Source organism: Pseudomonas sp. MWU12-2319 (assembly GCF_023242525.1).
In the GTDB taxonomy this organism is placed as follows: domain Bacteria; phylum Pseudomonadota; class Gammaproteobacteria; order Pseudomonadales; family Pseudomonadaceae; genus Aquipseudomonas; species Aquipseudomonas gingeri_D.
Genome location: NZ_JALJES010000003.1, coordinates 229,254 through 344,596, shown reverse-complemented (window position 1 = coordinate 344,596; position 115,343 = coordinate 229,254). Strand labels below are relative to the sequence as shown.

Annotated in this window: 93 protein-coding genes, 1 pseudogene and 1 riboswitch (2 of these 95 cut by a window edge); of the genes and pseudogenes, 53 read left to right on the top strand and 41 right to left on the bottom strand. The window is 62.9% G+C overall.

The window, feature by feature from the left end; translation table 11 throughout:
• Nucleotides 1-196, top strand: partial view of a malic enzyme-like NAD(P)-binding protein gene (locus M5C01_RS06995; protein ID WP_152737760.1) — the 3' end only. The gene continues 1,073 nt to the left of window position 1, outside the view; the window shows 196 of its 1,269 coding nt (coding positions 1,074-1,269); its start codon lies off the left edge, out of view; its stop codon occupies nt 194-196.
• Between the two features lie 216 nt (nt 197-412).
• On the opposite strand, the gene M5C01_RS06990 is transcribed toward M5C01_RS06995, so the two are convergent.
• Nucleotides 413-2,848: a penicillin-binding protein 1A gene (locus M5C01_RS06990; protein ID WP_152737759.1), complete on the bottom strand. Its 2,436-nt coding sequence runs from the start codon at nt 2,846-2,848 to the stop codon at nt 413-415.
• Nucleotides 2,849-3,051: 203 nt separating this feature from the next.
• Between M5C01_RS06990 and M5C01_RS06985 the strand changes: the two genes are divergently transcribed.
• The 24 genes from M5C01_RS06985 to gspM all read left to right on the top strand — a co-directional run bounded on the left by M5C01_RS06985 (nt 3,052) and on the right by gspM (nt 30,909).
• Nucleotides 3,052-4,116, top strand: a complete 1,065-nt coding sequence (locus tag M5C01_RS06985; protein ID WP_100940406.1) for a pilus assembly protein PilM — start codon at nt 3,052-3,054, stop codon at nt 4,114-4,116.
• A complete protein-coding gene (locus M5C01_RS06980) occupies nt 4,116-4,682 on the top strand; it encodes a PilN domain-containing protein (RefSeq protein WP_152737758.1) in 567 nt (188 codons plus the stop codon). Before M5C01_RS06985 ends, M5C01_RS06980 begins: the two co-directional genes overlap by 1 nt.
• Nucleotides 4,679-5,308, top strand: a complete 630-nt coding sequence (pilO, locus tag M5C01_RS06975; RefSeq protein WP_152737757.1) for a type 4a pilus biogenesis protein PilO — start codon at nt 4,679-4,681, stop codon at nt 5,306-5,308. The genes M5C01_RS06980 and pilO overlap by 4 nt, the downstream gene beginning before the upstream one ends.
• Nucleotides 5,305-5,832: a type 4a pilus biogenesis lipoprotein PilP gene (gene pilP / locus M5C01_RS06970; protein WP_103495031.1), complete on the top strand. Its 528-nt coding sequence runs from the start codon at nt 5,305-5,307 to the stop codon at nt 5,830-5,832. The genes pilO and pilP overlap by 4 nt, the downstream gene beginning before the upstream one ends.
• Before the next feature lie 11 nt (nt 5,833-5,843).
• Nucleotides 5,844-7,919, top strand: a complete 2,076-nt coding sequence (gene pilQ, locus M5C01_RS06965) for a type IV pilus secretin PilQ (protein WP_103495043.1) — start codon at nt 5,844-5,846, stop codon at nt 7,917-7,919.
• Nucleotides 7,920-7,923: 4 nt separating this feature from the next.
• Nucleotides 7,924-8,442: a shikimate kinase AroK gene (gene aroK / locus M5C01_RS06960; RefSeq protein ID WP_103495030.1), complete on the top strand. Its 519-nt coding sequence runs from the start codon at nt 7,924-7,926 to the stop codon at nt 8,440-8,442.
• 149 nt (nt 8,443-8,591) lie between these two features.
• Nucleotides 8,592-9,692 carry a 3-dehydroquinate synthase gene (gene aroB / locus M5C01_RS06955; protein WP_152737755.1) on the top strand — a complete coding sequence of 367 codons (1,101 nt, stop codon included), beginning with the start codon at nt 8,592-8,594 and terminating at the stop codon, nt 9,690-9,692.
• 10 nt (nt 9,693-9,702) lie between these two features.
• On the top strand, nt 9,703-11,286 hold the full coding sequence (locus tag M5C01_RS06950; protein ID WP_152737754.1) for an AAA family ATPase: 1,584 nt from the start codon (nt 9,703-9,705) through the stop codon (nt 11,284-11,286).
• A 349-nt stretch (nt 11,287-11,635) separates the two neighbouring features.
• Nucleotides 11,636-16,084, top strand: a complete 4,449-nt coding sequence (gene gltB / locus M5C01_RS06945; RefSeq protein ID WP_152737753.1) for a glutamate synthase large subunit — start codon at nt 11,636-11,638, stop codon at nt 16,082-16,084.
• 33 nt (nt 16,085-16,117) lie between these two features.
• The gene (locus tag M5C01_RS06940; protein ID WP_103495026.1) at nt 16,118-17,536 is read left to right on the top strand and encodes an FAD-dependent oxidoreductase; all 1,419 of its coding nucleotides are present in this window, start codon (nt 16,118-16,120) and stop codon (nt 17,534-17,536) included.
• 236 nt (nt 17,537-17,772) lie between these two features.
• Nucleotides 17,773-18,840, top strand: a complete 1,068-nt coding sequence (hemE, locus tag M5C01_RS06935) for a uroporphyrinogen decarboxylase (protein WP_121136088.1) — start codon at nt 17,773-17,775, stop codon at nt 18,838-18,840.
• A gap of 661 nt (nt 18,841-19,501) precedes the next feature.
• Nucleotides 19,502-20,968 carry a lytic polysaccharide monooxygenase gene (locus M5C01_RS06930; protein WP_152737752.1) on the top strand — a complete coding sequence of 489 codons (1,467 nt, stop codon included), beginning with the start codon at nt 19,502-19,504 and terminating at the stop codon, nt 20,966-20,968.
• An 86-nt stretch (nt 20,969-21,054) separates the two neighbouring features.
• Nucleotides 21,055-21,549 (top strand): cytochrome b/b6 domain-containing protein, encoded by a 495-nt coding sequence (locus M5C01_RS06925; RefSeq protein WP_152737751.1) that lies wholly within the window; start codon nt 21,055-21,057, stop codon nt 21,547-21,549.
• Nucleotides 21,546-22,085: a type II secretion system protein N gene (locus tag M5C01_RS06920; RefSeq protein WP_248764293.1), complete on the top strand. Its 540-nt coding sequence runs from the start codon at nt 21,546-21,548 to the stop codon at nt 22,083-22,085. Before M5C01_RS06925 ends, M5C01_RS06920 begins: the two co-directional genes overlap by 4 nt.
• Nucleotides 22,086-23,993: a type II secretion system secretin GspD gene (gene gspD, locus M5C01_RS06915; RefSeq protein WP_152737750.1), complete on the top strand. Its 1,908-nt coding sequence runs from the start codon at nt 22,086-22,088 to the stop codon at nt 23,991-23,993.
• The gene (gene gspE / locus M5C01_RS06910) at nt 23,990-25,453 is read left to right on the top strand and encodes a type II secretion system ATPase GspE (RefSeq protein ID WP_152737749.1); all 1,464 of its coding nucleotides are present in this window, start codon (nt 23,990-23,992) and stop codon (nt 25,451-25,453) included. The genes gspD and gspE overlap by 4 nt, the downstream gene beginning before the upstream one ends.
• A 2-nt stretch (nt 25,454-25,455) precedes the next feature.
• A complete protein-coding gene (gene gspF / locus M5C01_RS06905) occupies nt 25,456-26,667 on the top strand; it encodes a type II secretion system inner membrane protein GspF (protein ID WP_152737748.1) in 1,212 nt (403 codons plus the stop codon).
• Between the two features lie 4 nt (nt 26,668-26,671).
• Entirely contained in the window at nt 26,672-27,112 is a 441-nt protein-coding gene (gene gspG / locus M5C01_RS06900) for a type II secretion system major pseudopilin GspG (RefSeq protein WP_152737747.1), read from the top strand.
• A gap of 3 nt (nt 27,113-27,115) precedes the next feature.
• A complete protein-coding gene (gene gspH / locus M5C01_RS06895; protein ID WP_103497988.1) occupies nt 27,116-27,586 on the top strand; it encodes a type II secretion system minor pseudopilin GspH in 471 nt (156 codons plus the stop codon).
• Complete coding sequence (gene gspI / locus M5C01_RS06890) at nt 27,576-27,941, top strand: type II secretion system minor pseudopilin GspI (RefSeq protein WP_152737746.1); 366 nt, start codon at nt 27,576-27,578, stop codon at nt 27,939-27,941. The genes gspH and gspI overlap by 11 nt, the downstream gene beginning before the upstream one ends.
• The gene (gene gspJ / locus M5C01_RS06885; protein ID WP_152737745.1) at nt 27,934-28,491 is read left to right on the top strand and encodes a type II secretion system minor pseudopilin GspJ; all 558 of its coding nucleotides are present in this window, start codon (nt 27,934-27,936) and stop codon (nt 28,489-28,491) included. Before gspI ends, gspJ begins: the two co-directional genes overlap by 8 nt.
• Nucleotides 28,488-29,348: a type II secretion system protein GspK gene (locus tag M5C01_RS06880; RefSeq protein WP_152737744.1), complete on the top strand. Its 861-nt coding sequence runs from the start codon at nt 28,488-28,490 to the stop codon at nt 29,346-29,348. The genes gspJ and M5C01_RS06880 overlap by 4 nt, the downstream gene beginning before the upstream one ends.
• Entirely contained in the window at nt 29,345-30,448 is a 1,104-nt protein-coding gene (gene gspL, locus M5C01_RS06875) for a type II secretion system protein GspL (RefSeq protein ID WP_152737743.1), read from the top strand. Before M5C01_RS06880 ends, gspL begins: the two co-directional genes overlap by 4 nt.
• Nucleotides 30,445-30,909 (top strand): type II secretion system protein GspM, encoded by a 465-nt coding sequence (gspM, locus tag M5C01_RS06870; protein ID WP_152737742.1) that lies wholly within the window; start codon nt 30,445-30,447, stop codon nt 30,907-30,909. The genes gspL and gspM overlap by 4 nt, the downstream gene beginning before the upstream one ends.
• On the opposite strand, the gene M5C01_RS06865 is transcribed toward gspM, so the two are convergent.
• Complete coding sequence (locus M5C01_RS06865) at nt 30,906-32,183, bottom strand: MFS transporter (RefSeq protein WP_178129793.1); 1,278 nt, start codon at nt 32,181-32,183, stop codon at nt 30,906-30,908. The two genes, gspM and M5C01_RS06865, sit on opposite strands and share 4 nt — an antisense overlap.
• Nucleotides 32,184-32,301: 118 nt before the next feature.
• On the opposite strand from M5C01_RS06865, the gene M5C01_RS06860 reads away from it, so the two are divergent.
• Complete coding sequence (locus tag M5C01_RS06860) at nt 32,302-33,201, top strand: LysR family transcriptional regulator (RefSeq protein WP_152737740.1); 900 nt, start codon at nt 32,302-32,304, stop codon at nt 33,199-33,201.
• Nucleotides 33,202-33,269: 68 nt separating this feature from the next.
• Here M5C01_RS06860 and M5C01_RS06855 read toward each other — a convergent pair whose 3' ends face one another.
• The 21 genes and pseudogenes from M5C01_RS06855 to M5C01_RS06755 all read right to left on the bottom strand — a co-directional run bounded on the left by M5C01_RS06855 (nt 33,270) and on the right by M5C01_RS06755 (nt 51,352).
• Nucleotides 33,270-33,617: a DUF3077 domain-containing protein gene (locus M5C01_RS06855; protein ID WP_247263110.1), complete on the bottom strand. Its 348-nt coding sequence runs from the start codon at nt 33,615-33,617 to the stop codon at nt 33,270-33,272.
• 282 nt (nt 33,618-33,899) lie between these two features.
• The gene (locus M5C01_RS06850; protein WP_152737739.1) at nt 33,900-34,343 is read right to left on the bottom strand and encodes a hypothetical protein; all 444 of its coding nucleotides are present in this window, start codon (nt 34,341-34,343) and stop codon (nt 33,900-33,902) included.
• A 29-nt stretch (nt 34,344-34,372) separates the two neighbouring features.
• Nucleotides 34,373-35,599 (bottom strand): beta-ketoacyl-ACP synthase, encoded by a 1,227-nt coding sequence (locus M5C01_RS06845; RefSeq protein WP_152737738.1) that lies wholly within the window; start codon nt 35,597-35,599, stop codon nt 34,373-34,375.
• Nucleotides 35,599-36,327 carry a 3-ketoacyl-ACP reductase FabG2 gene (locus M5C01_RS06840; RefSeq protein WP_152737737.1) on the bottom strand — a complete coding sequence of 243 codons (729 nt, stop codon included), beginning with the start codon at nt 36,325-36,327 and terminating at the stop codon, nt 35,599-35,601. The genes M5C01_RS06845 and M5C01_RS06840 overlap by 1 nt, the downstream gene beginning before the upstream one ends.
• The gene (locus M5C01_RS06835) at nt 36,320-36,784 is read right to left on the bottom strand and encodes a hotdog family protein (protein ID WP_152737736.1); all 465 of its coding nucleotides are present in this window, start codon (nt 36,782-36,784) and stop codon (nt 36,320-36,322) included. Before M5C01_RS06835 ends, M5C01_RS06840 begins: the two co-directional genes overlap by 8 nt.
• Complete coding sequence (locus M5C01_RS06830) at nt 36,781-37,977, bottom strand: beta-ketoacyl-[acyl-carrier-protein] synthase family protein (RefSeq protein ID WP_152737735.1); 1,197 nt, start codon at nt 37,975-37,977, stop codon at nt 36,781-36,783. Before M5C01_RS06830 ends, M5C01_RS06835 begins: the two co-directional genes overlap by 4 nt.
• Nucleotides 37,974-38,456: a DUF3261 domain-containing protein gene (locus M5C01_RS06825; RefSeq protein WP_152737734.1), complete on the bottom strand. Its 483-nt coding sequence runs from the start codon at nt 38,454-38,456 to the stop codon at nt 37,974-37,976. The genes M5C01_RS06830 and M5C01_RS06825 overlap by 4 nt, the downstream gene beginning before the upstream one ends.
• Nucleotides 38,453-39,187, bottom strand: coding sequence for a class I SAM-dependent methyltransferase (locus M5C01_RS06820; RefSeq protein ID WP_103498001.1), 735 nt, complete (start codon nt 39,185-39,187; stop codon nt 38,453-38,455). Before M5C01_RS06820 ends, M5C01_RS06825 begins: the two co-directional genes overlap by 4 nt.
• Nucleotides 39,184-40,431 carry an NAD(P)/FAD-dependent oxidoreductase gene (locus M5C01_RS06815; RefSeq protein ID WP_178129792.1) on the bottom strand — a complete coding sequence of 416 codons (1,248 nt, stop codon included), beginning with the start codon at nt 40,429-40,431 and terminating at the stop codon, nt 39,184-39,186. The genes M5C01_RS06820 and M5C01_RS06815 overlap by 4 nt, the downstream gene beginning before the upstream one ends.
• Before the next feature lie 106 nt (nt 40,432-40,537).
• A pseudogene (locus tag M5C01_RS06810) lies at nt 40,538-42,844 on the bottom strand (MMPL family transporter); the annotation flags it as partial.
• The gene (locus M5C01_RS06805; RefSeq protein WP_152737732.1) at nt 42,816-43,523 is read right to left on the bottom strand and encodes an outer membrane lipoprotein carrier protein LolA; all 708 of its coding nucleotides are present in this window, start codon (nt 43,521-43,523) and stop codon (nt 42,816-42,818) included. The gene M5C01_RS06805 and the pseudogene M5C01_RS06810, both read right to left, overlap by 29 nt.
• A complete protein-coding gene (locus M5C01_RS06800) occupies nt 43,520-43,945 on the bottom strand; it encodes an acyl-CoA thioesterase (RefSeq protein ID WP_152737731.1) in 426 nt (141 codons plus the stop codon). Before M5C01_RS06800 ends, M5C01_RS06805 begins: the two co-directional genes overlap by 4 nt.
• Nucleotides 43,938-45,482 (bottom strand): aromatic amino acid ammonia-lyase, encoded by a 1,545-nt coding sequence (locus tag M5C01_RS06795; RefSeq protein WP_103498005.1) that lies wholly within the window; start codon nt 45,480-45,482, stop codon nt 43,938-43,940. Before M5C01_RS06795 ends, M5C01_RS06800 begins: the two co-directional genes overlap by 8 nt.
• Nucleotides 45,463-46,401: a glycosyl transferase gene (locus tag M5C01_RS06790; RefSeq protein ID WP_103498006.1), complete on the bottom strand. Its 939-nt coding sequence runs from the start codon at nt 46,399-46,401 to the stop codon at nt 45,463-45,465. Before M5C01_RS06790 ends, M5C01_RS06795 begins: the two co-directional genes overlap by 20 nt.
• Nucleotides 46,398-47,132: a glycosyltransferase family 2 protein gene (locus tag M5C01_RS06785; RefSeq protein WP_103498007.1), complete on the bottom strand. Its 735-nt coding sequence runs from the start codon at nt 47,130-47,132 to the stop codon at nt 46,398-46,400. Before M5C01_RS06785 ends, M5C01_RS06790 begins: the two co-directional genes overlap by 4 nt.
• Nucleotides 47,125-48,795: an AMP-binding protein gene (locus M5C01_RS06780; RefSeq protein WP_152737730.1), complete on the bottom strand. Its 1,671-nt coding sequence runs from the start codon at nt 48,793-48,795 to the stop codon at nt 47,125-47,127. Before M5C01_RS06780 ends, M5C01_RS06785 begins: the two co-directional genes overlap by 8 nt.
• Complete coding sequence (locus M5C01_RS06775; protein ID WP_152737729.1) at nt 48,792-49,337, bottom strand: hypothetical protein; 546 nt, start codon at nt 49,335-49,337, stop codon at nt 48,792-48,794. Before M5C01_RS06775 ends, M5C01_RS06780 begins: the two co-directional genes overlap by 4 nt.
• Nucleotides 49,334-49,588, bottom strand: a complete 255-nt coding sequence (locus tag M5C01_RS06770; protein ID WP_100940447.1) for an acyl carrier protein — start codon at nt 49,586-49,588, stop codon at nt 49,334-49,336. The genes M5C01_RS06775 and M5C01_RS06770 overlap by 4 nt, the downstream gene beginning before the upstream one ends.
• A 9-nt stretch (nt 49,589-49,597) precedes the next feature.
• Nucleotides 49,598-49,870: a phosphopantetheine-binding protein gene (locus M5C01_RS06765; RefSeq protein ID WP_100940448.1), complete on the bottom strand. Its 273-nt coding sequence runs from the start codon at nt 49,868-49,870 to the stop codon at nt 49,598-49,600.
• Entirely contained in the window at nt 49,839-50,657 is an 819-nt protein-coding gene (locus M5C01_RS06760) for a lysophospholipid acyltransferase family protein (protein WP_103498010.1), read from the bottom strand. The genes M5C01_RS06765 and M5C01_RS06760 overlap by 32 nt, the downstream gene beginning before the upstream one ends.
• A complete protein-coding gene (locus M5C01_RS06755) occupies nt 50,633-51,352 on the bottom strand; it encodes a beta-ketoacyl synthase chain length factor (RefSeq protein ID WP_178129791.1) in 720 nt (239 codons plus the stop codon). Before M5C01_RS06755 ends, M5C01_RS06760 begins: the two co-directional genes overlap by 25 nt.
• A gap of 362 nt (nt 51,353-51,714) precedes the next feature.
• Here M5C01_RS06755 and M5C01_RS06750 point away from each other — a divergent pair, with 362 nt between their 5' ends.
• Nucleotides 51,715-52,488, top strand: a complete 774-nt coding sequence (locus M5C01_RS06750; protein ID WP_152737728.1) for a ParA family protein — start codon at nt 51,715-51,717, stop codon at nt 52,486-52,488.
• Between the two features lie 123 nt (nt 52,489-52,611).
• On the opposite strand, the gene trxC is transcribed toward M5C01_RS06750, so the two are convergent.
• A complete protein-coding gene (gene trxC / locus M5C01_RS06745) occupies nt 52,612-53,046 on the bottom strand; it encodes a thioredoxin TrxC (RefSeq protein WP_152737727.1) in 435 nt (144 codons plus the stop codon).
• Nucleotides 53,047-53,271: 225 nt separating this feature from the next.
• On the opposite strand from trxC, the gene M5C01_RS06740 reads away from it, so the two are divergent.
• From M5C01_RS06740 to M5C01_RS06725, 4 genes are all read left to right on the top strand, one after another.
• Nucleotides 53,272-53,565, top strand: coding sequence for a type II toxin-antitoxin system HigB family toxin (locus M5C01_RS06740; protein WP_152737726.1), 294 nt, complete (start codon nt 53,272-53,274; stop codon nt 53,563-53,565).
• Complete coding sequence (locus M5C01_RS06735) at nt 53,565-53,966, top strand: transcriptional regulator (RefSeq protein WP_152737725.1); 402 nt, start codon at nt 53,565-53,567, stop codon at nt 53,964-53,966. Before M5C01_RS06740 ends, M5C01_RS06735 begins: the two co-directional genes overlap by 1 nt.
• Nucleotides 53,967-54,083: 117 nt before the next feature.
• Nucleotides 54,084-54,353 (top strand): PbsX family transcriptional regulator, encoded by a 270-nt coding sequence (locus tag M5C01_RS06730; protein ID WP_152737724.1) that lies wholly within the window; start codon nt 54,084-54,086, stop codon nt 54,351-54,353.
• On the top strand, nt 54,353-54,715 hold the full coding sequence (locus M5C01_RS06725) for a type II toxin-antitoxin system PemK/MazF family toxin (RefSeq protein WP_152737723.1): 363 nt from the start codon (nt 54,353-54,355) through the stop codon (nt 54,713-54,715). The genes M5C01_RS06730 and M5C01_RS06725 overlap by 1 nt, the downstream gene beginning before the upstream one ends.
• Before the next feature lie 4 nt (nt 54,716-54,719).
• Here the strand turns inward: M5C01_RS06725 and selO are convergent, their stop codons facing one another.
• The 5 genes from selO to putA all read right to left on the bottom strand — a co-directional run bounded on the left by selO (nt 54,720) and on the right by putA (nt 67,547).
• Complete coding sequence (gene selO / locus M5C01_RS06720) at nt 54,720-56,183, bottom strand: protein adenylyltransferase SelO (RefSeq protein ID WP_103498016.1); 1,464 nt, start codon at nt 56,181-56,183, stop codon at nt 54,720-54,722.
• 99 nt (nt 56,184-56,282) lie between these two features.
• Nucleotides 56,283-59,633, bottom strand: a complete 3,351-nt coding sequence (gene mscK / locus M5C01_RS06715; RefSeq protein ID WP_152737722.1) for a mechanosensitive channel MscK — start codon at nt 59,631-59,633, stop codon at nt 56,283-56,285.
• Between the two features lie 36 nt (nt 59,634-59,669).
• The gene (locus M5C01_RS06710; RefSeq protein WP_103498018.1) at nt 59,670-61,412 is read right to left on the bottom strand and encodes a potassium/proton antiporter; all 1,743 of its coding nucleotides are present in this window, start codon (nt 61,410-61,412) and stop codon (nt 59,670-59,672) included.
• A gap of 102 nt (nt 61,413-61,514) precedes the next feature.
• Entirely contained in the window at nt 61,515-63,317 is a 1,803-nt protein-coding gene (locus M5C01_RS06705; protein WP_152737721.1) for an acyl-CoA dehydrogenase, read from the bottom strand.
• A 276-nt stretch (nt 63,318-63,593) separates the two neighbouring features.
• Entirely contained in the window at nt 63,594-67,547 is a 3,954-nt protein-coding gene (gene putA, locus M5C01_RS06700) for a trifunctional transcriptional regulator/proline dehydrogenase/L-glutamate gamma-semialdehyde dehydrogenase (protein WP_152737720.1), read from the bottom strand.
• Nucleotides 67,548-68,002: 455 nt separating this feature from the next.
• On the opposite strand from putA, the gene putP reads away from it, so the two are divergent.
• Nucleotides 68,003-69,487: a sodium/proline symporter PutP gene (putP, locus tag M5C01_RS06695; protein ID WP_152737719.1), complete on the top strand. Its 1,485-nt coding sequence runs from the start codon at nt 68,003-68,005 to the stop codon at nt 69,485-69,487.
• A 64-nt stretch (nt 69,488-69,551) separates the two neighbouring features.
• Here putP and M5C01_RS06690 read toward each other — a convergent pair whose 3' ends face one another.
• Nucleotides 69,552-70,820 carry an O-acetylhomoserine aminocarboxypropyltransferase/cysteine synthase family protein gene (locus M5C01_RS06690; protein WP_103498022.1) on the bottom strand — a complete coding sequence of 423 codons (1,269 nt, stop codon included), beginning with the start codon at nt 70,818-70,820 and terminating at the stop codon, nt 69,552-69,554.
• Between the two features lie 169 nt (nt 70,821-70,989).
• Nucleotides 70,990-71,484, bottom strand: a complete 495-nt coding sequence (locus M5C01_RS06685) for a DUF2165 domain-containing protein (RefSeq protein WP_103498023.1) — start codon at nt 71,482-71,484, stop codon at nt 70,990-70,992.
• A 151-nt stretch (nt 71,485-71,635) separates the two neighbouring features.
• Between M5C01_RS06685 and rlmJ the strand changes: the two genes are divergently transcribed.
• Nucleotides 71,636-72,472: a 23S rRNA (adenine(2030)-N(6))-methyltransferase RlmJ gene (gene rlmJ / locus M5C01_RS06680; protein ID WP_152737718.1), complete on the top strand. Its 837-nt coding sequence runs from the start codon at nt 71,636-71,638 to the stop codon at nt 72,470-72,472.
• 167 nt (nt 72,473-72,639) lie between these two features.
• On the opposite strand, the gene msrA is transcribed toward rlmJ, so the two are convergent.
• The 4 genes from msrA to aceE form a co-directional block, all read right to left on the bottom strand.
• The gene (gene msrA, locus M5C01_RS06675; protein ID WP_152737717.1) at nt 72,640-73,287 is read right to left on the bottom strand and encodes a peptide-methionine (S)-S-oxide reductase MsrA; all 648 of its coding nucleotides are present in this window, start codon (nt 73,285-73,287) and stop codon (nt 72,640-72,642) included.
• Nucleotides 73,288-73,365: 78 nt separating this feature from the next.
• Complete coding sequence (locus M5C01_RS06670) at nt 73,366-76,059, bottom strand: GGDEF and EAL domain-containing protein (protein WP_103498026.1); 2,694 nt, start codon at nt 76,057-76,059, stop codon at nt 73,366-73,368.
• Between the two features lie 329 nt (nt 76,060-76,388).
• The gene (gene aceF, locus M5C01_RS06665) at nt 76,389-78,344 is read right to left on the bottom strand and encodes a dihydrolipoyllysine-residue acetyltransferase (RefSeq protein WP_178129790.1); all 1,956 of its coding nucleotides are present in this window, start codon (nt 78,342-78,344) and stop codon (nt 76,389-76,391) included.
• Between the two features lie 11 nt (nt 78,345-78,355).
• The gene (gene aceE, locus M5C01_RS06660; RefSeq protein WP_103498028.1) at nt 78,356-81,001 is read right to left on the bottom strand and encodes a pyruvate dehydrogenase (acetyl-transferring), homodimeric type; all 2,646 of its coding nucleotides are present in this window, start codon (nt 80,999-81,001) and stop codon (nt 78,356-78,358) included.
• Nucleotides 81,002-81,383: 382 nt separating this feature from the next.
• Here aceE and glnE point away from each other — a divergent pair, with 382 nt between their 5' ends.
• From glnE to hldE, 10 genes are all read left to right on the top strand, one after another.
• The gene (gene glnE, locus M5C01_RS06655; RefSeq protein ID WP_152737715.1) at nt 81,384-84,323 is read left to right on the top strand and encodes a bifunctional [glutamate--ammonia ligase]-adenylyl-L-tyrosine phosphorylase/[glutamate--ammonia-ligase] adenylyltransferase; all 2,940 of its coding nucleotides are present in this window, start codon (nt 81,384-81,386) and stop codon (nt 84,321-84,323) included.
• A gap of 55 nt (nt 84,324-84,378) precedes the next feature.
• Nucleotides 84,379-85,413, top strand: a complete 1,035-nt coding sequence (waaF, locus tag M5C01_RS06650) for a lipopolysaccharide heptosyltransferase II (protein WP_152737714.1) — start codon at nt 84,379-84,381, stop codon at nt 85,411-85,413.
• Complete coding sequence (gene waaC, locus M5C01_RS06645; RefSeq protein WP_152737713.1) at nt 85,414-86,472, top strand: lipopolysaccharide heptosyltransferase I; 1,059 nt, start codon at nt 85,414-85,416, stop codon at nt 86,470-86,472.
• Nucleotides 86,472-87,596 carry a glycosyltransferase family 4 protein gene (locus M5C01_RS06640; protein WP_152737712.1) on the top strand — a complete coding sequence of 375 codons (1,125 nt, stop codon included), beginning with the start codon at nt 86,472-86,474 and terminating at the stop codon, nt 87,594-87,596. Before waaC ends, M5C01_RS06640 begins: the two co-directional genes overlap by 1 nt.
• A complete protein-coding gene (gene rfaP, locus M5C01_RS06635) occupies nt 87,593-88,399 on the top strand; it encodes a lipopolysaccharide core heptose(I) kinase RfaP (protein ID WP_152737711.1) in 807 nt (268 codons plus the stop codon). The genes M5C01_RS06640 and rfaP overlap by 4 nt, the downstream gene beginning before the upstream one ends.
• A 39-nt stretch (nt 88,400-88,438) precedes the next feature.
• On the top strand, nt 88,439-89,881 hold the full coding sequence (locus tag M5C01_RS06630) for a lipopolysaccharide kinase InaA family protein (RefSeq protein WP_152737710.1): 1,443 nt from the start codon (nt 88,439-88,441) through the stop codon (nt 89,879-89,881).
• A 180-nt stretch (nt 89,882-90,061) separates the two neighbouring features.
• The gene (locus M5C01_RS06625) at nt 90,062-91,816 is read left to right on the top strand and encodes a carbamoyltransferase (RefSeq protein ID WP_178129789.1); all 1,755 of its coding nucleotides are present in this window, start codon (nt 90,062-90,064) and stop codon (nt 91,814-91,816) included.
• Between the two features lie 68 nt (nt 91,817-91,884).
• Nucleotides 91,885-93,429 (top strand): hypothetical protein, encoded by a 1,545-nt coding sequence (locus M5C01_RS06620; RefSeq protein WP_248764292.1) that lies wholly within the window; start codon nt 91,885-91,887, stop codon nt 93,427-93,429.
• A 96-nt stretch (nt 93,430-93,525) separates the two neighbouring features.
• Nucleotides 93,526-95,346, top strand: coding sequence for a lipid A export permease/ATP-binding protein MsbA (msbA, locus tag M5C01_RS06615; protein WP_152737709.1), 1,821 nt, complete (start codon nt 93,526-93,528; stop codon nt 95,344-95,346).
• A gap of 104 nt (nt 95,347-95,450) precedes the next feature.
• Nucleotides 95,451-96,872, top strand: coding sequence for a bifunctional D-glycero-beta-D-manno-heptose-7-phosphate kinase/D-glycero-beta-D-manno-heptose 1-phosphate adenylyltransferase HldE (gene hldE / locus M5C01_RS06610; protein WP_152737708.1), 1,422 nt, complete (start codon nt 95,451-95,453; stop codon nt 96,870-96,872).
• A gap of 160 nt (nt 96,873-97,032) precedes the next feature.
• Here the strand turns inward: hldE and M5C01_RS06605 are convergent, their stop codons facing one another.
• Genes M5C01_RS06605 through M5C01_RS06590 form a run of 4 tightly spaced genes read right to left on the bottom strand, consistent with a single transcriptional unit; the run spans nt 97,033 to nt 100,410 of the window.
• Nucleotides 97,033-97,998, bottom strand: a complete 966-nt coding sequence (locus M5C01_RS06605) for a metal ABC transporter ATPase (RefSeq protein ID WP_103498042.1) — start codon at nt 97,996-97,998, stop codon at nt 97,033-97,035.
• Between the two features lie 41 nt (nt 97,999-98,039).
• Nucleotides 98,040-98,852: an aldo/keto reductase gene (locus M5C01_RS06600; protein ID WP_152737707.1), complete on the bottom strand. Its 813-nt coding sequence runs from the start codon at nt 98,850-98,852 to the stop codon at nt 98,040-98,042.
• Entirely contained in the window at nt 98,849-100,024 is a 1,176-nt protein-coding gene (locus M5C01_RS06595; protein ID WP_152737706.1) for an FAD-dependent oxidoreductase, read from the bottom strand. The genes M5C01_RS06600 and M5C01_RS06595 overlap by 4 nt, the downstream gene beginning before the upstream one ends.
• Nucleotides 100,025-100,077: 53 nt before the next feature.
• The gene (locus tag M5C01_RS06590) at nt 100,078-100,410 is read right to left on the bottom strand and encodes a multidrug efflux SMR transporter (protein ID WP_103498045.1); all 333 of its coding nucleotides are present in this window, start codon (nt 100,408-100,410) and stop codon (nt 100,078-100,080) included.
• A gap of 108 nt (nt 100,411-100,518) precedes the next feature.
• On the opposite strand from M5C01_RS06590, the gene M5C01_RS06585 reads away from it, so the two are divergent.
• On the top strand, nt 100,519-101,403 hold the full coding sequence (locus tag M5C01_RS06585) for a LysR family transcriptional regulator (RefSeq protein WP_178129798.1): 885 nt from the start codon (nt 100,519-100,521) through the stop codon (nt 101,401-101,403).
• A gap of 23 nt (nt 101,404-101,426) precedes the next feature.
• Nucleotides 101,427-102,704, top strand: a complete 1,278-nt coding sequence (gene waaA / locus M5C01_RS06580; RefSeq protein ID WP_103498047.1) for a lipid IV(A) 3-deoxy-D-manno-octulosonic acid transferase — start codon at nt 101,427-101,429, stop codon at nt 102,702-102,704.
• A 146-nt stretch (nt 102,705-102,850) separates the two neighbouring features.
• On the opposite strand, the gene M5C01_RS06575 is transcribed toward waaA, so the two are convergent.
• Nucleotides 102,851-104,290, bottom strand: coding sequence for a TolC family outer membrane protein (locus M5C01_RS06575; RefSeq protein WP_152737703.1), 1,440 nt, complete (start codon nt 104,288-104,290; stop codon nt 102,851-102,853).
• 187 nt (nt 104,291-104,477) lie between these two features.
• A riboswitch (TPP riboswitch) is annotated at nt 104,478-104,583 on the top strand.
• A 146-nt stretch (nt 104,584-104,729) separates the two neighbouring features.
• On the opposite strand from M5C01_RS06575, the gene thiC reads away from it, so the two are divergent.
• Both thiC and cytX read left to right on the top strand, forming a co-directional pair.
• Entirely contained in the window at nt 104,730-106,619 is a 1,890-nt protein-coding gene (gene thiC / locus M5C01_RS06570) for a phosphomethylpyrimidine synthase ThiC (protein WP_103498049.1), read from the top strand.
• A 193-nt stretch (nt 106,620-106,812) separates the two neighbouring features.
• Nucleotides 106,813-108,102 (top strand): putative hydroxymethylpyrimidine transporter CytX, encoded by a 1,290-nt coding sequence (gene cytX, locus M5C01_RS06565; RefSeq protein ID WP_152737702.1) that lies wholly within the window; start codon nt 106,813-106,815, stop codon nt 108,100-108,102.
• Here cytX and M5C01_RS06560 read toward each other — a convergent pair.
• Nucleotides 108,071-108,811, bottom strand: a complete 741-nt coding sequence (locus M5C01_RS06560; protein ID WP_103496877.1) for an RsiV family protein — start codon at nt 108,809-108,811, stop codon at nt 108,071-108,073. The genes cytX and M5C01_RS06560 overlap by 32 nt on opposite strands.
• Before the next feature lie 207 nt (nt 108,812-109,018).
• Between M5C01_RS06560 and M5C01_RS06555 the strand changes: the two genes are divergently transcribed.
• The 6 genes from M5C01_RS06555 to parC all read left to right on the top strand — a co-directional run.
• A complete protein-coding gene (locus M5C01_RS06555; protein WP_103496879.1) occupies nt 109,019-109,636 on the top strand; it encodes an NUDIX domain-containing protein in 618 nt (205 codons plus the stop codon).
• Nucleotides 109,627-110,079, top strand: coding sequence for a DUF1249 domain-containing protein (locus tag M5C01_RS06550; protein WP_103496876.1), 453 nt, complete (start codon nt 109,627-109,629; stop codon nt 110,077-110,079). The genes M5C01_RS06555 and M5C01_RS06550 overlap by 10 nt, the downstream gene beginning before the upstream one ends.
• Nucleotides 110,080-110,215: 136 nt before the next feature.
• Entirely contained in the window at nt 110,216-111,034 is an 819-nt protein-coding gene (cpdA, locus tag M5C01_RS06545; RefSeq protein ID WP_103496875.1) for a 3',5'-cyclic-AMP phosphodiesterase, read from the top strand.
• A 130-nt stretch (nt 111,035-111,164) separates the two neighbouring features.
• Nucleotides 111,165-111,773: a YqiA/YcfP family alpha/beta fold hydrolase gene (locus M5C01_RS06540; protein ID WP_152737701.1), complete on the top strand. Its 609-nt coding sequence runs from the start codon at nt 111,165-111,167 to the stop codon at nt 111,771-111,773.
• Nucleotides 111,774-111,834: 61 nt separating this feature from the next.
• On the top strand, nt 111,835-113,739 hold the full coding sequence (gene parE, locus M5C01_RS06535; protein WP_103496873.1) for a DNA topoisomerase IV subunit B: 1,905 nt from the start codon (nt 111,835-111,837) through the stop codon (nt 113,737-113,739).
• A gap of 117 nt (nt 113,740-113,856) precedes the next feature.
• Nucleotides 113,857-115,343, top strand: the 5' portion of a protein-coding gene (parC, locus tag M5C01_RS06530) for a DNA topoisomerase IV subunit A (RefSeq protein ID WP_152737700.1). It continues 772 nt past the right edge of the window; the window shows 1,487 of its 2,259 coding nt (coding positions 1-1,487); its start codon is at nt 113,857-113,859; the stop codon falls past the right edge of the window.

Below are 115,343 nucleotides of genomic sequence, written 5' to 3'. Positions count from 1 at the left end.
GGAAGTGTGCGACGCCTACGGCGGTATCAAGCTGGAATTCGGTCGTGAGTACATCATTCCGAAACCAATGGATGCCCGCCTGATCACCCTGATCTCCGATGCCGTGGCCAAGGCCGCGATCGAGACCGGTGTGGCAACCCTGCCGTATCCGAAGAACTACCCGCTGAAAAGCGTGGATGACGTGTTCAACGGCTAAGCTGTTGTAGCGTCAAACAAAAAGCCCCGGCTCGAATGAGTCGGGGCTTTTTTGTGGCTGCCGTTTGAGCGGTGTGGGTCAGCCAGGCTGAACGCGGTCCTTTGTAGGAGCCTGGCTTGCCAGCGAAGAGACCCTTGAGCCTTGCACCGTTCATGCGGACGCCATCGCTGGCAAGTCAGGCTCCTGCAAGGGCGGCACTGTGGCCGCTCTCTCGGATCAGAACAGATCGATCGGCGCCGCCTCGTCCGCCGGCAGCGGGCTGCCCGGGGCGCTACCGCCATTGCCGATCTCGTTGACCGACGGCGGTGTGTCTTCGCTCTTGAACAGCTCGAAGTAGGCATTCGGCGTGCCCGGGGTTGCCGCGCGACCGCTGATCGGATCCACCCGCAGGCTGAGGATGCCTTCCGGCTCCGCCTGGGTGTGCAACGGCTTGCCCTTCAGTGCGGCGCCCATGTAGTCCATCCAGATCGGCAGCGCCACGGTGCCGCCGAACTCGCGACGGCCCAGGCTTTCGGGCTGGTCGAAACCGGTCCAGACGGTGGTGATGTAGTCGGCGTTGTAACCGGTGAACCAGGCGTCCTTGGAGTCGTTGGTGGTACCGGTCTTGCCCGCCAGGTCGCCACGGCCCAGGGCCAGGGCACGACGCCCGGTACCGAGCTTGATCACGTCCTCGAGCATGCTGTTGAGGATAAAGGTAGTCCGTCCGTCGACGATCCGCTCGGCCACCGCTGGGGCTTGGGCTGCCGGTGCTGGGGCTTCACTGGTGCTGTTGACGGTGAACGACGGTTGGCTTGGTGCCGCGATGCCGCTGCTGGCCGCCGCGCCGGTCGGCACGCTTGGTGGATTGGCGACGAACAGGGTGTCGCCGTTGCGGCTTTCGATCTTGTCGATCAGGTAGGGGGTGATCTTGTAGCCGCCGTTGGCAAAGGTGCTCCAGCCGGTGGCAATTTCCATTGGCGTCAGGGTTGCGGTACCCAGGGCCAGGGACAGGTTGCGCGGCAGGTCCTGCTTGTTGAAGCCGAATCTGGCGATGTAGTCGATGGTCTTGTCGACGCCCAGGCTTTGCAGCAGGCGGATCGAGACCAGGTTACGCGACTTGTACAGTGCCTCGCGCAAGCGGATCGGGCCGAGGAAGGTGTTGGTGTCGTTTTTCGGCCGCCAGACCTTGTCCAGGTATTCGTCGACGAACACGATCGGCGCATCGTTCACCAGGCTGGCCGGGGTGTAGCCGTTATCCAGCGCGGAGCTGTAGATGAACGGTTTGAAGCTCGAACCCGGTTGGCGCTTGGCCTGGGTGGCGCGGTTGTAGTTGCTCTGTTCGAAGGCGAAGCCGCCGACCAGTGCACGGATCGCGCCGTTTTGCGGGTCAAGCGAGACCAGGGCACCCTGGGCCACCGGTACCTGGCTGAACTTCAGGCTGTTGTCGGCCTGGCGCTGGACGCGGATCAGGTCGCCGACCTGGGCTACGTCGGACGGTTGCTTGGGCGCGGCGCCGAGGCTGTTGGTGTTGAGGTACGGACGGGCCCACTTCATGCTGTCCCAGTTGACGATTTCCGGGCCGTTGCGGGTCAGTACGTGCAGGCTGGTCTTGTCCACCTGGGTGACGATGGCCGGGTCCAGGCCGCTGATGGTGCGTTGTTTGCCCAGCTCGGCGATCCAGGCGTCACGGGTCTTGCCCGGCAGCCGCGATTCCGGTCCACGGTAGCCGTGGCGCTGGTCGTAGGCGATCAGGCCTTCTTCAATCGAGTGGTTGGCCAGCTCCTGCAGGTTGCTCGGCACGGTAGTGGTGACGCGGAAACCTTCGGTGTAGGCTTCGCTGCCATAGCGACCGACCATTTCCGCACGGGCCATTTCGGCGATGTACGGCGCGTTCACTTCCGGCGTCGGTACGTGATAGCTGGCGTTGATCGGCTCGACGATGGCGGCCTGGTAGGCGGCCTCGTCGATCTTGCCCAACTTGTACATGCGGCCGAGGATCCAGTCGCGGCGCTCTTTGGCGCGCACCGGGTTGGCCAGCGGGTTGAACCGCGACGGCGCCTTCGGCAGGCCGGCGATCATGGCCATCTGGGCCAGGGTGATGTCACGGATCGACTTGCCGTAATAAACCTGAGACGCCGCTTCGATACCGTAGGCGCGGTTGCCCAGGTAGATCTTGTTCACGTACAGCTCGAGGATCTCGTCCTTGGTCAGCTGGCGCTCGATTTGCAAGGCGAGAAGAATTTCGTTGGTCTTGCGCGAGAAGCTACGCTCGCTGGACAGGAAGAAGTTCTTCGCCACCTGCATGGTGATGGTGCTGCCGCCGGACTGGATGTGCCCGCTCTTGACCAATTGGGTTGCGGCGCGCATCAGGCTGCTGGGGTCTACGCCATAGTGGTTGGCGAAGTTGTCGTCTTCGGCGCTCAGCAGGGCGTTGATGAAATTGGGCGGAATATCTGCGAATTTAAGGGGCGAACGGCGCATCTCGCCGAATTCGGCGATCAGCTTGCCATCGCTGGTGTAGACCCTGAGCGGAATCTGCAATTGTATGCTGCGCAAAGTCTCGACGGACGGCAGGCCCGGACTAAGATAAAGAAAAGCGCCGCTCAGGACGAGCAGCAGCCCGCAGAACACGGCGACGAAAGACCACCCGAAAAACTTCAGCAGACGAATCAAGGCTTGTGGATTTCCAGATAAAAGAATGGGTTAGGCGTCAGGCTAAATTCGCAGCAAGCGCTGGTTCGGCGATTCGGAAAAAAACGCTGGGCATTATAAGCATTTTTGGGCGTGAGCGTCATTTGCGCTTATGTCAAGACTGCTATTAAATGCCCATCATCATAAAGGGTCCGTAAGTCGCGGATAGTAATAGGGAATCGGTAGTGCTTGGACTCTTTGGCAAAAAAGCGCATTCGCTCCTGGGGATCGACATCAGTTCCACCTCGGTAAAGCTCCTCGAATTGAGCCGCTCAGGCAATCGATATCGGGTCGAGTCCTACGCCGTGGAACCGTTGCCAGCCAATGCCGTGGTCGAAAAGAACATCGCCGAGCTCGAAGGCGTCGGGCAGGCCCTTGCACGGGTGCTGCTCAAGGCCAAGACCAATGTGCGCGGCGTGGCGGTGGCCGTGGCCGGTTCCGCGGTGATCACCAAGACCATCGAGATGGATGCCGGGCTTTCCGATGACGAAATGGAAAACCAGCTGAAGATCGAGGCCGACCAGTACATTCCCTATCCCCTGGAAGAAGTGGCCATCGACTTCGAGATCCAGGGTTATTCGGCGCGCAATCCCGAGCGTGTCGAAGTCCTGCTTGCCGCCTGTCGGAAAGAAAACGTCGAGGTCCGCGAGGCAGCCCTGGCCCTGGCCGGGCTCGAAGCCCAGGTGGTCGATGTCGAGGCCTACGCCCTGGAGCGTTCCTTCGGCCTGCTCGCCGCGCAACTGGCCAGCGACCACGAGAAGCTGACGGTGGCGGTGGTGGATATCGGCGCGACCATGACCACCCTCAGCGTCCTGCATAACGGCCGCATCATCTATACCCGCGAACAATTGTTCGGCGGTCGCCAGCTCACCGAGGAAATCCAGCGCCGCTACGGCCTGTCCAACGAGGAGGCGGGGCTGGCGAAGAAACAGGGCGGCCTGCCCGATGACTACGTCGCCGAGGTGTTGCAGCCCTTCAAGGATGCGGTGGTCCAGCAGGTGTCGCGTTCCCTGCAGTTCTTCTTTGCCTCCGGACAGTACAACGATGTCGACTACATCCTGCTCGCCGGCGGCACCGCGTCGATTGCCGGGCTCGATCACCTGATCCAGCAGCGGCTCGGTACGCCGACCCTGGTGGCCAACCCCTTCGCCGACATGGCCTTGAGCAGCAAGGTCAATGCCGGGGCCCTGGCCAGTGATGCGCCGGCCCTGATGATCGCTTGCGGTCTGGCCTTGAGGAGTTTCGACTGATGGCGCGGATCAACCTTCTGCCCTGGCGCGAGCAACTGCGTGAAGAGCGCCGCAAACGTTTCCTCACCGCCCTGGTCGGCGTATTGGTGGCGGCGGTCGGCGTGGTGTTGCTGACCGACCAGTACTTCAGCGGTGCCGTCGACCGCCAGGTCGCGCGCAATGCCTACATGAACAAGGAAATCGCCCAGCTCGATGGCCGGATCAAGCAGATCAGCGAGCTCAAGGCGCGTCGCCAGCAACTGATCGAGCGCATGAAGATCATCCAGGACCTGCAGGGCAACCGCTCCATCAGCGGGCGGATCTTCGATCAACTGGTGCGGACCCTGCCGGACGGCGTGTATTTCACAGAAGTGAAGATGACTGACAAGACCATCGCGATCACCGGCGCGGCCGAGTCCAACAACCGGGTGTCGGACCTGATGCGTAACCTCGAGGCCTCCGATTGGCTGACCGCGCCGACGCTGACCGAGGTCAAGGCGACCACCGCCGGCGCGGTGGACCAGGCCAACACTTTCCAGCTGAGCGTGCGCCAGACCCAGCCGAAACCAGAGGGGGCGGTTAAATGAATGTCTCCCTCTGGTTGGAAAACCTGCGCAAGGTCGATCTCGGCGACCTCGATATGCAGAACATCGGCTCCTGGCCGGCGGTGGTCAAGGTCGCTAGCGGGATACTGACCGCGATCCTGGTGCTGGCCCTGGGCTACAACTTCTACATCAAGGACCTCACCGATCAACTGGACCAGCAGCGCTTGACGGAAGTGACCCTCAAGGAGCAGTTCGCCACCAAGGCCCACCTGGCCGCGAACCTTGAAGCCTATACCCGGCAGATGGAGGATATGGAAACCTCCTTCGGCACCCTGCTCAAGCAGTTGCCGAGCGACACCGAGGTGCCGGGGTTGCTGGAGGACATCACGCGCACGGGGCTGGGCAGCGGGCTGGAGTTCGAGGAGATCAAGCTCCTGCCGGAAGTCACCCAGCAGTTCTATATCGAGCTGCCGATCCAGATTACCGTGACCGGCGCCTATCACGACCTGGCCACCTTCGTCAGCGGCGTGGCGGCCCTGCCACGGATCGTGACCCTGCATGATTTCGAGATCAAGCCGGTCGTAGCCTCACCGGCCGGCGGCAGCAAATTGCGCATGAGCATCCTGGCCAAGACCTATCGCTACAACGACAAGGGGCTGCAGAAATGAGCCGCTTGCATGGGATCTGCCTGGCCCTGTTGACGCTGATGCTGGCCGGTTGCGGCAACAGCAACGACTTCAGCGACCTCGATGCGTACATGAAGGAAGTGCGCGCGCGGCCGGCGGGCAATATCGAGCCTACGCCGAAATTTCGCGCCTTCGAGATGTTCACCTACAGTGCCGCTGCGCTACGCAGCCCGTTCCAGCCGCCGATGAAGATCGATCTGGTCAATCGCCAGAAAGGTTCCCACGAGGTCAAGCCTGATCCGAATCGGACCAAGCAATTCCTCGAAGGCTTCAACATCGAGCAGTTCGAAATGGTCGGTACCCTCTCCAACGCCAGTGGCACCTTTGCCCTGGTGCGTGGGGCCGGCGGTGTCCATCGATTGAAAGTGGGCGACTACCTGGGCCGCAATGATGGCCGTATCGTGGCTATCACTGATTCCCAGGTCGAGGTGATCGAGATCGTTCCGGACGGCGAAGGCGCCTGGCTGGAACGACCGCGCTCCATCCCTTTGAAAGAGCACTCATAGTGGAATTCGATATGAACAGGATTATTTCATCCCTCGGCATTTCGCTATGGATAGCGCTGGTGTCGCCGATGGTGTTGGCGGCCAACCTGCAAAGCCTGGATGTGGCGGCGCTGCCCGGAGATCGGGTCGAGCTGAAGCTGGGCTTCGACAGCCCGCCCGCCGCGCCCCACGGCTACACCACCGACCAGCCGGCGCGTATCGCCCTGGACCTGACCGGTGTCACCAGCCAATTGGTCAAGAAGACCCGTGACCTGGGCGTGGGCAACGCGCGCAGCGTGACCGTGGTCGAGGCCAAGGATCGCACGCGGCTGATCATCAACCTGACCAAGCTGGCGCCTTACAGCACGCGTATCGAAGGCAGCAACCTGTTTGTGGTGGTAGGCCAGGGCGGCGGTTCGAGCGCTCCGGTCCAGGCCGGCGCGCCAAGGCCCGCCGCGGCGGTATCGGTTCCACCGCGAGCGGCGCCCAAGCCCTATGTAGCGGCAGGCCGGGCAATCCGCAATGTCGACTTCCAGCGCGGCGAGCAGGGGGAAGGCAATGTGGTCATCGAACTGTCCGATCCGACCATCAGCCCGGATATCCAGGAGCGTGGCGGCAAGATCAGCGTGGATTTCGCCAAGACCCAGTTGCCTGATCCCCTGCGGGTGCGCCTGGATGTGAAGGATTTCGCCACCCCGGTGCAGTTCGTCAACGCCAGCGTGGTCGCCGACAAGGCGAGCATTTCCATCGAGCCCAGCGGCGCCTTCGATTACTCGACCTATCAGACCGACAACAAGCTGACCATCAGCGTGCGTCCGCTCACCGTCGACGACCTGCAACGGCGTAATGCCGAGCGTTTTGTCTACAGCGGCGAAAAGCTCTCGCTGAACTTCCAGGACATCGACGTGCGTTCGGTGCTGCAACTGATCGCCGACTTCACCAACCTCAACCTGGTGGCCAGTGACACGGTGCAGGGCGGCATCACCCTGCGCCTGCAGAATGTGCCCTGGGACCAGGCGCTGGACCTGGTGCTGAAAACCAAGGGCCTGGACAAACGCAAGATCGGCAACGTGTTGCTGGTGGCCCCGGCGGACGAGATCGCGGCCCGCGAGCGCCAGGAGCTGGAGTCGCAGAAGCAGATCGCCGAACTGGCGCCCTTGCGCCGCGAGCTGTTGCAGGTCAACTACGCGAAAGCGGCGGATATCGCCAAATTGTTCCAGTCGGTGACCAGTGCCGAGTCCAAGGCCGACGAGCGCGGCTCGATCACCGTGGATGATCGCACCAACAACATCATCGCCTACCAGACCCAGGACCGCCTCGACGAACTGCGGCGCATCGTCGCCCAACTGGACATCCCGGTGCGCCAGGTGATGATCGAGGCGCGGATCGTCGAAGCCAACGTCGGTTACGACAAACAGCTCGGCGCCCGTTGGGGTGGCAAGATCAGCGGCGGCAACTGGAACACCTCGGGCGGCTCGCCGACTCTTTCCAAGCTGACCGGCCAGAGCGCCAGCACCCCGTTCGTCGACCTTGGCGCCACCACCGCCACTTCCGGGATCGGCATCGGTTTCGTGACCAACAACACGACCCTGGACCTGGAACTCAGTGCCATGGAAAAAACCGGTAACGGCGAAGTGGTGTCCCAGCCCAAGGTGGTCACTTCCGACAAGGAAACCGCGAAGATCCTCAAGGGTACGGAGATTCCGTACCAGGAATCCAGCTCCAGCGGCGCGACCTCGGTGGCCTTCAAGGAGGCCTCGCTGTCCCTGGAAGTGACCCCGCAGATCACCCCGGACAACCGGATCATCATGGAAGTAAAGGTGACCAAGGATGAACCGGACTACCAGAACGTGCTGAACAACGTGCCGCCGATCAAGAAAAACCAGGTCAACGCCAAGGTCCTGGTCAATGACGGCGAGACCGTGGTGATCGGTGGCGTGTTCTCCAATACCCAGAGCAAAACCGAAGAGAAGGTGCCATTTCTCGGCGATGTGCCGTATGTTGGCCGCCTCTTCCGTCGAGACATCGTTTCGGAAGCAAAATCCGAGCTGCTGGTATTCCTGACTCCGCGTATCATGAATAACCAGGCGATTGCTGTGAGTCGTTGATTCTGTGCGAAATTTGATTCTTGTAGGGCCTATGGGGGCTGGAAAGAGCACCATAGGCCGATTGCTGGCCAAAGAGCTGCGCCTGCCTTTCAAAGATTCCGACAAGGAAATTGAACTGCGTACCGGTGCGAATATTCCGTGGATCTTCGACAAGGAAGGCGAACCCGGCTTTCGCGACCGCGAGCAGGCGATGATTGCCGAGCTGTGCGCGGCCGACGGCGTGGTCCTGGCCACCGGCGGCGGCGCGGTCATGCGCGGCGAAAACCGCCAGGCCTTGCACGCCGGCGGTCGGGTGGTCTACCTGCACGCTTCGGTGGAGCAGCAGGTCGGGCGCACGGCCCGTGACCGCAACCGGCCGTTGCTGCGCACCGCCGACCCGGCCAAGACCCTGCGCGACCTGTTGGCGATCCGTGATCCGCTGTACCGGGAAATCGCCGACCTGGTGGTGGAAACCGATGAGCGGCCGCCGCGCATGGTGGTATTGGACATCCTTGAACGCTTGCAGCAGCTGCCTCCCCGTTAAAGCGCGGGAGGAAATGCGCTATCCTCGACCACCGACATGCTCGGTGTCGGTCATGGCTTGAAGCCATCGGGCCGCGTCGATACCAGACGCCGCCGACAATCGTTAATCCTGAGACTGGACGCACGCGTCCATCTTCACTGTGGGGACACATGCAGACACTTAAGGTCGATCTTGGCGAGCGTAGCTACCCGATTCACATTGGCGAAGGGCTGCTGGACCAGCCTGGGCTGCTGACGCCGCACATTGCCGGTCGGCAGGTTGCGATCATCTCCAATGAAACCGTCGCTCCGCTCTACCTCGAGCGTCTGACCCGCAGTCTGTCAGCCTATTCCGTGGTTTCGGTGGTGTTGCCCGATGGCGAGGCCTTCAAGATCTGGGAAACCCTGCAACTGATCTTCGACGGCCTGCTGACCGCCCGTCATGACCGCCGCACCACCGTGATCGCCCTCGGCGGCGGGGTGATCGGCGACATGGCCGGCTTTGCCGCGGCCTGCTACCAGCGCGGCGTGGATTTCATCCAGGTGCCGACCACCCTGTTGTCCCAGGTCGACTCGTCGGTGGGCGGCAAGACCGGGATCAACCATCCGCTGGGCAAGAACATGGTCGGTGCCTTCTATCAGCCCAATGTGGTGCTGATCGACACCACCACCCTCAACACCCTGCCGCCGCGCGAGCTGTCGGCGGGCCTGGCGGAAGTGATCAAGTACGGCCTGATCTGCGACGAGCCGTTCCTGACCTGGCTGGAAGAGCACGTCGACCAGTTGCGCGCCCTTGACCAGAGTGCCCTGACCGTCGCCATCGAGCGCTCCTGCGCGGCCAAGGCCGCGGTGGTCGGTGCCGATGAGCGCGAGTCCGGCGTACGCGCCACCCTCAACCTCGGGCACACCTTCGGCCATGCCATCGAAACCCACATGGGCTATGGTGTCTGGCTGCACGGTGAAGCCGTGGCGGCGGGTACCGTGATGGCGCTGGAAATGTCCATGCGGCTGGGCTGGATCAGTGCCCAGGAGCGTGATCGCGGTATTCGCCTGTTCCAGCGTGCCGGCTTGCCGGTGATTCCGCCGGAAGAAATGACCGAAGCCGATTTTCTCGAACACATGGCAATTGACAAGAAAGTGATCGACGGTCGCCTGCGCCTGGTGTTGTTGCGCCGAATGGGCGAAGCCGTGGTAACCGACGATTATCCGAAAGAAGTTCTACAGGCCACGCTGGGGGCGGACTACCGCACTCTGGCTCAGCTTAAAGGTTGATAGGATTCCGATGACCAGTTTGCATGCCGACGAGGCTTTCCTCGGCCATTACCAGTTAAGTCACGACCCTTTCGCTCCCCGGGTGCCTGGCTTCAAATTCTTCCCCGCCCAGCGCAAGCCGGTGCTCGGGCAATTGCACCACCTGGCCCGCTACAGCCAGTTGCTGCTGGTGGTCACCGGCCCCCAGGGCAGCGGCAAGACCCTGCTGCGCCAGGCGCTGGTGGCGAGTACCAACAAACAGTCGGTACAAAGCGTGGTGGTCTCTGCGCGCGGTGCCGGCGACGCAGGCGGTGTGCTGCGCCAGATCGCCCAGGCGCTGAATGTCGCCCAGGCCGAGATCCAGGAGATCCTCAAGCAGGTGGTGCAACTGGCGCTGACCGGCCAGGAAGTCTACCTGCTGGTGGACGATGCCGAGTCGCTCGACGACTCCGCTGTCGAGGCCCTGCTGGCCCTGGCGGCCGGCGCGCCGGAAGGTCGCCCGCATGTCTTCCTGTTCGGTGAATCGTCGCTGATCGCGGCGCTGGAGCAGCACGGCGCGGAGGAAGAACGCTTCCACGTGATCGAATTGCAGCCCTACACCGAAGAAGAAACACGTGAATACCTGGCCCAGCGTCTTGATGGCGCGGGTCAGGGAATCGAACTTTTTTCCGCTGAGCAGATCACTGAGATTCACGAAAGCGCCGAAGGTTGGCCTGGCAACATCAACCAGGTCGCCCGTGACGCCATGATCGAAGCGATGATCGCCAGCCGCTCCGCGGTGAAGCGTCCAAGTATGGGGTTCAAGATGCCTAAGAAGCAGGTATTGGCGTTGTCCGCCGTGGTGGTGGTTGCCGTCGCGGCGGCCTGGATGATTCCGGGTCGCAACAAGGCGCCGGCCACCGCCGGCACAACCGCCAGCGAGCAGGCGCAGCTGCCATTGGGGCAGGCGCCGAAACCGAACGCCTCGGGTAATCCGACGGTGGAATTCGCCGGCAATTCGCAGCCGATGCCGCTACCGTTGGTCGGCCAGTCGCAGCCGGTGATGCGCGGTCCGCTGGCTGAAGCGGCGGGTGGCAGTATTGAAGGCGATGATGGCATCGCGCCTCCGGTTGACGGTGGTCCGGCCAAGCCGCCGACCGTCACCACCACCTCGCCGCCTGTCGGCGTGCCAGCAGGCCCGACACCGACTCCGGTAGCCAAACCAGTGCCGGCCCAGGCAGCGGCCGTCAAACCGGCCCAGACCCCGGTTCCGGTGCCCAAGCCGGTCGCCAAGGCGCCGGAGAAGGCCGTTGAGAAGCCAGCCGTGGTAGCCAAGGCCGCCGCGACCGGCCACAGCTGGTACACCGGCCAGGCGCCGGGCAACTATGTGGTGCAGATCCTCGGCACCAGTTCCGAGACCACCGCGCAGAATTTCGTCAAGGAACAGGGCGGCGAGTACCGTTATTTCAAGAAAGTGCTTAACGGCAAGCCGCTTTACGTGATCACCTACGGCAGCTTCGGCAGCCGCGATGCGGCCGTCAGCGCCATCAAGGCCTTGCCAGCGAAGGTTCAGGCTGGTAAACCTTGGCCTCGTACTGTCGCCAGCGTCCAACAGGACCTGGCCACAACTCGCTGAAGAATCGGCGGCCTTATCCAGGCCGCCTTCCCGGCACCTCAAAATTTCCGCAAGGGCATGCTGCTTCCAAAGCCGCGTGCCTTGTGGTGTCTGCGTCACAGTGGGTTTGAGTCGTCACGGTCAAAATTCAAAAATGTTTTGACTAGCACGAGATATCGCTTTAAACCTTTCATAAATGCGACATGAATTTTCGACATTTCGTCGCTAAATTTGTGAGCGTGAATGTCGGTGTGTACAATGACCTCCCTTTTGCCCCTGCAAAGCCGGCGTACGTTCGGCGTGGATGGTAAGCGGTTGAATTGAAAAGAAATTTGCCTCGATAAAGAGGCAGCCTGGTGAGAAAGTGTCTATGAAAGCAGGTCTGTACCAACCAGATGAATTCAAGGATAACTGTGGTTTCGGCCTGATTGCCCATATGCAGGGCGAACCCAGTCATCACCTGTTGCAGACGGCCATTGAGGCCCTGACCTGCATGACCCACCGCGGTGGGATCAACGCCGACGGCAAGACCGGTGACGGTTGCGGCCTTCTGATCCAGAAGCCGGACCAGTTCCTGCGCACTGTCGCCAAAGCGACATTCGGTAGCGATTTGCCCAAGCAATATGCGGTGGGCATGGTGTTCTTCAACCAGGACCCGGTCAAAGCCGAAGCCGCCCGCGAACACATGAATCGCGAAATCCTCGCGGCCGGCCTGCAACTGGTGGGCTGGCGCAAGGTGCCGATCGATACCAGCGTCCTCGGCCGCCTGGCCCTGGAGCGTCTGCCGCAGATCGAGCAGGTGTTCATCGGCGGCGAGGGCCTGAGTGACCAGGCCTTCGCCATCAAGCTGTTCAGTGCCCGTCGTCGCTCGTCGGTGGCCAATGCCGCCGACACCGATCACTACATCTGCAGCTTTTCCCACAAGACCATCATCTACAAAGGCCTGATGATGCCGGCGGACCTCACCGCCTTCTATCCGGACCTCAGCGACCCGAGCCTGAAAACCGCGATCTGCGTGTTCCACCAGCGCTTTTCCACCAACACCCTGCCGAAATGGCCGTTGGCGCAACCGTTCCGCTTCCTGGCGCACAACGGCGAGATCAACACCATCACCGGCAACCGCAACTGGGCCCAGGCCCGGCGCACCAAGTTCGCCAACGACCTGATCCCCGATCTCGACGAGTTGGGCCCGCTGGTCAACCGTGTCGGTTCCGACTCCTCGAGCATGGACAACATGCTCGAGCTGATGGTGACCGGCGGTATCGACCTGTTCCGTGGCGTGCGGATGCTGATTCCGCCTGCGTGGCAGAACGTCGACACCATGGATGCCGACCTGCGCGCGTTCTATGAGTTCAACTCCATGCACATGGAGCCGTGGGACGGCCCGGCGGGCGTGGTGATGACCGAAGGTCGTCACGCGGTCTGCCTGCTCGACCGCAACGGCCTGCGTCCGGCCCGTTGGGTGACCACCAAGAACGGCTATATCACCCTGGCGTCGGAAATCGGCGTGTGGAACTACCAGCCGGAAGACGTGATCGCCAAGGGTCGCGTGGGACCTGGCCAGATCTTTGCCGTGGACACCGAAACCGGCCAGATCCTCGACACCGATGCCATCGACAACCGCCTGAAGTCGCGCCACCCGTACAAGCAGTGGCTGCGTAAACACGCCCTGCGTATCCAGGCGACCATGGAAGACAACGACCATGGTTCGGCGTTCTACAACGTCGAGCAGCTCAAGCAGTACATGAAGATGTACCAGGTCACGTTCGAAGAGCGCGACCAGGTGCTGCGTCCGTTGGGCGAACAGGGCTACGAAGCGGTCGGCTCCATGGGCGACGACACGCCGATGGCGGTGCTGTCCCAGCGCGTGCGCACGCCGTACGACTATTTCCGCCAGCAGTTCGCCCAGGTGACCAACCCGCCGATCGACCCGCTGCGTGAAGCCATCGTCATGTCGCTGGAGATCTGCCTCGGTGCCGAGCGCAACATCTTCGAAGAGTCGCCGGAACACGCCTCGCGGGTGATCCTCAGCTCGCCGGTGATCTCCCCGGCCAAGTGGCGCTCGCTGATGAACCTCGAGCGTCCGGGCTTCGCTCGCCAGGTCATCGACCTGAACTACGACGAGAGCGTCGGGCTGGAAGCGGCGGTGCGCAACATCGCCGACCAGGCTGAAGAAGCCGTGCGCGCCGGGCGGACCCAGATCGTCCTCAGCGACCGCCATATCGCCCCGGGCAAGTTGCCGGTGCACGCGTCCCTGGCGACCGGTGCCGTGCACCACCGCCTGACCGAGAAAGGCCTGCGCTGCGACAGCAACATCCTTGTGGAAACCGCCACCGCGCGCGACCCGCACCACTTTGCCGTGCTGATCGGCTTCGGTGCGTCGGCGGTCTATCCGTTCCTGGCCTATGAAGTGCTGGGCGACTTGATCCGTACCGGCGAAGTGCTGGGCGATCTCTACGAAGTGTTCAAGAACTACCGCAAGGGCATCACCAAGGGCCTGTTGAAGATCCTCTCGAAAATGGGGATTTCCACCATCGCGTCCTACCGTGGTGCGCAACTGTTCGAAGCCATCGGCCTGGCCGAGGAAGTGGTCAACCTGAGCTTCCGTGGTGTGCCGAGCCGGATCAAGGGCGCGCGTTTCGTCGACCTCGAAGCCGAACAGAAACTGCTGGCCGGCGAAGCCTGGAGCGCGCGCAAGCCGATCCAGCAAGGCGGCCTGCTGAAGTTCGTCTACGGTGGCGAATACCATGCCTACAACCCGGACGTGGTCAGCACCCTGCAAGCCGCCGTGCAGCAGGGCGACTATGCCAAGTTCAAGGAATACACCGCGTTGGTGGACAACCGTCCGGTGTCGATGATCCGCGACCTGTTCCAGGTGAAAACCCTGGAGACGCCGTTGGCGATCAGCGAAATCGAACCGCTGGAGTCGATCCTCAAGCGCTTCGACTCGGCGGGGATTTCCCTCGGCGCCCTGTCGCCGGAAGCCCACGAAGCCCTGGCCGAAGCCATGAACCGCCTCGGTGCGCGTTCCAACTCCGGCGAAGGGGGTGAAGACCCGGCACGTTACGGCACCATCAAGAGCTCGAAGATCAAGCAGGTGGCCACCGGCCGTTTCGGTGTGACCCCGGAATACCTGGTCAACGCCGAAGTGCTGCAGATCAAGGTGGCCCAGGGCGCCAAGCCCGGCGAAGGCGGGCAACTGCCCGGCGGCAAGGTCAACGGCCTGATCGCCAAGCTGCGTTATGCGGTACCCGGCGTGACCCTGATCTCGCCTCCGCCGCACCACGACATCTACTCCATCGAGGACTTGTCGCAGCTGATCTTCGACCTGAAACAGGTCAACCCGAAGGCGCTGGTCTCGGTGAAGCTGGTGGCGGAAGCCGGCGTCGGCACCATCGCCGCCGGTGTGGCGAAAGCCTATGCCGACCTGATCACCATTTCCGGTTATGACGGCGGCACCGGTGCCTCACCGCTGACCTCGATCAAATACGCCGGTGCTCCGTGGGAACTCGGCCTGGCCGAAACCCACCAGACCCTGCGTGGCAACGACCTGCGCGGCAAGATCCGGGTGCAGACCGACGGCGGCCTGAAAACCGGCCTCGACGTGATCAAGGCGGCCATCCTTGGCGCCGAAAGCTTCGGCTTCGGCACCGCGCCGATGATCGCCCTGGGCTGCAAGTACCTGCGTATCTGCCACCTGAACAACTGCGCCACCGGCGTTGCGACCCAGAACGAGAAGCTGCGCAAGGACCACTACATCGGTACCGTCGACATGGTGGTGAACTTCTTCACCTACGTCGCCGAAGAAACCCGTGAGTGGCTGGCCAAGCTCGGCGTACGTACCCTTGAGGAACTGATCGGGCGTACCGATCTGCTGGAAATCCTCAAAGGCGAAACCGCCAAGCAGAACCACCTGGACCTGACGCCGCTGCTGGGCAGCGATCACATCCCGGCGGACAAGCCGCAGTTCTGCCAGGTCGAGCGCAACCCGCCCTTCGACAAGGGCCTGCTGGCCGAGAAGATGGTCGAGATGGCCCTGCCGGCGATCAACGACTTGAGCGGCGCGGACTTCTCCCTGGATATCTGCAACTGCGACCGTTCCATCGGCGCGCGGATCTCCGGTGAAGTCGCCCGTCGTCACGGCAATCAGGGCATGGCCAAGGCGCCGATCACCTTCCGCTTCAAAGGGACGGCGGGTCAGAGCTTCGGTGTGTGGAACGCCGGTGGCCTGCACATGTACCTCGAAGGTGACGCCAACGACTACGTGGGCAAGGGCATGACCGGCGGCAAGCTGGTGATCGTTCCGCCTAAAGGCAGCATCTACAAGACTCAAGACAGTGCCATCATCGGCAACACCTGCCTGTACGGCGCAACCGGCGGCAAGCTGTTTGCGGCGGGTACGGCGGGTGAGCGTTTCGCGGTGCGTAACTCCGGTGCCCACACCGTGGTCGAAGGCACGGGCGACCACTGCTGCGAATACATGACCGGTGGTTTTGTCGCGGTTCTGGGCAAGACGGGCTACAACTTCGGTTCGGGCATGACCGGCGGTTTCGCCTACGTGCTCGACCAGGACAACACCTTCGTCGACAAGGTCAACCACGAGTTGGTCGAGATCCAGCGGATCAGCGGCGAAGCGATGGAATCCTATCGCAACCACTTGCAGCATGTGCTGGACGAATACGTCGAGGAAACCAACAGCGAATGGGGTCGCAACCTCGCTGAAAACCTTGATGATTACCTGCGTCGTTTCTGGCTGGTCAAGCCCAAGGCTGCCAACCTGAAATCGTTGCTTTCCAGCATCCGTGCGAACCCGCAGTGATATGCGCCTGAAGAGTTTGATGAGGTTTTTGTAATGGCTGAACGTCTGAGTAACGACTTCCAGTTCATCGATGTCGGGCGCAAGGATCCGAAGAAGAAACTGTTGCGTCAGCGCAAGAAAGAGTTCGTGGAGATCTACGAACCCTTCAAACCCCAGCAGTCGGCCGACCAGGCCCACCGCTGCCTGGGTTGCGGTAACCCGTATTGCGAATGGAAGTGCCCGGTGCACAACTTCATTCCCAACTGGCTGAAGCTGGTGGCCGAGGGCAATATCCTCGCCGCCGCCGAGCTGTCCCACCAGACCAACACCCTGCCGGAAGTCTGCGGCCGGGTGTGCCCGCAGGATCGTCTGTGCGAGGGTGCCTGCACCCTCAACGACGGTTTTGGCGCGGTGACCATCGGTTCGGTGGAGAAGTACATCACCGACACCGCGTTCGCCATGGGCTGGCGTCCGGACATGTCCAAGGTCAAGCCGACCGGCAAGCGCGTCGCAATCATCGGTGCCGGGCCTGCGGGCCTGGGCTGTGCCGATGTGCTGGTGCGCGGCGGGGTGACCCCAGTGGTGTTCGACAAGAACCCGGAAATCGGCGGTCTGCTGACCTTTGGCATCCCCGAGTTCAAGCTGGAAAAGACCGTGCTCAGCAATCGTCGCGAAGTCTTCAGCGGCATGGGCATCGAGTTCCGCCTCAATACCGAGGTGGGCAAGGATGTGACCATGGAGCAACTGCTCGCCGAATACGATGCCGTGTTCATGGGCATGGGCACCTACACCTACATGAAGGGCGGCTTTGCCGGTGAGGATCTGCCGGGCGTCTACGACGCCCTCGATTTCCTCATCGCCAACGTCAACCGCAACCTGGGCTTTGAAAAGTCGCCGGAAGATTTCGTCGACATGAAGGGCAAGAAGGTCGTGGTACTGGGTGGTGGCGATACGGCGATGGACTGCAACCGCACCTCGATCCGCCAGGGCGCCAAGTCGGTGACCTGTGCCTATCGTCGTGACGAGGCGAACATGCCCGGTTCGCGCAAAGAGGTGAAGAACGCCAAGGAAGAAGGCGTGAAATTCCTCTACAACCGCCAGCCGATCGCGATTGTCGGTGAAGACAAGGTCGAAGGCGTGAAGGTGGTCGAGACCCGTCTCGGCGAACCGGACGCCCGTGGCCGTCGCAGCCCCGAGCCTATCCCGGGCTCCGAGGAGATCATCCCGGCCGACGCCGTGGTCATCGCCTTCGGTTTCCGTCCGAGCCCGGCGCCGTGGTTCGAGCAGTTCAGCATCGAGACCGACAGCCAGGGCCGCGTGGTGGCTCCGGAGCAGGCCCAGTTCAAGCACCAGACCAGCAATCCGAAGATTTTTGCCGGTGGCGATATGGTGCGCGGTTCCGACCTGGTGGTGACGGCGATCTTCGAAGGGCGCAATGCCGCCGAAGGGATCCTCGACTACCTCGGTCTCTGATCGGTACCTGACCCTCTGTAGGAGCGAGCTTGCTCGCGATGGACGTCAACGATGACGCGGAGCACCTGATGCCCCGCGGCGCCTGAGCCACCATCGCGAGCAAGCTCGCTCCTACAGGGGCGCGCATCGCCTGATGCCCGCGACAAATTGACCCGATAGACAAAAGGCACGGCTCTTGCCGTGCCTTTTGCGTCGCGCTCTGAGAAAATGCCCGCACTTTTTCTCCGGATGCCGACATGACTGCCCTGAAGAACGACCGTTTCCTGCGTGCCCTGCTCAAGCAACCCGTGGACGTCACCCCTGTGTGGATGATGCGCCAGGCCGGTCGCTACCTGCCGGAATACCGCGCCAGCCGCGCCAAGGCCGGCGACTTCATGAGCCTGTGCATGAACCCGTCGTTCGCCTGCGAAGTCACGATGCAGCCCCTGGACCGTTATCCGGGCCTGGACGCCGCGATCCTCTTCTCCGACATCCTGACCATTCCCGACGCCATGGGCCAGGGCCTGTACTTCGAAACCGGTGAAGGCCCGCGCTTCAGAAAAGTCGTCAGCACCCTGGCCGATATCGAGGCCCTGCCGATCCCCGATCCGCAGAAGGACCTGGGTTATGTCATGGACGCGGTCAGCACCATTCGCCGCGAACTCAATGGCCGCGTGCCGCTGATCGGTTTCTCCGGCAGCCCCTGGACCCTGGCCACCTACATGGTCGAAGGCGGTTCGTCGAAAGACTTCCGCAAGACCAAGGCCATGCTCTACGACAACCCACAGGCCATGCACCTGCTGCTGGACAAGCTGGCGCAGTCGGTCACTTCCTACCTCAACGGCCAGATCCTCGCCGGGGCCCAGGCCGTGCAGATTTTCGACACCTGGGGCGGCAACCTCTCGGCAGCGGCCTACCAGGAGTTCTCCCTGGCCTATATGCGCAAGATCGTCAGCGGCCTGATCCGCGAGCACGAAGGGCGCAAGGTGCCGGTGATCCTGTTCACCAAGAACGGCGGCCTGTGGCTGGAAAGCATCGCCGAGGCAGGGGCCGATGCCCTGGGCCTGGACTGGACCTGCGATTTGGGCGAAGCCCGTCGTCGCGTCGGTCACCAGGTCGCCCTGCAGGGCAATATGGACCCGACCGTGCTCTACGCCAAGCCCGAGGCCATCCGTACCGAAGTGGCGCGTATTCTCGCCAGCTACGGTGAAGGTTCCGGCCATGTGTTCAACCTCGGCCACGGCATCACGCCGGAAGTCGACCCGGAACATGCCGGTGCGTTTATCAACGCGGTGCACGAGTTCTCCGCGCAGTACCATCGCTGATCTTCCCCGCGTTTTCTCAATGACCCCGCCTCGGCGGGGTTTTTGCGTTTAGTCCTTCGCGTTTTTGCTTTTCCTGATGCTACCGGTTCATTCGGCGTCATATATTCGGATCGCCAACCGGACATCTGGTCGGATTGTCAAAATGCCATACCGTCTTCTTCCATGAGATGTCGGAGTATTCTTTTTCTGAACGTTAATACGGAGACATTTGTTCTATGTCTTCAAGGTTTGTCGCGTCTAGTTACAGAATCTTAGGCAGAATCGAGGCGCTCGTGTGAATAAGTGAAGTGCAGAGCTGTCGCGCGTCTTCATGGGATCTTTCCTACATATAAAAAAATGTAAGTTCGTACAATGCGTACTCCGACATTCAATGTGTGGAGCGGCACTCAAGACTCCAGATTTCTGATAGTCAATATTTTTGAATGTAATCGTTTATACGGCGCTGGCGTTTGTCCGGCGGACGAGGATGTCTTTGTAAGAATGGTTTTTGTAAGAGGCCCAAGAAGTGACGCCGGTGGGGCGTGGAACTTTCGCGGTTGATCTTTGCAGTCAGGACGGCGGCTCGGATTGATTGAACACCGATGGAAGTAGGAAGGGAGTCGTTCGTCTTGGAGGGATGTCCGGCAACCCGATAAACAGGATAAGTCTGGAGTTGAATCGCATGAAAAGAAAGATGTCGGCACTTGGCAAGGCGTCGGGGTGTGTCTCTTCCCTGGCGGTGATCGCGACCCTGGTCGCCTCACAGCATGTCGCCGCGCACGGTTATCTGAATGATCCGCCGTCCCGGGCGTTTGCCTGCCAGAAGGGCTTGAACAATGACTGCGGTCAAGCGCAGTACGAGCCGCAAAGCGTCGGTGAAACCACCAAGGGTTTCCCCAATGGCGGGGTGGCTGACGGCAAGATCGCCAGTGGTGGGATCGCGTTGTTCTCGCCCTTGGATATCCAGTCGGCGAGCCGCTGGTACAAGACCGAAATCACGGACCGTACGATCAACTTTGACTGGTACTACAGGGCCACTCACCCGGCGACCAAGTATGAGTACTTCATCACCAGGAACGGTTGGAACGCCAACCAGGCCCTGACACGCGCTTCGTTCGACCTGACTCCGTTCTGCTCCGTGGATGCGGGCGGGCGGTTGCCCACCGATCAGCCTCAGGGCAGTGACGGGCCAGCTCGCGAGAAGCACCCGTGCGAGATTCCTGCCGACAAGAGCGGGTATCACGTGATCCTCGGCATGTGGACCGTGGCCGACACCGGCGGCGCGTTCCACAACGTGGTCGACGTGAATATCGTGGCCGAGGAACAGGCGCCGGATGGTTGGAAAACCGTCGGTAACATCACGCCGACCCAGGCCCTGTTGGCCGGCGACAAGGTCAAGGCCCGCGCCATGACCGGTGAGGGCGAAAGTGCCGAGTACAGCACTGAAATCACCATCGCCGACAGCGAGGACGGCAAGCCGGAGAATTGGTCGTTCAAGCTGGCCGAGCAAATCAACCGGAGCCAGACGCTGGTCCGTGCCGGTGTCCGTGGCGAAGACGGTGCCATCGAACCGATCAAGGGTGTTAACCAGCTGTTCGCCAAGGCTGAAAGCGGTGTGAATCGTTATGAGCTCGATGTGCTGATGCAGGAAGACGCTGATGCGAGCATGCGGATTTCCGCTATCGGCACCAATTTTGAGCTCAAGGAAGGACGCTTGGCGATGCCTTTCCCGGTGCTAACCAACCGTAAAATGGATATCAAGGCCGAGCTCTTCGATGCCGCCAACAATCCAGTTCCAGTGGGCACCCTGACACAACTCGTGGAGGCCGGCAGCACCTGGCTGAACATGGACGTGCATAGCGAGCCGGGTATCCACCAGCTCAAGTTGATCGGCGTGACCGTCGATGGCCGTACCACTCGTCAGGATCTGGCATCCGTGGAGCTCGGCGGTGAGGGTGGCAGCCAGGATTACGACTTCAAATATCCGCAAGGTATTGCAAGTTATCAGCCCGGGACCAAGGTCTTGTCCAGGGACGGTAACGTCTACGAATGCAAGCCGCTCCCCGTAGGTGACTGGTGCAAGATCGACAGCCATCACTATGTACCCGGTGTCGGATCAAGCTGGACGGATGCCTGGATCGCTAAATAACCTCTGGTGTTCAGCGCCGGGCTGCTGGGCAGCCCGGCGTATTCGGTTTATGGGCGATATTGTTACCGGGTTTTGGGTGAGCGAAATTGTTTTACTCTAGAACGCAAATTTTTCTTCACTGGTTGTCAGCCGTCGTTATTTTATGGGCGCTGATCAGTGGCTTTTATATGGCCTTTTTGAGTACTTCGCCGGCGCTTAAAGCGGTCGTAGGTTCTTTTAATGTGTCTCTCACGGCGCTGTTTATTCCGTTTTTTATTATCAGGGTTTTTCTTTCTTTTTTTTCGAGAGAGCAGACTGACCGAACACTTGCGCAGTGGACGGCTTTTTGGGTTCATAAAGTTATTTATCTGGTGACCGCCATCGTATTGGCAACCGGAGTCATGATGATGGACCGGGCCATCAATCTATTTGATCTTTTCTTGATACCCGCACCGGTTGAAAGTGTCGGGCTCATCGCTGTTTTCAAAAAAATCCACGATATTTCCTGCGTTGTTCTGGCGGTCCTGGTGGTTTTGCATATTGGCGCGGTTATCCGCCATGAAGTTTCCGGTCATCGAATACTCAGGCGGATGCTGTGGTGAGTGCGCGAACCCTCAAGGACCGAATGGGTGTCCTGAGCCTGGCGTTATGTGCGTTGCCGCTGGGTTATGCCGCGCTGTCGTTGTGGGGCGAGCGGGTCTTCCGTCAGACATTGCCGACGTTACCCACCGAGCAGGCCAACAACCGAGCCGCGCCTGCCGAACGTGCGCCGCTCAATCATGCCGCCGTTGCCACGGTGATGGGGCTGGCCGCCCAGGGGGCCTTGGCCCGCAGTGCCGAGCCCTTGAAGTTGCGGGCCAGCTTTGTCTCCAGCACGGGCGACTCCCGTGCGCTGCTGGCGGGGGCCGAGGGCCAGCGGATCTACCGGGTGGGGGAAAGCCTGCCGGGCGGCAGCGTCCTGCGCCGGATCGAGAGCGGCCGGGTGGTGCTCTGGCGCAATGGTCGCGAGGAGCTGTTGGCCCTGGATCCGCCGGGCCGTATCACCTTGCCGGTGCTCAAGGGGCCCGTTCCTGAAGCCGTCGCCCCGACTTCTTCCCTTTATCTGCGACCGACGGCCACGCCGCGTCAGAGTGAGTAAATGAACAGATTTTTCGAGTCCGGCCGGTGCTGCCTGAAGCTCTTGAGCCTGATCGTCAGCCTGCTGCTGGCGTCGGGCGCACTGGCCGATGAGCCGCAATGGCAACTGGCGATGAACGATGCCGAGTTGCGCGACGTGGTGCGGGAAATGTCCTCGATTCTCGGCACCACGGTGGTCCTTGACCCCCGGGTGCAGGGGCGGATCACCGTCCTCTCCGAGCAGGCCCTGGACCGTGAAGGGGTACGCCGGTTGTTCTATTCGGTGCTCGACGCGCATAACTTCACGGTGATCGACGAAGGCGACCGCATTCTTATTGCCCCTGTGGCCGATGCCCGCACCCGCGCCAGCAGTGCCGACAGTGCCAGCGCCCAAGGCGGCCAGTTCGTCACCGAGGTGGTGGCGCTGGGCAGCAGCGTCGCGGCGGATATCGCCGGGCTGGTGCGGCCACTGGTCTCGGTCAACGGTTATGTCGGCCCGTCGGCGTCGGCCAATGCCCTGGTCATCACCGATAGCGCGGCCAACGTCCGGCGTATCGCGAAGATCGTCCGGCAGTTGGACCTCGGGCAGAAGAATGCCCATGAGGTCATCCAGTTGCGTCACGGGCTGGCGAATGAGCTGGCGCGGATGATGGAGCAATCCCTGGGGCGGCAAGGCGCTGAGTCGGGGAGCCAGGTCATCGCCGATTCGCGCAACAACCGTTTGGTGATCATCGGCACCCAGGACGTACGCAAGCGTCTGGCTGACCTGGCCCGCTCCCTCGATACCCCGTCGGCGGCCGTTACCGACAATGCACGGGTGATCCGCCTGCGTCACAGCGATGCCAAGCAGCTGGCCGAGGTGCTCGAGGCCATGGGCCAGGGACTTGCTCAGGAAGCCGGCGCTGCCGCCAGCCGGGACGCGGCTGCCGCCAAGGCCCTGGTCAAGGCCGATGAAAGCCAGAACGCCCTGGTGCTGATCGCCGAGCCGAGCCAGATCCGCACCCTGGAAAACATTGTCCGGCAACTCGACCAGCCGCGCTCGCAGGTGTTGATCCATGCGGCGATTGTCGAGATATCCGGGGATATCCACGATGCCCTGGGTGTGCAGTGGGGCGGCAAGGCCGGTAGTGCCCAGGGTGGAGTCACCTTTGCCGGAGCCGGCATTACCTTGCCGAAACTCAGTGGCAACGATGCCACGTTGCCCGACGGTGCGGTGTTGCGCGTCGGTAATGACCGTTTCGGCATGCTGGTGTCCGCCCTGGCGAGCAACACCCACAACAACGTGCTGTCCACCCCCAGCCTGCTGACCCTGGACAACCAGGAGGCGGAGATCCTGGTGGGTCAGAACGTGCCGTTCCAGAGCGGTTCCTACCAGACCGGTACGGATACCGAGCGGCCCTTCAACACGGTCACGCGCCATGATATCGGGATCAAGCTGAAGGTCCGCCCGCATATCAACGAAGGGTCGACCCTGCGTCTGCAGGTCGAACAGGAAAACTCGGAACTCGCCCCGAATACGGTGGTTCCCGGTGACCTGATCACCAACAAGCGCACCCTGAAAAGCACCATCCTCGCCGATGATGGCGAGATCATCGTGATCGGCGGGCTGATCAAGGACAGCGTCCGTGTCCAGGAAAGCGGTGTGCCGCTGCTGCGGGATATCCCCTACCTGGGGGCGTTGTTTCGCTGGAACAGCGAAAAGCATGAAAAAACCAACCTGATGGTATTCCTGCGGCCGACCATCGTCCGCTCCAAAGAGGATATCTCCGACGTCAGCGAGCTGCGCTACAACAGCTTGCGCCAGCTCAGTCAACCCGCCGATGGGAAGAGCAACTCACTGCTGTTGCCGCGCGAGGCCCGGGAACTGTTCGATGGTTCTGGCAGCGAGCCGGCGATAGACCTGCGACGGCAGAAGGTCGGGGCACCATGAAGCCGCGCCTGCCGTTCGGCTTTGCCCGCCGCTACGGGGTCTTGCTGGAACCGCAAGGCGCGGGCGCGTGCCTGTCGATTCGTGCCGACACACCGTTGACCGCCGTGTCCGAAGCCCGCCGCCTGATCGCCGGCGTACTGCCGTTGCAAGTGCTCGACGAGCCGGTATTCGCGGCCCGCCTTGCGGCGGCCTACAGCGATGGCCATAGCGCCGCGCAGCAGGTGGCCCAGGGCCTGGACGATGAACTCGACCTGATGAGCCTGGCCGAGCAACTGCCGCAGACCGCCGACCTGCTGGAGCAGGAAGGCGACGCGCCGATCATCCGGCTGATCAACGCGCTGCTCGGCGAAGCGGTGCGCGAGAAAGCCTCGGATGTACACCTGGAGACCTTCGAGCACAGCCTGTCGGTGCGCATGCGCATCGACGGGCAACTGCGTGAAGTGCTCAAGCCAAGGCGCGAGCTGGCCAACCTGCTGGTGTCGCGGATCAAGGTCATGGCCCGGCTGGACATCGCCGAGAAGCGCGTGCCCCAGGACGGTCGGATTGCCCTGCGGCTGGCCGGGCACGAAGTCGATGTGCGGGTTTCCACCTTGCCTTCGGCCCATGGCGAACGGGTGGTCCTGCGCCTGCTGGACAAACAGGCCGGACGCCTCGACCTGCAACGCCTGGGCATGCCGCCGCAGACCCTGGAGCGCTTCCGGCATATTCTCGGCAAACCCCACGGCATCTTCCTGGTCACCGGCCCCACCGGCTCGGGCAAGACCACCAGCCTCTATGCGGCGCTGAGCAGCCTCAACGACCAGACCCGCAATATCCTCACCGTCGAAGACCCCATCGAGTATCACCTGCCGGGCATCGGCCAGACGCCGGTCAATCCCAAGGTCGAGATGACCTTTGCCCGGGGTTTGCGGGCGATCCTGCGCCAGGACCCGGACGTGGTCATGGTCGGTGAGATACGCGACCGCGAAACCGCCGAGATCGCCGTGCAGGCTTCGCTGACCGGGCACTTGGTGCTGTCGACCCTGCACACCAACAGCGCGGTGGGCGCGGTCACGCGGTTGCTGGACATGGGCGTGGATGCCTATCTGCTGGCCTCGTCCCTGGTCGGGGTGCTGGCCCAGCGCCTGGTCCGTACCCTGTGCCGCGAGTGCCGGAGCGCCTATGTGGCGGATGCGGCCGCCTGCCAGCGCCTGGGTGTCGACTCGAACCATCCGCCGAGGCTGTTCCGGGCCACGGGCTGCGAGCACTGCCAGCAAGGCTATCGCGGTCGTATCGGGCTTTACGAACTGATCGGCATCACCCCGGCTCTGGCGGTACTTATCCATAACGGCGCCAGTGAGCCCGAGCTGGTCCGTGAAGCCCGGACGGCCTCGCGCAGCCTGTTCCAGGATGGCCAGCGGCTGGTTCTCGAAGGCAGCACCAGTCTCGATGAACTGCTGCGCGTGACCCAGGAGGACTGAGGATGCCGACGTTCGATTACCAGGCCCAGGATGCCAACGGTCGGCGCTGTCGCGGTCAGCAGGAAGCCGACAGCCCGCGCCATGCCCGCCAGTTGCTGCGTGAGCGCGGACTGTTGCCCACGCAGCTGAAAAGCGCGCGCGGCCAGACGGGTGCGGGCAACGGCGCCCAGCGTTCGGCCGGCTTGAAAGCCAGTGAACTGGCCTTGCTGACGTTGCAACTCTCGACCCTGATCCAGGCCGGCCTGCCGCTGGAAGAGGCGTTGCGGGCGGTGGCGGCGCAGAGCGAAAAACGTCGGGTCAGCAACCTGCTGGCGGCGCTGCGTAGCCGGGTCATGGAGGGTTATGACCTGGCCTCGGCGCTTGCCGGATTTCCCAAGGCGTTCCCGGACATGTTCCGCGCGAGCATCGCCGCCGGCGAACGCTCCGGACACCTGGGCCCGGTGCTCGAACAACTGGCCGAGTACACCGAGGCCCGCCAGCAGGCTCGGCAGAAGATCCAGATGGCGCTGGTCTATCCGATGATCCTGCTGTTTGCCTCGCTGGCCATCGTCGCTGGATTGCTCGGCTATGTGGTGCCGGATGTGGTGAAGGTTTTTATCAACAATGGCCAGGCCCTGCCCCTGCTGACCCAGGGCCTGATTGCCCTGAGCAGCGGCCTGCAGCGTTACGGCTGGCTGCTGCTGGTCGGGCTGGTGGCGTTGGCCTTGCTGGTGCGCTGGGCGCTGGCGCGTCCCGCCGTGCGCTGGCGCTGGCATGCCTGGTTGTTGCGGGCGCCGCTGATCGGCGGAGTCCTCAAGGCGATGGAGGCGTCCCGTTTCGCCAGCACCCTGGCGCTGCTCGGCAAGAGCGCCGTGCCCCTGGTGGATGCCCTGGAAATCGCCGCGGCGGTGATCGGCAACCTGCCGATTCGCGCGCGCATGGGCGAGGTCGCGCGCTCGGTGCGCGAGGGCGGCACCCTGACCCGTGGCCTGGAGCGCAGCGGCGATATCCCGCCGCTGATGCTGCACATGATCGCCAGCGGCGAGCGCGCGGGCGAGCTCGACCGCATGCTCGCCCGCGCCGCCGAACAGCAGGAGAAAACCCTCGCGGCGCGGATCGCCCTGGTGGTGAGCCTGTTCGAGCCGGCGATGCTGGTGCTGATGGGCGTCATCGTGCTGCTGATCGTCATGGCGATTCTGTTGCCGATTCTTAGCCTCAACCAACTGGTGAACTGATCTTATGAAAACCTCTGGAACACAGCGACAAGGTGGTTTCACCCTGATCGAAATCATGGTCGTGGTGGTGATTATCGGTGTACTCGGCGCGATGGTGCTGCCGCAGTTCATGAGCCGTCCGGACCAGGCCAAGGTCACTGCGGCCCGGGCCGATATCAAGGCCATCGGCACCGCGCTGGAAATGTACCGCCTCGACAATTTCCAGTACCCCTCGACCCAGCAGGGCCTCGAGGCGCTGGTCAAGCGGCCGCTGGGCGTGCCCGAACCGCGGAACTGGAACCCCCAGGGCTACTTGAAAAGCCTGCCGGTGGATCCCTGGGGCACGCCCTACCAATACCTGAGTCCGGGCACCCGGACCAAGGGTTATGACCTGTATTCCTTTGGCTCCGACGGCGTGTCCGGCGGCGAAGAGTTTGCCGCCGATATCGGCAACTGGAGTGATTGATCCATGCCCACACGTTCCCGTGGTTTCACCCTGCTGGAGTTGCTGGTGTCCATGGTGGTGATCGGCGTGCTGGCCGGCATGATCGCCGTGAGCATGAACCCCAGCCCGGTGCGTCAGGCCCGCCAGGAGGCCGGTGCCCTGGTGCACCTGCTGCAACAGTTGCGTGAGTACGCGGTGGTCAACAGCCAGGAATATGGCTTGCGGATCGGTGCCGAGGGTTATCAGGTGATGGTCTTCGAACGGCCCGACTGGCGCCCGGCGGGGGCGGCCTATCGCTTGCCCGACGGTCTGTATTTTCGCCTGGAGTTGGAAGGTCGCCCGCTGAAACTGGGCGACCGGGTGAACCAGCCGCAATTGCTGGTGCTGAGCAGCGACGAAATGAGTGCCTTCACCCTGCATTACGAATCCGCGCAGCGGCGCTGGTTGAGTGTGTCCGGTGACGGCCTCGGTGATCCGGCCATCGATGAAAGCTGAATCGGGATTTACCTTGCTGGAGGTGATGATCGCCCTGGCGATCTTTGCCGTGCTGGCGGCCAGCGTGCTGTCCGCCAGCCAGTTCGTGGTGCAGCAGAGCGGCACCTTGCAGGAGCGTTTGTTCGCCACCTGGCTGGCGGACAATCAGTTGAATGAACTGCGCCTGCAGGCGCCCCCGGCCAAGGGACGACAACAGCAAAGCCTGCGCTTCGACCAGCGCGAATGGCGCCTGGAGCAGATTGTCACGCCGACCTCGGACCCGCGTTTGCTCAAGGTCGAGATTATCGTGCGGCTGGGCAATGGCGGGCCGCCGTTGCACCACGCCAATGCCTGGCTGCCGGCCCGGAATGAATAGACAGGTCGGCTTTACCCTGGTCGAACTGGTGATTGCCCTGGCGATTTTCAGCCTGATCGGCCTGGCCAGTTATCGCCTGTACGAAGGCGTGCTGCTGACCCAGGCCCGGGTCAATGAGCACGAGCAGGGCTTGCGCAGTCTGCAACGGGCGATGGCGGTGCTGGAGCGCGATGTCATGCAGGCGACTATCCCCAAAGAAGGCGTGGCCGTGACACTGGGCGGGGGGCAGTTGAACCTGCAGCGCGGCAATGCGCGCAACCCGCTGGATGAGCCCCGCAGCGAGCGGCAGGAGATTGCCTATCGCCTGGAGGAAGGCACCTTGTGGCGTTATCGCCGCAGCCTTGATCTGCCCGAGACTCACAAGCTGCCGGTGCTCAAGGAGGTGCGTGCCTTGCAGTGGCGGCTGTATGTGGACAAGGCCGGTTGGCGCGCTGAGGGGGCGTCGACGCCGGGCCGTTCCCCGGTGCATCCGCGAGCGTTGGAAATCACCCTGTCCGTGGGTCGCTTCGAACAGATCCGTCGCGTCATCCTGTTGCCGGAGGGCTCATGAACCGAACCGGCCAGCGTGGCGTGGCGCTGATCAGTGTGCTGCTGGTCATGACCCTGGCCCTGTTCGTGGTCGGTGGCCTGTTGCGCAGTCATACGCGGGCCCTGCAGAGCAGCGCGCAGCATATCCATCAGGTTCAGCTACGTCAGTGGGCGATTGCCGCGGAGAGTTGGGCGCGGGAGTTGTTGCAGGAGCGTGATCGGCTGGAGGAGAAGACCATCCATCTGGCCCAGCCCTGGGCGAGCCCATCGCTGCCGTCCGAGCTGCCGGGTGTCGAGGTGCGGATCGAGATCGAAGACCTGGCCGGGCGGTTCAACCTGACCCGCCTGCTCCTGCCCGGCAAGGCTGATGAAATCAGCCTGGAGCGCTGGGCCCGGTTGCTGGCGGCGCTGGAGATCCCGGCATTCGACCTGGCGTCGCTACGGGGTACCGAGGTCAGCGACACCAGCCAGCTGCGCCTGTTGCCCGGTGTCGACCAGGATCTTTTGCAGCGCCTGCAACCCTTCGTCGCGTTGCTGCCGCCCGAGGCCAGGCTGAACATCAATACCGCCTCGGCCACGCTGCTGGCGACGCTGGAAGGCATGACGGCGGCCAGTGCCCGGGACGCTGTCGCCCAGCGCCCGGCGCAAGGTTATGCCGATGCCCATGAATTTACCCGTGCGCCGGGGCTGGATGGGTTGGGTATTGCCAGCCATGGCCTGGGTGTCGACAGCCGCTGGTTCCGGGTCACGGTCGAGGTCGGCGCGGGCGCGGCGCGACTGCGGCTGGTCAGCGATCTGGAGCGGCCTCGCGACAGCCTTCGCCTGCGTGTCCTGCAACGCCGCTTCCTGGCCCCGACTCAAGGTGAAACCCCGTTATGAGCAATTGGCTTTATCTCACGGCCGAAGGCCTGGCTGGCTGTGACGCCGGCTGGCCGGTTGGCTATTGGCAGGCGGGCGGCGAGTACCGTGTGGTCACCCTGGCGGAGGCGGCGACGTTTCTGTCGGGGCAGTCGGTGCGGGTGATCCTGCCCATGGAAATCTGTAGCGGCTTGCGCAGCGAGCCCTGGCCCGGTCGACGCAAGCCCACGGTTCAGGCGTTGGCCTACGCCGTCGAGGAGCGCTTGGCCGAGGAGCTGGATGGATTGCACCTTGCGGTCGGTGCGGCGGACAAGGATTCACGCTACCCGCTGCTGGCGATCAACAAGGAGCGCTTCAAGGCGATCCTGGCGTTGTTGCGTGATTCGGGGCTGCAAGTGGAAAGCGTCAAGGTGGATGCGGACTTGCTGCCGGATGATCAGGCCTATGGCGTCTGGTGGGCTGGACGCTGGTTGGTGGGTGGGGCTATCGAGGCCCGACTTGCGCTGTCGCCTGAGGATCTGGAAGTACTGCGATCACGATTGCCGGATGGGTTGTGCTGGATGGGCGCTGATCGGCAGGCCGATATCGCGGCGTTGCTGGTGGCCGGTCATTCGCGCGGGCTGGACTTGCTGCAAGGTGAGTTTCGTCAGGTGCGGGCGCGTTGGCCATTGGGCACGCTGGTGCTGTCGGCGTTGGCGCTGTTCGCGGTGTCCTGGGGTTTTACCCTGGCCCGTGCCCATTATCTGGAAAGCGCTGCGGGGCAGTTGTACGAGCAGAGTGTGCAGCGCTTCCAGCGTTTGTATCCCGAGCAAACCCGGATTGTCGATCTGGCGGCCCAGCTCAAGGCCTTGCAGGGGCAGACCGATCAGCCCGGCAGCCAGATGGGCCGTCTGGTGCAACTGATCGAACAGGTGATCGGAGGCAGCAGCGTTGAGGTTCAGCGTATCGAATACCGGGCCGGCTCGGGCTGGACGTTGTTGCTGACGGCCGGCAGCTTCACCGATCTTGAGCGCTTGCGCGAGCGCGGCCAGGGCAGCGGTTTACCGATCAGGCTGGGCAGCGCCAGCAAGGACCGTGAGCGAGTGCAGGCGGTGCTGATGTTGGAGGAGAAGAACGGATGATCAGGTCATTGGCGGTACCGGCGGCGCTGATGCAACGGTGGCAGGGCCTCGGCCTTCGGGATCGACGGATGTTGATTGGTTTGGGGATTTTCCTGGCGGTTGTGAGTTTGTTCAGTGGAGGCTGGCAACCGGCGCAACAGCGTCTGGAAAGGGGCGAGCGCCTGTACCAGCAACGTCTGTTATTGGCCGCTGAAGTACAGCGTGCCCAGCCGACGGCTCAGCGCTCGAACCCATCGCGGTCCCTGTCGAACCGGTTAAGTGAAACGGTGGCGGCGGCAGGGCTGGAGTTGCAGCAACTGGACCAGGATGGCCAGTCACTGCGGGTCACCCTCAGTGGCAATGCACTGGCCTTGCTGCAGTGGCTGGACCAGACCGAGCAATCGGGCGCGGTGTTGCAGTCGTTGAGCCTGGAAAAGCGCGACAAGCTGCTGGTGGCGCAGGTTGCGTGGCGTGCTGATTAGGCTGTTGCATTACCCGGCAACGCCTGCAACCGTGCCAGCTTCAACGCCACCAGCAAGGCCACCACCAGCAGTGCACCGATAAACAGGCCGATGCCGTTCCAGCCGCCGTAGTGCCAGAACACCCCGCCCAGGGTCCCGGCCACGCTGGAGCCGACGTAGTAGCAGAACAGATAGAGCGACGAGGCTTGTCCCTTGGCCTTCAGCGCCCGACGGCCGATCCAGCTACTGGCCACCGAGTGCGCGCCGAAGAAACCGAAGGTGAACAGCAGGATGCCGAATACCACCACCGGCAGTGGGGTGACCAGGGTCAGGACGATGCCCACCAGCATCATCAGGATCATGCCCCAGAGCACCTTGCGCCGGCCGAGCTTGTCGGCCAGGGCGCCGATCTTCGCGGAGCTGTAGATGCCCGACAGGTAGACGATGGACAGCAAGCCGACGAATGCCTGGCTCATGCCGTAGGGTTCGGCCAGCAGACGGTAGCCGATGTAGTTGAACAGGGTGACGAAGCTGCCCATCAGCAGGAAGCCTTCGAGGAACAGCCACGGCAGGCCGGCGTCGCGAAAGTGCACGGTGAAGCCGTCGATCAGGCTGCGGGTATTGAATTGGCTGGCGCGGAAGTTGCGCGACGGCGGCAGGATCTTCCAGAACACCGTCGCCGCGATCAGCGCCAGGACACCGATCACCAGCATCGCCATATGCCAGCTGACAAAGTCGATCAGTACGCCGGTGATCAGGCGCCCGCTCATCCCGCCGATGGCGTTGCCGCCGATATACAAGCCCATTGCCAGGCCGATGTGACTGGGATGGATTTCCTCGCTCAGGTAAGTCATGCCCACCGCCGCCAGGCCGCTGAGGGAAAGCCCCACCAGGGCCCGCATCACCAGCACGCCCTGCCAGTTGGGCATCAACGCGCCGAGGATGGTGAACAGCGCCGCGCCGAACAACGCCACCACCATCACCGGCTTGCGCCCGAGGCTGTCGGAGATCGGTCCGGTGATCAGCAGGCCGATGGCGAGCAGGGCGGTGGCCACCGAGAGGATCAGGCTGCTCTGGGCGGCATTGATCCCGTATTCCTTGGACAGCACCGGCATCATCGGCTGTACGCAGTACAACAGGGCAAAGGTCGCGAAGCCGCCGGAGAACAGCGCCAGCACCGTGCGCATAAACGCCGGGGTGCCTTTTTCGATATAGGTGTCGTTGAGTTGGGCGACCACATCGTCCAGCGCAGTGGGGGGAATCTCGTGGGCGAAGGGAGCAACAGCAGTTTTCACGGGGGACCTCGGGGGGAGCAGCCGGTCAGGCAATGGAAAAAGCATATAGCTGGCTAACTATTCTTTCCAATATATTGTTCGACCTGTTTGATAGGTTTTACGACTTGATGAGGTGTTCATGGAATTGCGGCATTTGCGCTACTTCATCGCTGTGGCCGAAGAACTGCACTTTGGCCGCGCCGCCGAGGTGCTGGGGATTTCCCAGCCGCCGTTGAGCCAGCAGATCCAGGCGCTGGAGCAGGAGCTGGGAGCACGGCTGTTTGACCGGACCAATCGTCGGGTCGAGTTGAGTGAGGCGGGTCGCCTGTTTCTGCAAGAGGCGCGGTTGGTGCTGGCGCAGGTGGACAAGGCGGCGGATGTGGCGCGGCGGGCGCAGTTGGGGGAATTGGGGGAACTGAAGATCGGGTTTACCTCGTCGGCACCGTTCAACTCGACCATTCCCCAGGCGATCTTTGCCTTTCGCCAGGCATTCCCTGCGGTGCATTTGAACCTGCGGGAGATGAGCAGCAAGACGGTTGCCGACGGTTTGATGGATGAGTCCATCGAGGTGGGCTTGATGCGGCCTTTGCCGTTACCGGATGCGCTGAGTGTTGTGGAACTGATGCATGAGCCGCTGGTGGCGGTACTCAGTGCCAAGCATCCCTTGGCCGGCGGCAGCGAGGACGGGATGTATTTGTCCGAGCTGGCGCTGGAGCCCTTTGTGTTTTTTCCGCGCAGTTATGGCAGTGGTTTGTATGCGCAGTTGCTGACCTTGGCGCGGCAGGCGGGCTTCAGCCCGCACTTTGCCCAGGAGGCGGGTGAGGCGATGACCATTATCGGCTTGGTGGCGGCGGGGTTGGGGGTGTCGGTGTTGCCGGCGTCTTATCAGAGGATTCGGATTGATGGCGTGGTCTATCGACCGTTGCTTGACCCGGATGCGGTGTCGGCGGTGTGGCTGGTCCAGCGCAAGGACCAGAAGTCACCGATGGCCAAGGCGTTTATCGAGTTGCTGACGCGTCGAGCGGTGCCGCAGGCTTAAGGGGGTCTGAAGCCGAGCGCGGTCCTGTGGCGAGCGGGCAAGCCCGCTCGCCACAAGGGTGTAACCGTCTAGTGCAGCGGCAGATTATCCAATGACTGATCCAGCTCAGCTTTCGCCATTTCCACCAGATGCATGGCCGAGAATGCCAGCGCCCGCTTGGAGCCGCTGAGACCATCGCCGGATTCGTAGGCGGTGGCCGCTGCGCAGGTCAGCAACTCGGAGACGTGAACCAGGGATTCTTCCAGGCTTCGACCGGATTTGGTGTTAGGCAGCCGGATAGCGCCCGGCGATGCAGATGTTGGGCTGGGCAGATAGTGATCAAGAGCACGCTGGATGGCGGCCTGATCCTTGAACCGGTCGGCAGAAGGGAAGGCGTTGGGATCCTGGACAGGTGGTGCGGGAGTTGTTTTGCTCATGGTTGAGTCCCTATATCAATAATTGGAACTGCAACCCATCGCTTGCACGCAGAAGGGTGGCAGCTGTGCGCAGGTGTGCAAGACCGAGGATATAGGACTCGGCAGACCCGAAGGTCTCCCACGCACAGCCACCATAGCAATCGAGCGTCGAATACCAGTCTACTGAACGACGCGAATATTGTGGGAGCGGAGCTTGCCCGTGAAGCTTTTAGCGGCCTCAAGGGCCTCTTCGCGGGCAAGCTCCGCTCCCACAGACTCTTGCGATGCAGGGACTAAGCGCCGTTACTGGGACAGCGGCTGCGCCTCGCCAACACCGATCGCCCGTGCCGACGGCTGGTCATGATGAGCTCGCAGTTCGGCGAGGATGTCCTGGTCCAGAAAGCTCACCCAACGGATGTAGTTCCTGTGGATCTTGCCGTCCTGGTAACCCATGCCGCTGCTGTCGCGGTAGGCGATGGTGTAGCCGCTGGCGCTATAGTTGATGTCGATCTCGACGTGGAATTTCTCACGCACGGTGATCTCGGCCTGGACCTGGCCCGGGTTGACGCGCTGAACGGTCCACTCACGTTTGGTCAGGGCGGCGACAATCGCTTGTTTCACCTCGTCCTGGCTGGCCTGGACCTGCGGGGTGAGGGTGCGGCTCGGGTTGACAATGGGTTTACTGGTACAGCCGGCCATGGTCAGCAGGGCCAGGGTGACAAGTGCAGCACGAAGCAGGGAAGACATTCCGTTTTCTCCAGAGGGTTTCAAAAAAGTCAGCGCCAGCGGCGGAACACCAGGGAGGTGTTCACGCCGCCAAAGGCAAAGTTGTTGTTCATCACATACTCGTTGCTCATCTGCCGGAATTCGCCGCGCAGGTAATCCAGCTCGCCGCATTGCGGGTCGATCTGGTCGAGGTTCAGGGTAGGGATGTAGCTGTCGCGGTTCATCATCTCGATGCTGAACCAGGATTCCAGCGCCCCGCAGGCGCCCAGGGTATGGCCGAGGAAGCTCTTCTGCGAACTGATGGGCATGCGGCTGCCGAACAGGCTGCTGGTGGCCAGGGTCTCGGCGATATCGCCCTGCTCGGTGGCGGTGCCATGGCCGTTCACATAACCGATGGCGTCCGCCGTCAGGCCGGCATCTTCCAGGGCCAGTTCCATGGCCCGGCGCATGGTGCTCTGCTCCGGGCGGGTGGCGTGCTGGCCGTCGGCGTTGCTGCCGAAGCCGACGATTTCCGCATGAATATGCGCGCCACGGGCCAGGGCATGTTCCAGCTCTTCAAGCACCAGCATGCCGCCGCCTTCACCGATCACCAAACCGTCACGGCCGCTGTCGTAGGGACGCGGACTGCTCTGCGGCGCATCGTTTTTCAGGCTGGTGGCGTAGAGCGCGTCGAACACCATGGCTTCGGTGGGGCACAGCTCCTCGGCACCGCCGGCGAGCATCAGCGGCAGGCGCCCGAACTTGATCGCCTCGTAGGCATAGCCGATGCCCTGGCTGCCGCTGGTGCAGGCGCTGGAGGTGGGGATCAGGCGCCCGGTCAGGCCGAAGAAGATGCTGATATTGGCCGCCGTGGTGTGCGGCATCATGCGCACGTAGGAGTTGGCGTTGAGCCCTTCGGCCACGGAGTTGATCAGCATCATGCCGAAGGCCTTGATCTCGTCGGTGCTGCCGGTGGACGAACCGCAGGCCACGCCCATGCGCCCGTCACGGATGATCTCGTTGCCCAGCAGGCCGGCATCGGCCAGGGCCATTTCCGCCGCGCCGACGGCGAAGCGCGAGACCCGGCCCATGCTGCGCAGCTGCTTGCGGGTCCAGTGCGACGGCACCGCGTAATCATCGATGGGCCCGGCCAGGCGCGTGTTCAGTTCGGTGAAACGCTCCCACTCGGCCATGTAGCGGATGCCGCTGCGGTTGGCGCGGAAGTGGGCTTCGATGCTGGCCCAGTCATTGCCCAGGGAAGTGATGCCGGCCATGCCGGTGACGACGACGCGCTTCATCAGCACAGGCCTCCGTTGACGGCCAGCACTTGCCGGGTGATGTAGGAGGCTTCCGCGGACATCAGGAAGTTCACCGCGCCGGCAACTTCTTCCGGGGTGCCCATGCGTTGCACCGGGATCATTTTCAGCAGTTCTTCCACCGGCACATTGTCATCGAGCATGGCGGTGTCGATCAGGCCCGGAGCAACGCAGTTGACGGTGATCTTGCGTTTGCCCAGCTCGATGGCCAGGGCCTTGGCGGCGCCGATCAGACCGGCCTTCGAGGCGCTGTAGTTGACCTGCCCGCGGTTGCCGATCAGCCCGGATACCGAGGTGATGCAGACGATTCGCCCCGGGGCGCGACGGCGGATCATCGGCATCATTACCGGATGCAGCACGTTGTAGAAACCGTCGAGGTTGGTGCGCAGGACCAGGTCCCAGTCTTCTTCGGACAGGGCCGGGAAAGCGCCGTCACGGGTCAGGCCGGCGTTGAGTACCACGCCGTAGTAGGCGCCATGTTCTTCAACGTCGGCTTCCAGGCGGGTGCGACAGGCTTCCCGGTCGGACACATCGAATTGCAGCACGCGGGCCTGGCGCCCCAGCGCTTCGATTTCGGCCTGCACGGCTTCGGCATCGGCGCGGCCGCTGCGGCAATGCAGCACCAGGTCAAAACCGGCGCGGGCCAGGCGCAGGGCGATTGCACGGCCGATACCGCGGCTGGAGCCGGTGACCAGGATGGATTCAGTCATGACGCGACTCCTGTGATTCGGATAGATAAGCGGCGGCCTGGGGTGGACGGAACACGTTCAGGCGCGCGGTGGCATGGATGTCGGGACCGGTCAGGTGGCATTCGAACACGCCCATGCCGTTGTCGTCTTCCAGCGAGCGCAAGGCGTGGATGCGCAGTTCGCTGCCGGCGGGAAAGTGTTCCACATTGCAGTCGAACTTGCGCGTGCCGAGCAGGAAACCCAGCTCCACCGGCTTGCCTTCGCCACGGGCGCGGCAACCGGCATAGGCAGCGACGCTCTGGGCCATCAGTTCGATCCCGACCCAGGCCGGCAGGCTGCCGTCCTCGCGGTTGAACAGGCCGTCCGGGCGCACGGTGAGGCGGGTGTGGATCTGTTCTTCGTCGCAGGCCAGGACCTGGTCGATCAGGATCATGTCCCCGGCATGGGGCAGCAATTCGGCGAGCGGCCAATCGATCATGGGGCGTCTCCGATAATCAGGCTGACATTGTTGCCGCCGAAGGCAAAGGAGTTGCTCATCAGGCGGCGCAGTGGATGGGGGTTGAGGCGGTCGCCCGGCTTGACCCAGTTCAGGGGCGGCAGCGCCGGGTCGGCCTGGCCGTCCCAGAGGTGCGGCGGCAGGGCGGCGGACGGGTTGTCGGCACTCAGGCTCAACCAGCAGAACGCCGCTTCCAGCGCGCCGGCAGCGCCCAGGGTGTGGCCGGTCATGGGCTTGGTCGAGGAGCACGGCGGGCTTGTCGGGAACAGCGTGGACACGGCCAGGCTTTCCATGGCGTCGTTGTGCTGGGTGGCGGTGCCGTGCAGGTTCAGGTAGTCAATGTCTTGCGGTTGCAGGCCGGCCTGCTTCAGCGCTTTGCCCATGGCCTGCACGGCGCCCTGGCCGGTCGGGTCGGGGGCGGAAATATGGTGGGCGTCGCAACTGGCACCGGCGCCGAGCAGGGCAATGGCCGGGCCGTCGTCGGCGCGTTTGCTCATCAGGAACAGCACCGCCGCTTCGCCGATATTGATGCCGTTGCGGTTCAGCGAAAACGGATTGCAGCGCTGCGTCGACACGGCTTCGAGCGAGCTGAAGCCGCGGAGTGTCAGCTGGCACAGGCTGTCGACGCCGCCGCAGAGCACTGCGTCGCACAGGCCCAGGTCGAGCAGGCGCCGGGCACTCATCAGGGCCCGCGCGCTGGAGGTGCAGGCGGTGGAGATCACGTAGGCCGGGCCGCGCAGTTGCAGCCAGTCGGCGAGGAAGGCCGCCGGGGCGCTCAGTTCCTGTTGCTGGTAGTCGTAGCCGTCGGGGAAGTGCCCCTCTTTCAGATAGCTGGCGATGCCACGACTGGCCTCATCGATGCCCGAGGTGCTGGTGCCCAGGACGATGCCGATGCGTTCGCGGCCATAGGTGTCGATGGCACGCTGGATCGGCTCGGCGATTTGCAGGGTGGCTTCCATCAGCAGTTGATTGTTGCGGCTGGCCTGGGCGCTCAGTTCAGCGGGAATCGCTGCCAGTTCGCCTTGCACGGCGGCCACCGGCAGGATGCGTTCGGGCACCCAGCCGCTTTCCGGACGCAGGCCCGAGCAGTCGCCGGCAAACAGGTTGCGCGCCACGCTCTGCTTGTCGCGGCCCAGCGCGCAGATGACGCCGAGGGCGTTCAGGTAGGCGGTCATGGGGCAGCCTCGCTCAACGGACTGATTCGGTAGTGCAGACTCTCCGGCAGGCTCAGGGTGAAGTCCAGCGGCTGGCGATAGCTGACTCGCCAGCGGGCATCGAGGACGCGTTCCGCGTTTTGGCGTTGCGCGCTCGGGTAGTTGCCCGCGAGTTCGGTATCCGGGGTCAGGGCAAACAGCAAGGCGGCGAACAGTTCGCGAGCCTGGGGATTGGGCGGCAGCAAGCCGTCGGCCTGCCATTCACCGTCCTGCAGGCGCTGGCGGGCCAGGGGAATGCCCAGTGGGTCCATCAGTGACCAGCGCAGGCCGTTCGCCTCACGCTGGATCACCAGCAACCAGTCCTGGCGTTGCCCGGCCTGTTCACGCTCGATATGCAATTGCAGCGGTAACGCCAGCGTCGGTGCGTGCACGGGCAGCGGCGCGCGGCTGGCGCAGGCGCTCAGCAGCAGGAAGCAGCCGAGCAACAGGGCGCGGATCATTCGACGGTCTCGCCAAGGGGTTTGCGGGCGACCACGTTGACCAGGGTTTCCTCACGCCGGCCCACGGGCGGCGGGCTCTTCAGGCGCAGGCGCTCCAGTAGCCCGAAGTCCTTGGACCGGCTCCACCACAGGTACGGGTAGGAGACGTTCCGGGGCGTGAATTCGAAACCCTGGTCGCTGATCATGTCCAGGTACTGCGCCGCGCTTTTCTGCACATGCATGGGGTGGCGGAACAGCCAGCGAATCACCCAGGTGTCGATATAGGCTTCGGTGGACTCGGCGAACAGCAGGTAGCCGCCCGGCTTGAGCACCCGATAGAACTCGGCCAGGGCTCGGTCCTGCTGCACCAGGTGGTGGAAGGTCTGGTGGCAGAAGAGGATATCGACGCTTTGCGAGGGCACATCGAGGATCGCGCAGTCGCTGCCGATCAGCTCGACTTCCAGGCCACGGCGTTGTGCTTCTTCGCCGCTCAGCTTGAGGCTGTGGGGATCGGCGTCAAGGCCGATCAGTCGCGCCGGGGCGAAGGTTTGCTGCAAGTACTGGAAGGACTTGCCCTGGCCGCAACCGGCATCGAGTACCACCGGGTTGGCCGGCAGGGCCTCGCTGAACAGGCCACGCAGGTCGTTGATCGCCACCCGCAGCACGTGGTGTTGCCAGGTGTGGCTGCGCAGGAACCAGAAGCCGAAACGGGTTTCCGCGACGTAGGTGTCGCTCAGGTACGGATGGCTCATGTCGGGGTACTCGCACAGATTTCCGACAGCATCCGCAGGCGGCGTCGGGGTTCACTGACAAAAGGGTTGCGCTCGTCCCAGGCATAGCCGGCGAGGATCGCACTGATCATGGCGCGGATTTCCGGCGAGCTGCCGGGATGGAAGATCACATCCTGGAAGGTCCCGGCGTACCAGCCTTCGACGTAGCAGCGGAAGGTTTCGACACCGCGCTTGAGCGGCTCGGCGAACTGGGTCTGCCAGTCGACGCTTTCACCTTGCAGTTGGCGGTGCAGCAGGCCGGCGGCCATGCTCGCCGAACGCATGGCGATGGTCACGCCGGAGGAGAACACCGGGTCGAGGAATTCCGCCGCGTTGCCCAGCAGGGCGAAGCCCGGACCGTGCAAGGTTTTCACATTGGCCGAGTAGCCGCCGATGGTCCGCGCCGGGGTGTCCCACAAGGCGTTTTCCAGCACGGCTTGCAGGCTCGGGGTTTCTGCAACGAAGCCCTTGAGGCAGGCATCCAGGTCCTCGGTGCGTCCGGCAAAGTGCCCGGCGGCGGCGACCACGCCAAGGGAGCAGCGGCCGTTGCTGAACGGAATGGTCCAGAACCAGATATCGCGCTGTTGCGGGTGGGTGGTGATCAGGATCTTTTCCCGCTCGAAAGCGGGATGTTCGATACGGTCTTCGATATGGGTGAAGACCGCCTGGCGTACCGGGAAACTCGACGGTGCTTCGAGGTCGAGCAGGCGCGGCAGCACCCGGCCGTAGCCACTGGCATCGAGGACGAAACGTGCTTCGATCAAATACTCGCTGCCGTCTTCGCGACGGGCCCGCAACTGCGGTTGTGGCCGGTCGAAATCAACGCTGACGACTTCCTCGCCGTAGCGGATTTCCACGCCTTGCAGGGCCGCCTGGTCCGCCAGCAGTTTGTCGAAGTCGGCGCGTTGGACCTGGAAGGTGGTCGGCTTGCCGTTGCTGAAGGTCTGGCCGAAATCGAAGGCGCTGTAGTGTTCGCCCCAGGCGAAGGCCGCGCCGTTCTTCAACTGGAACCCGGCGGCGTTGACGGCGTCGAGCATGCCGGCTTCTTCGACGAAGTCCAGGCAGTGCGACAGCAGGCTCTCACCGATGGAAAAGCGCGGGAAGTGCTGGCGTTCGACGATCAGCACGTCGTGGCCATTGCGTTTGAGCAAGGCGGCGGCGATGGCGCCGGAAGGGCCCGCGCCAATCACCACGACTTCTCGATGTTCCATTTCAATCGCTGGCACACAGGCTCCTTGCGGGGTTCGAAGGTTTCGAAGGGATAGGGCTTGGGTCGACAGTCGTGACCGAGTGATCAGCTTGCGGTGTCGCGGTCTTGTCAGTTGGGCGTGCGGCCCAGGGCGCGAGCAGGAAGCTGAAGGCCAGCCCCAGGCTCACCGCCAGGCCGAAGTTGCTCACCGCCGGGGTGCTGGAAATCGCCAGCAGGCCGAACGACAGCCAGGTGGTCAGGGCGGCCAGCAAGGTGCCCAGCAGGCTGACGGCGGCACCGCCGATCTGCTCGCGCATCAGGATGGCGTAGTCGACGCTGATGGCGGTTACCAGCAGCAGGCCGAACAGGCTGAACAGCGTCAGCGGCTGGCCGAGCCAACCGAGGCTGGCCAGGCTGCACAGGGCCGCCAGCAGCGGCAGGGCGACGATCCGCAAGGCGCCTCGCAGGCCGAACGGCAGGATCAGCAACAGCACAATCAGCACACAGGACGCCAGTTTCAGTTCGGCGGCGCTGACCTGGGTGGCAGCGAAGACCTTGTTCAACTCGCCCAGCCGGTCCACCAGCTTTACCCCCGGCAGGCCGTCGGTTTGCGCCCGCAGCAGGTCGGCGTTGTTCAGGCCGCGCAGGCTGACCATGCCGGCCACGCCGTCGGTTTGCACGCCGAGCCAGAGCAGGCGCCAAGGCTCGGACAGCGGGCCTTTGAGGGCGCTGTCGATATCCTGGATCGGCAGGGCTTGCAGCTGTGCCAGTTCGCTTTGCAAGGCAGCGGCCGGTACGCCGAGGTCGAGCAAGGGTTGCCAGAACCCCGGCAGTTGCTTGAGCGAGCCCTGCAACTGTTGTTGTTCCCGGGGCAGGCTGACCACCTGGTCCAGTGACTGATAGCCCTGGAGCTTGCCTTGGCTCACCAGTTGATCGAGACGTTCGCCGAGTGCGGCCTGGCGCTCCAGCAACTGCTGTTGATCGGCGCCGCGAACCAGGAAGAACTGGCTGGTGGGCTGGTAGCCGGTGATCCTTGCGACGGCCTGGGCCTCGGCCTGCAATTGCGGCGGCGCACCGACCCATTGGCGGATATCGTTCTTGCTGGTCAGGTGCCACAGGCCACCGGCGCAGAACAGCACCAGCAGCGCCAGCAACAACCGGCTGCCGACCTTGCGCAGCAATGCTTCACGCACCTTCAGCAAGACTTCGCAGACCCGCAGCGGCCATTGCGCCGGACGCAGGTCGGTGCCCTTGAGCAGCGCCGGCAGCAGGCACACGGCGGTCAGGTAGGCGCCCACCAGGCCCGCAGCGGAGAACACGGCAATCTGGGTCAGGGCCGGAAACGGCGTCCAGGCCAGGGCCAGGTAACCGATGCAACTGGTGGCCAGGCTCAGGCTAAGGCCGGGCAGGGTAATGCGCAGGGCCGGCCAGCTGTGCCAGGGTTTCAGGCTCCAGCTCTTGGACAGGTAATGCAGCGGGTAGTCCACGGCCACGCCGATCAGGCTGGCCCCCAGCACCAGGGTCATCACGTGCAGATGACCGAACAGCATCACGCAGGCCACCGTGCCGAACAGCATGCCCACCAGCACCGGGACGAAGGCCAGCAATACCCGCCAGCGCCGGAAGGCCAGCAACAGCAGCAGGAGAATGCCGAAGGTGGCGCCACCGCCGACCCAGGTGATTTCCCGGGTGGCCTGTTGCTGGCCGGCGGCGGCATACAGCAGGCCGCTGGCGGCGAGCAGTTGGGCGTCGTCCTGGGCGGCTTCCTCGCGGCTGTGCTTGAGCAGTTCGGCGACCTGTATCGGCAGCTTCATATCAAAAGCATTGCCCCGGGTGCGGGCCCGTAGCAGCACCCAGCTTTTGCCGTCGGCCTCGGCGATCAACGCGCCGCTGCCGATATCGAATTGCACCGCGCCGGGCTTCGGTCGGCTGTCCTGGATGCGTCCGGTCAGGCCGAGCCAGTCGTCCTGGCTCGGCACCAGGCTGATGCCGGAGAAGGGATCGAACAGCGACTGAACCCGTTGCTGGATAAACGCCGCCGGGTGGTCGATCAGTTGCTGTCGGTCAGCGTGGGTAAGCATCGCCAGGCGGCTGGCCAGCAGTTGTTGGCGCAAGGCCGGCAGGTCGGCCTGCAAGCTCCACTGCACGGTTTCGAACAGCCCGCTGGCTTGCCAGCGCTCGCCCAGCCGTTGCGCCAGGGCAATGGCTTTCTGGCGATCGGCCTGGCCCACCAGCACCAGCATTTCCCGGTTCAAGGGTTCCTGCATGCGCTGTTCGGCCTTGAGCTCCAGGGCATCGGGTGCCGAGCCCGGCACCAGTTCCATCAGGTCGGCCGACACCGGCGCGCCATGCCGCCATTGCCAGCCGGCGAGCGCCAGCACTGCCAGCAGCAGGATCAGGAACAGGCGCGGGAGCAGGCGTTCACTCGGCAAAGTCGTGTTGCTCCGCATCGCTCAGGGGGAGGGCGGCGCTGCTGTCCTGCATGCGCAGGACGGTGCTGTCGCCCTGGGTTTCCAGCAGTTCGATGCGTTGCACCAGTTCGCCGCCGTCGATATTGATCCGGGTGAAGATCTGCTTGAGCAGCACCGAGCGCGGCACCAGGGTCAGTTGCCAGTGCTGGGCGTCGCCTTGCAGTTGCAGTTCGAAATCCCGTTGCAGTCCAGTGCTGTCGCCTTGCAGCACGGCGATAAACAGGCGGTTCTGTTCGGCCCCGGCGCTTTTGTTCGGGACCATCTGCCAGCCGCTCGGGTCGCGTCGGGCGATGCCCTTGGCGCTGATGCGGTAGTCCTGTTGCAGCGGGGTCTTGAGCAGCCAGAGCAGGCCGTGGTCCTTGGCGAGGACGAAGGTGCCCTTGCTGGTCAGCGGTTGCGGCAGGGCACGCAGGTGTTTTTCCTGGATAAAGCTGCCGTGGATCACCGAAGGCTTGGCCAGTTGGTCGCTCAGCTGTTGCAGGTCGAAGGCCGAGGCGTGGGCGGACAGGCCGAGGCCGAACAAAAGACTCAGCAAGCACGCGAACCGTGCAGGAGCTGGCTTGCCGGCGATGAGGCCCTTGAGCCTTGCGGTGATCTTGCGGACGCTATCGCCAGCAAGCCGGCTCCTACAGGTTTTGCGGCGTACCTGAATGTTCATGCGAGTACCTTCTCGACGGCGTCGACGAAGACCTTGGGCGAGGCCAGTTGCATTTCCCGACTCTGGATATCCACGGCCACCTGAACGGTACTGGCGCGGGTCAGGCGTTCGCCGCTGGCAAGGTCGGTGATCAGGTAGTTGACCTTCAAGCGGTTCTCCCACTCCACCAGGTTGGCCCGCACATTGATCTTCTGGCCGAACACCGCGCCGCGTACATAACGCAGTTGCAGGTCGATCACCGGCCACGCATAGCCGGATTCGAGCATGTGCGTGTAGTTGTGGCCGATATGGTCCAGCAGCGCGCAGCGGGCGACTTCCAGGTACTTCACGTAATGGCCGTGCCAGACCACGTGCATGGTGTCGACGTCGAAAAACGGCACCAGGATCTCGGTATCGACATGCAGTACGCCGCGGCTACGCATGCAGCCTCCAGTGTTGCTCGGCGATGCGTTTCAGGCACAGGCGCAGTTCGGCTTCCAGGGCGCGGTCTTCGATGACCGGGGGGAAGTCCTTTGCCAGGGCTTCGTGCATCGCCGCCAGGGCCGGCGGCAGCGGCCGCGCATCGCTGGCCTGGCTGCGCAGCCAGACGCCCTGGTTGGCGGCGAGCAAGGTGGCGGCGGCGACCTGTTCGGTCAGTTCCAGCACGCGGATCGCATCGCGGGCGGCAATGGTGCCCATGCTCACCTTGTCCTGGTTGTGGCATTCGGTGGAGCGCGAGAACACGCTGGCCGGCATGGTGTTTTTCAGGGCCTCGGCGGTCCAGGCACTGGCGCCGATCTGCACGGCCTTGAAGCCATGGTTGAGCATCGCGCGCTCGGCGCTGGAACCGGACAGGTTGCTCGGCAGACCATGGTTGTAGCGCACGTCCACCAGCAGGGCGAGCTGCCGATCGAGCAGGTCGGCGACGTTGGCCACCAGGGTCTTGAGGCTGTCCATGGCAAAGGCGATATGCCCGCCGTAGAAGTGCCCGCCGTGGAGCACGCGCTCTTCTTCGGCGTCGATGATCGGGTTGTCGTTGGCGCTGTTCAGTTCGGTCTCGATAAACGAACGCAACCAGCCCAGGCTGTCGGCCAGCACGCCGAGCACATGGGGGGCGCAGCGCAGCGAGTAGCGATCCTGCAAACGGTGCAGCGGCGCGGTCGGCGCATCGATGGCGAGGTCCTTGCGCAGCCAGGCGGCGACTTGCATCTGCCCCGGGTGCGGCTTGGCGGCGAACAGGCGCTCGTCGAAGTGTTCCGGGTTGCCTTGCAGCGCCACTACGTTGAGGGCGGTGATGCGGGTTGCCAGTTGCAGCAGGTAGTCGGCGCGGGCAAAGGCCAGGCAGGCCAGGCCGGTCATGACGGCGGTGCCGTTCATCAATGCCAGGGCTTCCTTGGGCCGCAGTACCAGCGGGTCCCAGCCGAGTTCGCGGTGCACGTCGCTGGCCTGGCGGCGCTCGCCGCGGAACAGCACTTCGCGTTCGCCGGAGAGGGTCGCGGCCACGTAGGACAGTGGCGTCAGGTCACCACTGGCACCGACCGAGCCCTCTTCGGGAATCAGTGGCAGGATGTCCAGGTCGAGGAACGCCTGCAGGCGTTCCAGCAGTTCCACACGCACGCCGGACACGCCGTGGCACAGCGACTGCAAACGCGCCGCCAGCACCGCGCGGGTGGCCTGGGGATCGAGCAACTCGCCGAGGCCGCAACCGTGGAAGGTGTAGAGGTGACGCGGCAGCGCTTCAACGTGTTGTAGCGGCACCGCCACCACGCAGGAATCGCCGTAGCCGGTGGTGACGCCGTAGATCACGCCTTCCTTGTCCAGCAACGAGTCAAGGAACTGCGCGCCCTTGGCGATGCGCTGGCGGAACGCGGGGTCGCCTTGCAGTTGCGTCGGCACCTGACGGTTGGCCAGGGCCAGCACGTCTTCGATGCGCAGCGGGAGTTCGCCGAAGGTGACCGGCTCAAGCGGATGCGTTGTCATCGGATTTCCAGAAAGGGTAGAAGTTGAACCACTGGTACGGTGCCTGCAGGCAGTAATGGCCCAGGCGCTCGGCGTAACGGGCGGCCCACTGGGCGATCACCTGTTCGCGGTCGTTGCGTTTCCACTGCACCGCTTCGGTGAAGGGTTCGAGGGTGATGCGGTAGCGGCCCTGGAGTTTCACGCAGAACAACAGGTTGACCGGGCATTTCAGCAGGCCGGCCAGGAGCCATGGACCTTGCGGGAACGCAGCGGGTTGGCCGAGGAAATCCACTCGTACATGGCGTCCGCCATGGAGCGGCACACGGTCGCCGGCAATCGCCAGCCACTCGCCGCGATCCAGGCGCTGGCTCAGTTGCAGCATCACCGCCGGGTTCAGTTCGCTGACCTGGATCAGCCGCAGGTTGGTCGCCCCGGCTTCGCCCAGCAAGCGGTTGAAGCGCTCGGCGTGCTTGGTGTGCACCAGCACGTTCATGGTGACCTTTTCCCCCAGTTCGGCGAGGGCGCGGCAGACTTCCAGATTGCCCAGGTGCGCACCCACCAGCATCTGCCCGCGCTCGCCGCGCAGTTGATCGCGCAGCCGGGCCGGGTCGACGATCTCGAGCTGCTCAAGGCGCAGCTTGCCGTTCCACACGTCGAGTTTGTCCAGCAACGAGTCGGCAAAGGCCATGAACTGCCGGAAGACATTCATGCGGGTCGGCCGCAGGGCGCTTTGAGCGCTCCAGTCGGCCAGGCGCTGCTGGTAGTGCCAGGCACTCTGCCGGGCGCTGCGGCCGAACAGGAAAAAGTACAGGACGATACCGTGCAGCACCGGGCTGAGCATCCGGCGGCCGAGGACCTTGACGCCGAAGGCGGTGAGTTTCATCAACCAGAAGCTGCCGCGCTCCTGGCGGTCGGCCCAATGTTTTTGTGCGTCGCTCATGCCCGCCACCGTCGCCAGAGGATGCTCGGCAGGCGCACCAGCATGCCGAAGAACAGCCGGGTGTGCATGCTGGAAATCAGCGCGTTGTCGTGGAACATCCGAAAGTGCGAGAGGCCGTCCAGGGGGTAGTGGACCTTGGTCGGCAACCAGCGCATGGGTTGGTTGCGCCAGGACAGGCGCACGAGAATGTCCGAGTCGAAGTCCATGCGTTTGCCCACCTTCACCGAATTGATCAGCGCCAGCACCGGTGGCAGCGGGTAGACCCGGAAGCCGCACATGGAGTCGCGGATCTGCAACGACAGGCTGTTGATCCAGACCCAGACATGGGTCAGGTAACGGGCATAGAGCCGGCCCTTGGGTACGCTGTCATCGTATTGCGGGTAGCCGCAGATCAGCGCTTCGGGGTGCTGGCGCGAGGCGTCGAGAAAGACCGCGATGTCCTGCAGGTCGTGCTGGCCGTCGGCGTCCACCTGCAGGACATGGCTGAAGCCCAGCCGGGCGGCCTCGCGCATTCCGCTCATGACCGCGCCGCCCTTCCCTTGGTTGACGGGTAGTTTCACCAGGGAAACGTGTTCGCGTTCGGCGAGTTGTTCCAGTACCGCCGCGCAGGTCGGGCTGCTGGCATCGTCCACCAGCACGCAGGGCAGGCCGGCGGCGAGCACCGCTTCGAGAACAGCGGGCACGGCGGCCTCATGGTTGTAGACCGGGATAACGGCGCAGGGCTTATGCATGGGCCGTCTCCAGCACGATGCGGCCGCTGGAGCAGGCGGCCTTGGTATTGCGAAAGGCGAAGTGCAGTTTGCTGCGCTCACGGTCGAAGCGCAGGCTCAGTTCGAGCTGGTCGCCCGGTCGCACCAGTTGCTGGAACTTCAGCACTTCCATGCCGGCGAATTTTTCCGGCAGTTCGAGTCGTTCGCGACCCAGCTCCAGCGCCCAATCCACTTGCACCACGCCGGGCAGCACCGGGGTGACCGGGAAGTGTCCGCTGAAGTAGGCCAGGTCCGGCGGCACGGCCAACTGCAACAGCCATTCGCCATCTGTTTCGTGTTGCGAAAGCACTTCCGGACCTTTGGGGCGCGGCGCCTGCAACAGGGCCTGGACTTCGGCTTGGGGCAATTTGCCCTGGGGGTTCAGCGGCAGTTGCCGCAGTAGCCGCCAGCGGCGCGGCAGCGCCAGGGTTTCGCAATGGCCGAGCAGATGTTTGCGCAGGGCCTCGGTCAGCGTACGCCGACCCTGGTTACGCAGGATATGCAGTCCCTGTTCGGAGAGCACTAGCAGCGCGCCGAGGTAGGCGCGGTTTTCCTGCACCACGCCCAGGCGCGCTTCGGCGACCCAGTCGTGCTCCACCAGGGCCTGTTCCAGCATCGGCAGGGAGATGCGTTTCTCTTCCAGTTTGACGATGCGGTCCAATCGGCCCAGCAGTTCAAAACGGCCATCGGCTTCGAAGCGTACGGCGTCCGCCGTTTGCTCGATATGACCGGCCGGCAGGTAAGGCGAAGCCACCTGCAAGGCACCGTCCGGGTCCTGGCTCAGCTGTACGTCGGCAAAAGGGCGCCACAGCGGATCGCCCTGGCGCCAGGCGATACCGCCGGTTTCCGAGCTGCCGAGAATTTCCGTCGGCCATTGTCGCAAGCGTTGTTGCAGACTGGACGCGGCCTCGGACGGAAGTGCACCGCCGGAAGAAAACACCCGGCGCACCTGGCTCAGGGCCGGCCAGTCGAGGTTGTCGCCCATGCGCTTGAGCAGGGCCGGGCTCGCCACCCAGGCGAATTGCGGGTGTTCACGGCTGGCGCGTTGCAGGTCTTCCGGGAAGGCCAATTGCTTGCGCACAAAGGTCCGTCCGGCACACAGCGGCCAGAGCACACGGAACAGCAGGCCATAGATATGTTGAGTAGCGACACTGCCGATAATGCAGGCCTGCTCGAGGTCGGCGCCCCACAGCTGTTCCAGGGCCTGCACTTCATTGGCCAATTGGCGCAGGCTTTTGTCGATGCGCTTGGGTTCGCCACTGGAGCCGGAGGTGCACAGGCTCAGGTGGCAATCATCAAGATCGAGCACGGCCGGGCTCAAGGGTTCGCCGCAGAGCGCTTCGAGGGTGTGGCTATCCGTCAGCCACAGGTCGACATCCGCCGCCCAGCGTTGGCGGGTCTGCTCTTGCAGGTCGGCGGGCAACAGCACCCGAACGCCTGCGCGCCAGGCACCGAGCAGGGCGATGGCCAGTTCCCCGGCATCTTCCAGGTGCACGGCGATATGCTTGACGTCACGCGCCTGCAAGCCGGCCGCCAGGCTTAACGCCCGCAGTGACAGCCCGGCATGATCCAGCGACGGACCCAGGGTGACCGCTCGCGGTCCATGCGACTTGAGCAACAACTGCTCAAGGTTTATCCAGTTCATGCGCGGCCTCTTACCCGTTGTCGTACCAGCCACTCAATGGCGAACAGCAAACCCATCAGCCCATAGGAAATCAGGCCGGTGTACAACATCCACCAGTTCAGCGGCGCCCAGAGGGTCAGGGCGGCGGCGATCAGGCCGTTACAGAGAAAGAACAGGCTCCAGACGCGGGTTACCTGCCTCGTATAGTTAATGGCCACATCCGGCAACTGCGGCTCCCGCAGACGGGCCAGCCGCTCGACTATCGGTGGGCCGAATTTCAGGCTCAGGCCGAACAGCCCGAGCATGAAGCCGCTGATCAGCACCGGGTACCAGCGCAGCAGCAGCGGGCTGTTCAGCAACGCCAGCAAGCCGCAGAAAGCGATGGCACTGAGGGCCATCCACAGGCTGCCGGGGCGCCGCTCATCGGTCAGGACCCGGGCCAGCCACAGGCCGCCGAGCAACAGCCCGAACTGCCAGGGGGCAAAGTGCTCCATGCCGAAATACACCGCAAAGGGGTACAGCAGGCCCGCCAGGAGCAGGCCCAGGCCGATCAGGCGTTTCATGCGGCCGGTTGCACCAGGCGAAAGACCGCCTCGACCACATCGTTGACGGTGCGCACCGACTTGAACTCCTCGGCGGCGATTTTCTTGCCGGTCTGACGCTTGATATGGTCGATCAGGTCCACGGCATCGATGCTGTCGATTTCCAGGTCCTGGTACAGGTTGCTGTCCAGGGTGACGCGTTCGGGTTCGAGTTCGAAGAGTTCGACCAAGGCATCGCGCAGGGTGTTGAAGATGTCGTCACGGGTTTGCATGGTACGGCCTCACGCTGCCTGTTTTGCCGTGACGAAAGCCGCAAGGCTGGCCACGCTGGAGAAATGGTCGCGGGTGTCCTTGGCGTCCGCATCGATCTTGATGCCGTAGCGCTTCTGGATCGCCAGGCCGAGTTCGAGGGCATCCACCGAATCCAGGCCCAGGCCTTCGCCGAACAGGGTTTGCTCGTTGCCGATGTCTTGCGCGCTGATGTCTTCCAGGCCCAGGGCCTCGATGATCAGCTCTTTGATCTCAAGGTGCAGGGCGGGGGTTGGATCGCTCATCTGAGGCGAGCTCCTTAATGAAGTAATGGTGCAGATAATCGTTGAGTTTGCGCGAGGCCTGGGGCGCGGGGCCCTGCGCGGCAAAGCCTTGTGGGTCTATATCGGCGCCGACACTGAAACTGAAGTGCACCCGGCGTTGCGGAATGCGATACCAGGGTTCGGCCTTGGTCAGGGTGGTGGGGCTGACCTTGATCACGACCGGGGTGATGATTCTCGCACCCCGCAGGGCAATCGCGGCGGCGCCGCGATGAAAGGCGGGTGCCGTGCCCGGTGTGGTTCGGGTGCCTTCGGGAAAAACGATCAGGGTCTGGCCGTCTCGCAGGGCGCTGGCGGCGGCTTCGAGCATGTCCAGGCTGCCGTCGTTGCTGATGTATTCGGTGGAGCGTACCGGCCCGCGGGTGAAGGGGTTTTGCCAGAGGCTCTGCTTGACCACGCAGTTGGCATGGCGCACCAGGCCGATCAGGAACACCACATCGATCAGCGACGGGTGGTTGGCGATGATCATCTGGCCGGGGCGACCGAGTTTTTCCGCGCCTTCGACTTCATAGGTCAGTACGCCGGTGCGGGCCATGAAGCGGATGAACAGCCAGAACAGCCGGCTGACTGTTTGTCGCGCGCGCAGGCGCTGACGTTCGGCATCGCCCGGCAGGCAGCCGAGCAAGGGGAATATCACCAGTCGCAGGCACAGGCCGCCCAGCCCGAACAGGGCGAAGCTCAAGGCGGTGGCCAGCAGACGCCAGTAATAGGCGTCGCAAGGTTTGGTCATGGTCGGCGTTGCCAATTCCATACCCGGGACTTCCATTGGTGTTGGCAGGAGGCGTGTTGGCCGAGCAGGGTACGCAACAGATCGAGGGCATGGGGCCACTCGGTCGGCGGTTGTTCGTCCGTGGCGCTCGCGAGGGACAGTTGCCACTCGTCGCCCGGGGTCAGCAGCAGACCGAGGGCGTAGGGAAACGGCACGTCGTCGATCCAGCGGAGGTAGGCTTCGGGCGGTTGTTCTTCGGTGATCACCAGCAGGACCGCCGGGGCGCCTTCATCGAGCAGCGCGGCGGCCTCGAGCATGCCGTGCTCCAGGCCATCGCCGTTGGCGGCCAGGGCGGTCATTTCGCAGGTCGAGCCACGCAGGATCGACCAAAGGCCAATCACCGCGTTGTGCACCGACAGGCTGAACTGGGTCGGCGACAATGGCTGATCGGCCGCCAGGTCGCTGAGGATCTCGAAGGTGCGCGGGGTTTCGCCGTGTCGGGAGATGAACACCAGGGGCAATTGCGCGTGCCCTTCGGCCAGCGGCCAGCCGACGCTGAACGCCATGCGCGCCATACGGCCGAGGCGGCGGCGCTGCATGGCCGGCAGGAAAGACACATCCGGAGCCGCATCGCTGGGCGCGGGCACGCAGGGCTGGCGGCTCCAGGCCTGCCAGTCGTCCACACTTTCCAGGCCCGGGGCCCAGGCGCGCCATTGGGCGATGTTGAAATTGATCACTGAATGTCTTCCCGCCCCTGCGGGCTTCCTTGAACGCTATGGTTGATCCCTGAACCCCTACCAACCCTGGCGTGGCGCGATGGCCAAGTGGCGCGCATTATCCCGGTGCACAAGGCCTGTAGCAAATTTTTGGTCACATTTTGCACGATTAAATTTGCAGTTATGCGAAGGGAGAGCTAGCAACTGGCTATTATTCGTATTTTTTCGGATACGTATGTCAGAGCTTTCCCGGCTTAAAGGGAAAATACCCTGGATTGGTGAAGTTATTGCGGTGTGAGAGGTAGTCCTCGTCCTGCCAAGGTGGCGCGGCAGCGGTCAAGCCCTCTACACTCGGTGATTCATTGATACACGGAGGTCTTGTCATGCGGCGTGTGGTGTTCAATCAGAAAGGCGGGGTCGGCAAGTCGAGCATTGCTTGCAACTTGGCGGCGGTCAGCGCCAGCGAGGGCTATCGGACCCTGTTGGTGGACCTCGATGCCCAGGCCAACTCCACGCAATACCTCACCGGGCTCACCGGCGAGGATATTCCCATGGGTATCGCGGACTTCTTCAAGCAGATCCTCTCGTCCGGGCCGTTCTCGAAGAAAAACCAGGTGGATATCTACGAGACGCCCTTCGACAATTTGCACGTGATCACCGCCACGGCCGAGCTGGCGGATCTGCAGCCCAAGCTCGAGGCGAAACACAAGATCAACAAGCTGCGCAAACTGCTGGACGAGTTGTCGGAAGATTACGACCGCATTTACCTGGATACGCCGCCGGCGTTGAACTTTTATGCGGTATCTGCGCTGATTGCCGCCGATCGCGTGCTGATTCCCTTCGATTGCGACAGCTTCTCCCGTCAGGCGCTGTATGGCCTGCTGGCCGAGATCGAAGAGTTGAAGGAAGACCACAACGAAGATCTGCAAGTGGAAGGGATCGTGGTCAACCAGTTCCAGGCCCGGGCGAGCCTGCCGCAGCAGATGCTCGACAGCCTGATCGCCGAGGGCTTGCCGGTGTTGCCGGTGTACCTCGCCAGTTCGGTGAAGATGCGCGAGTCCCATGAAGCCAACCGGCCGCTGATCCACTTCGATCCGCGGCACAAGCTGACCCAGCAGTTCGTCGAGTTGCACGCGCTGCTGGAAAACAACGCTTAGTAGCAATGCCCGCCCGCCAAGGCCGGATGCGATTCATATAGGAGCAGAGCTTGCTCGCGAAGAGGCCCCTGAGGGCGCTAAAAGCTTCGCGGACAAGCCAATAACCCTTCTGCCGTAGCCGTCTCAGATGCCCTGACTGCGCAGCCAGGCCATCAACTGCGGCAGGGGAAAGGCGCCGCTCTGGCGCGCTACTTCCTGGCCATTTCTGAACAGGATCAGGCTGGGAATCGAACGAATCCCCAACTGTGCCGAGAGTTGCGGGTTGGCCTCGCTGTCGAGCTTGGCCAGGCGACATTTGCCGGCCAGTTGGGCGGCCGCCTGTTCGAACACCGGGGCAAAGGATTTGCACGGCCCGCACCAGTCCGCCCACACGTCCACCAGCAACGGCAGGTCGCCCTTGATCTGGCTGGCGTAGTCGCCCTGTTTCAATTCGAACGGTTTGTCCAGCAAGACCGCGGCTTTGCAGCGTCCGCATTTCGGCTGGTCGCCCAGTCGTTCGGCAGGGATGCGGTTGAGGCCGTTGCAATGGGGGCAGGGGATCAAGAGGGTGGCGGACATGGAAGGGTTCCCGGGTAGTGGCCAATGAACTTGAACTGGAGTCTGGGGCGCGCTTTATCAAGGGGGCCAAGGGTGTGTTGCATGTCCTCACATATTCAAACGACGCGTTTTACCTTCAGGATCTAGCCTCAGGGAATGAGCCGTCGGTCAGATTTTGACAATAGCAAATTGCGATAACCTGGCTTGACGGATAATCTTCATAGCAAGATGCGATAAGGATATTGCATGCGTGTGATTACCGAGAAGCGGATTCGGGAAGCCAAGGCAAGATGGCCTGACACTGCCAGTGCGTTGGATGCCTGGTGCCGAAGGATCAAGGGGAGCAGTCCTGAAAACTTTTCGGCGCTCAAGGCGTTGTTCCCCGCGACAGACAAGGTGGGTCGCTTGCATGTGTTTGATATTGGCGGGAACACACTGCGCCTGATTGCGGGTGTGCATTACGGTGCCCAGCAGCTATATATCAAGCATGTGCTGGATCATCGTGAATATGACAAGGGTAAATGGAAGGAGACGTGTTGATGAATGCTGTCATCAAGCAGGCTTCCGAGCACTGGCCGTTCGTGGAGCCACTGCTGCGCAAACCAAAAAACGAGGCCGATTACGATGCCCTGGTGGGCATTCTCGACGAGTTGCTGGGCGTCATTGGGGAAGACGAATCGAACCCGCTCATGAGCCTGGTGAACATCATCAGTGATTACATAGAGGCCTATGACAAGGAGCACTGGCCGATGCCGGTGGTCAGTGGGGCCGATGTACTGCGGGAGATGATGCGTGAACATGGCTTGAACCAGAGCGACCTGCCCGGGGTCGGGCCGCAATCGGTGGTTTCCGAGATACTCAGCGGCAAGCGTCAGCTCAACCTGCGCCAGATCCGCTGGCTGGCTGAGCGTTTTAGGGTGCGGGAGCAGACTTTTATCTGAAGATGTATCGCTTCGTCGGATGTCACGCCGAGGTACTCGCCTTGCTTGAACTGAAGTGCTACTTTTGTTGCACTTTCGGCTAAAGGCCGGTTCACCCTGTACGGATAGGAGAGTCCCATGTCTGTGACTTCCAAAATCCGCCGTCAAGGCGGTGCGGCTGTAATGACCATTCCTCCCACTCTGCTGAAGCTCTTGCATGTAGAAGTGGGGGCGCAGCTCGAGCTGACAGTGGTCGATGGTGAGTTGGTTGCAAGGCCGGTGATTCATCCGGTTCGTAAACGCTATTCCCTGGACGAGTTGCTTCAAGGTTCCGAGGAGATAGCTGAGTTGAATGCCGAGACTGCGTGGGCCCGCGAAGGTGATCCGGTCGGAAGGGAGATAGGCTGATGGTGCGTAGGCAAGCCCCGCAACGCGGTGATGTGTATTGGATAGATCCCAATCCTGTGGCCGGTCGAGAAATGATGAACCGTCACCGGTTTGTGGTCATCACTGCGCGTGAGATCAACGCGCTGGGTGTCAGCATGACTGTTCCGATCACCAGTGGTGGCTCGTTTACCCGCAATTCCGGCTTGGCAGTCATCGTCACCGGCCATGAAACCAACGGCGTTGCCGTCTGCAATCAAGTGCGTAGTTTCGATATCGAACAGCGTGTTCGAGACGGTTCCGCCAAGTTCATAGAACGGCTGGACGATGTCACCATGATGGACATCGTTTGCCGAGTCGTCAGCGCTATCGAGCCAGAGGCATGAGGCCTCACGACGAACAACTGATTTCCAGGTGTTTGCCCCACTCCGGTGGCCGCTCGGCGTAGCGCTCCATACCCGCTTGTTCCTCGAACGGCTTGCTCAGTACTTCGTGGAGTTGCCGTACCTCTGAGTAGTCACCATTTTCCGCCGCATCGATGGCCTTCTGCGCCAGGTAGTTGCGCAGGATATACAGCGGGTTGGCCGCGTGCATCCGAGCCTTGCGCCGGGATTCATCCTGGTCCGGCTCGCGGGCGACCCGGGCCTTGTAGCGGTCGGCCCAGGCGTCGAAACCCTTGAGATCGATAAAGTCATCCCGCAGTCGCGCCGTGGCCAGGGCGGCAGACTCATCCCCAAGGCGGCGGAAGAACAAGGTGTAGTCGACCCCGCCGGCCTGCATCAGTTGCAGCAGGTTTTCCACCAGCTTCAGGTCGTCGTCTTCGGCGCTGGTCAGGCCGAGGCGGCGGCGCATCAGGTCCAGGTAGTGGGCCTGGTACAGCGGCAGGAACAAGCCCAACGCCTCGCGCAACGCTTCGACGCTGATGAAGGGCGTCAGGGCCTGGGCCAGTGCACTGAGGTTCCACTGGCCGATGGGCACCTGGTTGCTGAACGAGTAGCGGCCCTGGTCATCGGAGTGGTTGCAGATGAAGTGCGCATCGAAATCATCGAGAAAGGCGAACGGACCGAAATCGAAGGTGATACCCAGGATCGACATATTGTCGGTGTTCATCACGCCGTGGCAGAAACCGTAGGCCTGCCACTTGGCGATCAGCTCGGCATTACGCTCGACGATCTCGCGGAACATCGCCAGGTACGGCTCCGGCTGTTCCAGGCATTCGGGAAAATGCATGGCCAGCACGTGCTCGCCGAGCTGCTTCTGCTGCTCCGGCTGCTTGGTGTAGTAGAAGTATTCGAAATGACCGAAGCGTACATGGCTGGGCGCCATGCGCAGGACCATGGCGCCGCGTTCCTGTTTCTCGCGCCAGACCGGTGTGTCGGAGCCGATCACGCACAGCGCGCGGCTGCTGGGAATACCCAGGGCATGCAGGGCCTCGGAGGCGAGGAACTCGCGGATCGACGAGCGCAATACCGCGCGGCCGTCGCCCATGCGCGAATACGGCGTTTGCCCGGCGCCCTTGAGGTGCAGGTCCCAATGCTCGCCCGCGGTGTTGTAGACCTCGCCCAGCAACAGCCCGCGACCGTCACCCAGGCGCGGGTTGTAGGAGCCGAACTGATGCCCCGAATAGACCATGGCCCGCGGCTCGGCTTCGGCCCAGAGCTTGTGCCCGCCGAACAGCTCGGCGAACACCGGTTCCTCGGCAATGGCCGGGTCCAGGTCGAGCAGGGCCATGGCCGCCGGACTCACCGCCACCAGACGCGGATTGTCGAGGGGCTCGGGCAGGATATGGGTGGAAAACGCGTCGCCCAGGCGGGCGAAGCGGTTATCGAAGGTCAGTTCGTCGAGGGCTTTCAAACGGCCGGCTCCAGCAGAATGTCCGAGTATTCTGCTGGGATTAGCCGGCAGACGCCAGCGGCCTCATGCAAACGGCATGAACGCCGCGCTGGTCGAGTTTCAGTCAAGCTTGTCCGGCGGTGGCAACTGCTCTGGCTCGGCCGGCGTCTTTGACACGGGCCCAGGCGCTTCGCCTTCCACCGGCACCAGCTTGTATTCCTGGCCCTGCAGGTTCTTGAGGTAGACCTCCATCTGCCGGAACGAGATGTTGATGTGCTCTTTCTTGAACTCGCGGTTGATAAAGCGGTTGACCTCGTCGACCACCGGGTTACGGTCGCCCAGGTCGCGCACGTGCATGCGCAGTTCGTGGTCCAGGGTACTTTCGCCGAAGTTCAGGAAGTACACGTGGGGCTCGGGTTCCTTCAATACTCGGGGGTTATCGCGGGCGGCCTTGAGCAGCAGTTCCTTGACCCGGTCCAGGTCCGAACCGTAGTCGACGCCGAGCTTGAGGGTCACGCGGGTGACGGTGTCGGTCAGCGACCAGTTGATCAGTTGCCCGGTGATAAAGGTCTTGTTCGGGACAATGATGTCCTTGCGGTCGAAGTCGGTGATGGTGGTGGCGCGGATACGGATCTTGCTGACCGTGCCCGACAGGGTGCCGATGGTGATGGTGTCGCCGATCCGCACCGGGCGTTCGAACAGGATCATGATGCCGGAGATGAAGTTGGCGAAGATTTCCTGCATGCCGAAACCCAGGCCTACCGACAGCGCCGCCACCAGCCACTGCAACTTGTCCCAGCTCACGCCGAGGGTCGAGAGGGTGGAGACAAAGCCGATGCCGGCGATCACGTAGGACAGCAGGGTGGTGGTGGCGTAGGCGCTGCCCTGGGCCAGTTCGAGCTTGGACAGCACCAGCACTTCCAGCAGGCCCGGCAGGTTGCGCGCCAGGGCGAAGGTGATGCCGATGATCGCCAGGGCCCCGATGACGTTGCCGATGCTGATGGGCACCATGCTCATGGTCGCGCCGGTGCCGCTGGTGTATTCGTAGAGGGTGATGTTGTCCAGGTAGGAGAACACGCTGATCAGGTCCGCCCAGACCCAGTACAGCGCCGCCACGAAACCGCCGAGCAGGGCCAGGCGGATCAGGCGCATGGATTGTTCGTTGACCTGTTCGATGTCCAGGGTAGGCTCTTCGATCAGCGGTTCGCCATCGCCGGCTTCCTTGGCCGCCTGGCGTTTGCTCAGGGCGCGCTGGTAGGCCAGGCGCCGGGCCGCGACCCCGAGGCCGCGAGCGAAGGTCGCTTCGATCACCAGCCAGAGCATCAGCAGGTAGAGGGTCTCGATCAGTCGGTCGCTGAGTTTCAGGGCGGTGTAGTAGTAGCCGAAGCACACGGCGATAAACAGCGCGATGGGCATGGCGGTGAAGATTACGCCGACCAGTTTGCGGAACAGCGAGGCACTGCCGCGGTTTGGAGTGCCCAGCAGCAGGCGACTGAGCAGCCAGGCCATCAGGCCGTAGCAGGTCAGGACCACGGCGATCCCCAGCACGTCACCGGCCAGCGAGGCCGGTTGCAGCTCGGCGACGGAGACGATGGCCACCAGGGCCAGGACCACGAAACCGAGTCGGCGCACCCAGCCCTGGAGAAATTCGACCTGGGGTTTTTCCCAACGGAAATGCAGTTCGGCCACGCCACCCGGCGCCAGAATCCGGTAGGCGGTGTAGAACACCAGCCAGGCCAGGGCGATTTGCAGCAGCGCGGCGCCGAGGCTGGCGTTCTGGCCACGGGCATCGATCTGCAGGGCATAGCCGCACAGGGCCAGCCCGAGGGCGACCGGCATCGCCAGGGCGACGTTGACCAGGATCGCCAGCGGCGTGTGCCACTGGCTGTCGCGTTTGAAGTGGCCGATATCCTTGTGCACCTTGCTCAGGCGCGTATACAGCGACTTGCGCCACCACAGCAGGGCACCGATCAACAGCAGCAAGGGCAGGAACAGCAGTGGATGCTGGGCCAGGCCGTCGGTCAGCTCACTGAAACTGGAGGCCCAGGGCAGGGTAGTGACCTGCTTTTGCAGGCGTGCCGGTACGCTTTCGATCCAGTCCAGGTCCAGGGGCTTGTTGCTCGGGATCCAGAACATCTGCTCGTCCAGGGTCGCGCGCAGGCCCTGGGCGGTGCTGAGCAGTTGTTTCTGGTTCAGTTGCAGGGTGATGGATTCGTTGAGCAGGGCGCTCAGTTCGCGGTTCAGGCGCTCGAGCAAGTCGCTACGGGTCACCGCCAGGTCCAGCAGGGTCTTGCGCAGTTGCGCATTGACCTGGTCCGGCGGCTGGGTCGCCAGCAGGTTGTCGACATAGGTGGCCGGGCTGCTGATCAGTTCGCGCTGCTGGTTGACCTCGAACTGGTAGAGGCGGATATCGGCGATTTCATCGGCCAGGTTCTTGTCCACTTGCAGTCGTGGCAGGGCCTGTTTCTGCTTGTAGAGAATCTTCGACAGCAACAGGCTGCCCTTGAGCACGCTGATCTGTTCGTCCAGGGCCTGGTCGCTCTGGGTCACGCTGTCGAGCTGCTGTTTGGTCTGCAGGTTCTGCTGGGTCAGTTCGTTGAGACGGTCGGTGCTTTTGAGCAGGTAGTCGGAGAGCTTGAGGTTGGTGGCGCTTTCGGTGGCCAGTACGCTGCTGTCGCCGGCCTTTTGCGCTTCGATGGATTGCTGGGTGACGGTCTGCTGGGACTGGGCCAGGCGCTTCTGGTTGATCAGCGACTGCATGTCCTGGATTTCCTGCTCCAGGCGCGCGGTTTTTTCCATCAGCAGGTCGTGCTGGCTGTTGCCCAGGTCCTGCAATTGGCTGTTGCCGGCCAGTTCCTGGCGGCGCAACAGGATCAGCGCGTTGATCGAGCCCAGCTCGGCGGTCAGCTGGTTGCGCTGGTCGCTGTTGAGGGCCTTGCCGTTGTCCTTGCCCTGCTTGAGGGTGTTGTTGATCTGCTGGATGCGTGTCTGGCTGGTGCTGATTTCCGACTGCGCGCGCTCGGGGCGGGTCTGGGCGGTGATGATCAGGCTGTTGGCATCGGCCAGGGCTTTTTGCAGATCGCCCTGTTGGGTGGTGCGCTCGGTCAGCAGTTGTTCCAGTTGCGACACCGACTGGTTGGCATAACGCTGGGCCACCGGGATCACCTTGGTGACTTTCAGGCGCGCCAGTTCACGCTGGTTTTCGACGGTCTGGCGCGGCGCGTCGGCGACTTGCTGCTTGGTCGCGGCCAGGCGCTTTTCGTAGTCGTCCTGATTCGACAGCCAGGTCAGCGTCTGCTGCAGCACCGCTTGCAGGGCCTTTTGATCGGCGTCGGCGAGCTTGCGGTCGGCGATCTTGTCCAGGCTTTGCTGGACCGATGCACTGGTGGGCGGTTCGGCTGCTTGCAACGCGCCGACGGAAAGACTCAGGCCCAGCAGGGCCATGGCAAGAAAAGTGCGCAAGGAAGACATAAGTACCGGTCGAGCAGCGTGAAGAAAGTGGGCAGTTTAGAGGAAGAGACCCGGACCCGGGCGACTTCCTTCGGGGAATCTGACGCCGACTTTGCCGATCTTGTTCCCGTCCATGACCGCGACAGTCCACAGGGTGTTGTTCCACTCCACCTGGTCGCCGACGATGGGCGCGCCGCCGACCTTGTGGGCGATGAAGCTGCCCAGGGGGGTATTCGGGTCGACGCCTTCGAGTTTCAGGCCATAGAGGGCCGAGACCGCGCCCAGCTGGGCGTCGCCTTCGAGCACGAAGTCGCCGAAGAAGCGCAGGTCGAGGCCGCGCTGAGGCGCCTGGCTGAACAGCTTGCCGAGGGCAGGGAGGTTGTGTTCATGGCCGATCACGCAGAGCAGGTCATCGACTTCCAGGGTGGTACTACCCGACGGATGGAGCAGTTGCTGGCCACGGAACAGTGCGGCGATGCGCGTACCCTCGGGCATTTTCAACTCGCGCAGGGCGGCGCCGATGCACCATTTTTCAGCGCCCAGGCGATAGACGAACAGCTCCCACTCGCTGGTGACATGCACTTCCAGGGCGGCCCGGGAGATCGGAGCCGGTTCTGGCGGCACCGTGACCTTCAGCAGCTTGGCTACCCACGGCAGGCTGGTGCCTTGCACCAGCAGCGACACCAGCACGATAAAGAACGCCAGGTTGAAGTAGAGCTGTGCGTGGGGCAGGCCGGCCATCAGCGGGAACACCGCAAGAATGATCGGGACCGCGCCGCGCAGGCCGACCCAGGAAATAAACGCCTTTTCCCGGCCATGGAAGGCCTTGAACGGCAGCAGGCCGACCAGCACCGACAGCGGCCGGGCGAACAGGATCATCCACAGCGCCAGGCCCAGGGCCGGCAGGGCGATCGGCAGCAGGTCATGGGGCGTGACCAGCAGGCCCAGCACCAGGAACATGCCGATCTGCGCCAGCCAGGCCATGCCGTCGAGCATATGCAGAATGCCGTGGCGGCTGCGCACCGGGCGGTTGCCGATCACCAGGCCGCACAGGTACACGGCGAGGAAGCCGCTGCCGTGCAGGGCGTTGGTCAGGGCGAAGACCACCAGGCCGCCGCTGATCACCAGGATCGGGTAGAGGCCGTTGGCCAGGTTGATGCGGTTGACCAGTTGCAGCATCAGCCAGCCGCCACCGAGGCCGATGATGCCGCCGATGCCGAATTCGCGAATCAGGTGGCCGAGCAGGCTCCAGTGCAGGCCGGTCTGGCCGCTGGCGAGCATGTCGATCAGGGTCACGGTGAGAAACACCGCCATCGGGTCGTTACTGCCCGACTCGATTTCCAGGCTGGCGGTGACCCGTTCGTTGAGGCCCTTGCCGCCCAGCAGAGAGAATACCGCGGCGGCGTCCGTGGAGCCGACGATGGCGCCGATCAGCAGGCCCTGGATGATATTCAGGTTGAACAGCCAGGCGGCGGCCATGCCGGTCAGTCCGGTGGTGATCAGCACCCCGACCGTGGCCAGCGACAACGCCGGCCAGAGTGCCACGCGGAAACTCGCGACCCGCGTGCGCAGGCCGCCGTCGAGCAGGATCACGGCGAGGGCGAGGTTACCGACCAGGTAGGCGGTGGGGTAGTTGTCGAAGATGATGCCGCCGCCGTCGACGCCGGCGGTCATGCCCACGGCGAGGATGATCACCAGGATCGGGATGCCGAGGCGCGAGGACAGCGAGCTCACCAGGATGCTTGCGCCTACCAGCAACGCGCCGATCAAGAACAGGCTGTTGATGGTCGTCGCATTCAAAGGCAGTACTCCAGGAAAGCTTGCAAAGGCTGGGCGCAGACTGACCATGCAGTCTGCGTGCCAGCGATTCTAACCTGTTGAAATGTACCGCTGTCAAAAGCTTTAGAACCAGGCGTCCTGCATCGACAGGCAGGTATCGTCCCGCGCTTCGAGAATGGCCAGCTCATGATGGCAGCCCGGGACTTCCCAGGTGAGGAAGTAGCGCGCGGCTTGCAGCTTGCCTTTGTAGAAGGGCAGGTCCGCCGGATTGCCCCTGGCCAGGCCTTCCTCGGCGCGCACCGCCTGTTCCAGCCAGCGCCAGCCAATCACCGTGTGGCCGAACGCCTTGAGGTACAGCGCCGAGTTGGCGAGGCTGCTGTTGACCTTGCCCTGGGCCAGGTCGGTCAGCAGGCCGAGGGTCACGCTTTGCAGGCGTGCGACCAGATCCTCCAGCGGCTGGCGCAGGGTATCCAGGGAGGAATAGGCGGCGGCGCGCTTGGCGGTGTCGGCGATCAGTCGGATCAGCTGCTTCAAGCCGGCCCCGCCGTTCTGCGCCAGCTTGCGCCCCAGCAGGTCGAGGGACTGGATGCCGTGGGTGCCTTCGTGAATCGGGTTCAGCCGGTTGTCGCGGTAGTACTGTTCCACCGGGTATTCGCGGGTGTAGCCGTGGCCGCCGAGAATCTGGATCGCCAGTTCATTGGCCTTGAGGCAGAACTCCGAGGGCCAGGATTTGACGATGGGAGTCAGCAGGTCGAGCAGTTCATGGGCCTGGCGGCGCTCTATCTCGGAGGTCAGTGTGGTGGTGTCATCGAACAGCCGCGCGGCGTACAGGCCGAGATCGAAGGCGCCTTCGACGTAGGCCTTCTGGGTCAGCAACATGCGCTTGACGTCGGCGTGCTGGACGATCGAAACCGGTGCGGTGCTCGGGTCCTTGCTGTCGGGCAGGCGGCCCTGGGGGCGTTCCCGGGCGTACTCCAGGGAATACAGGTAACCGGCATAGCCGAGCATCACCGCGCCCATGCCGACGCCGATCCGCGCTTCGTTCATCATCTGGAACATGTAGCTCAGGCCCTGGTGCGGCTTGCCCACCAGATAGCCGACACAGTTGCCGTTATCGCCGAAGTTCAGCGCCGTGGAGGTGGTGCCGCGCCAGCCCATCTTGTGGAACAGCCCGGCCAGCAGCACATCGTTGCGCGGGCCGAGGCTGCCGTCGTCGTTGACCAGGAACTTGGGCACGATAAACAGTGAGATGCCCTTCACTCCGGGTGGGGCGTCCGGCAGTTTTGCCAGGACCATGTGCACGATGTTTTCCGATAGCGGGTGGTCGCCGCCGGAAATGAAGATTTTGTTGCCCTTGAGCCGGTAGCTGCCGTCGGCGGCCGGTTCGGCGCGAGTGCGGATATCCGACAGCGAAGAGCCGGCGTGGGGCTCGGTCAGGGCCATGGTGCCAAAGAAGCGGCCGTCGATCATCGGTTGCAGGAAGCGGTGCTTTTGTTCGTCGCTGCCGAAGCTCTCGATCAGGTTCGCCGCGCCCATGGTCAGGAACGGGTAGGAGGTCGAGGCGGCGTTGGCCGACTGGAAGTGGGCGAAGCAGGCCTGGGACAGCAGGGTCGGCAGTTGCATGCCGCCATCTTCGAAGCTGCGCGCGGCGTTGAGGAAGCCCGCTTCCAGGAACGCATCGACAGCCGGTTTCACTTCCGGGATCAGGATCGCTTCGCCGTTTTCGTAGCGTGGTTCGTTTTCGTCGTTCTTGCGGTTGTGCGGGGCGAAGAATTTCTCGGCGATGGTACGGGCGGTGCCGATGGCGGCGTCGAAGGTTTCCCGGGAGTGTTCGGCGAATCGCTCGCGCTGGGTCAGGCCCTCGGCATCGAGGACTTCGTACAGCTCGAAAGCCAGATTGCGGGAACTGAGCAGCATCTCGGACATGGCGGCCTACCTGTGGGGGAGTGCGCCGAGTCTAGGCGGCTGAATAAGCGGTGCCTAGCAAGATTGATGTGGGTGATGGAGGGGCAGAATTCAGGGAGGTGTGTTGTCTGGGCCGGCCTATTCGCGGGCAAGCCCTGCTCCTACAGTTTTTTGTCATCCTCTGATTTTGTGTACGACACAGGACTGTAGGAGCAGGGCTTGCCCGCGAAGGCGATTTTCCGCTGGGTGAAGTCGTCAGGCCTGGCACCCATTAAGGAGCCAGACCTTCCGCCCGGCTTAACCGATGGTCATCAGGCTGGCGTTACCGCCCGCCGCCGCGGTGTTGACGCTCAACGCCCGCTCGATCACCAGGCGCTCCAGTGCAATGCCGGTTTCGCCCTGGGACAAACCGTGCACACCGACAATCGCGCCGCTACGTTGGGCAATCTGCTGGCAGACCCCGCGCAACTGGTCGGAATGGCCGTGATGCAACACCGCGTCGAACAGCACCTCGTCCTTGGTCCAGTCGGCCACACGCTGGATGCGCGCCTGCACTTCTTTCGGCAAGCGCCCGTAGAGCGTCTTGGCCGATTCGCCTTCCGGCCAGACCGCCGAACCGCCCACGGCCAATACCGCCGCCAGTTGCGTCAGCAGGTCGCCTTCGATGTCCGCCAGGCACAGCACATGCTCGCGGGGCAGGATGGCGTAGCTGTTGCGCTCGCCGGTCGGGCCGTTGAGCACTCGGGTAATCCCGCTTTGCGACTGCGCCGCAAAGGCCGCGCACAGCGCATCGAGGTCCGCCAGCTTCTGGCTCTCGGCCCAGGCCTTCAGGGCGTGAAGCGGCTTGAGCAAAGCTTCGCGCAGACGCAGATCCGGTGCGGCCAGGGCATCGCCCCGAGCAAAGGACTGTTCGATGGCATCCGTCGGCCGAGTCGACAGCAGGCGATACAGGTACAGCGGCCCACCGGCTTTCGGTCCGGTGCCCGACAAGCCTTCGCCACCGAATGGTTGCACGCCGACCACGGCGCCGACGATATTGCGGTTCACATAGACGTTACCGGCGTGGACATTGTCGATCACCTTGGCAATGGTCTCGTCGATGCGGGTATGCACGCCGAGGGTCAGGCCGTAGCCGGAGGCATTGATCTGGGCGATCAACTGGTCGATGTCCTTGCGCTTGTAGCGCACCACGTGCAGCACCGGGCCGAAGATCTCCCGCTGCAGTTCGTCGAGGCTTTCCAGTTCGATCAGGGTCGGCATCACGAAGGTGCCGCGCTTGCATTCCTCGCCTTCGGCGATGGCCACCTGGTAGACCGTGCGGCCTTTGTCGCGCATGGCCTGGATATGTTTCTCGATACCGGCCTTGGCTTCGGCGTCGATCACCGGGCCGATATCCACCGACAGGCGTTCCGGGTTGCCCAGGCGGCATTCGGCCATGGCGCCCTTGAGCATTTCGATCACGCGGTCGGCGGAATCTTCCTGCAGGCACAGTACACGCAGGGCTGAGCAACGTTGGCCGGCGCTGTCGAAGGCCGAGGACACGACGTCGATCACCACCTGTTCGGTCAGCGCCGAGGAGTCGACGATCATCGCGTTCTGCCCGCCGGTTTCGGCGATCAGCGGAATCGGTCGGCCCTGAGTATCCAGGCGACCGGCGACACTGCGTTGCAGCAGGCGCGCCACTTCGGTGGAACCGGTGAACATCACCCCCTTGACCCGCTCATCGCCCACCAGGCGCGCGCCGACGGTTTCACCGCGGCCAGGCAGCAGTTGCACCACGCCTTCGGGAATCCCGGCTTCGAGCAGCAGGCGCACGGCCTGGGCGGCGATCAGCGGGGTCTGTTCGGCGGGCTTGGCGAGTACCGGGTTGCCGGCCGCCAATGCTGCAGCCACCTGGCCGCTGAAGATCGCCAGCGGGAAGTTCCACGGGCTGATGCAGACCACCGGGCCCAGCGGGCGGTGGGCGTCGTTGCTGAAATCGTTGCGCGCCTGCACCGCGTAGTAACGCAGGAAGTCCACGGCTTCACGGACTTCGGCGATGGCGTTGGCGAAGGTCTTGCCGGCTTCGCGGACCAGCAGGCCCATCAGCGGCTGGATCTCGCCTTCCATCAGGTCGGCGGCGCGTTCCAGGATGGCCGCCCGTTCGGTGGGCGGGGTGGCCTGCCAGATCGGTGCGGCGTTCAGGGCGCACTGGATCGCATTGTCGGCATCTTCGGCGGTGGCTTCCTGGACATAACCGACCAGGTCGCGATGGTCCGAGGGGTTGAGCACCGGCGCCGGAGCTTCGTTACTGGCGACACAGCCCAGCAGCGGCACGGCTTTCCAGTCATTGTGGGCGCTGGCCAGCAGGGCACAGGAAAGCGATGCCAGGCGATGTTCGTTGGCCATGTCGATGCCGGCGGAGTTGGCCCGGTCGCGGCCGTAAAGGTCACGCGGCAGCGGAATACGCGGGTGTGGCAGGCCGAAGCCGCCTTCCAGGGTCGCCATCTGCTCGATGCTGGCCACCGGATCGGCCACCAGCTCCTGAATCGAGATGGACTGGTCGGCGATACGGTTGACGAAGGAGGTGTTGGCGCCGTTTTCCAGCAGGCGACGGACCAGGTAGGCCAGCAGGGTTTCATGGGTGCCGACCGGTGCATACACCCGGCACGGACGGTTCAGCTTGCCTTCGGAAACCTTGCCTACTACCTGTTCGTACAGTGGTTCGCCCATGCCGTGGAGGCACTGGAATTCGTACTGGCCCGGGTAATAGTTCTGCCCGGCGATATGGTAGATGGCCGACAGGGTGTGGGCGTTGTGGGTGGCGAACTGCGGGTAGATGACTTCCGGTACCGACAGCAGCTTGCGTGCACAGGCGATGTAGGAAACGTCGGTGTAGACCTTGCGGGTGTAGACCGGATAGCCCTCCAGGCCTTCGACCTGGGCGCGCTTGATCTCGCTGTCCCAGTACGCGCCCTTGACCAGGCGGATCATCAGGCGATGGCGGCTGCGGCGGGCCAGGTCGATGACGTAGTCGATCACATACGGGCAGCGTTTCTGGTAGGCCTGGATCACGAAGCCGATGCCGTTCCAGCCGCTCAGCTGCGGTTCGAAGCACAGGCGTTCGAGCAGGTCGAGGGACAGTTCGAGGCGGTCGGCCTCTTCGGCGTCGATATTCAGGCCGATATCGTATTGCTTGGCCAGCAGGGTCAGTGCCAGCAGGCGCGGGTACAGCTCGTCCATCACCCGTTCGTACTGGGCGCGGCTGTAGCGCGGGTGCAGGGCCGACAGCTTGATCGAGATGCCCGGGCCTTCGTAGATACCGCGACCGTGGGAAGCCTTGCCGATGGAGTGGATGGCCTGCTCGTAGGACGCCAGGTATTTCTGCGCGTCGTGCTCGGTCAGGGCCGCTTCGCCGAGCATGTCGTAGGAGTAGCGGAAGCCCTTGGCTTCAAAGCGGCTGGCGTTGGCCAGGGCTTCGGCGATGGTTTCGCCGGTGACGAACTGTTCGCCCATCAGGCGCATGGCCATGTCGACGCCCTTGCGGATCATCGGTTCGCCGCTCTTGCCGATGATGCGGCTCAGGGACGAGGTCAGGCCGGTTTCGTTATGGGTGGCGACCAGCTTGCCGGTCAGCAGCAGGCCCCAGGTGGCGGCATTGACGAACAGCGACGGGCTGTTGCCCAGGTGCGGTTGCCAGTTGCCGGTGCTGATCTTGTCGCGGATCAGCGCGTCGCGGGTACCTTTGTCGGGGATGCGCAGCAGGGCTTCGGCCAGGCACATCAGTGCCACGCCTTCCTGGGACGACAGGGAAAACTCCTGCAACAGGCCCTGAACAATCCCGGCACGGCCGCCGGCACTCTTCTGGTTGCGCAGTTTTTCGGCAATCGAGGCGGCGAGCTTGTGGGTGGCGTCGGCCATGGCTGCCGGCAGGCGTGCCTGCTCCAGCAGCATCGGCACCACTTCCGGTTCCGGGCGACGGTAGGCGGCGGTGATGGCGGCGCGCAGTACCGATTGCGGAAGGATGCTTTCGGCGAATTCGAGGAAGCACTGGTGGGCGTGGTCGCTCGGAACGTCACCGCTGTCGTCGGCGTCGCCACGGGACGAACCGTTGATTTCACCCGGGGTTGCACCGCTCTCGAGCTTTTCCAGGTAATTGAAAATGGCTTGCTTGATCAGCCAATGGGGGGTGCGGTCAATCGAGTGGGCCGCGGCCTTCAGGCGCTCACGGGTCGGGTCGTCGAGTTTGACCCCAAGGGTGGTCGTAGCCATTTTCTTATCCTCATGGTTACCACGATGGCGTGGCATCAGCTGGCGGAAAGAGTAGCGCTGGCTCGATCGAGGTGCAACCGGGTGCAACCCTTTTTTTGCAGGAAAAAACGGCGGCAGATCAGGAATTATTTTCCCACTTGTACTCGGCGCCTTCAGTCCGGGGTTTTCCGGGCGACAGGGGCATTTCTCGCACTGAAAAAGGGCGGGAAATCGTCGGAAAATACGCAAAATTCAATAGGTGCAACTTATTCGGGCGAAATGGGTTGCACCTTATTCGGTTTGTTGAATAGCATTCGCCGCCGCAGTGCAACCTCCTACGTGCGGTAGGTCGTGGCTGGCGATTTTCCTGAGGAAATATCGCTCATAAATGCCTGCTGCGTTTAATCGTCTGACAAACATCATGCTTTGCGTCGGTCGGACCGTCGCTCAATAAAAACAATGCCAGGGATTTTTCAATGAGTGTAAGCAACCCCACCCTGATCACGTTCGTGATCTATATCGCCGCCATGGTGCTGATCGGCCTGATGGCTTATCGCTCGACCAATAACCTCTCCGATTACATTCTCGGCGGCCGCAGCCTTGGCAGCGTTGTCACCGCGCTGTCGGCCGGCGCTTCCGATATGAGCGGCTGGTTGCTGATGGGTTTGCCCGGTGCGATCTACCTGTCGGGGCTGTCGGAAAGCTGGATCGCCATCGGCCTGATCGTCGGGGCCTACCTGAACTGGCTGTTCGTCGCCGGGCGCCTGCGGGTACAGACCGAGCACAATGGCGATGCGCTGACCCTGCCGGACTATTTCTCCAGTCGTTTCGAGGATCACAGTGGCCTGCTGCGGATCATTGCCGCGCTGGTGATCCTGGTGTTCTTCACCATCTACTGTGCGTCGGGCATCGTTGCCGGGGCGCGGTTGTTCGAAAGTACTTTCGGCATGTCCTATGAAACGGCCTTGTGGGCCGGCGCGGCGGCGACCATTGCCTACACCTTTATCGGTGGTTTCCTGGCGGTCAGCTGGACCGATACCGTGCAAGCCACGCTGATGATCTTCGCGCTGATCCTGACGCCGATCATCGTGCTGCTGGCCACCGGCGGCGTCGACACCACCTTCCTGGCCATTGAAGCCAAGGATCCGGCCAACTTCGACATGCTCAAGGGCACCACCTTCGTTGGCATTCTCTCGCTGATGGGCTGGGGCCTGGGCTACTTCGGCCAGCCGCATATCCTGGCGCGCTTCATGGCGGCGGATTCGGTCAAGTCGATTGCCAGGGCCCGGCGCATTTCCATGACCTGGATGATCCTCTGCCTGGGCGGCACCGTGGCGGTGGGCTTCTTCGGCATCGCCTACTTCTCGGCGCATCCCGAGGTGGCCGGCCCCGTGGGTGAGAACCATGAGCGGGTGTTTATCGAGCTGGCGAAGATTCTGTTCAATCCGTGGGTTGCGGGTGTGCTGCTGTCGGCGATCCTGGCGGCGGTGATGAGCACTTTGAGCTGCCAGTTACTGGTGTGCTCCAGCGCCCTGACCGAGGATTTCTACAAGACCTTCCTGCGTAAGTCGGCTTCCCAGCGCGAGCTGGTCTGGGTCGGTCGCGCCATGGTGTTGTTGGTGGCGCTGGTGGCCATCGCCCTCGCGGCCAATCCGGAAAACCGCGTGCTGGGCCTGGTGAGCTACGCCTGGGCCGGTTTTGGTGCGGCGTTCGGTCCGGTGGTGCTGATCTCGGTGATCTGGAAGGACATGACCCGCAATGGCGCATTGGCCGGGATTCTGGTGGGGGCAATCACGGTGATCGTCTGGAAGCACTTCAACCTGCTGGGGCTGTACGAAATTATTCCAGGCTTTATCTTCGCCAGTCTGGCGATCTATATCGTCAGCCGGATGGGTGCGCCCTCGGCGCTGATGCTACGGCGCTTCGACGCGGCAGAGAAGCAATTCCGCCTGGAGCACTGATCGAAGGGGGGCTGAAGCCCTGAACGCTTGGCGGCCCGCCTCCCTGGAGGCGGGCCGTTTTGCTTTAAGCGCGTAGCGCTTGTTGCAGGTCTTCGAGGATATCCTCGATCGCCTCGATGCCAACGGACAGGCGGATCATTTCCGGTTTCACGCCGGCTTTGGCCTGCTCTTGCTCGTTCATTTGCCGGTGGGTGGTGGAGGCCGGGTGGCAGGCCAGGGACTTGGCGTCGCCGATATTCACCAGGCGCTTGAAGATCTGCAGTGCATCGTAGAAACGCACACCGGCTGCATAGCCTCCCTTGAGGCCGAACGAGAGGATCGCCGAAGGCTTGCCCTTCATGTATTTGAGCGCCAGTTCATGGTGCGGGTGGTCCGGCAGGCCGGCGTAACTGACCCAGGCCACTTGCTCGTGGGCCTTGAGGAACTGCGCCACCTTGAGCGCGTTCTCGGTATGCCGCTCCATGCGCAAGGCCAGGGTTTCCAGGCCTTGCAGTAGCAGGAAGGCGTTCATCGGCGCCAGGGCCGCGCCGGTATTGCGTAATGGTACGGTGCGGGCTCGGGCGATAAACGCCGCAGGACCGAATTTTTCCGTGTAGACCACGCCGTGATAGGCGGCCTCCGGGGTGTTCAGGCCGGGGAATTTTTCCGGGTAGTCGGCCCAGGGGAAGGTGCCGGCATCGACAATCACCCCGCCCAGGGAGTTGCCGTGGCCACCGACGTACTTGGTCACCGAGTGCACGACGATATCGGCACCAAACTCGATCGGCTTGCACAGGATCGGCGTCGCCACGGTGTTGTCGACCATCAGTGGTACGCCGCGGGCATGGGCAACCTCGGCGAAGCGCTGGAGATCGACGATATTGCCCGCCGGATTACCGATACTTTCGCAATAGACCAGCTTGGTGTTCTCGTCGATCAGTTCGGCGATGGCTTCGGGTGAGTCGTCGCGGGCGAAGCGCACATCGACACCGAAACTCGGCAGCAGATGGGCGAAGAGGGTGTAGGTGCCGCCGTAGAGCTGCGGCGTGGAGACGATATTGTCGCCGGCACGGGTCAGGGTCTGGATCGCGTAGTGGATCGCGGCGCTGCCGGCGGACACCGCCAACCCGGCGATCCCGCCTTCGAGGGCGGCGAGGCGCTGTTCCAGCACATCGTTGGTGGGGTTCATGATCCGGGTGTAGATATTGCCCGGGACATCCAGGTTGAACAGGTCGGCGCCGTGCTGGGCGTTATCGAATTCGAAGGCGACGTTCTGGTAGATGGGCACGGCCACGGCCTTGGTGGTCGGGTCCGACTTGAAACCGTGATGGAGCGCAATCGTTGCGTCTTTCATAAAGTCTCGACTCAGTGGAATTCCATTAATGAGCACTGCCAGGCAGGTGCGGTCGCTTAATGGTCTCGTGTGTCTGAGTCGCCAATGACCTTGGGTGCTGCGCCCGTGGTCGGACCGCAAACCGGCGCGCCAGTGTCCGATACTGGCGCGCAATCGGCAAGTGGCCGGATTAAGCCAACTCGTTGTCCGCCTGATTGACGAAGATCAGCACCCCGAGGATCGCCATGTAGAACTTGAAGGCCGGCTCCTGGCCATTCCAGGTCTGCGATTGCCACATCAGGAACCATTCGCCGCCGACTACCATGAAACCGAAGAACCAGACCAGGAAGCCGACGGTTGCGCCGCCGATGACCCACTGCTTCGCCTGGGCGAAGCTGGCGGCGTCGCGTTTGCGCGCTTGCCAGAGTGACCACGCGCCACGGGCCAGCAGCGCCGCGGTCAGGCCTTCGCCGAAGATGATCAGCCAATAGGCGGCGTGCCAGAGCGCGGGGGTGGTGATCGCGCGGTACATCGCGGCATTGTCCGGGAAGGTGGTGTCCATGCTCAGTACATGGCGGACAAAGGCGAAGTTGGAACCGTAGTCGGTGACATTGTTGAACGTGACCATGAAGGCGAAGGCCGCGAGGGCCAGGGTGAGGACAATCTTGGCGTAGCGGCTGGTCATTGCTCGGATCCTTCTTTCCGATAGGCGGGAAAACGACCTTATCACTGCCCGGCCCCGGGAATATGTCAGACACTTCCGATGCCGCCGGTACGCTGCGACCTGACGTACGCCCGGGCACAAGGTAAACTTCGCCTCCTTCGCAGGAGTCGCCATGAACTACCGTCACGCCTTCCACGCCGGCAATCACGCCGACGTCTTGAAACACCTGATCCTGACCCGTTTGATCGCCCTGATGGCGCGCAAGGAGCAGCCGTTCGCCTATATCGACAGTCACGCCGGCATTGGCCTGTACGACCTCAAGGGCGACCAGGCGAGCCGCACCGGCGAATACCTGGAGGGGATCGCCCGCTTGTGGGGCGAGCAGGCGTTGCCGGCGGTGACCGCCGACTACATGCGTGTGCTGCACGAGATGAACCCGGATGGCGAATTGCGCTACTACCCGGGCTCGCCGGAGCTGGCGCGACGCCTGACCCGTGAGCGCGAGCGGATCCTGCTCAACGAGAAGCACCCGGAAGACGGCAAGCTGCTCAAGGACAATATGAAGGGCGACCGGCGCGTGGCGGTGCACCTGGGCGAAGGCTGGCATGTGGCGCGGGCCTTGCTGCCGGTAGCAGAGAAGCGTGCGGTGCTGCTGATCGATCCGCCGTTCGAACAGCTGGATGAGATGCAGCGCTGTGCGGCATCGCTCAAGGACGCCATCGGGCGTATGCGCCAGACGGTGGCGGCGATCTGGTATCCGATCAAGGATCAGCGCGCCCTGAAGCGCTTCTATCAGGATCTGGCCGGTAGCGGTGCGCCGAAATTGCTGCGGGTGGAATTGCTGGTGCATCCGCTGGATACGCCGGCGAGCCTGAACGGTTCGGGCCTGGCGATTGCCAATCCGCCGTGGGGACTGGAAGAGGAGCTGCGGGAGTTGTTGCCGTGGCTGGCGCAGAAGCTGGGGCAGACCCAGGGTGATTGGCGGATGGATTGGTTGATTGCCGAGTAAGTCGGGGGCCTTGGGTTTTCCCCTGATGCTCTGAACACATCGCGCAACTGTAGGGGCAGGGCTTGCCCGCGAAGCTTTTGGCGCTCTTGAGGGCCTCTTCGCTGGCAAGCCAGGCTCCTACAGGTCTGTGGTGTCCGCAAAACCTGTGTCCGACGCCGGGTGCTGAATCAGATCGGGCAGGTCACGCCCGTGCCGCGAATCCCGCAATAGCCTTCGGGGTTCTTCGCCAGGTACTGCTGGTGATAGGCCTCGGCATAGAAGAAAGTCGGCGCTTCGTCGATTTCCGTGGTGATAGTGCCATGGCCGGCCTTGCTCAGTTCGGCCTGGTACAGTTGCTTGCTCTTCAGCGCCGCTTCCAACTGATCCGGCTTGGTGGCGTAGATCACCGAGCGGTACTGGCTGCCGATGTCGTTGCCCTGGCGCATGCCCTGGGTCGGATCGTGCAGTTCCCAGAACAGCGCGAGCAGTTGCTCGTAGCTGACGATTTCCGGTTCATACACCACCAGTACCACTTCGCTATGGCCGGTCAGGCCCGAGCAGACTTCTTCGTAGGTCGGGTTCGGCGTGAAGCCGCCGGCGTAACCCACCGAGGTGCTGTACACCCCTTCACGTTGCCAGAAGCGTCGTTCCGCGCCCCAGAAGCAACCCAGGCCGAAAATCGCGAATTCCACGTTGCCGGGGAAGGGCCCCAGCAGCGGGTTGCCGTTGACGAAATGGTTTTCCGGCACGCTCATCGGGGTTTCGCGGCCAGGCAGAGCTTGTTCTTTGGTTGGGAGCACGTTTTTGTTCACCAGTATTTCCGAGCGCAAGACCATGTCACAGTCCTCTCAGTCAGGTTGGGATAAGCGATACAGTAGGATAGACCGACAGTGTGCCCGAGTGTTACAGCGCTGTCAGGCCAAAGGGCCGCGCGGGTAACGTTTGAGCTGCTGGATCAGGTCGAGACCGGGGATCGGCCGGTCGAACAGGTAGCCCTGGCCGACGTCGCAACGGTGGCGCCGCAGGAAGGTCAGTTGCTCGTAAGTCTCGATCCCTTCGGCCACCACCTTGATCTTCAGGTTGTGGGCCATGGCGATCACCGCGGAGGTGATTTCCATATCGTCCTGGTTGTCCGGGATTTCATGGATGAAGCTGCGATCGATCTTGATGATGTCGATCGGGAATTTCTTCAGGTAGCTCAGGGACGAATAGCCGGTGCCGAAGTCGTCCATGGCCAGGGTCAGGCCAAGCCTTTTCAACTGGTCGAGTTGCTGGTGGGTGTCTTCGGTGGCTTCCAGCAGCAGGCCTTCTGTCAGCTCAAGCTCCAGCAGGGCCGGCGCCAGCTGTTCTTCCTTGAGGATACTGGCGATGGAGGCCACCAGGTCCGGGTCGGAGAACTGCTTGGGCGACAGGTTGATCGCCACCTGCAGCTTGCCCAGCCCGGAGGCGGTCAGTTGCTTGCTCATGCGGCAGGCCTGGCGCGCGACCCATTTGCCGATCGGGATGATCAGGCCGGTTTCTTCGGCGACGCTGATGAACTGGTCCGGGCGGATCATGCCGCGTTCCGGGTGGTTCCAGCGCAACAGCGCCTCCATGCCCAGCAGGCGGCCGCTGCGCAGGCAGAGCTTGGGCTGGTAGAACACGTCCAGCTCGTTCTGGGTCAGGGCCCGGCGCAGGTTGTTCTCGACGAACAGCTTGTAGCTGGCCTCGGCGTTCAGCGCCTCGGTAAAGACCTGGACCTGGTGCTTGCCGTTGGCCTTGGCCTTGTGCAGGGCCAGGCCGGCGTTGCGCATCAGGGTCTGGGGGTCGCGGCCATGCAGCGGCGCGCTGGCCAGGCCCACGGAGCCGGTGACGCTGATCAGCTGGTTGTCGACGAACATCGGCTTGTCGAGGGTGGTCAGCAGCTGGCTGGCGATCTGTTGCCCGGTTTCCAGGTCGGTATCGTCCAGCAGCACCGCGAATTCGTTGCTGGCAAAGCGCGCCAGGCTGCCGCTCGGACTCAGGCTGTTGCGCAGGCGTCGGGCCAGGCTGATCAGCAGTTTGTCGCCGGTCTGGTGGCCGAGGCTGTCGTTGATCCGCTTGAAGTTGTCGATGTCCACCAGCAGCAGGCTGATGGGCGAGTCGCTGTCGCGGGCGAAACGCTCGTCGAGGTTGCGGATGAACGCCGGGCGGTTGCCCAGGTTGGTCAGGTTGTCGGTGTAGGCCAGGCGCTCGATGCGCTGTTGCGCCAGCTTGCTCTGGGTGATGTCTTCGTAGATGCCGATGTAGTGGGTCAGTTCGCGGTTGTCACCGTAGACCTTGGAGATCGACAGCTGGCCCCAGTAGGGCTCCAGGTTCTTGCGTCGGCTCTTGAACTCGCCTTGCCAGCTATTGCTCTTGGCCAGGCTCGAGGGCGCGTCGAACAGCAGCTCGCTGAGGTTCTCCAGGGCCGGCAGCTCGGAGAGCTTCTGGCCGTGGACTTCCTCGGTGCTGTACTGGGTGATGGCGGTGAAGCTGGGGTTGACGTATTCCACCACGCCTTCGCTGCTGACCAGCAGGAAGGCGTTGGCGCTCTGTTCCACGGCGCGCTGGAACAGGTGCAGGGCGCTGGTGGCGGCCCGTCGGTTGTGGTTGTTGATGACCTGGGCGAACTGGTCCGCCAGCTCACCGGCAAAGGCGATCTCATCGGACTGCCAGGCGCGGCTCTTGCCGGTCTGTTCCAGGCACAGCACGCCGACCACCTGGCCGTCGATGCGGATGCTGGCGTCGAGCATGGCATTGGTATCCCGCGGGCGCAGGCTTTCGGCCATTTCCCGGGTGCGCGGGTCGCGGTTGGCATTGTGGGCGTCGATGGCGCGGCTGGTGTGCAGGGCTTCCAGGTAGTCGGGGAAACCACTGACATCGATGATGTCCGGCAATACGTATTGCTGGCGATCGCGGTGATAGGAGCAGATCGGTACCAGGCGACTGCCTTCGAGGTTCCAGATGCTCGCACAGTCGATTTCGTAGATGTCGCAGGCGCAACGGGTGATCAGTTCGGCGGCTTCGAGCAGGGACTTGCCGGCGCTGTAGCGCTGGCGCGCCAGGCGCAGGATCAGGTCCTGCTGGGCGCGTACCCGGTCGAGGTGGAGCAATTGTTCCTGCTGGGCGCGCTGGTTCAGTTCCAGGGCAATCTGCAGGCGGCTGTTCTGGGTTTCCAGGTCGGCGGCCGGCAAGCTCGGCTCCTGGCCGAGCAGGCCCTCGACCACCAGCAGGTAGCCGCGCAGCAGGTGACGGTTGTGTTGTTTGTAGGCTTCACCGACTTCCAGCAGGCTCAGTGGCCCCTGGGTGGTGTGCAGGGTGTAGCGAATCAGGTAATGCGGGCTGTCGACCAGTTGCTGCTGGATGGTGTCGTGCAGCCGGTAACGGGCTTCCGGTTCCATCAGGCTGGCATAGGGCGAGCCGACCAGGGCGCAGAGTTCAATGGCCGGTTGGCCGAACTGGCGCTCGCAATTGGGATCGAGAAACAGCAGTGCCCAGCTTGCTTCATTCAGCCGTTCGAAACGCAGCATGCCGAGCCGCGAGGGCACTGGCAATTGCGTTACTACCTCGGCCGCCAATCTATTGGCGACATCCGGTTGGCTTTTCATTGAGAGCTCGCTTCAAGAGTACGGGTCACGCTGGGTACAAACCGTTTTTCTGGCGTGTTGGGCAAGGTTGCATTAAGCAGGTCAGGCTGACAAGCACAACAGTGGCTCCGTGCCTTCAATGTATCGGCCGAGGAGGGGATTTCTTCAGTTAACGGGCGTCGCCACCCGTCTATTTCAAGGGGCGCACGGCGTTTGCTGAATCGTTTATGGCATTGCCCGGAAAGCAGGCAAAAAAAGCCCCGCCAATTGGCGGGGTTGAGGTACGAGCGTGGCGCTCGGAAATCGGTACGCGGGCCCGGTCTCCTCAAGGGAGGAGACCGGGTTCGCGGTTACAGCAGGATAGTGCGGATATCCGCCAGCAGGTCGCTCAGGCGCTTGGTGAAGCGCGCGGCGGCTGCACCGTTGATCACCCGGTGATCGTAGGACAGCGACAGTGGCAGCATCAGCTTGGGCTGGAAGGCCTTGCCGTCCCAGACCGGCTGGATGGTGGCCTTGGAGACACCGAGGATCGCCACTTCCGGCGCGTTGACGATCGGCGTGAAGCCGGTGCCGCCAATGTGCCCGAGGCTGGAAATGGTGAAGCAGGCGCCCTGCATGTCGTCGGCGGAGAGCTTCTTGGTCCGGGCTTTTTCAGCCAGGGAAGCCGCTTCGGCGGCGAGTTGCAGCAGGTTCTTCTGGTCGACGTTCTTGATCACCGGAACCAGCAGGCCATCCGGCGTGTCGACGGCGAAGCCGATGTTGACGTACTTCTTGCGGATGATCGCCTTGCCGCTTGGGGCCAGCGAACTGTTGAAGTCCGGCAGTTCCTTGAGCAGGTGAGCGCAGGTCTTGAGCAGCAGCGGCAGGATGGTCAGCTTGACGCCAGCCTTCTCGGCCACGGCTTTCTGGGCCACGCGGAACGCTTCCAGCTCGGTGATATCCGCCGAGTCGAATTGGGTCACGTGCGGCACGTTCAGCCAGCTGCGGTGCAGGTTGGCGGCGCCAGCCTGCATCAGGCGGGTCATCGGCACTTCTTCGATTTCGCCGAAGCGGCTGAAGTCCACGACCGGGATCGGCGGGATGCCGGCACCGCCGGTGGCGCCGGCAGGTGCGGCGGCCGGTGCTTCCTTGGCCTTCTGCATCATTGCCTTGACGTAGGCCTGCACGTCTTCCTTGAGGATGCGACCGTGGGGGCCGCTGGCGCTGACCGCGTTCAGCTCGACGCCGAATTCACGGGCCAGTTGGCGTACCGCCGGGCCGGCGTGAACCTTGGCACCCGAGATGGCCGGGGCGGCTACCGGAGCAGCGGCTGGAGCTGGTGCAGCAGGTGCGGCTTCAGCCTTGGCCGGTGCGGCAGGTGCAGCGGCTGGAGCAGGAGCGGCTGGCGCGGCAACGCCCTTGACCTTCAACTTGAGGATCAGGTCGCCGGTACCGACTTCGTCGTCGAGCTTGATGGAAATGCTTTCCACCACGCCGGCGGCCGGCGATGGGATTTCCATGCTGGCTTTGTCGGATTCGAGGGTGATCAGCGATTGATCGACCTCGACGGTGTCGCCGGCCTTGACCGAGACTTCGATGATCTTGGCCTTGCCCGCCGAGCCGATATCCGGCACGTGGATGTCCTGGACGCTGTCGGCAACCGGAGCGGCCGGTGCAGCCACTGGCGCCGGAGCGGCAGCAGGTGCGGCGGCGGCTTGGGCCGGTGCTGGAGCAGCGGCCGACGCCGCGCCCGCGACTTTCAGGACCAGGATCAGGTCGCCGGTACCGACTTCGTCGTTGAGCTTGACGCTGATGCTTTCCACGACACCGGCGACCGGCGATGGGATTTCCATGCTGGCCTTGTCGGATTCGAGGGTGATCAGCGATTGATCGGCTTCGATGCTGTCGCCGACCTTGACCGAGATCTCGATGATCTGGGCCTTGCCCGACGAACCGATGTCCGGCACGTGCACTGGCTGGGCCGAGGCGGCGGCAGGTGCGGCGCTCGGAGCGGCAACTGGTGCGGCGGCCGCAACCGGCGCGGCCGCCTGGGCAACAGGGGCCGGTGCAGCCGCAGGCGCCGCAGCAGCGGCACCTTCGACTTCCAGTTCCAGCAGCTCGTCGCCTTCTTTCAGGCGGTCGCCCAGCTTCACTTTCAGGCTCTTGATGATGCCGGCTTTCGGCGCGGGCACTTCCATGCTCGCCTTGTCCGATTCCAGCGTCAGGATGCTCTGGTCGGCTTCGATGCGGTCGCCGACCTTCACAAACAATTCGATTACTTCACCTTCACCGCTGCCGATGTCAGGTACGCGAATGAGTTCGCTCACAGGGTGTCTCCTCAGCAGTCCAGTGGGTTGCGTTTTTCCGGGTTGATCCCGAACTTGACGATGGCGTCCGCCACCACCTTGGGTTCGATCTCACCACGGTCAGCCAAGGCTTCCAGGGCTGCCAACACCACGAAATGACGGTCGACTTCGAAGAAGTGACGCAGCTTCTTGCGGCTGTCACTGCGGCCGAAACCGTCGGTACCCAGGACTTTGAATTCCTTGGATGGGACCCACTGACGAATCTGTTCGGCAAACAACTTCATGTAGTCGGTAGAGGCGATCACCGGACCTTTGCGGCCGTTGAGGCATTCTTCGACGTAGCTCAGCTTTGGCTTCTGGCCCGGGTGCAGGCGGTTGCTGCGCTCCACGGCGAGGCCGTCGCGACGCAGTTCGTTGAAGCTGGTGACGCTCCACACGTCGGCGCCGATGTTGAATTGCTCACGCAGGATCTTCGCCGCTTCACGCACTTCGCGCAGGATGGTGCCGGAGCCCATCAGTTGCACGTGGTGGGCCGCTTCCTTGGTGTCTTCCTCGAGCAGGTACATGCCCTTGATGATGCCCTCTTCAACACCGGCCGGCATGGCGGGTTGCTGGTAGGACTCGTTCATCACGGTGATGTAGTAGAAAACGTCCTGCTGCTCTTCGGTCATCTTCTTCATGCCGTCCTGGATGATCACCGCCAGCTCGTAGCCGTAGGTTGGATCGAAGGTGCGGCAGTTCGGGATGGTGCCCGCGAGGATATGGCTGTGACCGTCTTCGTGCTGCAGGCCTTCGCCGTTCAGCGTGGTTCTGCCTGCGGTACCGCCGATCAGGAAACCACGGGTGCGGCTGTCGCCGGCGGCCCAGGCCAGGTCGCCGATGCGCTGGAAGCCGAACATCGAGTAGAAGATGTAGAACGGCAGCATCGGCTGGTTGTGGCTGGAGTACGAAGTACCGGCGGCGATGAAGGAGCTCATGGCGCCCGCTTCGTTGATGCCTTCTTCGAGAATCTGGCCCTTCTTGTCTTCCTTGTAGAACATCACCTGGTCTTTATCGACTGGCTCGTAGAGCTGGCCGACGGAGGAGTAGATGCCCAGTTGGCGGAACATGCCTTCCATACCGAAGGTACGGGCTTCGTCCGGGATGATCGGGACGATGCGCGAACCGATTTCCTTGTCCTTGACCAGCTGCGCGAGGATCCGCACGAAGGCCATGGTGGTGGAGATTTCACGGTCGCCCGAGCCGTCCAGGATAGCCTTGAGGGTATCGAGTGGCGGCGTCGGGATGTTGAAGCTTTGCGCGCGGCGCTGTGGCACGAAACCGCCCAGTGCGGTGCGGCGCTCGCTGAGGTAGCGGGCTTCGGCGCTGTTGGGTTCCGGCTTGAAGAACGGCAGGTTTTCCAGCTGGTCGTCTTTGACCGGAATGTCGAAACGATCGCGGAACAGCTTCAGGCTTTCGACATCGACCTTCTTGGTGTTGTGCGCGGTGTTCTTCGCTTCGCCGGCACCGGTGCCATAACCCTTGATGGTCTTGGCCAGGATGACGGTCGGTTGTTCCTTGTGGTTGACCGCTTCGTGGTACGCCGCGTAGACCTTGTACGGGTCGTGGCCGCCACGGTTGAGTTTCCAGATCTCGTCGTCGGACAGGTCGGCAACCATCGCCTTGAGTTCCGGCGAGTTGAAGAAGTGTTCACGCACGAACGCGCCGTCTTTGGCCTTGTAGTTCTGGTACTCGCCGTCGATGACTTCGTCCATCCGGCGTTGCAGGATGCCGTCGACGTCCTTGGCCAGCAGTGGGTCCCAGAAACGGCCCCAGATGACTTTGGTGACGTTCCACTGGGCGCCACGGAACACGCCTTCGAGTTCCTGGATGATCTTGCCGTTGCCGCGAACCGGGCCGTCGAGGCGCTGCAGGTTGCAGTTGATGACGAAGATCAGGTTGTCCAGCTTCTCGCGGCCGGCCAGGGAGATGGCACCCAGGGATTCCGGCTCGTCGCACTCGCCGTCGCCCAGGAAGCACCAGACCTTCTGCTTGCCTTCAGGGATGAAACCGCGAGCTTCCAGGTACTTCATGAAGCGTGCCTGGTAGATCGCCTGGATCGGACCCAGACCCATGGATACGGTCGGGAACTGCCAGAAGTCCGGCATCAGCCAAGGGTGCGGGTAGGACGAGAGGCCCTGACCGTCGACTTCCTGGCGGAAGTTGTTCATCTGTTCTTCGGTGATGCGGCCTTCCATGAACGCACGGGCGTAGACGCCTGGCGAGGTGTGGCCCTGGAAGTAGATCAGGTCGCCGCCGTGCTCGTCGGTCGGGGCCTGGAAGAAGTAGTTGAAGCCGATGTCATACAGGGTGGCGCTGGAGGCGAAGCTGGAGATGTGACCGCCCAGGTCAGAATCTTTCAAGTTCGTGCGCATTACCATGGCCATCGCGTTCCAGCGCACCAGCGAGCGAATGCGGCGTTCCATGAACAGGTCGCCAGGCATGCGTGCTTCGTGGGTGACGGGAATCGTGTTGCGGTAAGGCGTGGTGATGGCGTAGGGCAGTTGCGAGCCGCTGCGGGTCGCGAGTTCGCCCATACGGGTCATCAGGTAGTGAGCACGGTCTTCGCCTTCTTTGTCGAGAACCGATTCCAGGGCGTCCAGCCATTCCTGGGTTTCGACGGGATCGAGGTCTTGCATGGCTTGCTCCAGGGCGGAAAGGCTTCCAGAATCGGTTGCCTGAGTTTGCGACTGGCCTTGTGGGCAGACGACATAAATTCTTGGATGTCCGGAGGTTGTACCGGAGTCCTGTAGTTTTACTACAAATCGTCGACCATTTCAGCCTTTCGAATGTATAGACGAGTAGTAAAACTACAGATCGACGAGTAAAAACTTCCTGCTATGTTGTGAGCGTAATCGATATTGTTGGTTGGAAAATAATCAAGGTGACCACCTTTTTGAGGCTGGCTGCCAAAAAATAACCATTATCAGCTATTTCTAACTTTTGTTCGACAGTCCTTTCCAGAGCGTGTTTCTCGCTATCACAGACTGCGGCTGATTGTTCGATCACCAAGGATAGACCATGAGCCTTCCAATGTTGGCCGACCTGCCGGCCATTCTCCTGCCTGCCGCCAGTCGTGCCGAGCAGTCGTTTCGTGCCGCCGTCGCCGCCCTGGAGGATGATCACGGGCTGGCTGAATGGACCGCGCCACGCTGGGCGCAGTTCTCCCGGGTCAGCGCGGCCAGCGACTTCTTTATTGAACAATCGCTGCGTGACCCTTTGATGTTGCTGGAGCTGGCGCAGTTCGGCGACCTGGATCGCGGCTTCGCGCCGGGGGAGATGTGCGGGCAGATCGCCGCGGCGTTGCAGCAGGTCGAAACCGAGGACGAACTGGGCCGCGCCCTGCGCCGGCAGCGCACGCGCCAGCAGGTGCGGATCATCTGGCGCGACCTGACTCGCCAGGCGGACCTGGTGCAGACCTGTCGCGACCTTTCCGACCTGGCCGACGCCTGCATCGACCAGGGGTATCACTGGCTGTATCCACGGCATTGCCAGCAGTTCGGCACACCCACCGGGCGGCGCAGTGGCGAGCCGCAGCAGATGGTCATCCTCGGCATGGGCAAGCTCGGTGCCGTGGAGTTGAACCTGTCTTCCGACATCGACCTGATCTTTGCCTACCCGGAAGGCGGCGAGACAGTCGGGACCAAGCGCCCGCTGGACAACCAGGAGTTTTTCATCCGCCTGGGCCAGCGACTGATCAAGGCACTCGACCCTATCACCGTCGACGGCTTCGTGTTCCGCGTCGACATGCGCCTGCGCCCCTATGGCTCGGCCGGCGCGCTGGTGTTGAGCTTCAACGCGCTGGAACAGTATTACCAGGACCAGGGGCGCGACTGGGAGCGCTACGCGATGATCAAGGCGCGGGTGGTGGCCGGCGACCAGGTGGCCGGCGCGCAGTTGCTGGATATGCTGCGGCCCTTCGTCTATCGGCGCTATCTGGACTTCTCGGCCATCGAAGCGTTGCGCACCATGAAGCAGTTGATCCAGCAGGAAGTCCGGCGCAAGGGTATGGCCGAGAATATCAAGCTGGGTTCCGGCGGCATTCGCGAGGTCGAGTTCATTGCCCAGGCCTTCCAGCTGATTCATGGCGGGCGTGACCTGAGTCTGCAGCAGCGCCCGTTGTTGAAGGTGCTGGGGACACTGGAAGGCCAGGGTTACCTGCCGCCGGCGGTGATCGGCGAGTTGCGCAGCGGCTATGAATTCCTGCGCTACACCGAACATGCGATCCAGGCGATTGCCGACCGCCAGACCCAGATGCTGCCCGATGGCGAGAAGGATCGCGCGCGCATTGCTTTCATGATGGGCTTCGACGGTTGGGAGGCGTTTCATGAGCGGTTGATGTACTGGCGCGGGCGGGTCGACTGGCATTTCCGCCAGGTGATCGCCGATCCGGACGAAGAAGATGGCGCCGACTGTGAAGTGATGGTCGGCGGCGAATGGCTGCCGCTGTGGGAAGAGTCCCAGGATGAAGAGGCGGCCTGCCGGCAGTTGCAGGAAGGCGGTTTCAAGGATGCCGCCAAGGCCCTGAAGCAACTGACGGCGCTGCGCACCAGCCCGCAGTTGCGCGCCATGCAGCGGCTCGGTCGGGAGCGGCTCGATGCCTTTATCCCGCGCTTGCTGGCCCAGGCGGTGGAACATGCCGATCCGGACCTGGTGCTGGAGCGGGTGCTGCCCCTGGTGGAAGCCGTGGCCCGGCGTTCGGCTTACCTGGTGCTGCTCACGGAAAACCCCGGTGCCTTGCGTCGCTTGCTGACCTTGTGTGCCGCGAGCCCCTGGATTGCCGAACAGATCACCCGCTTCCCGATGCTGCTTGACGAGTTGCTCAACGAAGGCCGGCTATTCAAGCCGCCCCTGGCGCCGGAGCTGGCCGCGGAGCTGCGTGAGCGCCTGACGCGGATTCCGGAAGACGACCTCGAGCAGCAGATGGAAGCCTTGCGCCACTTCAAGCTGGCGCATCGTCTGCGGGTCGCGGCCTCGGAAATCTCCGGCAGCCTGCCGTTGATGAAGGTCAGCGACTACCTCACCTGGCTCGCCGAAGCGATCCTCGAACAGGTGCTGGCCCTGGCCTGGCGCCAGACCGTCGGCCGCCATGGTTCGCCACGACGTGTCGATGGCAGCCTGTGCGACCCGGGCTTTATTATTGTCGGCTACGGCAAGGTCGGTGGTATCGAGCTGGGCCATGGTTCGGACCTGGACCTGGTGTTTATCCACGACGGCGACCCGAATGCCGAGACCGATGGCGCCAAGCCTATCGATACCGCGCAGTTTTTCACCCGCCTGGGCCAGCGGATCATTCACCTGCTGACCACCCAGACCAACTCCGGCCAGCTCTATGAAGTGGACATGCGCCTGCGTCCGTCCGGGGCTTCGGGGCTGCTGGTCAGTTCCCTGGGCGCTTTCGAGCGTTACCAGCAGAACGAAGCCTGGACCTGGGAGCACCAGGCGCTGATCCGCGCCCGGGTGCTGGTAGGTTGCAACGAGGTCGGCACGGCGTTCGAGAAGGTACGCGCGGCGGTGCTGGGGCGTGAGCGGGATTTGCCGACCTTGCGTCAGGAAGTCAGCGAGATGCGCGCCAAGATGCGCGACAACCTGGGGAGCAAGGCCACCGCGGCGGGCACGGCGGCCAATGCCTTCGAGGCCACGGCGCCCTTCGATATCAAGCAGGATGCCGGTGGTATCGTCGATATTGAATTTATGGTGCAATACGCGACATTGGCTTGGTCGAAAGCGCACCCGGCGTTACTCCGCTATACCGACAATATCCGCATTCTCGAAGGGTTGGAGCAGGCGGGCCTGATCCCCGCCACGGACGCCCACCTGCTGCGCGAGGCCTACAAGGCCTATCGCTCCGCCGCCCACCGCCAGGCGTTGCAGAAGGAGGCGGGGGTGATCAGCGGCGATCAGTTCGCGGTCGAACGCCGCGATGTCATGCGGATATGGACCGAGCTGGGGCTAAGCTGATTGATATTTTAGAGGCGGGGAGGCATAAGCCTCCCCGCATCGTTTGTGGAAGCCTATGAATATTCTGATCGTTGGGCCCAGCTGGGTCGGTGACATGGTGATGGCTCAGACACTGTTCCAGTGCCTGAAGCAGCGTCATCCGCAGTGCGAGATCGATGTGCTGGCCCCGGAATGGAGCCGCCCGATCCTCGAGCGCATGCCCGAGGTGCGGGCCGCCTTGAGCTTTCCGCTCGGCCACGGCGCGCTGGAACTGGCCACGCGGCGGCGCATCGGCAAGTCCCTGGCCGGCCGGTACGACCAGGCGATCCTGTTGCCCAACTCGCTGAAGTCGGCGCTGGTGCCGTTTTTTGCCGGCGTGCCGAAGCGCACCGGCTGGCGTGGCGAGTTTCGCTATGGCCTGCTCAACGATGTGCGCAAACTGGATAAGGAACGTTATCCGCTGATGATCGAGCGATTCATGGCCCTGGCCTATGAGCCGGGTGAAAGTCTGCCGACGCCTTATCCACGGCCGAGCTTGCAGATCGACCCGGCCAGCCGCGAGGCCGCGCTGGCCAAGTTCGAGCTGAGCCTGGATCGCCCGGTACTGGCGCTGTGCCCGGGGGCCGAGTTCGGCGAATCCAAGCGCTGGCCGTCGGAGCATTACGCGAAAGTCGCCGAGGCGCGGATTCGTGAAGGTTGGCAGGTCTGGCTGTTCGGTTCGAAGAACGATCATGGGGTCGGCGAAGACATTCGTCAGCGCCTGATTCCCGGGCTGCGCGAGGAGGCGGTCAACCTTAGTGGCGCCACATCCCTGGCCGAGGCCATCGACCTGATGTCTTGCGCCGATGCGGTGGTTTCCAACGATTCTGGGCTGATGCACGTCGCTGCCGCGTTGAACCGCCCGTTGGTGGCGATCTACGGCTCGACTTCGCCGGGTTTCACCCCGCCGTTGGCCGACCAGGTGGAAATTGTCCGCCTGGGCCTGGAGTGCAGTCCCTGCTTCGACCGGACCTGCCGCTTCGGCCATTACAACTGCCTGCGTCAGCTTGAGCCGACCCCGGTGAACGAAGCCTTGCAGCGTTTGCACGGCACTGCGGTCGAGGTCCATTAATTGCGCGTATTGCTGGTCAAGACCTCTTCCCTGGGTGACATCATTCATGCCTTGCCGGCCCTTACCGATGCCGCGCGGGCGATTCCCGGCATCCGTTTCGACTGGGTGGTCGAGGAAGGTTTCGCCGAACTGCCGAGCTGGCACCCTGCGGTGGACAAGGTGATTCCGGTGGCGATCCGCCGCTGGCGCAAGAATATCTGGCAGACCCTCAAGAGTGGCGAGTGGCGGCGGTTCAAGGAGAGCCTGCGGGCCCAGCCGTACGATCTGGTGATCGATGCCCAGGGCCTGGTGAAAAGCGCTTTGCTGACCCGTTATGCCAAGGCCCCGGTGGCCGGCCCGGACAAACAGTCGGCCCGCGAACCCCTGGCCAGCCGCTTTTATTCGCGGCGCCTGGCGGTGTCGCGCAATCAGCATGCGGTTGATCGCATGCGCCAGTTGTTTGCCTTGGCGCTGGGTTATGACCTGCCCAGGGGTATGGGCGATTACGGCCTGGATGCCGACAAGCTGGTCGAGTTGCCGCGCAAGCCTTTTGTGGTGTTTCTGCATGGTACCACCTGGGACACCAAGCACTGGCCGGAAGCCTATTGGCGCGAACTGGCCGTGCGCCTCGGTCAGTTGGGTGTACCGGTGAAACTGCCCTGGGGCAATGCCGAGGAAAAGGCCCGGGCCGAGCGGATTGCGCGCAACCTGAAGCATGTCGTGGTGCTGCCCAGGCTGAACCTGGCCGGGGTCGCGAAGGTACTGGCCGCCGCCACTGCCTGCGTGGCGGTGGATACCGGCCTCGGTCACCTGGCCGCCGCGCTGGATGTGCCGACGCTGTCGCTGTTCGGTCCGACCAGCTCGATCCTGACCGGTGCCTACGGCCGGTCGCAGATTCATCTGGCGAGCAACTTCCCCTGCGCGCCTTGTCTTCAAAAGAAATGCACCTACGTTCCGACAGCGGAGGACCAGCAGCGCTTCGATCTGAAGCGCGAGTTGCCTCTGTGCTTCACCCGTTTGAATCCCGAACGGGTGGCAAGCCGATTGAGCGCGCTGTTAATGGCTGAGGAGCGGCACTGATGCAATTGGCTTTTGTTCTGTACAAGTACTTTCCGTTTGGCGGATTGCAGCGTGACTTCATGCGCATTGCCCTGGAGTGCCAGCAGCGCGGGCACCAGATCCGCGTCTACAGCCTGTTCTGGGAGGGGGATATTCCGCCCGGCTTCGAGGTGGTGATGGTGCCGGTCAAGGCGTTGTTCAGCCATTGGCGCTACGCCAAGTTCAGCGCCTGGGTCAAAGCCGATCTGGCCAAGCGGCCAGTGGCGCGGCTGATTGGTTTCAACAAGATGCCCGGTCTGGATGTCTACTACGCTGCCGATGGTTGTTATGAGCACAAGGCTCGGAACCAGCGCCATTCGTTGTACCGCGTCTGGGGCCGCTATCGGCATTTCGCCGAGTATGAGCGTGCAGTGTTTGCCAGGGGCGCAAATACTGAAATCCTGATGATCTCCGAAGCTGAGCAGCCACTGTTCATCCGGCATTACGACACGCCGCTGGAGCGCTTTCACCTGTTGCCACCGGGGATTGCCCTGGACCGTCGGGCCCCGGTCAATGCCGCTGAGATCCGCACCGAGTTTCGTCGTGAGTTCAAGCTGGCGGATGATGATCTGCTGCTGGTGCAGATCGGTTCCGGATTCAAGACCAAGGGGCTTGATCGCAGCCTCAAGGCCCTTGCTGCGTTGCCATCGGTTTTGAAAAAGCGCACCCAGCTGTTTGTCATCGGCCAGGACGACCCCAGGACTTTCCAGGTGCAGAGTGCCTCGTTGGGATTGAGCGAGCGTGTGCAATTCCTCATGGGGCGCAGCGATATCCCGCGCTTCCTGTTGGGCGCCGATCTGTTGATTCACCCGGCCTACAACGAAAATGCCGGTATGGTTCTACTTGAGGCTCTGGTCGCTGGATTGCCGGTGCTGGTGACCGCGGTCTGCGGTTATGCCCGCTACATCGCCGAGGCCGACTGCGGCCTGGTGCTGGACGAACCGTTCGAGCAGTCCCAGCTCAATCAGTCTCTGGAACGTATGTTGTCCGATCAGGCCGCGCGCCAGGCGTGGAGCCAGCATGGCCTGAGCTACGCCGAGACCGCTGACCTCTACAGCATGCCGCAGCGCGCGGCGGACGTGATCCTGGGGGAACTACCGCAATGAAGCTGATCCTGGCCGAACCGTTCAAGCGCTTGTGGGCTGGACGCGATGCGTTCGCCGAGGTCGAGCGCCTGGAGGGTGTGGTTTACCGTGAGCTGGAAGCGCGACGGACCTTGCGTACGGAAGTCGACGGCCGTGGTTATTTCGTCAAGATCCACCGTGGCATCGGCTGGCGCGAGATCTTCAAGAACCTGTTGACCGCCAAGTTGCCGGTCCTCGGCGCGGGGCAGGAGTGGCGGGCGATCCAGCGCCTGCAGGAAGTCGCGGTGCCGACCATGACCGCCGTGGCTTATGGCGAGCGTGGCAGCAATCCGGCGGACCAGCATTCGTTTATCGTCACGGAGGAACTGGCGCCGACCATCAGTCTCGAAGACTTCAGCATGGACTGGCCCAAGCAGCCGCCGGAGCCACGGCTCAAGCGCGCGCTGATCGCCGAAGTGGCGCGCATGACCGGCATGATGCATCGCGCCGGGGTCAATCATCGCGACTGCTATATCTGCCATTTCCTGCTGCATACCGACAAACCGGTGACGGCCGAGGACCTCAAGCTTTCGGTCATCGACCTGCACCGTGCCCAGACCCGCGCGGCGATCCCCGCGCGCTGGCGCAACAAGGACCTGGCGGCGCTGTATTTCTCGGTGCTGGATATCGGCCTGAGCCGGCGCGACCTGCTGCGTTTCCTGAAAGGCTATTTCCGCCAGCCGCTGCGCCAGATCCTGCGCGATGAAGCCGCGTTGCTGGCCTTGCTCGAGCGCAAGGCGGAAAAACTTTACCAGCGCAAACTGCGCTACGGCGGCGCGCTCTGATGTCGCTGCGCTTGCGTCGTTTGGCGAAGGATGGGGTTGATGCGTTTATCTGAATTGAAAACGGCCGGACGGGCTCCGGCTTTGCACCTGGACCTGGAGTTGGCGGATGCCGCCGGCCCTGCGCAGCTGCAGTTGCTGAGTCTGTTGCGTGTGTTGCCCGGTCAGCGTTATGTCGGCGCCGGGGTTTGGCGTGGACGTCCGGTGCTGGCCAAGTTACTGGTGGGCAACAAGGCGCCTCGGCACTTCCAGCGTGAATTGCGGGGTGTTCGGCTGTTGGCCGAGCAGGGCCTGACCACGCCGCTGTTGTTGGTCGACGGTTTGAAAGAGGGCGAGGGCGGTTGGTTGCTGTTCGAGTTTCTCGAAGGTGCCGAGAGCCTGGGCGAGGCCTGGAGCAAGGTTGAATCGCTGCCGTTGTTGGCCGACGAACAGCAACAGGTACTGGCCGAGGCGCTGGGCGTCATTGCGCAGATGCACGGCAAGGGCCTGTGGCAGGAAGATCTGCACCTGGACAATCTGCTGCGCCATGACGGCAAGCTGTATTTGATCGACGGTGCCGGAATACATGCCGAACAGCCGGGCCAGCCGTTGTCGCGGCAGAAGGTTCTGGAGAACCTCGGGGTGTTTTTCGCCCAGTTGCCCAAGGCGTTCGAGCCGTTTATCGAAGAGCTGCTGGTGCATTACCTGCTGAGCAACGGCGAACATGCGTTACCGCTGGAGGCGTTGCTCAAACAGGTGGACAAGGTCCGTGGCTGGCGCCTGAAGGACTTCCTCGGCAAGGTCGCCCGGGACTGTTCGCTGTTCAGTGTTCGGAGTGGGGCCTTTGGCCTGCGGGCCATTCGTCGCGAAGAAGAAGCAGTGCTGGCACCGGTGCTGGAGCAAGCCGATGCACTGCTCGCCCAAGGGCCCTTGTACAAGAACGGCGGAACGGCCACGGTCGGGCGAGTCGATGTCGGTGGCCGCCCGTTGGTGCTCAAGCGCTACAACATCAAGGGGGTTGGTCATTGGCTCAAGCGTTTCTGGCGGCCGAGCCGGGCCTGGCACTCCTGGCGCGAGGGCAATCGCCTGGCGTTCCTCGGGATCGCCACGCCCAAGCCGCTCGCGGTGCTGGAGCGGCGGTTCTTCTGGCTGCGCAGCCGCGCCTATCTGCTCACGGAACACCTTTCCGGGCCTGATGTGATCGAGCGTTTTGCGCCGTACGTGGAGTCGGGCGCAGTGCCGCCGGCCGAGCTCAAGGCGCTGGAGCAGCTGTTTGCCGAGTTGATCCGCGAGCGCATCAGCCACGGTGATTTCAAGGGGCATAACCTGTTCTGGCAGGACGGCCGTTGGACCCTGATCGACCTGGACTCGATGCGCCAACATGCGTCGGCCCGGAGTTTCGCCAAGGCTTATGCCCGTGATCGGGCGCGCTTTATGCGCAACTGGCCGCCGAGCAGCACTTTGTATCAATTGATTGATCAGCGTTTGCCACGCCTCCAGGGCTGATGCGTCTGCGGCGGGCGAAGCGGGCAGATGAAACCAGAGTGATCGTCTGCCCGCTGTCAGCTCCCGCATTGATAATCCTTGCTATAATCCCGCCCTTTAGTTGCTTGCCACTCCTTTGGCGGCACACATTTTTTCGGGCGCCTTGTCGCCTGCATATGGACTTTGAGAGGCTAGACCCCTGTGGCATTGACGATTCTCGGCCTGTCCGGCGCCCTTAGTCATGATCCCTCAGCAGCGCTGTACATCGACGGCAAGCTGATTGCAGCGGCCGAAGAAGAACGCTTCGTACGCGACAAGCATGCAAAGAACCGCATGCCCTACGAGTCGGCGAAGTTCTGCCTGGAGCAGGCGGGTATCAAACCGTCCGACGTTGATGTGGTGGCGATTCCGTTCGCCCCCATCAGCCTGTTCGGAAAGGCTCGCTGGCACTATGCCAAGCGTTACTGGTACGCCCCGGATCGCGCCCTTGACGCGCTCCTGATGGGTAACCGCCGCTACAAGCGCTATCGCAACAAGATCGTCTGGTGCCTGGAGCAACTGGGCTTCGATCCGAAGAAAGTCAAGATCGAGCCGGTGGAGCACCACCTGGCCCATGCTTCCAGCGCCTACCACTGTTCCGGTTTCAAAGAGAAAACCGCGATCCTCGGTATTGATGGCAAGGGCGAGTACGCCACGACCTTCTTCGGCTACGGCGAAAACGGCAAGATCCACAAGATCAAGGAGTTCTTCGATCCGGACTCCCTGGGCGGCCTGTATGGTGCGATCACCGAGTTCCTCGGCTTTGAAATGCTCGACGGCGAATTCAAGGTGATGGGCATGGCTCCTTACGGCGATGCCAGCCAGTATGATTTCTCGCGCCTGGCCTCCTTCGAAAACGGCGAGCTGGTGATCAACACCGACTACGCCAACGTCGTCGGCCTGCGTCGCTACAAGGAAAAGGGCAAGGGCTTCTACTTCTCGCCGAAACTGATCGAATGGTTGGGCCCCAAGCGCGAAGGCGATATTGCCGACGAGCCCTACATTCACTACGCGGCCAGCATGCAAGCACTGTTCGAGAAAATCTCGCTGCAGATGATCGACTACTACCTGGGTGATGTTCTCAAGGAAACCGGCAAGCTGGCCTTCGCCGGCGGTTGCGCGCTGAACGTCAAGCTGAACCAGAAGATCATCGCCCGCGACGACGTCAAGGAGCTGTTCGTGCAACCGGCTTCCGGCGACGCCGGTACGGCGGTGGGCGCTGCGGCCTATGTGTCCCATGCCCGCGGTGTGCCGGTGGAGAAGATGGAGCACGTCTATCTCGGCCCGTCCTACAGCAACGAAGATGTGATCGCCGCCTGCGCGCGTCACGAGAACGCGCCGAAGTGGCGCAAACTCGAGAACATGCCGGAGCAGATCGCCAAGATCATGGTCGATGGCAATCCGGTGGCCTGGTTCCAGGGCCGCATGGAGTTCGGTCCGCGGGCCCTGGGGGGGCGTTCGATCATCGGTTGCCCGAGCATCGCCGGCGTGGCGGATCGGATCAACCACCAGATCAAGTTTCGCGAGCGCTGGAGGCCTTTCTGCCCGTCGATGCTCGACACCGTGGCCCCACAGATGATCAAGATCGATCATCCTGCGCCGTTCATGACCTTCACTTTCGAAGTGGCTGAAGAGTGGAAGACCCGTGTGCCGGAAGTCGTCCATGAAGACGGTACTTCGCGGGCCCAGGTGCTCAAGCGCGAATACAATCCGCGCTACTACGACATGATGAAGGCGCTGGAGGTACTCACCGGTAATGGTGTCTCCCTGAACACCTCGCTGAACCGTCGTGGCGAACCGATGATCTGCTCGCCGACCGATGCCCTGAACATGTTCTTCGGCTCGGACCTGCAGTACCTGATCATGGAAGACATCCTGGTGGTCAAGGATGGTGCCAATGAGTATGCCGAGTCCTGACGTTCCGATGGGGGGCGTCATTGTGGTTCGGCGACGCTGATTGAGGTTCATGGGGATCGGGTCGGCTCATGCAACTCAGCGTTTGGGGTTTGACGGACTTTCTTTGCGCAAGGATTGCGCTGGTATCGAGGGGAGACAAGGTGGCGGGTATTGGCAGTAAGGCAGGGGCATTGATCTCCAGGGCAATCAATGAATATCCGGTTCGCGTGGCTTTCCTGGGGAGCCTGCTGCTTTCCTTGATCGCGGTGATGGGACTGGTAACAATCGGGCGCGATGCGGCCTTTTACATGACGATTGCCCAAGGGGTCACGGAGCAGGGGCCGAAACTGGCCTTCCAGTCGTTCGACTGGCCGTGGTTCACCTTGCTGATTGCTGGTACCCACGTTGTCCTGCCTTTGTCGTTCGAGACGATCGCCCATTTGTGGTGTGCTTTTTTCCTGGCTGGAACCTGTGCGCTGGTGGTTGACTGTGTATGCCAGCGTACGCCGGAAGCAGCGCGCTGGGCCTGCCTGGTCGTGCTGGCAATGCCGGCGGTGAACCAGGATCGTGATGACATTCTGCGTGAGTTCGGCTTCTGGTTCTTCTGTACCCTGACGCTCTGGCTGGCCTTGCGCTGGCAGGCTCGCGGCGGTTGGGTGCTTGCTTGCAGCATCCATGTGGCCATTGTGGCGGCGCTATTTTTCAGGCTGGAGGCCGTGCTGCTGTGGCCGGCCTTGATGCTGTGGCAGTTGTCGAACCTCTGGTCGAACAAGCATCGCAAACAGTTCCTGCAGTTCAGCCTGCTGCCGATACTGGGCTTGATTTCTGCGGTGGTTGTGCTTTCGGCGGTGGGGGGGCTTTCGTCGGTTCGTGTCGAGGCCTACCTGGGCATGATCAACCCCAAGAATATCTTTGCCTCTTTCGATCTACTGTCCCAGCAGTTTGCCAATACCCTAATCAACCCATTTTCAAGGTCTGATGCCGGGCGGATCATCTTTTTCGGCATGATGGCGACGGTAATCATTCTCTTCGTCAAGATGATGGGGGTATTCGGCGCCTCTTTCCTTTATCGCGGTAGCTGGGGCGTGCTGGGTATTTACTGGCGCCAATATCGCCCGTTCGCTTGGGCGGCCGTGCTCTACTTCGTGGTCTTGATGCTGTTCTTTATCAAGCAGCAGTTCATGATCGGTCGTTATGTGAGTTTCATGAATTTGTTGTTCGTCCCTGCACTGGCCATGGCCACTATGGTGTTCGCCCGGCGGTTTCCGCGGCTGGGCAAGGTTGTTCTGGTGATCGGCCTGCTGTTGCTGTTGACTAACGTGATCACTACCGGGGCGAAAAAAACTCAATATATCGAGGCCGGCCACTGGGTGGCGGCCAATATAGAACCGGACGCATCGGTCTACTACGAGGACGGACGCTTCAGTTATTACGCTGGACGCGGTTATATATTCCCCACGAAGACCCGTGAGCAGGCAATGGCACCGGAGCAGGCGAGCCGTTATCGCTACTTCCTGATCGAGGCCAAGGGTGACGAGCCCTGGTTGGGCGAATGGTTGGCGGGGCACGACATGCACATCATGACTCGCTTCGCCAATCGCAAGGGCGCCACCGTACTGGTGATCGGCAAGTAGACTTCAAGCTGACGGCAGGCCTGCCTGCCGTCATCTTCATTGGTCAGAAAAGGGGGTGTGATATTATCCTGTTCTCACTGATTCGCGCGGATTCCCATGAGCAGTCCTGAAACCCAAGCCCAGTCCACGCTGGCGATCTATTTCCGTCTTCTGAGTTACGTAAGGCCCTACGTGGGCCTGTTTGCTCTGAGCATCGTTGGGTTCCTGATTTTCGCTTCTACCCAGCCGATGCTGGCGTACATCCTCAAGTACTTTGTCGATGGCCTGGCCAATCCCGAGGCGGCCCTGTTCCCGGGCAATCCCTATTTCGGCAAGCTGCAACTGCTTGAAACCGTGCCGATGATGATTGTGCTGATCGCAGTCTGGCAGGGCGTGGGTTCTTATCTGGGCAACTTCTTTCTGGCCCGGGTTTCCCTGGGGCTGGTCCACGATTTGCGCATCGTCCTGTTCAATAAGCTGCTGGAATTGCCTAATCGCTTCTTCGACAGGCACAACTCCGGGCATCTGATCTCCCGCATCACCTTCAATGTGACCATGGTCACGGGCGCCGCCACCGATGCGATCAAGGTGGTCATTCGCGAAGGCATGACCGTGGTCTTCCTGTTCTGTACCCTGGTCTGGATGAATTGGAAGCTTACCCTGGTCATGCTGGCGATACTGCCGGTGATCGGGATGATGGTGAACAGCACCGCCCGCAAGTTCCGCAAGCAAAGCAAGAAGATCCAGGTCTCGATGGGCGATGTCACCCATGTAACTTCCGAAACGATCCATGGTTACCGGGTCGTGCGCAGCTTTGGTGGCGAAACCTACGAGAAACTGCGTTTCGAGCAGTCCAGCCAGCGCAATACCGACAAGCAATTGGCAATGACCAAGACCGGGGCCATCTATACGCCGACGCTGCAGCTGGTGACCTACACCGCCATGGCCGTGGTGATGTTCCTGGTGCTGTACCTGCGCGGCGATGCTTCGCCGGGCGACCTGGTGGCCTATATCACCATGGCTGGCCTGTTGCCCAAGCCGATTCGCCAGCTCTCCGAAGTCAGCTCGACCATCCAGAAAGGGGTCGCGGGTGCCGAGAGTATCTTCGAGCAGCTCGACGAGCCTGCGGAAGTCGATGACGGTACGGTCGAGCATGAGCGTGTCGAAGGTCGGCTTGAAGTGCGTCATCTCAGCTACCAGTACCCCGATACCGACAAGCGGGTGCTCGATGACATCAGCTTTGTCGTCGAGCCCGGGCAAATGGTCGCCCTGGTTGGGCGTTCGGGCAGTGGTAAATCTACCCTGGCCAGCCTGATCCCACGTTTCTATCAACACCAGCAGGGGCAGATTCTGCTCGATGGCGAGGAAATCCAGAGCTTTACCTTGCGTAACCTGCGTCGCCACATTGCCCTGGTGACCCAGCAGGTCACGCTGTTCAACGATACCGTCTCCAACAACATCGCCTATGGCGACCTCGCGGGGGCTTCGGCCGAACAGGTGCGTAAAGCGGCGACCGAGGCTTATGCCGACGAGTTCATCATTAAAATGCCGCGAGGCTATGACACCCTGGTGGGTGAGGACGGCGTGCTGTTGTCTGGTGGCCAGCGTCAGCGCATTGCCATTGCGCGGGCCTTGCTCAAGGACGCGCCGCTGCTGATCCTCGACGAGGCGACTTCGGCACTCGACACCGAGTCCGAGCGGCATATCCAGGCGGCATTGGATCACGTCGTCAGCAACCGGACGACACTGGTAATTGCTCACCGTCTGACAACCATCGAGAAGGCCGACCTGATTCTGGTGATGGACGAAGGGCGGATCGTCGAGCGCGGCACCCACGCTCAGCTGTTGGCCCAGAACGGTTATTACGCTCGTCTGCACGCCAAGGAATTCCAGGAAGGTGACGAGCCCGGCCCGACCAAGGTGGTGGGTATCTGCTGAGGGGCTTCACCGGTTTGAGCGCGACTATCGACTGCTATTGAGGCAGTCGGCGCTTTTGCCTGTGTTAATATCGCGCCCCTGTTCATTTGTATGTGGGTTGCTCCATGAAGTTGTCCATGCCGCGATTCGATCAAGCCCCTGTCTTGGTGGTCGGCGATGTCATGCTCGACCGTTACTGGCATGGTGGTACCTCACGGATTTCTCCTGAGGCGCCGGTGCCGGTGGTCAAGGTCGAGCACATCGAGGATCGCCCCGGTGGTGCCGCCAACGTTGCCCTGAACATCGCCGCTCTGGGGGCCCCGGCGTCGCTGGTGGGTGTCACCGGTGACGACGAGGCCGCCGACAGCCTGACCAACAGTCTCAAGGGCGCCGGGGTCCGGGCTCTGTTCCAGCGCATTGCGCACCAGCCGACCATCGTCAAGCTGCGGGTCATGAGTCGTCACCAGCAGTTGCTGCGAATCGATTTTGAAGAACCCTTCGCCACCGATGCCCTGGCCCTCGGGGCTGAAGTCGACGGCTTGCTCGAAGGTATCAAGGTGTTGGTGCTGTCCGACTACGGCAAAGGCGCCTTGAAGAATCATCAGGTCCTGATCCAGGCCGCCCGGGCGCGGGGTATTCCCGTGCTGGCCGACCCCAAGGGCAAGGACTTTTCGATCTACCGTGGCGCGAGCCTGATCACACCGAACCTCAGCGAGTTCGAAACCATCGTCGGCGGTTGTGCCGATGAGCATGAACTGGTGGCCAAGGGTGCCCAGTTGATGCAGGACCTGGACCTCGGTGCCTTGCTGGTGACCCGTGGCGAGCATGGCATGACCCTGCTGCGCCCCGATCATCCGGCGCTGCACCTGCCGGCCCGGGCCCGTGAAGTGTTCGATGTGACCGGTGCCGGCGATACGGTGATCTCGACCCTGGCCGCGGCCATTGCCGCGGGCGAAGAACTGCCTCACGCGGTGGCCTTGGCCAACCTCGCCGCCGGCATCGTGGTCGGCAAGCTGGGTACGGCGGCCATCAGTGCACCTGAGCTGCGCCGGGCGATCCAGCGCGAGGAAGGTTCCGAGCGCGGTGTGCTGGGCCTGGAGCAATTGCTGCTGGCGGTCGACGATGCGCGGGCGCACAACGAGACGATCGTGTTCACCAACGGCTGCTTCGATATCCTCCATGCCGGTCACGTGACCTACCTGGAGCAGGCGCGGGCCCAGGGCAATCGCCTGATCGTCGCGGTCAATGACGATGCCTCGGTCAGCCGCCTCAAGGGCCCAGGCCGTCCGATCAACAGCGTTGATCGGCGCATGGCCGTGCTGGCCGGCCTGGGTGCCGTGGACTGGGTTATCAGTTTCCCCGAGGGCACTCCGGAGAACCTGCTGGCCCAGGTCAAGCCGGATGTGCTGGTCAAGGGTGGCGACTACGGGATCGACCAGGTGGTCGGTGCTTCCATCGTGACGGCCTATGGCGGTACGGTGAAAGTGCTTGGGCTGGTGGAAAACAGCTCGACCACGGCGATTGTCGAGAAGATCCGCAGCAACTGACTAAGCGCCTGGCCCGTTCAATCCGTATGGGCCTGCATTAATGCCTTTACTGTAGGAGCCGGCTTGCTGGCGATGAGGCCGGCGAGTCTTGCATCGCTCTTGCGGCCGTCATCGCCAGCAAGCCGGCTCCTGCAAGGGTCATGTGTTCGCCGTTGCTTTGTCAGCGCCCGGTTTTCACCGGCACGATCTTGCGCAGGATCTGCCGGGCCTTGCCGGTCAGGCGCCTGATCTTCGAGTCCTTTTCAGGCTCCGCCATCCCCTGCTGCCGGACCCAGTCCTTCCAGCGAATCCGCTCCTCGCGCACCACCCAGCCTTCCTGTCGGGCAAAGCTTTCCGCCAGGTACAGGCCACGGGTGCTGGCCGGGTGCAATTGATCCTTTTTCAGGGTGTACAGCTCGGCACACGGCCGTCCGTCCTTGAGCGGCATCAGGTACAGATCGGGACGACTGCGGTCCAGGCGCGCCACCAACTGATCGTTCTCCAATCGTTCGTCGACATGGAACAGGCTCAGGGATTTGGCGTCGCGGGGGACCTCGAGCCGCAGGTCATAGATCAACTGCAGTGAAGCGGTGGGCAGGTGCACGTAGGTCTGCGGTCGTTCCATCAACTGCAGCGCGCCGCAGCGTACCGGCCTTGCCGCGCCGGACAAGGGCGTCAGGCGAAAGGGCAGGGCTTCGCGATAATGCAGCGCCGCGGAGTAGGGCGCCGGCAGCCAGGTGTCGTTGAAGCGCCCGGTCAGCCAGCCTTCCGGGGTTTCCAGCAGGCACTCTTCGGCGATTTCGGCAATCGCGGTGAGCAGCGGAATGGCCAGTTCATGGGCCGGCACATAACCTGAAATCAGCTTGAGCACCACGTCGCCGCGATCCTGGCGGCGCTGGCGGACCAACACCCAGTAGTCGCGGTTGTGCCAGTGCAGGGTCAGTCGCACCGAGACGCCGAGGTTGGCCAGTTCCAGGGTGAAACGCTCGGGGTCGTCCACCGCGACCGGTTTGCGTTTGTGCAGGGTTTGCGCAAAGTTCAACGGCATCCCGACGCTCTGGTAGCTCAAGCCTTCGGGGGTCGCCTCGACGAGTAATGGCAGGGTCTTGAAGTCGCTGGGGTTCTTGCGTATCAGCGTCCGCGGCATCTCGGCTCCTTCTTGCGTCGGGGTCGGCCGCTTGGGCGGCATCAGTTTTGGCGAATGACCCGGGCCACCGTCGCCACATTGTGGGCCAGGTGCAGCGGGTTGATGGTGCCGACAATAGCACTGGCAACACCGGGCTGTGCAAATAGCAGTTCAAAGCTGGCCCGCACCGGGTCGATACCGGGGGCCAGACAGACGTGGCCGCTGGCCAGGGCCTTTTTCACCAGGATCGCCTTGCCGTGGGCAGCAGCATAGTCAATGACCGGTTTCTCGCCCTGTTCGTTCAGATTGTAGGTGATCATAGCGCAATCACCTTGTTCCAGAGCTTTCAGGCCGCCTTCGACGGTTTTGCCGGAAAAACCGAAAGCACGGATCTTGCCTTCGGCCTTCAAGGCGGCGAGGGTCTGGTAGACCTCGCTGTGTTCGAGGATCGCCAGGTCGTTGCCGTCGGAGTGCACCAGCACCAGGTCGATAAAATCGGTTTCCAGGCGTTGCAGGCTGCGCTCCACGGAGAATCGTGTATGGACGGCACTGAAGTCATGGCTCGACTGGCCGGCTTCGAACTCTTCGCCGACCTTGCTGACGATCACCCACTCCTGGCGCTGTCCGCGCAGCAGAGGGCCCAGGCGTTCCTCGCTGCGACCGTAGGCCGGTGCGGTGTCGATCAGGTTGATGCCCAGATCGCGGGTCAGATGCAGCAGTTGGCGGGCTTGCTGGTCGTCGGGAATCTGGAAACCGTTGGGGTATTTGACTCCCTGGTCGCGGCCGAGCTTGACGGTGCCCAGGCCCAGGGGGGACACCTGCAGGCCGGTACTACCGAGGGCTCGATGCAGGTCGTGCAGGGTCGGCAGGCTCATGGCAGCAGTTGCTCCCAAGGGGTTTGCGCCATCGTCGGCTTCGGCAGGTCGGGCAAGCTGGCTGCCGGGCCCGGACGGATACCGTCGCGTTCCAGGCTCTTGAGCACGCGGTCGGCGAAGTCCGGCGCCAGGGCCAGCTTGGTCGGCCAGCCCACCAGCAGGCGATCCTGTTCGGCGAGGAAGGCGTTGTCCGGACGGGTCAGGCCCGATTGCAGCGGTTCGGCGCGCTCGACCCGCAAGGTGGCCCATTGCGCCTGGCTCAGGTCGACCCAGGGCAGCAGGTTGCCGAGTTCCTTCTGGGCACTGGCGATCTGCGCGGCGGGCTCGCGGGCGACGCCTTCGGCCTCGGCGATATCGCCGCCGAGGTACCAGACCCACTGGCCATCGGCCGCCGGATGGGTGGTCACGGTAATCCGTGGCTTGGGTCCGCCGCCCAGGCAATGGGCGTACAACGGCTTCAGGCTCGGGCCTTTGACCAGCACCATGTGCAAGGGGCGTGTCTGCATGGCCGGCTGGCTCAGGCCGAGGGCCTTGAGCAAGGCGGCGTTGCCCGCCCCGGCGCTGAGCACAATGCGTTGGGCATGGATATCGCGGCCATCGACCCGCAGGCCCACCAGTTGCTCGTTGTCCAGCAGGGGTTCGATATCGTGGCCGGCCAGCAGGCCGTCACCGGCCAGTTCGGCCAGGCGGGTGATCAGGCTCGGCACATCGATCACCAGTTCGGCCAGGCGATAGACCTTGCCCTTGAAGCGCGGATTTTGCAGGGCGGGCGGCAGTTGCTCGCCCTTGACCTGGTCGACCCGACCGCGCACGGCCTTGCTGGCGAAGAAGCTGGTGAGGTTGCCGGCCAGGGTGCCGGGAGACCACAGATAGTGGGCTTCGGAGAGCAGGCGCACGCCCGACAGGTCGAGCTCGCCGTTGCCGGCCAGGGCCTCGCGCCAGCGCCGCGGCATGTCGGCGATGGCTTCCGAGGCGCCGCTCAGGGCACCGTGCAGGGCGTATTTGGCACCGCCGTGGATGATGCCCTGGGATTTGAGGCTCTGCCCGCCGCCGAGGCTGGCGCGTTCCACCAGTACCGTCGAAAACCCCTGGCGGCGCAGGCGCGCGTTGAGCCAGAGACCGGCAACGCCGGCGCCGACAATCAGGACATCGGTGGAGAGAGCGGATGGCATGCGGCGACCTCGGTGTTCAAGACAAGGCTCGCAGTATACAGGTGGCGAGCGGGCTAGTGCCCGGCGGTCTTCGAGAACAGCTGGATCACCACCACGCCGAGGACGATCAGGCCCATGCCGAGCATCGCCGGGATATCCAGCTTCTGCCCATAGAGAAACAGCGCCGCGACGCTGACCATGACAATGCCCATCCCGGCCCAGACCGCGTAGGCCACGCCCACCGGCACCGTGCGCACCACCAGGGTCAGCATCCAGAAGGCGATGGCGTAACCGACGATGATCAGCAACAAGGGGATCGGCGTGCTCAGGCCCTTGACCGCTTTCATGGAGACGGTGGCGATGACTTCGGCGCAGATGGCGATGGCCAGGTAGTAGTAAGCGTGCATGGGACAATCTCTCGTATTTGGGCCTGCTGATAAGGTTGGCATTCTAGAGACTCACCAGATGGGGTAAAGTCATTACCTATCTGAAAAAAAGATGGATTGCCCATGAGTATTCAGTGGAACCTGGAGCAGATGCGCCTGTTCGTCGGCGTTGCCGAGCAGCGTTCGTTTTCCGCCGTGGCCCGCCAGCAGCGCAAGGCGCAGTCGGCGGTCAGCAATGCGATCGCCCTGTTGGAGACCGATCTGGGGGTGACGCTGTTCGAGCGTAGCAGCGGCCGCCAGCCGAAGTTGACCGAGGCCGGGGCCGCGTTGCTGGAGGAGGCGCGGGAAGTGCTGCGCCAGTGCGATCGTCTCAATGGTAGGGCGCTGGCCTTGATGCGTGGCGAGGAAGCCTGTTTGCGCCTGGCCCAGGACGAGGCCATGCCCTATCAGCCGGTGCTCGACAGTCTGGAAGCGCTGTCGGAGCATTACCCCAGCGTCGAGGTGCAACTGGCCAGCGGTGCCCAGGGTGATGTCGCGCGCAAACTGGTGGAGCGACGGGCGGACCTGGGCCTGCTGTTCCACCACGACCAGATGCCGCAAACCCTGGAGCGACGGGCGTTGGGCAGTGTCGAGATGGTCACGGTGTGCGCGGTCAATCACCCTTTGGCGGCTTCGCTGCGGGTCAACCGCCAGCAACTGGCCCGGCATCGGCAATTGCTCATTTCCCCGCAACAGAGCGGTTACCCCGGCGACGAACAGCTCAGTCCGCAGGTCTGGCGGGCGGACTCCTTCTACGTGATGGCTGAGCTGTTGATGCGCGGCCTGGGCTGGGCCTGGCTGCCACGGCACGTGGTGCAATACCCGGCGTACCAGAACCAGATGGTCGAGCTGAGCAGCGAATGGACGCCGCCGGCGCTGGTGGTTGAACTGGTCTGGCGTCGTGACGAGCCCCTGGGGCCGGCGGCGCGCTGGCTGGCCGAACGGTTTGCCGAGCACTTGCAGGCGATCGGCTGAAAAAGTCGATAAACTCCGTCGCCATGAATAGAACTCTCTACAGTTTTTTGTTTCACCTGGGGCTGCCGCTGGTGGCGTTGCGTCTATGGCTGCGGGCGCGCAAGGCGCCGGCTTATGCCCGGCGGGTCGGCGAGCGCTTTGCCCGTGGCCTGCCGACATTGCGCCCGGACGGGATCTGGGTGCACGCCGTGTCGGTTGGCGAGAGTATTGCCGCCGCGCCGATGATTCGCGCCTTGCTGGCGAAGTATCCGCAGCTGCCGATCACGGTCACCTGCATGACGCCCACCGGTTCCGAGCGGATCAAGGCGCTGTTCGCCGACGAGCCGCGCATTCAGCATTGCTACCTGCCCTATGACTTGCCGTGGGCGGCGGCGCGTTTTCTCGAGGCGGCGCGGCCAAAGCTGGCGGTAATCATGGAGACCGAGCTGTGGCCCAACCATATCCATCAGTGCGCCAGGCGCGGGATTCCGGTGGCGTTGGCCAATGCGCGACTGTCGGCGCGTTCGGCCAAGGGTTATGGGCGATTCGCCCGCCTGACCCGACCGATGCTGGAGGAAATGAGCCTGATCGCGGTGCAGACCGAAGCCGAAGCCGAGCGTTTCCGGCAACTGGGCGCCCGGCCTGAATGCGTCGAGGTGACCGGCTCGATCAAGTTCGATTTGAGCATCGACCCGCAACTGCTGGTGCGCGCCGCTGAACTGCGTGGGCAATGGCAGGCACAGGAACGGCCGGTGTGGATCGCCGCGAGCACCCATGAAGGTGAGGACGCGGTGGTGCTGGCGGCCCATCGGCAATTGTTGGGCAACTATCCGAACGCCTTGCTGATCCTGGTGCCGCGTCACCCGGAGCGCTTCGACAGCGTGTTCGCCTTGTGCCAGGAGCAGGGTTTTACGACGGTACGGCGTTCCAGCGGCGAGCCTGTCAGTGCGCAAACCTCGGTGTTGCTCGGTGACACCATGGGCGAGCTGCTGTTTCTCTACGCCTTGGCTGACAGCGCGTTCGTCGGCGGCAGCCTGGTGCCCAACGGCGGGCATAACCTGCTGGAGCCGGCGGCGCTGTGCAAGCCGGTGTTGAGCGGGCCGCACCTGTTCAACTTCCTCGAGATCGCTGCGTTGATGCGTGAAGCGGGGGCGTTGCAGGAAGTGGAGGATGCCGAAGGCCTGGCGGTGGCGGTGCAGCGCCTGTTCGAGTTGCCGCGTGATGCGCAGAAGATGGGTGAGGCGGGGCTGAAGGTGATGCGGGCCAACCAGGGCGCGTTGCAGCGTTTGTTGGATGGGTTGGGGCGTTTGTTGTCGCGCTAGAACCTCAATCAAGGATGAACACGATTTTGTGGCCGCAATACGTCCTGTAGGAGCAGGGCTTGCCCGCGAAGAGGGCCTTACTGGCGCCAAAAGCTTCGCGGGCAAGCCCTGCTCCTACAGGTTTCGTGGTGTTCTCAAGGTCCCGATCAATACTTTGGATTGCCCTTGAGATTGGCCGCGGCCGCCTTCGCCAGATCCGGTGGCAGGAAGTCCTTGTCCGGGTTGTAGTCGGCCTTCAGGTAGCGCTGCAGGTCGCTCAGGTCGCCCGGGTTCAAGGTGCCCGCTGCCTGCTTCAGGCGCAGGTTATCGAGAATGTAGTCATAGCGGGTGTTGTTGTAGTCGCGCACCGAGGTGTACAGCTGACGCTGGGCATCCAGCACATCGACGATATTGCGCGTCCCCACCTGATAACCGATTTCGGTCGCTTCCAGCGCACTCTGGTTGGAGATGATCGACTGCTTGCGCGCCTGCACCTGTTCCACATCGGTGTTCACCGCACGATGCAGGTTGCGGGTGTTTTCCACCACCTGGCGACGCAGGGCTTCACGCTGCTGCTCGGTCTGGCTCAGGCGCGAAGTGGATTCACGCACTTGCGAGCTGGTCAGGCCGCCACTGTAGAGCGGCACACTCAATTGCAGGCCGATCGTGGTCTGCTTCACTGGGCCGGCGTAGCTCTGGGGCAGCAAGTTGGGATTGCCCAGGCCGAAACCGTCGTTGTCGCCGGCCTCGTACTTGGCCACCGCGTCGAGGGTCGGGGCATGGCCGGCCTTGCGCTGCTTGAGGGTTTCCTCGGCGGCGCTGACGGCGTAGTTGCTCGCCAACAGGTTGAGGTTCTGCCGGGCCGCGGTGTCGACCCAGGCCTTGGCGTCATTCGGGGTCGGCGCCAGCACCGGCAAGGTGTGGACGATGCCCTGGATCGAGTTGTACTGATGGTTGGTCAGGGTGATCAGGGCTTCGAAGGCATCCTCCACCGAGCGCTGGGCAGCGATCCGGTTGGCCCGCGAGGTGTCGTAGCTGGCCTGGGATTGCAGCACGTCGGTCTTGTCCGACAGGCCGACGTCGAAGCGCTCGTTGGACTGGTCGAGCTGGCGCTTGAACGCCGCTTCCTCGGCCTTGGTCGAGGCCAGGGTGTCCTGGGCGCGCAGCACCGCGAAATAGCTTTCGGCGCTTTGCAGGATCAGGTTCTGCTCGGTCGCCGAGAGTTGCAGGGCGGCCTGTTCGTTGACGTCCTTGGCGGCCTGGTACTGGAACCAGCGGTCGGCCCGGAACAACGGCTGGGACAGGGTCGCCTGGTAGGTCGTGGCGCTGCGGTTGAGGTTCATCGACGGCTGGTCGATGGAGGTCTGGACATTGTTCGTACTGGCGCCGGCCGACAGGTTCGGCAGCAGGCCGGCCCGGGCCTGGGGCACGACTTCCTTTTGCGCGTCATAGTTGGCGCGGGCGGCGGCCAGGTCGGCGTTATTGCCCACGGCTTCCTGGTACACGCTGACCAGATCGGTCTTGGCCGTCAGGGGCGTTTCAGCTGCCCAGACCAGTCCGTTGGTCGCACAAGACACGGCCAGGGCCAGTGAAAGTTTGCGCAGCATGAGGCAGTTCCTAGAGTAAATATTACGGTGCTAATGCGATGGCCGAGGCTACTGCCCGGCCTGCCCAGCGTCAAGAAGTAGCGAGTGTAGTGCCGGGGGCGGGTTGGCAACAATCCTGTATATCTGCCATTTATCCAGACGAATAAGGGGGAGATGGCATTATGTCGCAGTCTTCTCTACACTCGTCTTGTTCTTGTCGGGGTGCCTTGCTATGAGGCTGAGATCGGATAATTCCGGATCCCGTTGAACCTGATCAGGTTAGCGCCTGCGTAGGGAACAAGATTTCTCGTCCCCCGGCGAGTCCTCTTGTGCTCCGTCCGGGATGTTGTTCGACAATCGAACGGCCTTCACGAGCACCGAGCACAGCACCAGCCCTGGTGTGTCCGTGCCTTTCAGGTTCGTCCCGACAATCCCCCTGGATACCGTCTGGAGAGCCGTGATGAGTACAAAATTAAAAGATGCCGCCAACCTCAGCGATTCAGCCAAGGTCGACGAGCAGTCGGTACAGCCTTTTACCCGTTCGCAGAAAATCTACGTGCAGGGCTCGCGCCCGGATATCCGTGTGCCGATGCGCGAAATCAGCCTGGATATCACGCCGACCGACTTCGGCGGCGAGGTCAACGCCCCGGTGCTGGTCTACGACACCTCCGGTCCCTACACCGATCCGAACGTGATCATCGACGTGCGCAAGGGCCTGGGCGATGTGCGCTCGGCCTGGATCGACAGCCGTGGCGACACCGAACGCCTGACCGGGCTGAGTTCGAACTTCGGTCAGCAGCGCCTCGCTGACCCGGAGCTGACCAAGCTGCGTTTCGCCCATGTGCACAATCCGCGTCGGGCCAAGGCCGGCGCCAACGTCAGCCAGATGCACTACGCGCGCCAGGGCATCATCACCGCCGAGATGGAATACGTCGCCATCCGCGAGAACCTCAAGCTGGAGGAAGCCCGTGCCGCCGGCCTGCTCAAGCAACAGCACCCGGGCCACAGTTTCGGCGCGAGCATCCCGAAACAGATCACCGCCGAATTCGTCCGCGAGGAAATCGCCCGCGGTCGCGCGATCATCCCGGCCAACATCAACCACGTGGAGTTGGAGCCGATGATCATCGGCCGCAACTTCCTGGTGAAGATCAACGGCAATATCGGCAACAGCGCCCTGGGTTCTTCCATCGAGGAAGAAGTGGCCAAGCTGACCTGGGGCATCCGCTGGGGCTCGGACACGGTCATGGACCTGTCCACCGGCAAGCACATCCATGAAACCCGCGAGTGGATCATCCGCAACTCGCCGGTGCCGATCGGTACCGTGCCGATCTACCAGGCCCTGGAGAAGGTCAATGGCGTGGCCGAGGACCTGACCTGGGAGCTGTTCCGCGACACCCTGATCGAACAGGCCGAGCAGGGCGTCGACTACTTCACCATCCACGCCGGCGTACTGCTGCGCTACGTGCCGATGACCGCCAAGCGCGTTACCGGGATCGTTTCCCGTGGCGGTTCGATCATGGCCAAGTGGTGCCTGGCGCATCATAAAGAGAACTTCCTCTACACCCATTTCGACGAAATCTGCGAAATCATGAAGGCCTACGACGTCAGCTTCTCGCTGGGCGACGGCCTGCGTCCGGGTTCGATTGCCGACGCCAACGACGAAGCGCAGTTCGGCGAGCTGGAGACCTTGGGCGAGTTGACCAAGATCGCCTGGAAGCACGACGTGCAGTGCATGATCGAAGGCCCGGGGCATGTGCCGATGCAGTTGATCAAGGAGAACATGGACAAGCAGCTGGAGTGCTGCGACGAGGCGCCGTTCTACACCCTTGGCCCGCTGACCACTGACATTGCGCCGGGCTACGACCACATCACCTCCGGTATCGGTGCGGCGATGATCGGCTGGTTCGGTTGCGCCATGCTCTGCTACGTCACGCCCAAGGAGCACCTGGGCCTGCCGAACAAGGATGACGTGAAGACCGGGATCATCACCTACAAGATCGCCGCCCATGCCGCCGACCTTGCCAAGGGTCACCCGGGCGCGCAGATCCGCGACAACGCCCTGAGCAAGGCGCGCTTCGAGTTCCGTTGGGAAGACCAGTTCAACCTCGGCCTGGACCCGGATACCGCACGGGCCTACCACGACGAGACCCTGCCGAAGGATTCGGCCAAGGTCGCGCATTTCTGTTCGATGTGCGGGCCGAAGTTCTGCTCGATGAAGATTACCCAGGAAGTCCGTGAATACGCGGCCAACCAGCGGATCGAAGCGGTTGATGTGGAGGCGGCACAGGGCATGGCGGAGCAGGCGGAACGCTTCAAGCGCGAAGGTAGCCAGTTGTACCAGAAAGTCTGATGCGGTCTGAGGTAACCGGGCGCTTGTAAGGGCCTCTTCGCGGGCAAGCTCCGCTCCCACAGGATTTGAGTCGAGCCTGGGTTTTGTGCTCGACGGAAAACTGTGGGAGCGGAGCTTGCCCGCGAAGGCAATAGCACGGGCAAGGACGCTCTCACGATAAAAACACCTATCTCCTTCCCTTGGGCCAACACTCTTGAACACTCCCAGCACCTACTCCCCCGATCTCGCGGTCCCCGCCGACAAGCGTGTGTTCGGCGCGCGCGATCTGTTCTCCCTGTGGTTTTCCCTCGGCATCGGCCTGATGGTCCTGCAAACCGGTGCCTTGCTGGCACCGGGCCTGGGCCTGTCCGGTTCGTTGCTGGCGATCCTCCTCGGCACCGTGGTCGGTGTCCTGCTGCTGGCCGCCGTCGGCGTGATCGGCAGCGACACCGGCCTTGCCTCCATGGCCGCGCTGAAACTCAGCCTCGGCCAGTACGGCGCCAGCCTGCCGGCGCTGCTCAACCTGCTGCAACTGGTGGGTTGGGGCGCGTTCGAAATCATCGTCATGCGCGATGCGGCGAGCCTGTTGGGCGCCCGGGCGTTCAGCGAGGGCAGCCTGTTGGCCAACCCGCTGCTCTGGACCCTGGTGTTCGGCGCGCTGGCGACCCTGCTGGCGGTCAGCGGTCCACTGACCTTCGTGCGCAAGATCCTGCGCAAGTGGGGCATCTGGCTGCTGCTGGCGGCCTGCCTGTGGCTGACCTGGAACCTCTTCGCCAAGGCCGACCTGGCGGCGCTGTGGGCGCAGGGCGGTGATGGCTCGATGCCGTTTGCCGTGGGCTTCGATATCGCCATTGCCATGCCGCTGTCCTGGTTGCCGCTGATCGCCGACTACTCGCGTTTCGGCAAGCGCGCGAAAAGCGTGTTCGGCGGCACGGCGTTGGGCTTTCTGATCGGCAACTTCTGGCTGATGAGCCTGGGCGTGGCCTACACCCTGGCATTCGCTCCCAGCGGTGAAACCAATGCCTTGCTGCTGGCCCTGGCCGGTGCCGGGTTGGGGATCCCGCTGTTGCTGATCCTGCTCGACGAGTCGGAAAACGCCTTTGCCGATATCCACTCGGCGGCGGTCTCCAGCGGCATCCTGCTGCGCTGGAAGGTCGAGCACCTGGCCCTGGCCATCGGTGTGCTTTGCACCCTCATCGCCTGCTTCGCACCCTTGGCGCAATACCAGAACTTCCTGTTGCTGATCGGTTCGGTGTTCGCGCCGCTGTTCGGCGTGGTGCTGGTGGATCACTTCATCCTGCGTGGACGCAGTGCGGCGGGCGCCTCGTCGCTGTTGCGCTGGCCGGCACTGCTGGCCTGGTTGGGCGGTGTGTCGACCTACCACCTGCTGGCCAATTTCCATCCGGAGCTGGGCGCAACCCTGCCGTCACTGGTGGTGGCAGGGCTGCTGCAAGGCTTGCTCGGTCGTGCATTCAACGTCGGGCGGGGAACAGCTCGGGCTTGAGCACGCCGTTGAGGCGCTGGTAGGGAATGCTCATTTCGATCAGGCCCATGGCGTAGGGGGCGATGGTCGTCACGTTGTACTTGAGGATCACGCCGTCGCTGGCCAGGGTGACGTTCGGGGTTTGCCGGAAGGGCCAGGACGCAATGAAGTCCTGGTCCAGCCGGTTGTTGATCTGCCAGTTGTTATGGGCGACCTTGGCCAGCTTCCAGAATGTCTCTTCCTGGCCGGGCAGCAGCATGTCCTGCAAGCTCAGGGCCTTGTGATCCTGACGCGACCAGGTGAGGAAGCCGCGCCCCGGCATGCCGTGCTCGGCACCATCGTCCAGGTAGCTGGCGAGTTCGACGATCACCAAGCCGTCATGCTGCTCACGTACCTTGGCCTCCAAGTAGCTGCTGTGGCCGCTTTCGGCGGTGGCGAGGAATTGTTCCCGATAGAGCTTGAGCGAAGTCGGCAGCGGCGCCTCGGGCGAGGTCCGGCCCATCTGCAGCAACGCCCGCTCCACCGCTGCGTCCAGTTGCGGCTCATCGGGGAAATGCACGGTATTGATATTCACCAGCGGGCAGTCCGGATTGCTGCAGCCCGGCTTGACCTGTTCGGAAGCGTCGCTCTTGACGCTCAGCGGGGTCTTCAGGCTTGGCTGGAACAGGCTCTGGCAGGCGCCCAGGGTCAGGGCGATGAGCGTCAGCGCGGCGATTTTAAAAAACGACATGGGTGTCCTTCGTCAGCGAAAGAAAGGTCAAGTGATCGTGCTTCGACTGTCAGCGGCGTACTCGGTTCGCCACTACGCTAATTAGAGTAGGTTTCAGGGGCGCCCGTCTATCCCGGCGAGGGGAAAGGGCTGCATCATGGCACTTCGGCGCGTTAGGATGGCGCGAAGTCGAGGGAAAGCCTCGCCGCTATCACAATGGGGAACATGATGACGGACAGTACCAGGACCAGCCCGACCACGGTCGAGGTCATCCTCCGGGAGAACTGCTTCAAGGGCTTCTATCGGCTCGATCGCCTGCACCTGCGCCATGAACTGTTTGACGGCGGCATGGGCAATACGATCAATCGCGAAGTCTTTGTCCGGCACGATGCCGTGTGTGTCCTGCCCTACGATGCCCGGCGCGATGAAGTGCTGCTGCTGGAGCAGTTCCGGGTCGGCGCCATGGGCAAGGCGGAGAATCCCTGGATGATCGAGCTGGTCGCCGGTCTGATCGACAAGGACGAACAACCGGAAGAGGTTGCCCACCGCGAGGCACAGGAGGAAGCTGACCTGAACCTGACGGCCCTGTGGCCGATCTCCCGGTACTTTCCGTCGCCGGGGGGCAGCAACGAATTGGTGCATCTGTACCTGGGGCGTTGCGACACCCAAGGGGCTGGCGGCCTGTACGGGTTGCCGGAAGAAAATGAAGATATCCGTGCCACGGTCTGGGCGTTCGAAGACGCCCTGCAAGCCGTGCGCGATGGGCGAATTGCCAACGCGGCGTCGATCATTGCCTTGCAATGGCTGGCATTGAACCGCGCTGAAGTGAGGGGGCTATGGTCGTAAGTCTGTTGCGCGAACGTTATCGGGTTGACCTGGTGGGGCTGCAAGCGGCCTGCGAGGCCAACTATGCGCGCCTCATGCGGTTGCTGCCGCAGATGCGCGAGCAGCAGCGCGCGCGGCGCATTGCCATGACCCAGGGCGAGCAGATGCTCGGCGTGCTGGCGCTGGAGGTGTTGCAGGACAATCCCTACACCACCACCTTGCTGGTGCGCCAGGAACACAGCCTGCCGTGGTTGCCGGTGCCGCAGTTGCAGGTACAGGTCTACCACGACGCGCGCATGGCCGAGGTGATCAGTGCCGAACATGCCCGGCGTTTTCGTAGTATCTATCCGTATCCGAACTCGGCCATGCACCAGCCGGACGAAAAAGCCCAGCTCAATGTGTTTCTCGGGGAGTGGCTGAGTCATTGCCTGGCCTGCGGCCATGAGTTCGAGGCGATTCGCTAGGTTGTATCCGGTTAAATGTGAAGTGTGTCCGTTTCACCCATTTCCTCTTTGCCGATTCCCCGACCATAATTGCCTGCGGCGCGCTTTCCGAGCGAAGCGTGCAGAACGACCCCTCAGCATTTTGCAGGAGAGCCTCTTGCCGAGCGAATCCATTCAGTCGACCCCCGCGGACGCCGTGTTGCTGGTGCAACTGTCCGACAGCCACCTGTTTGCCGAGGCGGACGGCACGTTGCTGGGCATGAATACCCGGGACAGCCTGCAACGGGTGATCGATTGCGTGCTGGCGGAGCAGCCCGCTGTCGACCTGCTGCTGGCCACGGGTGACCTGTCCCAGGACGGTACGGTGGCGTCCTATCGGCAGTTCCGTGAGTTGAGCGAGGCGATCGACGCACCGGCGCGCTGGCTGCCCGGCAATCACGACGAGTTGCGGGAAATGGCCGAGGCCGCTCACCACAGCGATCTGCTCGAGCCGGTGGTGGATATCGGCAACTGGCGGATTACCCTGCTGGATTCCGCCGTACCGGGCTCGGTCCCCGGCTATCTGCAGGACGAACAGCTGCAGTTGCTCGCGCAAGCCCTGAGCGAAGCGCCGCAGCGCCATCACCTGGTGTGTTTCCACCATCATCCGATTTCCATCGATTGTGCCTGGATGGAGCCCATCGGCTTGCGCAATCCGGAGGCACTGTTCGCCGTGCTCGACCGCTTTCCCCAGGTTCGCGCGCTGCTCTGGGGGCATATCCACCAGGAACTGGACCGCGAGCGCAACGGCGTACGCCTGCTGGCGTCGCCTTCTACCTGCGTGCAGTTCGCGCCGGGTAGCGAGGATTTCAAGGTCGACGACAAGTCACCGGGCTATCGCTGGCTGCGCCTGCATTCGGACGGACGGCTGGAGACGGCGATTTCCCGGGTCCGCGGCTTCGATTTCGAGGTCGACTACGGCGGCACCGGCTACTGATCACTTCTTCTTAATGGGTAGGAAACGTCTCAGGGCGAGTCAGCGCGCCGGAGTCAGGCTAAACTGCGCGTCTTTGCCTGTGCGGTGCCCGGCTCCTGTGTGCGGGAGCCTGCCAATGGAGAACGCTCACATGTCCGGTTCGATCCTGTATATCCACGGTTTCAACAGCTCGCCGCTGTCGAAGAAGGCCACTCAGTTGATCCAACTGATGGAGCGCCTGGGCCTGGAAGCGCAGCTGCGGGTACCGGCCCTGCATCATCATCCGCGCCAGGCGATACCCCAGCTGGAAGCGGCGATTGCCGAACTCGGTCGTCCACTGCTGGTCGGCAGCTCGCTCGGCGGCTACTATGCGACGTGCCTGGCCGAGCGCCATGGGCTGAAGGCGTTGCTGGTCAACCCGGCGGTGGCGCCGCACCGGATGTTCGACGGCTTCCTCGGCCCCCAGCAGAACCTCTACAGTGGCGAAACCTGGGACCTGACCCTCGATCACGTGACGGCCCTGGCCGAGCTGGAAGTCCCGGCGCCCCAGGACCCGCAACGTTTCCAGGTCTGGCTGCAGACCGCCGACGAAACCCTGGACTATCGCGCCGCCCAGCAGTATTACCGGGCCTGTGCCTTGCGTATCCAGGCCGGCGGCGATCATAGTTTCCAGGGCTTTGCCGAACAATTGCCGGCCTTGCTCAGCTTTGCCGGCATAGGTGCCGATACATACCAGGCGATCGATTTCTCGCAGCTCTGATGCCCTGAGGCGCGGAGCCTGAGAATGACCCCTATTCATAGACGACTGACGACGAGACCCCATGGCCACTCCCAGCGCTAGCTCTTATAACGCAGACGCCATCGAAGTCCTCTCGGGCCTCGACCCGGTGCGCAAACGCCCGGGCATGTACACCGACACCAGTCGGCCGAACCACCTTGCCCAGGAAGTCATCGACAACAGTGTCGACGAAGCCTTGGCCGGGCATGCGAAATCGGTACAGGTGATCCTCCACGCCGACCACTCCCTGGAAGTCTCCGACGACGGTCGCGGCATGCCGGTGGACATTCATCCGGAAGAGGGGGTGTCGGGCGTCGAGCTGATCCTCACCAAGCTCCACGCCGGCGGCAAGTTCTCCAACAAGAACTACCAGTTCTCCGGCGGCCTGCACGGCGTGGGGATTTCCGTGGTCAACGCCTTGTCGACCCAGGTGCGGGTCCGGGTCAAGCGCGACGGCAACGAATACCAGATGACCTTCGCCGATGGCTACAAGGCCACCGAGCTGGAAGTGGTCGGCACCGTCGGCAAGCGCAATACCGGCACCAGCGTGTACTTTGCGCCGGACCCGAAGTATTTCGATTCGCCGAAATTTTCCGTCAGCCGCCTCAAGCACGTGCTCAAGGCCAAGGCGGTACTGTGCCCGGGGCTGCTGGTCAGCTTCGAGGACAAGGCCACCGGCGAGAAGGTCGAATGGCATTACGAAGATGGCCTGCGTTCCTATCTGGTGGATGCGGTCAGTGAATTCGAGCGCCTGCCGGACGAACCTTTCTGCGGCAGCCTCGCCGGTAACAAGGAAGCGGTGGACTGGGCCTTGCTGTGGTTGCCGGAAGGCGGCGACAGCGTCCAGGAAAGCTACGTCAACCTGATCCCCACCGCCCAGGGCGGCACCCACGTCAACGGTTTGCGCCAGGGCTTGCTCGATGCCATGCGCGAGTTCTGCGAATTCCGCAGCCTGCTGCCGCGCGGCGTGAAGTTGGCGCCGGAAGACGTCTGGGAACGGATTGCCTTTGTCCTGTCGATGAAGATGCAGGAGCCGCAGTTCTCCGGCCAGACCAAGGAGCGGCTGTCGTCCCGCGAAGCCGCCGCCTTCGTTTCCGGGGTGGTCAAGGACGCCTTCAGCCTGTGGCTCAACGCCAACCCCGAGCTGGGCATGCAACTGGCGGAACTGGCGATCAACAACGCCGGCCGCCGCCTGAAGGCCAGCAAGAAGGTCGAGCGCAAACGCGTTACCCAAGGGCCGGCGCTGCCGGGCAAGCTGGCCGACTGTGCCGGGCAGGACCCGATGCGTGCCGAGCTGTTCCTGGTGGAAGGTGATTCCGCCGGCGGTTCGGCCAAGCAGGCGCGGGACAAGGAGTTCCAGGCGATCCTGCCGTTGCGCGGGAAGATCCTCAATACCTGGGAAGTCGACGGCAGCGAAGTGCTCGCCAGCCAGGAAGTGCACAACATCGCCGTGGCCATCGGTGTCGATCCGGGCGCGGCGGACATCAGCCAGCTGCGCTACGGCAAGATCTGCATCCTCGCCGACGCCGACTCCGACGGCCTGCACATCGCGACCCTGCTCTGCGCCCTGTTCGTCCAGCATTTCCGCCCGCTGGTGGATGCCGGACACGTCTATGTGGCGATGCCGCCGCTGTACCGTATCGACCTGGGCAAGGAAATCTACTACGCCCTCGACGAAGGCGAGCGTGACGGTATTCTCGATCGCCTGGTGGCGGAGAAGAAGCGCGGCAAACCCCAGGTCACCCGATTCAAGGGCCTGGGTGAGATGAACCCGCCGCAACTGCGGGAAACCACCATGGATCCGAATACCCGGCGCCTGGTGCAGTTGACCCTGGATGATTTCGAAGCCACTTCGGAAATGATGGATATGCTTTTGGCGAAGAAACGTGCCGGCGACCGCAAGACCTGGCTGGAATCCAAGGGCGACCTGGCCGAGGTCCTGACCTGATGCGCGGCTGTCCCGGCGGCGAACCACGGCTGCCGGGCCCGCGCCTGTTGAACACCCCCGAATTCACCAGCGCGGCGCTATCACCGCCGCGCCAGACAACGAACTGATGAGGCCCGCATGAGCGACTCCCTTGATCTCAGCCTGGATGGCGTAGAACGCCGGTCATTGGCTGACTTCACCGAACAGGCCTACCTCAACTACTCCATGTACGTGATCATGGACCGTGCGCTGCCCCATATCGGCGACGGCCTGAAGCCGGTACAGCGGCGTATTGTCTACGCCATGAGTGAGCTGGGGCTGGATGCCGACGCCAAGCACAAGAAGTCCGCGCGTACCGTCGGTGACGTGCTCGGCAAGTTCCACCCCCACGGCGATTCCGCCTGCTACGAAGCCATGGTGCTGATGGCCCAGCCGTTCAGCTACCGCTATACCCTGGTGGACGGCCAGGGTAACTGGGGGGCGCCGGACGATCCGAAGTCCTTCGCGGCCATGCGCTACACCGAATCGCGCTTGTCGCGTTACTCCGAAGTGCTGCTCAGCGAACTGGGCCAGGGCACCGCGGACTGGGTGCCGAACTTCGACGGCACCCTCGATGAACCGGCGGTGTTGCCGGCGCGTTTGCCGAATATCCTGCTCAACGGCACCACTGGTATCGCCGTGGGCATGGCCACCGACGTGCCGCCGCACAACCTGCGGGAAGTGGCCAACGCCTGTGTGCACCTGCTCGATGAGCCCAACGCCAGCGTCGAGGACCTGTGCAAGTTCATCCCTGGCCCGGATTACCCGACCGAAGCGGAAATCATCACCCCGCAAGCCGACCTGCTGAAAATCTACGAAACCGGGCGTGGCTCGGTGCGCATGCGCGCGGTCTATCGCATCGAAGACGGCGATATCGTCGTGCATGCCCTGCCGCACCAGGTCTCCGGGGCCAAGGTGCTGGAGCAGATCGCCGCGCAGATGCAGGCCAAGAAGCTGCCGATGGTCGCCGACCTGCGGGATGAATCCGACCACGAGCACCCGTGCCGTATCGTGATCATCCCGCGCTCGAACCGTATCGACCTCGACGAACTGATGCAGCATCTGTTCGCCACCACTGATCTTGAGTCCAGCTACCGGGTCAACATCAACATCATCGGCCTCGACGGCAAGCCGCAGTTGAAGAACCTGCGCGCCTTGCTGGTGGAGTGGTTGTCGTTCCGCGTCAACACCGTGCGCCGGCGCCTGAAGTTCCGCCTGGACAAGGTCGAGAAGCGCCTGCACCTGTTGGACGGCTTGCTGATCGCCTACCTCAACCTGGATGAAGTGATTCATATCATCCGCACCGCGGAGCACCCGCGGGCCGAGTTGATCGCGCGTTTCGACCTCAGCGAGATCCAGGCCGACTACATCCTCGACACCCGCTTGCGTCAGCTGGCGCGCCTGGAAGAGATGAAGTTGCGCAACGAGCAGGATGAGCTGCTCAAGGAACAGGCCAAGCTGCAAGCGCTGCTGGCCAGCGAAGCCAAGTTGAAGAAGCTGGTCCGCACTGAACTGGTGGCCGATGCGCAAACCTACGGCGACGACCGTCGTTCGCCGATTGTTGCCCGTAGCGAAGCCAAGGCCCT

What these genes read in the sequence shown, in the direction of transcription:
- trxC (WP_152737727.1), bottom strand. Translation starts at nt 53,046, where the DNA reads ATGTCCGCCACCCTCTTGATCCCCTGCCCCCATTGCAACGGCCTCAAC.
- M5C01_RS06750 (WP_152737728.1), top strand. Translation starts at nt 51,715, where the DNA reads ATGCGGCGTGTGGTGTTCAATCAGAAAGGCGGGGTCGGCAAGTCGAGC.
- pilO (WP_152737757.1), top strand. Translation starts at nt 4,679, where the DNA reads ATGAATGTCTCCCTCTGGTTGGAAAACCTGCGCAAGGTCGATCTCGGC.
- pilP (WP_103495031.1), top strand. Translation starts at nt 5,305, where the DNA reads ATGAGCCGCTTGCATGGGATCTGCCTGGCCCTGTTGACGCTGATGCTG.
- gspI (WP_152737746.1), top strand. Translation starts at nt 27,576, where the DNA reads ATGAAAGCTGAATCGGGATTTACCTTGCTGGAGGTGATGATCGCCCTG.
- M5C01_RS06830 (WP_152737735.1), bottom strand. Translation starts at nt 37,977, where the DNA reads ATGACCGCCTACCTGAACGCCCTCGGCGTCATCTGCGCGCTGGGCCGC.
- rfaP (WP_152737711.1), top strand. Translation starts at nt 87,593, where the DNA reads ATGAAGCTGATCCTGGCCGAACCGTTCAAGCGCTTGTGGGCTGGACGC.
- M5C01_RS06705 (WP_152737721.1), bottom strand. Translation starts at nt 63,317, where the DNA reads ATGTCCGAGATGCTGCTCAGTTCCCGCAATCTGGCTTTCGAGCTGTAC.
- msrA (WP_152737717.1), bottom strand. Translation starts at nt 73,287, where the DNA reads ATGGTCTTGCGCTCGGAAATACTGGTGAACAAAAACGTGCTCCCAACC.
- M5C01_RS06775 (WP_152737729.1), bottom strand. Translation starts at nt 49,337, where the DNA reads ATGAAACGCCTGATCGGCCTGGGCCTGCTCCTGGCGGGCCTGCTGTAC.
- M5C01_RS06825 (WP_152737734.1), bottom strand. Translation starts at nt 38,456, where the DNA reads ATGATCCGCGCCCTGTTGCTCGGCTGCTTCCTGCTGCTGAGCGCCTGC.
- M5C01_RS06760 (WP_103498010.1), bottom strand. Translation starts at nt 50,657, where the DNA reads ATGGAATTGGCAACGCCGACCATGACCAAACCTTGCGACGCCTATTAC.
- M5C01_RS06600 (WP_152737707.1), bottom strand. Translation starts at nt 98,852, where the DNA reads ATGAGCCTGCCGACCCTGCACGACCTGCATCGAGCCCTCGGTAGTACC.
- M5C01_RS06805 (WP_152737732.1), bottom strand. Translation starts at nt 43,523, where the DNA reads ATGAACATTCAGGTACGCCGCAAAACCTGTAGGAGCCGGCTTGCTGGC.
- M5C01_RS06850 (WP_152737739.1), bottom strand. Translation starts at nt 34,343, where the DNA reads ATGTCTTCCCTGCTTCGTGCTGCACTTGTCACCCTGGCCCTGCTGACC.
- gspM (WP_152737742.1), top strand. Translation starts at nt 30,445, where the DNA reads ATGATCAGGTCATTGGCGGTACCGGCGGCGCTGATGCAACGGTGGCAG.
- gspD (WP_152737750.1), top strand. Translation starts at nt 22,086, where the DNA reads ATGAACAGATTTTTCGAGTCCGGCCGGTGCTGCCTGAAGCTCTTGAGC.
- gspF (WP_152737748.1), top strand. Translation starts at nt 25,456, where the DNA reads ATGCCGACGTTCGATTACCAGGCCCAGGATGCCAACGGTCGGCGCTGT.
- aroB (WP_152737755.1), top strand. Translation starts at nt 8,592, where the DNA reads ATGCAGACACTTAAGGTCGATCTTGGCGAGCGTAGCTACCCGATTCAC.
- gltB (WP_152737753.1), top strand. Translation starts at nt 11,636, where the DNA reads ATGAAAGCAGGTCTGTACCAACCAGATGAATTCAAGGATAACTGTGGT.
- M5C01_RS06790 (WP_103498006.1), bottom strand. Translation starts at nt 46,401, where the DNA reads ATGAGCGACGCACAAAAACATTGGGCCGACCGCCAGGAGCGCGGCAGC.
- M5C01_RS06740 (WP_152737726.1), top strand. Translation starts at nt 53,272, where the DNA reads ATGCGTGTGATTACCGAGAAGCGGATTCGGGAAGCCAAGGCAAGATGG.
- gspL (WP_152737743.1), top strand. Translation starts at nt 29,345, where the DNA reads ATGAGCAATTGGCTTTATCTCACGGCCGAAGGCCTGGCTGGCTGTGAC.
- M5C01_RS06855 (WP_247263110.1), bottom strand. Translation starts at nt 33,617, where the DNA reads ATGAGCAAAACAACTCCCGCACCACCTGTCCAGGATCCCAACGCCTTC.
- M5C01_RS06820 (WP_103498001.1), bottom strand. Translation starts at nt 39,187, where the DNA reads ATGAGCCATCCGTACCTGAGCGACACCTACGTCGCGGAAACCCGTTTC.
- M5C01_RS06770 (WP_100940447.1), bottom strand. Translation starts at nt 49,588, where the DNA reads ATGCAAACCCGTGACGACATCTTCAACACCCTGCGCGATGCCTTGGTC.
- msbA (WP_152737709.1), top strand. Translation starts at nt 93,526, where the DNA reads ATGAGCAGTCCTGAAACCCAAGCCCAGTCCACGCTGGCGATCTATTTC.
- M5C01_RS06540 (WP_152737701.1), top strand. Translation starts at nt 111,165, where the DNA reads ATGTCCGGTTCGATCCTGTATATCCACGGTTTCAACAGCTCGCCGCTG.
- waaF (WP_152737714.1), top strand. Translation starts at nt 84,379, where the DNA reads ATGAATATTCTGATCGTTGGGCCCAGCTGGGTCGGTGACATGGTGATG.
- M5C01_RS06630 (WP_152737710.1), top strand. Translation starts at nt 88,439, where the DNA reads ATGCGTTTATCTGAATTGAAAACGGCCGGACGGGCTCCGGCTTTGCAC.
- M5C01_RS06930 (WP_152737752.1), top strand. Translation starts at nt 19,502, where the DNA reads ATGAAAAGAAAGATGTCGGCACTTGGCAAGGCGTCGGGGTGTGTCTCT.
- M5C01_RS06620 (WP_248764292.1), top strand. Translation starts at nt 91,885, where the DNA reads ATGCAACTCAGCGTTTGGGGTTTGACGGACTTTCTTTGCGCAAGGATT.
- gspJ (WP_152737745.1), top strand. Translation starts at nt 27,934, where the DNA reads ATGAATAGACAGGTCGGCTTTACCCTGGTCGAACTGGTGATTGCCCTG.
- waaA (WP_103498047.1), top strand. Translation starts at nt 101,427, where the DNA reads ATGAATAGAACTCTCTACAGTTTTTTGTTTCACCTGGGGCTGCCGCTG.
- M5C01_RS06800 (WP_152737731.1), bottom strand. Translation starts at nt 43,945, where the DNA reads ATGCGTAGCCGCGGCGTACTGCATGTCGATACCGAGATCCTGGTGCCG.
- M5C01_RS06795 (WP_103498005.1), bottom strand. Translation starts at nt 45,482, where the DNA reads ATGACAACGCATCCGCTTGAGCCGGTCACCTTCGGCGAACTCCCGCTG.
- M5C01_RS06840 (WP_152737737.1), bottom strand. Translation starts at nt 36,327, where the DNA reads ATGACTGAATCCATCCTGGTCACCGGCTCCAGCCGCGGTATCGGCCGT.
- M5C01_RS06725 (WP_152737723.1), top strand. Translation starts at nt 54,353, where the DNA reads ATGGTGCGTAGGCAAGCCCCGCAACGCGGTGATGTGTATTGGATAGAT.
- M5C01_RS06555 (WP_103496879.1), top strand. Translation starts at nt 109,019, where the DNA reads ATGACGGACAGTACCAGGACCAGCCCGACCACGGTCGAGGTCATCCTC.
- M5C01_RS06785 (WP_103498007.1), bottom strand. Translation starts at nt 47,132, where the DNA reads ATGCATAAGCCCTGCGCCGTTATCCCGGTCTACAACCATGAGGCCGCC.
- M5C01_RS06980 (WP_152737758.1), top strand. Translation starts at nt 4,116, where the DNA reads ATGGCGCGGATCAACCTTCTGCCCTGGCGCGAGCAACTGCGTGAAGAG.
- thiC (WP_103498049.1), top strand. Translation starts at nt 104,730, where the DNA reads ATGAGTACAAAATTAAAAGATGCCGCCAACCTCAGCGATTCAGCCAAG.
- M5C01_RS06880 (WP_152737744.1), top strand. Translation starts at nt 28,488, where the DNA reads ATGAACCGAACCGGCCAGCGTGGCGTGGCGCTGATCAGTGTGCTGCTG.
- M5C01_RS06550 (WP_103496876.1), top strand. Translation starts at nt 109,627, where the DNA reads ATGGTCGTAAGTCTGTTGCGCGAACGTTATCGGGTTGACCTGGTGGGG.
- gspG (WP_152737747.1), top strand. Translation starts at nt 26,672, where the DNA reads ATGAAAACCTCTGGAACACAGCGACAAGGTGGTTTCACCCTGATCGAA.
- M5C01_RS06690 (WP_103498022.1), bottom strand. Translation starts at nt 70,820, where the DNA reads ATGAAAGACGCAACGATTGCGCTCCATCACGGTTTCAAGTCGGACCCG.
- M5C01_RS06940 (WP_103495026.1), top strand. Translation starts at nt 16,118, where the DNA reads ATGGCTGAACGTCTGAGTAACGACTTCCAGTTCATCGATGTCGGGCGC.
- M5C01_RS06765 (WP_100940448.1), bottom strand. Translation starts at nt 49,870, where the DNA reads ATGAGCGATCCAACCCCCGCCCTGCACCTTGAGATCAAAGAGCTGATC.
- M5C01_RS06730 (WP_152737724.1), top strand. Translation starts at nt 54,084, where the DNA reads ATGTCTGTGACTTCCAAAATCCGCCGTCAAGGCGGTGCGGCTGTAATG.
- rlmJ (WP_152737718.1), top strand. Translation starts at nt 71,636, where the DNA reads ATGAACTACCGTCACGCCTTCCACGCCGGCAATCACGCCGACGTCTTG.
- M5C01_RS06780 (WP_152737730.1), bottom strand. Translation starts at nt 48,795, where the DNA reads ATGAACTGGATAAACCTTGAGCAGTTGTTGCTCAAGTCGCATGGACCG.
- M5C01_RS06860 (WP_152737740.1), top strand. Translation starts at nt 32,302, where the DNA reads ATGGAATTGCGGCATTTGCGCTACTTCATCGCTGTGGCCGAAGAACTG.
- M5C01_RS06640 (WP_152737712.1), top strand. Translation starts at nt 86,472, where the DNA reads ATGCAATTGGCTTTTGTTCTGTACAAGTACTTTCCGTTTGGCGGATTG.
- putA (WP_152737720.1), bottom strand. Translation starts at nt 67,547, where the DNA reads ATGGCTACGACCACCCTTGGGGTCAAACTCGACGACCCGACCCGTGAG.
- pilQ (WP_103495043.1), top strand. Translation starts at nt 5,844, where the DNA reads ATGAACAGGATTATTTCATCCCTCGGCATTTCGCTATGGATAGCGCTG.
- M5C01_RS06590 (WP_103498045.1), bottom strand. Translation starts at nt 100,410, where the DNA reads ATGCACGCTTACTACTACCTGGCCATCGCCATCTGCGCCGAAGTCATC.
- gspH (WP_103497988.1), top strand. Translation starts at nt 27,116, where the DNA reads ATGCCCACACGTTCCCGTGGTTTCACCCTGCTGGAGTTGCTGGTGTCC.
- hemE (WP_121136088.1), top strand. Translation starts at nt 17,773, where the DNA reads ATGACTGCCCTGAAGAACGACCGTTTCCTGCGTGCCCTGCTCAAGCAA.
- M5C01_RS06835 (WP_152737736.1), bottom strand. Translation starts at nt 36,784, where the DNA reads ATGATCGATTGGCCGCTCGCCGAATTGCTGCCCCATGCCGGGGACATG.
- M5C01_RS06950 (WP_152737754.1), top strand. Translation starts at nt 9,703, where the DNA reads ATGACCAGTTTGCATGCCGACGAGGCTTTCCTCGGCCATTACCAGTTA.
- M5C01_RS06595 (WP_152737706.1), bottom strand. Translation starts at nt 100,024, where the DNA reads ATGCCATCCGCTCTCTCCACCGATGTCCTGATTGTCGGCGCCGGCGTT.
- parE (WP_103496873.1), top strand. Translation starts at nt 111,835, where the DNA reads ATGGCCACTCCCAGCGCTAGCTCTTATAACGCAGACGCCATCGAAGTC.
- hldE (WP_152737708.1), top strand. Translation starts at nt 95,451, where the DNA reads ATGAAGTTGTCCATGCCGCGATTCGATCAAGCCCCTGTCTTGGTGGTC.
- M5C01_RS06845 (WP_152737738.1), bottom strand. Translation starts at nt 35,599, where the DNA reads ATGAAGCGCGTCGTCGTCACCGGCATGGCCGGCATCACTTCCCTGGGC.
- M5C01_RS06670 (WP_103498026.1), bottom strand. Translation starts at nt 76,059, where the DNA reads ATGAAAAGCCAACCGGATGTCGCCAATAGATTGGCGGCCGAGGTAGTA.
- M5C01_RS06575 (WP_152737703.1), bottom strand. Translation starts at nt 104,290, where the DNA reads ATGCTGCGCAAACTTTCACTGGCCCTGGCCGTGTCTTGTGCGACCAAC.
- M5C01_RS06605 (WP_103498042.1), bottom strand. Translation starts at nt 97,998, where the DNA reads ATGCCGCGGACGCTGATACGCAAGAACCCCAGCGACTTCAAGACCCTG.
- glnE (WP_152737715.1), top strand. Translation starts at nt 81,384, where the DNA reads ATGAGCCTTCCAATGTTGGCCGACCTGCCGGCCATTCTCCTGCCTGCC.
- gspE (WP_152737749.1), top strand. Translation starts at nt 23,990, where the DNA reads ATGAAGCCGCGCCTGCCGTTCGGCTTTGCCCGCCGCTACGGGGTCTTG.
- putP (WP_152737719.1), top strand. Translation starts at nt 68,003, where the DNA reads ATGAGTGTAAGCAACCCCACCCTGATCACGTTCGTGATCTATATCGCC.
- aceE (WP_103498028.1), bottom strand. Translation starts at nt 81,001, where the DNA reads ATGCAAGACCTCGATCCCGTCGAAACCCAGGAATGGCTGGACGCCCTG.
- M5C01_RS06685 (WP_103498023.1), bottom strand. Translation starts at nt 71,484, where the DNA reads ATGACCAGCCGCTACGCCAAGATTGTCCTCACCCTGGCCCTCGCGGCC.
- M5C01_RS06735 (WP_152737725.1), top strand. Translation starts at nt 53,565, where the DNA reads ATGAATGCTGTCATCAAGCAGGCTTCCGAGCACTGGCCGTTCGTGGAG.
- M5C01_RS06560 (WP_103496877.1), bottom strand. Translation starts at nt 108,811, where the DNA reads ATGTCGTTTTTTAAAATCGCCGCGCTGACGCTCATCGCCCTGACCCTG.
- mscK (WP_152737722.1), bottom strand. Translation starts at nt 59,633, where the DNA reads ATGTCTTCCTTGCGCACTTTTCTTGCCATGGCCCTGCTGGGCCTGAGT.